Source organism: Streptomyces flavidovirens DSM 40150 (assembly GCF_000429085.1).
Classification (GTDB): Bacteria; Actinomycetota; Actinomycetes; order Streptomycetales; family Streptomycetaceae; genus Streptomyces; species Streptomyces flavidovirens.
On the sequence record NZ_AUBE01000020.1, the window covers coordinates 57,502 to 146,580 of the forward strand.

Genomic DNA, 89,079 nt, shown 5'->3' on the forward strand with positions numbered 1-89,079 from the left:
CGGCGGCCTCGTCGGCGTCCTTCTTGGCGGAGGTCTTCTTCGCGGCCGTCTTCTTGGCCGGGGTCTTCTTCGCAGCGGTCTTCTTGGCTGCCGTCTTCTTGGCGGCGGCCTTCTTCGCCGGCTCGGGGGCGACGACATCGTCGTCGGCCACGGCTTCCACGGTTTCCGATGCCGGAGCGGCAGTGGCGGCGGCAGTGGCAGTGGCCGTCCTGTCCGGGGCCGGCTGGGCGCCGTTGGCCGCGACGGACTTCGTGGCGGTGCGCTTGGCCGGGCTCTTCGCTGCGACGCTCTTGCGGGGGCGCTTGGGCGACTCCGCGGCAGTGACCATCAGCGTCACACCCTCTTCCTCGAGGATCTGGTTGAGGCTGCGCAGAACGTTCTTCCACTGGGCCGCCGGAATCTGGTCGGCCAAGAATGCCTGGCGCACGTCATCGCCCGCGATCTGCCCATCAGCCTTTCCCCGCTCGATGAGCGCCATCACAGACTCGGACTCGGCGATCTCCGGCGGGAGCGTACGGGATGTGCTGGCCGACACGAACAACCTCTCGGAACGATGGAAACGGCTTCCGGCCTCGCCCTGAGTACGGGCCACGACCGACGACATCGGCTGGGGATGTACCGACGGCGCAGGTTGAACCTCGGACTGGTTACAGCGCCATGTTCGACGGCTGTATTCCCTCTTCGGCTGTCACCTCTTAGGTCATCGCACAGTCCCGCGGAGTGTTACGCCCAATCTGCGTGGCCCGAGTCACACCCCGTACGAAATGAGGAGGAAAAGAAGGGACATCGGCTCGCGAGCGGCTCACAATCGTGTCGCCGGACCCCCATGGGATCCGGCGACACGAGGTTCGTCAGCGCAGTCGGGCCGCAAGGCACACACCCCGGCCGTCGTCCGTGGTCCGTATTCCGCGGTCAGTGCTCGCGCGGCGCCGGCACCACACGCTCCACTTCCGGGTGAACGGTGAGCAGTTGGCGCATGGCGGTTTCGGCGGCCATCGCGTCGCCCGTGGCGAGCGCGTCGACGGTGCGGGAGTGGTGGACGAGAGCCGCCTCGGTGGGGCGGTCACATCCGGTGACAGGGCCGCCGGACACCTGGAGGGCGGCGGAGACGATGCCGGAGAGGTGTTCGAGCATGCGGTTGCCCGCGAGCTGGATGAGCAGGGAGTGGAACTCGGAGTCGGCGCGGGAGAACGTCAGGGAGTCGCCCTGAGTGAGGGCGTGGCCCATGATCTCGACCATGTCGCCGAGTCGCTGCTGGAGGTCTTCGCGGCCGTGACCGGCCGCGAGGCGGGCGGCGAGCGGCTCGATCATCCACCGCAGTTCACTCAGTTCGCGACGCTGGTCGTCGCGCTGCGGACCGAAGGCCCGCCACTCGATGATGTCGGGATCGAGCAGGTTCCAGTCGCTGACGGGGCGGACCCGGGTGCCGACGTTGGGGCGGGCGCTGACCAGGCCCTTCGCCTCGAGCACGCGTAGGGATTCACGTACGACGGTACGGGAGACCTCGAAGCGCTGGCCGATCTCCTCGGGGACGAGCGGACGGTCGGCACCGAGGTCGCCGGAGACGATCATCTGGCCGAGCTGCTGGACGAGTTGGCCGTGGAGCCCGCGGCCCCGGCTGCCCGCCGAGCGGCGGCCCATCCGACCCAGGTCCGTGTCGGCCCCGTCCCAGGAGGGCACGCCGACGCGATCGGCGCCCGGCGCCTCTGCGTAGGGGTAGCGGTCGAGTTCACCCGGCCCGGCGAGGCCGGAATCGGCGGGGCGGGAGGCGGTCATCATGGTGTGCGCAAGGGTACTCACGGATCCTTTGTCGGCGGGACTCCCGCACCCCTTGAGGTCTTTGGTGAAAAGCACACGAAAGGGTGATCGTCGCCCGCCCTGCAATTGACGACTTATCGGAAAGAAACGGGCTTTCCCCAGGTAGCTGTGGCTGTGCGTCAGCCGTCACAGCCCGAGCCGATCACCAATAGGTCCGGCGGCGAAGGCCAGTGAACAGATATGCGCAAAGCAGGGCACACAGCGACAACATCAGTGCCGCACCGACCGGTTGGGCCGCGACTCTCATCGCAGCCACCAGCCACGGATCGATCTCGTACGGCCACTGCAGCCACGCCACCTCGCGCAGTCTGCCCGGAAGTCCGGCCACCGAACGCGCGGACGGGCCCGCGACGATTCGCTGCGCGAGCGGCACCACCAGAACCGGTACGGCGAGTACCGCGGCCACTCCGGCGGCCGTGGCGCGGAAAACCGCCGCGCCGAGCAGCCCGGCCCAGGCGCAGCCGACGGTCAGGCCGGACCAACTGGCAGCCATGGAGGCCCATTTGTCCGGTACGCGCAGCAGATCTTCGCCGTACACCAGTCTCAGTGCCTGGGCGTCGGCCACCGCCACGAGGAAGCCCAGCAGGAGCGCGGCGGCGGCCGAGACGGCCAGCTTGGCGAGGAGCAGTCCGACCCGGCGGGGGACCGTGCCGCGGGCCGTCGCGAGGGCCGGGTACCGGAACTCCTCACCGAACGCGATGGCGCCGAGCAGTCCGGCGCCGAACGCGGCGGGCGGCAGGGGGAGGAGGCCGGGCCAGGCGGCGAGAAGGGCGGGCAGAGGGGCGCTGCCCTGGCGGGCCAGCAGTACGGAAATCGCCACGGAGGCGACCAGGACGGCGGTGGCGATCAGAAGGGTCGTCCTCGTACCGAGGAGGCGGTGCAGTTCGTAGCGCAGGGGGTGGAGCGGGCCGCGGGCCGGACGGAGGGGTGTCTGCGGCGGGACTGCTGTCCGGGCGCCGGTTTCGGCCCGTCCGGCGCCGCCGGAGGCGGTGGGGGCAGACTGCGGCTCCTGCGCGGGGACCGGTCCGGTGTCGAGGGTCTCGTCGGCGAGCCGGTGGATCAGGATGCCGTGCCGGAAGGCGGTTTCGCCGATCTGCGCGCAGTCGCTGCCGTAGACGGAGAGGCGTGTGCCGCCCTCGGTCACGACTTCGACGGAGCGCCGGGCGGCGCGGGCCTCGCGTGCGACTACGGCGCCGAGGCGGGCGGCGTGCGGCGTCCTGACGGCGACGCGGGGGCGGAGCCTGGTCCTGGCGAACTCGGCGACCGTCTGGTCCGCGACGAGGCGGCCACCCTCGATGGTGACGACCCGGTCGGCAGTGCGGGCCGCTTCCCTGGCGTCGCTCGTGGTGTACAGGACGGTGCCGCCCCGGGCGGCGTGGCCGCGCAGCAGCCCGAACAGCCAGCTGTTCTCGCGCGGCGACAGGCCCTTGGCGGGCTCGTCGAGGAGGAGTGTGTGCGGGTCCGCCAACAAGGCGGCGGCGAGGCCGAGTCGGCGGTCCATGCCGAGGGAGAGCGTGCTGAGGCGCTGGTCGGCGAGGGCGGCCAGGCCAACGAGGTCGAGCATGTCGTTCGCGCGCGCGGCGGGCACCCCGACCGCGGCGCAGAGCATGCGGAGCTGGCCGCGGGCGGTACGCGCGGGGTGGCCCGGCACATCACCCAGGAGCGCGCCGACCTCGCGGGCGGGGTGGGTGATCCGGTACAGGGGGCGGCCGCGGAAGTACGTGACACCGCGGCCGGGTGCGAGGTCGAGCATCAGCTTGAGCGCCGTGGTCTTGCCGGATCCGGCCGCACCGAGGAGGGCCGTGACCTGCCCCGGCCGCGCCTCGAAGGTGAGGTCGTCGACAGCGGGCGGAAGACTTCGGCGGGGGGCGCTGGTGAGTCCGATGGCCTGGAGCATCGCTTCTCTCGCGGAAGGGGGAGACCGCTCGGCGGCAGGGCGGTACCGCAGCAAGATAACGCGACATATCCGACTTTTGGTGCACCGAAGGCGTGCGGGTGTCAGAGCCCTGAGTCACAGGCCTGAGTCAACTCGCGTCGGACCCGTGTCGGACTTCGGTCTGGGATCTCGGTCTCGGCTCGGTGTCGGAACTCGTCTCGGCGCTCTGCGTCAGACCTCGGGACGCAGCATCGGCGGATTGAGCAGCGTCGCTCCGCCAGCCCGGAACAACTGCGCGGGCCTGCCGCCCTGCCGGGTCGTGGTCCCGCCCGAGGGGACCAGGAATCCTGGGGTGCCGGTGACCTTGCGGTGGAAGTTCCGGGGGTCGAGGGCGACGCCCCAGACGGCTTCGTACACACGGCGCAGCTCGCCGACCGTGAACTCCGGCGGGCAGAAAGCGGTGGCGAGCGACGAGTACTCGATCTTGGAGCGGGCGCGTTCCACGCCGTCCGCGAGGATCTGGGCATGGTCGAAGGCGAGGGGCGCCGGCGGCTCCTCCTCGCGGCTGTAGTCACCCTCCTGGCCGAGCAGGGCCTCCACCGGCGCCCAGCGCGCGCTGTGCGCGTCGCCACCGGCACGCGGGGCGGGAAGGTCCGGCGCGAGCACCAGATAGGCCACGCTCACCACGCGCATCCGGGGGTCCCGTTTCGGGTCTCCGTACGTGGCGAGCTGTTCGAGGTGCGCCCCGTTCCCGACCGAGGGTGTGCCGGGCTCGTGCGCGCACAGCCCCGTCTCCTCGGCGAGTTCGCGCGCCGCCGCCGCCCCGAGATCCTCCTCCGCCCGCACGAAGCCGCCAGGCAGCGCCCACCGGCCCTGGTAGGGCTGCTCGCCTCGGCGTACGACCAGCGCGCAGAGCGCGTGACGGCGCACGGTGAGCACGACCAGATCCACGGTGACGGCGAAGGGAGGAAAGGCCGATGGGTCGTAGGGCGACATGCCGCGATCATAGTCGTCTGCCTGACGATAAACAGTCCTCTTGCCGGGGAAGCCGCCGTCCGCGGCGGCCTCTTCGCGCCGCTCGTCGGCGTCCACGGTTCAGACCCCCAACTGGAGTGCGCCGGCGGCTTCCTCGATCATGCCGAGGCCGAGCCTGTTGATCCGTACGGCGAAAGGCTCCCCCGCCACGCGCAGTCCGGAGAACTGCACGGCGCCGAGCGGTGCACTGCGTACGGGGAACAGTGCCACTGTGCCCGCAGGGGCGTCCGGGCGGACGCCCGCGAGCGCGGTGAGCAGGTGGACGCCGGCGGCGGCGGCCACCGCCGCGGGCCGGCACGCGGCCGGATGCGGCACGGGAAGACTGTCCGTGGTGCGCTGCTCGCCGGAGTACATCTCCGGCAGCCGGTTGCCGAACGTTCCCGCCGCGTCCAGGACCCCGCGCAGCAGCGACGCCGCCTCCCGCTCGTACCCCGCCGCCGCGAGTCCCGTGACGGCGACCGCCGTTTCGTGGACGCGCACCGCGCCGCCGCGGTGGCCGAAGGGGTTGTGGCCGGTCTCCTTGGCGCCCAGGCTGCGCAGCCCCCAGCCCGAGTCCATCGCGGGGCCGCCGAGCAGCCTCGCCACCTGCTCCGACTGGGCCCTGTCCAGCAGACCGGGTGCGAGTCGCCCCCCGCCGAGCAGGCCGGTGTCCAGGAGGTGCGCGACGGCGCCGCCCAGATGCGGGACGAGCCGTCCCCGTGCTGTGGCTGCCGCCGGCCGGCCGCCCGCGGGGTCGTCGATCCAGAAAGACTCCCGGAACGTACGGCGCAGCTCCGCCGCCCACTCGCGCCATCCTTCGGCGCCCGGTCTGCCGCACTCGGCCAGCAGGTCGGCGCCGAGTACCGCCGCGCGGTGGGCGTGGGCCTGGGTCTCGCTGCGCCGGGGCCGGTCGGGCCCCCGCTCCGGCAGACAGCCGTCGTAGTCCGCGGCTCTGCGCAGCCAGAGCAGACAGCGCTCGGCCACGGGAAGCAGCTCCTCCAGGTCCTGCTCGGGCAGCCCCCACCGCCTCGCTTCGGCGAGTACCACCGGGAAGGCGAGCGTCGCCTCCACGCCCGTGCAGCTGGGCGGGAGATGCGGGCCCGCGTCCCTGAGCGGGCCCGGCAGCCGCCCCTGGTCCGGCCCGGGGCCGGGCAGTTGGGTGCGGGCAAGGGCACGCAGTGTCGACGCGGCGAGCCGCGTGCCGAGCGGCAGCGTCATCCGCGCCGCCCACAGCGCCTCGGCGGGTGCGAGCCCGCAGCGCCAGGGCACTCCCGCCGCCAGATACACATCCGCCGGATTGCGCGGGTCGCGCATCAACAGGGCCCGCAGGTCACCGAGGCTGGTCCGCAGCAGCTCCCGTACCCGCGGATCGTCTCCCTCCGCCGTCGCCTCGGAGAGCGGTCCGGTCCCAATCTTCACCGGCGCCCGGGCCCCACGGTCCGCACGGATCCGAAGCTCGATGACGCGCGAGGCGCCGGGCAGTAGCTCGATCTCCCAGCGCAGCAGGCCGGCGGAGGCAATCGCGTCCTCGGGAGGCGGGTCGGCGGTGACCACGGCCCGGGCTCCGGCCGCCGACCAGCGCAGTCCGGAGGCGTGCACGCTGGCAGGCAGCTGGGGCCCCGGGCGGCCCGCCGCGACGGCGCCGAGTTCCGCCAGATCGGTGCCGAGTCCGATCTCCACCCGCAGCCGCATGGTGTGGCGGGCCGAGCTGCGCAGGATGATCCGTTCCGTGCCCTCGGCGTGCCGCAGCCGCTCCACGGCGATCTCGGGGTCCGGTCCCGCGCTGCCCGGCGTACGCACCACACCCACGAACCGGGCCTGACCGGCCGAGACCAGCCGGCCCTGCACCGCGACCGGTTCGCGCCCCGCGATGCGCAGGTGGCAGCGAGAGAGCAGTCGGCGCCCCGACTGGTAGAAGCCCTCCAGTCCGTGGCCGGTGAGCTGCCCGTGTTCAGGGGAGAGCACGAGTCCCGGCAGGTCCGCACAGATCAGCAGGGCATGGACCGAGGGAAGCTCACCGGGAGGCCGGGCACCTCCCTTGAGCGGCCTTCCCGCGGCGGCGGCGGGGGGCGGGGCGGTGAGGGTCATACGGTGCCTCCTCTGCGCTCGTGACAGCCGCACCGGCCGGATGGGCGCGGGGCGTTCGCGGTACGGCCACCCGTGTGAACGTCCGCATCGGCGCCCTGGTCACGGCCGTCATCGCTCGCTCCTCCCGCGCTGCCCGTCCTGCCGGCGAGTGCGGCCTCGCGCGGCGGCTGCTCCGGGCCGCGCCTTGGCGGGCGGCGTACTTCGCTTGGCGGCTGCCTGCGGCCGTACGGACCGTGTGGCCGGCCGCGTACGTACGGGGCGGGGGTGCGGGTGGGGCCGCTTGCGCTCAGCGCGCTCCTGACGCAGGCAGCGCCGTAGCGCTTCGGGGTCGAGGCCCTCGTTGCACGCCTGGTGCAGGAGCTGCGCGAAGGTGTACTCGGGGTCGGAGCGCAGTGCGCGGCCGAGGGCGACTCTCGCCCCAGGCTCGTCGCCGGTCGACCAGGCGACCCATCCCGCGAGCGTGAGCGGGGCCGGGGCATGGGTTTCGTACGCTCCGGCGCACCGACGGGCGAGCGCCCGCCACAGCCGCAGTGCGGGCTCGGCGTCGGGGCCTTCCATCCACTCCGCGGCCCGGTCCCTGGTCTCGCGGTCCTGAAGGCCGAGGATGACGGCGGCGGCCTCGTCATGGGAGATGAGTGTGTCGTCCCCGGCGTCCGCGTCGGGCCAGCTCGCCGAGGCCGGCTTGTTCTCACCGAGGCGCTTCATGAGCCGGCGCGCCAGCCCGAGCGTCTCGGCTCCGACCTGCTCACGCTCGGCCCCGCCGAGGATCCGGGGCACCAGCGCGAGCCCTGCGGCGTCCAGAGCCCGCACCTGCTCCTGGTCGGCCGGCTGCCGCGGCGCGAGCCTCGCCTCCATCTCCCGCAGGGATCCGCGCACTTGGATACCGGCGTAGGCGGCGGCCGCAGCCATCACCGAGGTGCCCGGCAGGGCCAGTACGTTGCCGTCGGGCGGGCAGCAGCGTGCATCGGGGCAGCAGTAGGACCAGTACCTCCCGTCGGAAATGCACAGCGCTTCGAACACGGGCACATCGAGCGCGCCGCACGCGGTGCGCAGCCGTTGCGCGAAGGGGCGCAGCCGCTCCATCACCTGCCGGGCGGACTCCCCGTCGGCCGGGTCCTGGCAGAGGAAGACGACGATGCCGTCGGGGCGGCCTGCCCGGCGCTCGCTGCCGGTCACCAGGCACTCGGCGAGCTGGTCGGAGACGAACGGCCATTCCCTCGGCGAGCGGGGGATGCCGAGCCTGAGCCGCCCGCCGAAACGGCCGCGGCGGCCGTGCAGCGCGACCATCACCACGCTGTCGGTCGGGTGGAATCCCATGAGGTACGGGAGGGCGTCGGCGAGTTCGGCGGGGCCGCGCAGGGTGATCTGGTCGTCGGCGGAGGGGCCTGTGGGTTCGTGGTGCTTGTTCATGGCTCGACGGTCCCGCAGAGACCGCCCGCTCCGCCAACCCTGTGGATAACTTTATCCACAGGTCGGAGCCCGCATTCGCACAATGTCCGAACCATCAGGTTGCATGGGGGCATGACCAACGCAGAGCTCAGGTCCTCGGCCGATTCCGTACTCGCCCGCCTCGTCGGGGACACCAGCGGCACCGCCCGGCTGCGCGAGGACCAATGGCTGGCCATCGAGGCTCTCGTCGCCGACAAGCGCAGAGCGCTGGTCGTCCAGCGAACCGGCTGGGGCAAGTCCGCCGTGTACTTCGTGGCCACCGCACTGTTGCGCGAGCGCGGCGCGGGCCCCACTGTGATCGTCTCGCCGCTCCTCGCGCTCATGCGCAACCAGGTCGAAGCCGCGGCCCGGGCCGGCATCCACGCCCGGACGATCAACTCCTCCAACACCGAGGAGTGGGACACGGTCCAGGCAGAGGTCGCCGCCGGCGAGGTGGACGTGCTGCTGGTCAGCCCCGAGCGGCTCAACAATCCCGACTTCCGCGACGAGGTGCTGCCCAAGCTTTCGGCTGCCACCGGCCTGCTGGTGGTGGACGAGGCCCACTGCATCTCGGACTGGGGGCACGACTTCCGGCCCGACTACCGACGGCTGCGCACCATGCTCGCCGACCTGCCGCCCGACGTGCCGGTTCTCGCCACCACGGCCACGGCCAACGCGCGCGTCACCGCCGATGTCGCGGAGCAGCTGGGCACGGGAGGCGGCTCCGACGCCCTGGTGTTGCGCGGGCCGCTCAACCGGGACAGCCTCAGCCTCGGTGTCCTGCACCTCCCCGACGCGGCCCACCGGCTGGCCTGGCTTGCCGACCACCTCAAGGAGCTCCCCGGCTCCGGGATCATCTACACCCTGACCGTGGCCGCCGCCGAGGAGATCACCGCGTTCCTGCGCCAGCGCGGGCACGCCGTCGCCTCGTACACGGGCAAGACCGAGAACGCCGACCGGCAGCAGGCCGAAGAGGATCTGCTCGCCAACCGGGTCAAGGCTCTGGTCGCCACCTCCGCCCTCGGCATGGGCTTCGACAAACCCGACCTCGGTTTCGTCGTCCATCTCGGCTCCCCCTCCTCCCCCATCGCCTACTACCAGCAGGTCGGACGCGCCGGGCGCGCTGTGGACCACGCGGAGGTGCTGCTGCTGCCGGGCAAGGAGGACGAGGCGATCTGGGAGTACTTCGCCTCGGTCGCGTTCCCACCCGAGGAGCTGGTCCGCCGCACCCTCGATGTGCTCGCCCGCGCGGGGAAGCCACTGTCGCTGCCCGCACTGGAGCCTTTGGTGGAGCTGCGCCGCTCACGCCTGGAAATGATGCTCAAGGTCCTCGACGTGGACGGCGCGGTCAGGCGGGTGAAGGGCGGCTGGACCGCCACCGGACAGCCTTGGACGTACGACGCCGAACGGTACGCCCGGGTGGCCCGGCAGCGGGCGGCCGAGCAACAGGCCATGCGCGACTACGCCACGACGGCCGGCTGCCGGATGGAGTTCCTGCAACGCCAGCTCGACGACGAAGGCGCGGCGCCCTGTGGCCGCTGCGACAACTGCGCGCAGCCCCGGTTCACCGCCGGGCTGTCCCCGGAGGCGCTGGATACGGCGCGCGGTGAACTGAGCCGCGCGGGCGTCGAAGTGGAACCGCGGCGGATGTGGCCGACCGGGCTCGCCGCGGTCGGCATCGACCGCAAGGGCCGTATCCCCGCGGGCGAACAGGCGCTGCCCGGGCGTGCCCTGGGGCGGCTCTCGGACATCGGCTGGGGCAACCGGCTGCGCCCGATGCTGTCGCCGCGCGCCGCGGACGGACCGGTGCCGGAGGCCGTGGCGGAGGCGGTGGTGGGTGTACTGGCCGACTGGGCGAAGGGGCCGGGCGGATGGGCATCCGGGGATCCGGACGCCCCCGCACGCCCGGTGGGGGTGGTCACCATGGCCTCGCGCACCAGGCCGGAGCTGATCCACACACTGGGCGCCAGGATCGCTGAAGTGGGAAGGATGCCGTTGATCGGCTCGCTGGAGTACACGGCGGCGGCCAACGTCACTTCCCCGCATCGCAGCAACAGCGCACAGCGGCTCCGTACGCTCGACGGCGCCCTCACTTTGCCGCCTCAGCTTGCTTCGGCACTGGCCGGCGCCGATGGCCCGGTCCTCCTGGTGGACGACTTCACGGAAACGGGCTGGACGTTGGCGGTGGCAGCGCGCCTTCTGCGTCAAGCGGGCGCCCCGGCGGTGCTGCCGCTGGTGCTTGCCGTGCAGAGCTGAGTCACCTGGTCACAGGGGATGCGCCGGCGCTGCTCCGGCCGGGCGGGAGGCATCGCACGCGGCCGGACTGGGCAGGGATATCCGCGTCATACCCGCAGATTTCAGTCGACCGCGCCAATTGCTCGTTGCCGCACACCCCGCGGGACAGCGAGAATTGGAGCGCTCCCCGCGCGGACCGCCTTAGTACCGGAAGGGCTGTACCGCGGTGCGCCCAACCGACCCTGCCCGCAGCGCGGGCGCGTATGCGAAGGGAGGACCGTGACCTTCGGATTCGCTTCGTCCACCGGCTCGTTGAACTCGGCATCGGCCGATTCCGCCAGCCGTCTGGGCCGGACGCTCGAACCGTCCGAGTGGGCAGCCGCCGGTATACCGCTGCTGCGCAATCCGCGTGAAGTGGTCAGCGGACTGCACGCGCGGCATCACCCGCAGCCTGCCACGGCTGTCGTCGCCGTCCTCGACACCGAGGAACGGCTCACCGCCAGCGCCTCGTTCGCCCGGCGTTCCGTCCCGGCGGACGGCTGGGAGTTCCGTAACGCCCTGCTCGCGCACCTGCGTCGCGTCATCCCGCACGACCTGCGCCGGCGTACGCCCGTACGGACCGCCGTGCTGCTCTACTGCCGCGACGGCGACGAGCGCTGGACCGAGGAGGACGGGGCCTGGATGTGGGGCCTGCGGGACGCCTGCACTCTGCACGGACTGCGCTGCGGCGCGTACATCACGTTGACGCACGGCGGCTGGCAGGTGCTGGGTGAAGGCCGTGGCGGCCGTCGCCCGAGCACCGGATCACGCCCGTCCGGCCTGGCCGAAGCCGCGGCCGAGGCGGAGCCGCCGCCACGCACAGGCGGCGGGGCGGCGGACGCCCTGCGGCGGGCGGCGGCCCGCTGAAGCGGTCCGCCGGCCTGCTCGTCCCTCACGCACCTCACGACGCACCTCACGCACGAGCACGGAGCGCGAGGTGCGCACGGAGCGTACGGCGCTCACGAAGGCGTACGAACGTGTGAGGCCTCAGACGCCCGTGCCGAGCACGGAGTTGGCCCGCTGCGGGTCTCCGCACACGATCAGCAGCGCGCCCGCACGTGCCTTGGCGAGCCGCAGCGCCGGGTTCACCGCGTCGCCGCGCTCGTCACCCTCGCCGGCTTCGCCATTGACGGCGACGACGACCACGGGTCGGGCGGCAGCCCGCTCCGCGACGGCGGCGTCCGCGTAGAAGACGTCGTCACGGGCGTCGTGCTGGGCCCAGTAGGCGGCTTCACCGAAGGACAGTTCGTGGGCGGCCCATGGGTGCAGCGCACCGGTAGTGAGCACCAGGATGTCGCCCGGCGCGCGGCCCGCGTCGAGCAGGACGTCGACCGCCTCGTCGGCGGCGTCGAGCGCGCCGCCCGCCGGAGCGGGGATGAGCTGGATCTGCGGCGCGGAACGATTCTCCTGCCGCGTGGACGGGGACCGGCCACCGGGCGTGTGCGACCGCTGCGCCGCGGGCGACGCCGGCCTGACCGGGCCGGGGCCGGGTACGGGACGTCCGGGACGCGGCGTGGCCGCGGTGCGCGGACCGGGTACGGGACGAGGGGTCGACGCGGGACGGCCGGTGGCCGATGTGACGCGGGGACCCTGGGCGCTCTCGTGAATCTGAGGCTCCTCGGGGGAGAGAGGCATGAGTGGATGTCTATCAAATGTCACCGCTGAACGCAGCAGCGGGTGGGTACATGCGTGCGATCAGAAATCGAAGCCGAGTTGGCCCCCGTTTTCCAGAGCTGCGGCCTCCGCCGAGATCCGGGTCTTCTTGAGATGCTGCCACTGGGGCAGCGCGTCGAGATAGACCCACGAAAGCCGGTGGTACGGGGAGGGCCCCCGCTCCGCCAGCGCCGCCTTGTGCACAGGTGAGGGATAGCCCGCGTTGGCCGAGAAAGCGTAGGCGGCCAACTCCTCGGACTCCTTCTCCAGTTCGGCCATCATCGCGTCCCGCCGCACCTTGGCGATCACCGAGGCCGCCGCGACCGCGATGCAGGACTGATCGCCCTTGATCACCGTACGGACCTTCCAGGGCAGTCCGAGATAGTCGTGCTTCCCATCGAGGATCACCGCGTCCGGCCGCACCGGCAGCGCCTCCAGGGCGCGTACGGCGGCGAGCCGCAGGGCGGCGGTCATCCCGAGCTCGTCGATCTCCTCGGGCGAGGAGTGTCCGAGGGCGTGCGAGGTGACCCATCCCTCAAGGACCGCGGCCAGCTCGGTACGGCGCTTGGGGCTGATGAGTTTGGAGTCGGTGAGTCCGTCGGGCGGGCGGCGCAGACCGGTGACAGCCGCGCACACGGTGACGGGTCCGGCCCACGCTCCGCGCCCGACTTCGTCGACACCAGCGATGATCTTGGCACCGGTGGTGGCGCGCAGTGAGCGCTCGACGGTGTGGGTGGGTGGTTCGTACGGCATGGCGCCTGCCAGGTTACGCCGCCGGGGGCGGCCGGCGACACCCCGGTCCCGCCCCCTGCGTTCAGCGGGCCACCGGAGGCAGGAACGGCGCCATGAACTGGTCGGCCATTCCGGCGATCTCCTCGTCCTGCCGTTCGCTGTCGCACACCTGTGAGCGGTACATCATCAGGCCCAGGACCACATCGAGAACCGGATCAGCGGCGGGAGCGTCGGGCGGACGTCACCCCGTTCGATTCCCCGGCGTACGACCTCACCCAAGAGCCGGTTCGACAGCTCGGCCACCTGCCGAAGGATCACTCCGTGGAACCGTTCGGCGACCCCGCTGTCGCATTCGTAAAGAACCAAGCGCGTCGGCGGCAGACCGCAGCCCCGGTCTGAGCGCCTGCCGCCTCCAAACCATCAGCGTGGCATCCACCCTGACTACCACTCAGCCAGCAGCGCCACACAAGCCGGGCGCAACCGCGCGTACACGCGGGCCCGGCGGGTCCGCTGTCGGCACCGGTCAGTACTCGTCGTAGAACCCTCGCTGGTCGCCGTACGTGCCGAGCTTCCGGCACTCGGTCTCGTCGACCTTCAGCGGGCGGTCTTCGAGGATCTCGCGCGCCCGCACCACGCCGAGGCTCGTCGCGTACCAGGGCTCGTTCCGGTCCTCCAGCCGGCTCGCGATGCCGACCAGCGCGCAGGAACGTTGCGGCTCCGGCAGCGTGTCGAGTGCCGGTACGGCGTCGGCCGACAGGTCCTGGAAGTAGTGCACGTCAAGCTTCTCGGTACTGCCGTGGCGGGCGACGTTCTGCTGCGCGACCAGCCCGTCCGGCGAGATCAGGCCGAAGGCCAGCACGGCCGCCGCCGCGCTCGCGGCAACCGCGCGCGGCAGCCAGCGGGACCCGAGCACCCCGGCCGCCATGATCAGTACGATCACCAGGCCCAGCCACAGCTCGACCGCCGCCACGGAGATGCGCAGCCGGGTCAGGCCGTACGCATCGACGTACAGGTCCATGCGGCGCAGCGCGGACGCGACGACGACCAGCGTGAGGACGCACAGGGTGCCGAGCACCGAGCGGACCAGGGCGCGGTCGCGGCCTCCGCCGCGCGGGGCGAAGCGCAGGGCGAGGGCGATGACCAGGAGGATCAGCAGAGTGGCCCAGAGCAGTTGCCAGAAACCCTGCCGCGCGTACTCGGCGTACGACAGTCTCTCGCTGAGCACCTTGTCGTAACCGCCGAACAGGACGGCGAGCTGGACCGCGATGAAGGCAGCGAAGAGCAGATTGAGCACGACCAGCGGCAGTGCCCACTCCGCTCGGCCGCGAGCGCGTCCGGGACGTATCTTGAGCCGGTCCCAGCGCATCGGCGCGGCCGCGGTACGGGCAGCGGCCAGCGCACCCAGCAGGCCGACAGCGAAGAGGAATGTCCGCCAGGGACCGTCCGCGACGGAGACGTCGGGGCTGAGGCCGCCCAGCAGATCGGCGAAGGCGGCGTCCGCGGAGGCGAAGAGCGCCCCGAAGACGATCAGTAGTACGACGGCGACAAGGGTCGTACGCACCATGGGCGCCCAGCGTCCGCGGGACGCTTCCGCCCGCTCGCGCAGACCGCGCCAGGCCCACGCCGTACCGGGGCCGAGTGAACCGAAGATGCCCAGGGAGCCGGCGAGAACGCCAGCCCAGGTGCGGTTGCCGTGCAGGGCGAGCGAGCCGAGCGCCAGCGCGGAGATGCAGGCGAGGAACGTCGGCCAGCCCGCGTCACGCAGCGCCGGAATGGCCAGCAGCGCCAGGCCGCCGACGGCCCAGACGAGCGTCCAGGGGCGCGGGCGGCGACCGGCCGCCTGCGCGGCGAAGTACGCGGCGAGAGCGGCCGGGACGGCTACAACCAGCAGGTTCAGGCCCAGCCCGTCTCCCAGCAGCAGGGCGCTGAGCAGGGCGGTGGCCAAGGCAGCCACGAACGTGGCGGGACGGATTCCGACCGGCGGCTCGGGTCGTACGTCGGTCAGCCACTTCGGGGGGCCGGCCGGTTGCCGCGGTGCGGCGGGTGGCGGCGGCCAGGGGTGGTGGCGCTGGGGCTGTGTCGCCCTGCTGTGCTGCTCCCGGTACGAAATCGTCGCCGGTGGCTGCGGAGCGATGTCCTGCGGCGCGGGTCCCGGACCGCTGCCGTCATCGGACTGCTCGGACGGCGTGGACGGTGCGGATGAAGCGGACGGTGTGGACGGTGTGGACGGCGGGGACGGTGTGGATGAAGTGGACGGTGCGGACGGCGTGGACGGTGCGGATTGCTTGGATGGTCTGGATGGCGTGTCGGACACGGGACCCCCTCCCGACCGGGCAGGGAGACGGCAGGGTGCCGCTGCCGGAGCCCGGTGTCTCGTCGGCGCGCGCCCGGCATGACCAACAGGGCGGCGTGGCCCGTCAGACTAGCTCTGGCGCACCCGGTCGGCGCCGCCAGGAGCGGGCTGTGGCAGGACCGTGACAGTCGCGGAACCCCGCCGCGACGGGCGATCGGCCGACGCCACGGGGCTGCCGAAGCCGGGCGCCGGCCGACGACATGTGGCGGGAGACGTCGTGCCAGGGCAGCATCACACGGCCGTGTGTCACACCAGGAAGCCGTTGTCACGCGAGGCGCAACCATTGCGGGGGCGCCGTCACGCGAGGCCGACATGGTGCGGGTCGACATCGTGCAGGCCGGCATCATGCAGGGCCGACATCACACAGCGCCCGACATCACACAGGGCCGTCATCACACAGGGCCAGCGTCACGCGGGCGGCAGCATGCGGCCCGCGTCCAGGGCCGCCGTCACGCGAGGCCGGCGTCATGCCGGGCCGTCATCATGCCGGGCCGACGTCACGCGGCCGGCAGCACGTGCCCGGCGTGATGCAGGGCCGGCGTCACGCGGCCAGCAGCACGCGGCTCGGCGTCACGCAGGGCCGACGTCACGCGAGGCGGAATCATGCCGCCCGGCGTCAGGTCGCCTGCGCGGGAGTCCGTCAGATTGCCTGCGCGGGAGTCCATCCGGGCAGCTCTTCCGTCTGCTCCAGCCAGGCGACCGGCGGCGCTCCGGTCTTTCCCGCGGCGACGACTCCGCCGAAAATGGCGCAGGTGGTGTCCACGTCGCCGCCCACCTGCGCGGTGACCCAGAAGCCCTGCTCGAAGTCGCCGAGCGACCGGGCAGCCGACCAGAGGGCGAACGGCACGGTGTCGTGCGCACTCGTACGCCGTCCACAACCCAGCACCGCGGCCACTGTCCCGGCGTCGTCGTAGTCCAGCATGTCGCGGGCGCGGCGGAGCCCGGCGCCCACCGCGCTGCGCGGTACCAGCGCGATCACGCCGTCGAGCAGTCCGGTCGGCGTCGGCGGCCCTGCCGGATCGGCGGCGAGCGCGGCGGCGGCCGCCACGGCCATGGCACCGACCACGGCCTCACGGTGCTGATGCGTGACGTACGCCGAGATCTCGGCCTGGTGGGTGGCCTGCTCCGGGTCGTCCGCGTACCAGGCGCCGAGCGGCGCGATGCGCATCGCCGCACCGTTGCCCCAGGAGCCCTGGCCGTTGAAGAGCGCCGCCGCGAGTTCGCGCCAGTCGCCGCCCTCCCTGATCAGCCGGAGCATCCGGTTGACGGCGGGGCCGTAGCCGCGGTCGAAGTCGTGATGATCGGCGAAGGAACGCGCCAGCGCGTCCTGGTCGATACGGCCGTGTTCGGCGAGCACGGCCAGGACCGAGCAGGCCATCTCGGTGTCGTCGGTCCACTGCCAGGGCGCGGGCGGCAGCTCGCGGCTTTTGAGCAGCGGATAGTTCGCGGGTACAAAGAACTGGGAGCCCAGGGCGTCTCCCAGGGACAGCCCACGCAGGCTGGCCAAGGCGCGTTCGAGGCGCCGGACGGTGGAGGAGTCAGCGGTCATCGCTCCGCCACTCTATCCGGACAGCCGTACGGCTCGGGAGCCCTCCAGCGCCGGAACGGCCGGTCAAGGGTGTAGCGACCGTCCTTCCCCAGCAGCAGTGACCGCGTTTCGCCGTTGCCCGGATTGCACAGCGATTCGAAATCCGCCACCGTCCAGTGGAACCAGCGCATGCAGAACAGCCGCATGGTCAGACCGTGGGTGACGAGCAGCACGTTCGGCGGGTGGTCGGGTGCCTCGAAGCTCCGGTACAGGCTTTCCAGGAAGGCCCCGACGCGGTCGTACACATCGGCCCCGGACTCTCCCTGGGCGAAACGGTAGAAGAAGTGCCCGTACGCGTCCCGGTACGCCTTCTGCAGCCGTACGTCGTCCCTGTCCTGCCAGTTTCCCCAGTCCTGCTCACGCAGCCGCGGCTCCTCCCGCACCCGCACCCGGTTCGGGTCGAGCCCGAAGGCGGCGAAGGTCTCATGCGTGCGGCGGTACGGCGAGACGTAGGCGCTGACCCGCTCTTCGCCGAAGAGTTCACGCAGGTGCGCCCCCGCTTCCTGGGCTTGGCGCAGACCGGTTTCCGTCAGTCTGAGCGCGTGGTCGGGCTCACGCTCGTACACCGAGTCGTCGGCGTTTCCCTCCGACTCCCCGTGCCGGACCAGTACGATGCGCCGCGGTCGTGCCATGCCGAAACCCTAGAACGTGAGATCGGATGCGGCTCAGCCGGGCAGCCTCCCAGCCTCTGTCCAGCGTATCCGGCCGTTGAAACGCCCGCGCAGCAAGCGGTTGTGGGAGACGACGACCAGCGCACGGGGCCGTCCTCACCGGCCTGTCCGGGCACGGCAGCCCCAGCCTCGCCGTGGAGTACGTCGCCGAGCACTCGGGCGTACACAAAACGACGCTCTATCGCCGCTGCGAGTGCGCCGCCGCCGCGACCACCCCCGCCCGGGCCGGTGCGTACCGGAGCGCCCGTACGGCGTGATCACACCGTCCACGCCGGATCCAGCCGAACGACCGCGCCGGCGATTTCGGCCACATCGGCATCAGTCTGCGCACGCAGCGAAAGACGCTCCACCCGCTCGGCGCGGTACTTTCCGTGCTCGGCGGCGGAGTGCCACATCGACAGCACCAGGAACTCATTGCCGGGCGCCTCGCCGAACAGCCCGCGCAGCATGCCCGGCGACCCGGCCATCGCCGGATTCCAGACCTTCTCCTGCATCAGCGAAAAATGCTCGACCCGGCCCTCATGCACCTTGCAGTGCGCGACACGCACCACATCGGCGTCGGTGAACCGGGGCTCGAAGCCCGTCTTGACGTCGAACCGGTAGTCGAAGAGCCCCACTTGGATGTTCTTGTACGTACCGGACTGTGCGGCAGCGAGCCGGTCGTGCGAACGCGCCATGAACGAGTCGTAGAACGCGCGGCTCTCCCAGAAGGAAAAGATGTGAGCCACGCCCGGCCGCTCTCGGCTCCAGCCACCGCCCTGCCCCCGGAAACCCGGTTCCCCCAGCAGCCCCGCCCACTTCCGCTGCCCCCGCTCGAAACCCCGACGGTCGATCACTGTGCAGCGAATCCACTTGACCAGCACCGCGCCATCGTACGGCCAGGAACACGCACCCGCTCACGCCTGCGGCGCTCTTCACCCCGGACGATGCGGCGCAGCCTGACTTCCCTGTCAACGCCGCACATCAATGCGGGTTTTATCGGCGAACGGGGTGGAACAGACCTCGACGCCACGCGAGTTGTCGGTGCTCGGGGCTAGCCTGGTTCCACGTGCACATTCGCACAGCTCGCGCCGGTGGGATCCGGCCGGGTTCCGAGGGAGGGGAAGACCGGTGGGCAGTCTCAACAAAGGGGTCGGCAAGGTCGAAGTGACGCTCAGGTGGGACCCCACTCCCCTGGGCGAACCGGCCCACGACCTCGACATCATCGCCGCGACGTACGCCGTGGAGGACCCGTACGGCAGCCCCGCGTACGTCGTGCACTTCGGCAGCCGCTCGCCGGACGGCACCATCACCCTGAACAGGGACAGCCGAGACGGCCAGGGCTTCGGTTTCGACGAGGCCATGACCCTGGAGCTCGACCGGCTGGCGCCCGCCTATGGCCGGGTGGTGGTGGGCCTAGCCATTCAGCAGCGCGGGGGAAGGACGACGTTCGGCGAAATAGCCAATACGGGCTTCCGCATCCGCGAGGGCTACACCGTGCTCGCGGAGAACGACCTCGCCGGCGTGTCCGCCTCGACAGCCGCCACCATCGCCGAGTTCACGAGAAACGCCTCGGGCGGCTGGGAGTTCCGCCCGGTCATCCGCGGGTTCGACGCCGACCCGAATTCCTTCGCCGCGACGATGGGAAGCAGCCTGACCTGACAGCCGTGCGCGCCCGGAAACCGCGAAACGCCGAAGGGCGGCGAGCCCGTAAGGCCCGCCGCCCCTCTGTTCCTCAGTGTGCTGTGCCTACTGGCCGCAGATCAGCTGCAACCGCTGGTGGAGCCGCAGCCCTCGCAGATGTAGCAGCTGCCCGCACGCTGCATCTTCGTACCGCAGGAGAAGCACAGCGGCGCGTCCGCGCTGATGCCGAGCTGCATCTCGACGAGCTCCGCCGAGGTGTGCGCCTGCTTCTGCTCCGGCACGGCCTCCACCTTCGGGGCGGCGACCGGCTTCGGCGTCTCCGTCTGGCGCGGGGCGGACTGGGCCAGGCCCTCGACGTCGATGTCGACGTCGCTGTCCTCCATCGACGGCTCGTACGAACCGGTCTCCAGGTGACGCTGACGCTCTTCGGCGGAGTGGATGCCGAGCGCCGAACGGGTCTCGAAGGGCAGGAAGTCCAGCGCCAGGCGGCGGAAGATGTAGTCGACGATCGACTGCGCCATCCGCACGTCCGGGTCGTCCGTCATGCCGGCCGGCTCGAAGCGCATGTTGGTGAACTTCGAGACGTACGTCTCCAGCGGAACGCCGTACTGCAGACCGACCGAGACGGCGATCGAGAAGGCGTCCATCATGCCCGCGAGGGTCGAGCCCTGCTTGGACATCTTCAGGAAGACCTCACCGAGACCGTCGTCCGGGTAGGAATTGGCGGTCATGTAACCCTCGGCCCCACCCACCGTGAAGGAGGTGGTGATCCCCGGACGGCCCTTCGGAAGGCGCTTGCGCACCGGGCGGTACTCGACGACCTTCTCGACCGCGGCGCGGATCGTCTCCTCGGCCTTCTCCGTGACCTCCGCCTTGACGTCCTTCTTCTTGGCGGAGAGGGGCTGGCCGACCTTGCAGTTGTCGCGGTAGATCGCGAGCGCCTTGACCCCCATCTTCCACGCCTCGAAGTAGACCTCTTCGACGTCCTCGACGGTGGCCGTCTCCGGCAGGTTCACCGTCTTGGACAGCGCGCCGGAGATCCACGGCTGGATGGCCGCCATCATGCGGACGTGGCCCATCGCGGAGATGGAACGCTCGCCCATCGCGCAGTCGAAGACCTCGTAGTGCTCGTGCTTCAGACCGGGGGCGTCGATCACATTGCCGTGCTCGGCGATGTGGGCGACGATCGCCTCGATCTGCTCCTCCTGGTAGCCCATACGACGCAGCGCCTGCGGCACCGTGCCGTTGACGATCTGCATCGAGCCGCCGCCGACCAGCTTCTTGAACTTGACCAGCGCGAGGTCGGGCTCAAGGCCGGTGGTGTCGCAGGACATCGCGAGACCGATGGTGCCGGTGGGCGCGATGACCGAGGCCTGCGCGTTGCGGAAGCCGTTCTTCTCACCGAGACGCAGCACGTCCTGCCAGGCCTCCGTGGCGGCCGCCCAGATCGGCGAGTCCAGGTCGTCCACGCGCGGGGCGGTGGCGTTGGCGTCGGAGTGCTGCTTCATGACGCGCTTGTGCGGCTCGGCGTTGCGGGCGTAGCCGTCGTACGGGCCGACGACGGCGGCCAGCTCGGCGGAGCGCCGGTACGACGTACCCGTCATCAGCGAGGTGATGGCGCCGGCGAGCGAACGGCCGCCGTCGCTGTCGTACGCGTGACCGGTCGCCATGAGCAGCGCGCCGAGGTTGGCGTAGCCGATGCCCAGCTGACGGAAGGCGCGGGTGTTCTCACCGATCTTCTGGGTCGGGAAGTCCGCGAAACAGATGGAGATGTCCATCGCCGTGATGACGAGCTCGACGACCTTGGCGAAGCGCTCGGACTCGAACGACTGGTTGCCCTTGCCGTCGTCCTTGAGGAACTTCATCAGGTTCAGCGAGGCGAGGTTGCACGAGGTGTTGTCCAGGTGCATGTACTCGCTGCACGGGTTCGATGCGGTGATCCGGCCGGACTCGGGGCAGGTGTGCCAGTTGTTGATGGTGTCGTCGTACTGGATGCCGGGGTCGGCACAGGCCCAGGCGGCCTCGGCCATCTTGCGGAAGAGCGACTTGGCGTCGACCTCCTCGATGACCTCACCCGTCATACGGGCGCGGAGGCCGAACTTGCCGCCCGTCTCGACCGCGTTCATGAACTCGTCGTTCACGCGCACCGAGTTGTTGGCGTTCTGGTACTGGACGGACGCGATGTCGTCGCCGCCCAGGTCCATGTCGAAGCCCGCGTCACGCAGCGCGCGGATCTTCTCCTCTTCCTTGACCTTGGTCTCGATGAAGTCCTCGATGTCGGGGTGATCGACGTCGAGTACGACCATCTTCGCCGCGCGGCGCGTGGCGCCACCCGACTTGATCGTTCCGGCGGAGGCGTCGGCGCCCCGCATGAACGAGACCGGACCGGAGGCGTTGCCGCCGGAGGAGAGGAGCTCCTTGGAGGAGCGGATACGGGAGAGGTTCAGGCCGGCGCCGGAGCCGCCCTTGAAGATCATGCCCTCTTCCTTGTACCAGTCGAGGATCGACTCCATGGAGTCGTCGACGGCCAGGATGAAGCAGGCGGAGACCTGCTGCGGCTGGGGCGTGCCGACGTTGAACCAGACCGGCGAGTTGAAGCTGAAGATCTGGTGCAGGAGGGCGTACGCCAGCTCGTGCTCGAAGATCTCGGCGTCCGCGGGAGAGGCGAAGTAGTTGTACTCCTCGCCGGCCTTGCGGTACGTCTTCACGATCCGGTCGATCAGCTGCCGCAGACCGGTCTCGCGCTGAGGCGTACCGACAGCCCCGCGGAAGTACTTGCTGGTGACGATGTTGACCGCGTTCACCGACCAGAAGTCGGGGAACTCGACGCCACGCTGCTCGAAATTGACCGAGCCGTCGCGCCAGTTGGTCATGACGACGTCACGGCGCTCCCAGACCACCTCGTCGTACGGATGCACGCCGGGCGTGGTGTGGATGCGCTCGATGCGCAAGCCCTGCCGAGCCGCAGCAGTCTTGGATCCCTTGGTACGGGAACCTCGTGCCGGGCCGCTCGCCGTCTCTGTCATGCCGCCTCCCATATACGTACAAAAACGCTCTGACGTGCCCAGTTCTTCCCGGGGCACGCTGTGTGTCTGATGTTCCGGACGCCGCAAACAGCGGCCGGAGCAGGTCTGCTTTTTTCGCCGGTCGGTCAGTCGGCGGCAGCGGCGGGCGCGGGGACCTCAGGGGTCACGCCGGGTCCGCAGCCACAATCACTTGCGGGCGGCCGCTCCTCGCGGAGCTCCGCGATGGCGGCCTCGAAGTCTTCGAGCGAATCGAACGCCCGGTACACGGATGCGAAGCGCAGGTACGCGACAAGATCGAGTTCCCGCAACGGGCCGAGTATGGCCAGCCCCACGTCGTGGGTGGTCAGCTCGGCGCTTCCGGTGGAGCGCAGCGCCTCTTCGACCCGCTGGCCGAGCTTGGCGAGGGCATCCTCGGTGACCGGTCGCCCCTGGCATGCCTTGCGCACGCCGGAGATGACCTTGGTGCGGCTGAAGGGCTCGGTGACTCCGCTGCGCTTGATCACCATCAGTGAGGCGGTCTCCACCGTGGTGAAACGGCGGGAGCAGTCGGGGCACTGACGGCGCCTGCGGATCGACGTTCCGTCGTCGGTGGTGCGACTGTCGACGACGCGACTGTCGGGGTGCCTGCAGAAGGGGCAGTGCATGGATCCAACCCTCCCTCACAGCACGACTGAATAGCCTCGGCCCGCCCCACCTGGGGCCCTCCGAAGCAGCCCCAAGCATAGGGGATCGTGGGGCTCCTGATGGCACTGGGGACCCACATGTGGGTGGCCACGTCCATGTGACCACTAGATCTTGGGTCTGGGTGCTTTTAACTCGCCGCGCGTGTCGCGGCGCCGGCCGCGGGGCGACACGCTGACGAGACCCCCGCCACCCCCCGGCCCAGCCGCGAAGGTTACCGTAATGGCCCGAATTGCCATTCGGTTAAAAACGGCTCCTCATACACCCCACCGTGCGTTCGAGAAAGGCATTCCGCGCTTTTTCACTCGAACGTGTGTTTGGCGCAACCTTTCGAAAGCAACTACCGTTGTCCAACCAGGGAGCGAGAACATCTCGAGAGGGGCCGACGTGACCACCACCGCTGACAGTGCAACTATCACTGCCCAGGACCGATCCCAGAGCCGACTCGAGCCGGTGCATGCCATGAATGAAGCAGCCACACATCCGGAGGGCCCCAAGCCCTCACGCTCGCTGCCCGGCCGACCTCCAGGAATCCGGGCGGACAGTTCCGGCCTCACTGATCGGCAACGCCGGGTCATCGAGGTCATCAGGGACTCGGTGCAACGGCGGGGTTACCCGCCGTCCATGCGCGAGATCGGTCAGGCGGTGGGCCTCTCCAGCACCTCTTCCGTGGCCCATCAGCTGATGGCCCTCGAGCGGAAGGGCTTCCTGCGCCGTGACCCGCACCGCCCCCGGGCGTACGAGGTGCGGGGCTCGGACCAGCCGAGCACCCAGCCCACCGACACGGCAGGCAAGCCCGCCGCGTCGTACGTCCCGCTCGTCGGCCGGATCGCGGCCGGCGGGCCGATCCTGGCCGAGGAGTCGGTGGAGGACGTCTTTCCGCTTCCCCGGCAGCTAGTGGGGGACGGTGAGCTGTTCGTCCTCAAGGTCGTCGGTGACTCGATGATCGAGGCGGCGATCTGCGACGGCGACTGGGTGACGGTACGCCGCCAGCCCGTCGCCGAGAACGGCGACATCGTGGCCGCGATGCTGGACGGCGAGGCGACGGTGAAGCGGTTCAAGCGCGAGGACGGCCACGTGTGGCTGCTCCCGCACAACGCCGCCTACCGGCCGATCCCCGGCGACGAGGCGACGATTCTCGGCAAGGTCGTGGCGGTGCTGCGACGGGTGTGACACCCGCCGGACAAAGACCGGGCCCCTGGAACCCACTGCGCCGGTTCCGGGGGCCCGCTGCGTTGTGCGTCGCGGGCCGGACAGGCTCCCCCCCTACTTCCCCTCGGCCTCCGCTGCGGCGTTGATCGCGGCGAGCGAGCGGCGTACCTGGTTACGGTCCGTGGTGTACCAGAAGTCGGGCAGGGACGCCCGCAGGTAGCTGCCGTAGCGGGCATTCGCCAGCCTCGGGTCGAGCACGGCGACGACGCCACGGTCCCCCATGGCCCGTACGAGCCGTCCCGCGCCCTGGGCCATCAGGAGCGCCGCGTGCGTGGCCGCGACAGCCATGAAGCCGTTGCCGCCGGCCTCCTCGACGGCCTTCTGCCGGGCGCTCATCAGCGGGTCGTCCGGGCGGGGGAACGGAATCCGGTCCATGACGACGAGCTGGCAGCTCGGGCCCGGCACGTCGACGCCCTGCCAGAGCGACAGCGTGCCGAACAGACATGTCCGCGGGTCGGCGGCGAAGGATTTGATCAGCTCACCGAGCGTTTCCTCGCCCTGGAGCAGGATCGGCATGCCGAGCCTGCCGCGCAGTTCCTCGGCCGCTTCTTTCGCCGCCCGCATCGAGGAGAAGAGACCCAGGGTGCGGCCACCGGCGGCCTCGACCAGCTCGGCGAGCTCGTCCATCATGTCGCCGCGCGAACCCTGGCGGCCCGGTGTGGCGAGCTGCCGGGCGACGTACAGGATTCCCTGCTTCGGGTAGTCGAAGGGCGAGCCCACATCCAGGCCCTTCCAGACCGGAACGTCCTCTCCCTCGGTTCCCTCCGGCGACAGGCCGAGCGAGGCGCCCACGCCGTTGAAGTCACCGCCGAGCTTGAGCGTGGCGGAAGTCAGGACGACCGACCGGTCGGTGAAGAGCTTTTCGCGCAGCAGCCCCGATACGGAGAGCGGGGCGACGCGCAGGGAGGCACCGTAACGATCGTGCCGCTCGCACCAGACGACGTCGTACTCGGAACCGTTGGCGATCCGCTCCGCAACGCCGTGGATGGACTCCACGGCCGCCAGCGCCTGCTTGCGCACCGCGTCCTCGTCCTGGACGGACTTGTCGCGGGTCGAGCCGATGGCCGAGATGACGTTACGGGCGGCGTCACGCAGCGCCATGAGGGCGTACCCGAGATCCTCCGGGACCTCTTCGAGGCGTCCGGGGAGCGCGAGCTCCATCAGCCGTTCGAAGGACTCCGCGGCTGTCTGGAGCTCGTCGGCGACCTTCTCGTTGACCAGCTTGGCCGCCCGGCGGACAGCCCGGTTGACCTGTCCGGGACTGAGCTCGCCGGTCGCTACGCCGGTCACCCGTGAGACCAGTTCGTGCGCCTCGTCGACGATCAGCACCTCGTGCGGGGGGAGCACGGGTGCGCCCTCGATGGCGTCGATGGCGAGGAGGGCGTGGTTGGTCACGACGACATCGGCGAGCTTGGCGCGCTCGCGGGCCGCCTCCGCGAAGCATTCCGCTCCGTACGCGCATTTGGACGCGCCGAGGCACTCACGTGAGGAGACGGAGACCTGGCCCCAGGCACGGTCGGAGACACCGGGGGTGAGATCGTCGCGGTCGCCCGTCTCGGTCTCGTCCGCCCAGTCGCGCATGCGCAGCAGGTCCTTGCCGAGCTTGCTGGTCGGAGCCGCGGCTTCGAACTGGTCGAAGAGGCCGTCCTCCTCGTCCTGCGGTACACCCTCATGGAGCCGGTGCAGACAGAGGTAGTTCGACCGGCCCTTGAGCATGGCGAACTCGGGGCGTCGGCGCAGCAGCGGGTGCAACGCTTCGACCGTACGCGGAAGATCACGCTCCACGAGCTGGCGCTGCAGGGCCAGGGTCGCCGTCGCCACGACGACGCGCTCGCCGTGCGCCAGGGCCGGGACCAGATAGCCGAGGGACTTTCCGGTGCCGGTGCCGGCCTGGACGAGCAGGTGGGCATTGTCGTCGATGGCTCCGGCCACAGCCTCGGTCATGGCGACCTGGCCGGGCCGCTCCGTGCCGCCGACGGCGGTGACGGCGGCATGGAGGAGCTCGGGGAGTGAGGGCTTCGTCATAGCCCGTCCAGCCTACGGGGCACCACTGACAACCCGCGTCACGCCGGCGACCGCATCAGGACAGGTGGAGGGGGTTGGGGACGGTGCCGTGCACCGCGGCGTGCGGGCGGTCGGGACGGTCGCGGTAACCGTCGAGGTGCAGGCGGTTCCGGTTGAGGCAGAGACGCTCGATCCGCGGGGTGAGCAGATCGAAGATCTCGTACCGGTCCTTGAGCTCGGGAAAGCGGGCTTGGTGCCGCAGAATTTCAGCTCGTACGAGTGACCAGAATTCATGCTCGGGAACGCCCAGTTGCTCTTCGCACAGGGGCGCCAAATAGCGGAACACACCGACGAACAGGCCGGAATGGATGAACTGAGTGAGGAAGGCGGGAGGCTCGGTCAGCAGTACCTCGCGCACGTCGTCGGGCATGGTGTCGTGCTCGGGCAGCGGATGCGCGCTCACGTTCACGTCGTCGACGAAATCCTTGATCGCGAGGCGTACCGGAATGTCGTGGTCGTCGAAGACGACGATGGCGTTCTCGCCGTGCGGGGAGAAGACGGTGCCGTAGCGGTACAGGAAGTGCAGCAGCGGGGGCAGCATCGCGGCGAACAGGCGCCGGAGCCACACGGCGGGCGGGATGCCCGCGCGAGCGACGAGTTCCGCGGTGAAGGCGCGGCCCTCGGGGTCGGTGTGGAGCAGAGAGGCGAGCGTACGGGCGCGCTCTCCGGGCGCCAGCCGGCCGGTGAGCGGCTCGCGCCAGATGGCGCCCAGCAACTCCTTGTACTGGTACGGAACCTCGGGGAGGCCGTCGTACAGGGGGTGCTCGACGGCGACGGAGGCGACCTCGCCCAGGAGGATCACTCCGCACTCGTCGCGCAGGAACGGGTCGGCGTCGCGCAGTCCGTGCACCCAGGCGGTGACGGCGGGCGCCGCCAGGGTGCGCTCGGTGGGCAGTCCGCGCCAAACCAGCGTGTTGAGGACGGCGAGCGGCAGTTTGACCGTGTGCCGGTCGGGACGGCTCGTATTGAGGAACGTACGAATGGACTGCTGCGGCATTCGTACGTCGCCGTCGGTGGGGAGCGGCACGATGGCGCCCTGGGCGACGGCGGGTGCGAAGAGCGGCAGGATCACTTCGTCCCACTGCCAGGGGTGTACGGGCAGATAGAGGTACCGCTCGGGGTCCAGGCCGCGGGCGCGCAGGACGGCGGCGAACGACTCGCGGGTGGGGACGTCCAGCTCGCGTGCGTAGAGGCGCTCGGGGGTGGCGAGTAAGGGGACTCCCCGGTAGCCGGCGATGTCGGTGCTGACGGCGATCCAGGGAAGGGCGGCCGGGTTACGGGCCTCGGGGGCCCAGCGGGCGGTGTCGGTGGCGGAGAGACCGAGGCGGCCCTTGTTGAGGACGAGCCAGGGGTGGCCGGTCTGGTGCCCTTCGAGCTCCGCGTACCCGAGGTCGGCGAGACGCGCGGCGGACACGGCGGTGTGGTCGAGGCGGGCGTCGGCGGCCAGGGTGGCGCTCAGCTCGCGGATGAGGTGGCCGAGGGTGGCACCGTCGAGCGCCAGGAGGCGGCGGGCGAGGACCAAGAAGCGAAGGGGATCGCCGAAAGGACGGCCGTCGGTGCCGGTGCCGGTGCCGGTCTCGGTGCCGGCGTCGGTGTCGGCGTCGCGCTCGCTGAGTTCGATCGTGTCGGGGTTCACGCGCCAGCTGCCGTAGGCGCCGCGTACCGCCCGGAAGGAGAGGATGCCGCCGTCGTCGAGCCGGAGGGTATGACGGTCACCGGCCGGCTGCGGGAGCGGCTCGATGATCTCTTCGTACGCGAACTCACCCAGCATCTTGGCGAGGAGGCGGCGGGCGGCCAGCTCCCAGGTGCCGGGTTTCAGCTCGGGTGGAGCGAGCAGCGGGAGCGGGTCCTCGAAGTCATGGGCGACGGCGGGCTTCGGCACGGGGACTCCTCGGGTGGAACCCATTCGGGGCGAGCGGTGTATGAGAGATAGCGGGTCGTTCACAGCAGGTTTCGCAGGGCGCGGTCGCGGACCATGAGCGCGGCTCGCTTGTCGGGGAGGTCGAGCTCCGCCGAGAAGCGGAAGCCGGCCGCGAGGAAGGCGGAGACGGAGGGCGTGTTGCGAAGGTCGGGTTCGGCGACGACACGTGCGCAGGCGGGACGTTTTTTGAGTACGAGGTCGGCGACAGCTCTCAGGAGGGTGGTGCCGAGGCCGCGGCCACGGTCCGCGACGCCACCGACGAGGAGGTGGATGCCGGTGTCGTGCGGGCGGGCCGGATAGTGGCGGGCCAGCGGGTCGAGGTCGGCGCGGTAGATCTCCCAGTAGCTCATGGGTACGCCGCCCAGTACGCCGAGGCAGGGTGCGCTGCGGCCGTCACCGTCGAGCTGGGTGCGCAGGTGTGCGGCGGTGACATCCGGCGGACCTGAGAGCTCCCAGAACGCGGCTACAGCCGGATCGTTCATCCACCGGCTGATGAGTGGCAGGTCCCGCTCGATGCGTACGGGAACGAGCTGGAAGACACCCGCCGAGGTGGTGACGGCGCCCCAGTCGGCGGGGGTGTCGAGGAGGCCTCCGCCGACGGGTCCGGGGACGGTCACCGGCGCGTCGTCACCGAAGAGCGCGATGAGCTCGTCGGTGAGCCGCAGGTCGAGGGTGTCCTCGGTGCTGGATCCGGCGCGGGGAGCGGGGTTGGTTCCTGCGTCGGTGCTCGCATCGGCGGGAGGCACGGTGACGCTCCTCTCAGCAGTTCGGGTGGGGCGTGTTTCCGTCAGGTACGAAGGGGGTTGGTGATGGTGACGTAGACGGACTGGGTGTCGACCGGGCCTTCGAGCTCGTCGAGGCCGTGCAGCCGGGTCAGCAGGTTGGCCTTGCAGCGGAGACTGGAGGTCTCCAGCAGTTGCGCGGGCAGCGGGGAGCCGAGGGTGGTGTTCTTCCCGAGGAACTGGCGGAAGGCGGCGATCAGGACGCGTTCGTCGGCGAGCCGCTGGGCACCGAACGCTCCGATCAGGCCGAGGACGTTGTTGATGCCGAGGTAGTAGGCGAAGCGTTCGTCGGTGACGGCGTCGGGGACGAAGGTGTCGCTGGTGGCGCCGATGCCGGGGAGGCGGCGTTCGAGGTCGGCGCGGTGGGATTCGCGGAAGTAGTAGCCCTGGTTGTCGCGGTAGCGGCCGCCGACAGGCCAGCCGTCGGGGTCGAGGAGGACCAGGGTGTTCTGCTGATGGGCTTCCAGCGCGACGCCTGCCGTGCCGTCCAGCCAGAGCACCGGGCGTACGACGTGGTCGAGGTAGCGCAGGAACCATTCGGTGGCCACGGCTCCGATGGGCCGGCCGGTCCGGGCGGCGAGGCGGGCGACGACCTCGGCGAGGCGGGAGTGCATGCCGGTCCGGCCCGGCCAGGGCCGCGGGGCGGTGAGAGCCGCGATGCAGACGGCGTCGTCGCCGGGGCCGAACGGGTTGTGACGCAGGAGGGCGTCGAGGCCGGGAATGGGTTCGCCGTCCGCCGTGTCCACGGCGAGCCAGGCCGGGTCGCGGATGATGTCGAAGCCGGGGTGGGTGGACTGCCATTGCTCGGCCAGCCCGGCGCGCAGCAGCCGGTGGACCTCGACGCCTCGGTGGAGTTCCTTGCGGAGGTTCTCACGGCGGGAGTTGGTGATGCGTACGCCGAGCGAGAGCTTGAGCATGGCGGGCGAGCCGGGGCGGTGCACGGTACGGACGGAGGAGGTGGGGTGCCATGGGGCGCCGTACGGGCCGAGGTCGTGGAGGAGACCTTCTGAGAGGAGCGCCGCGACAGCGGGCCGGTGCTTGAGCTCGCGGGCCTGCCAGGGGTGCAGGGGCAAGGGAACCGTGTGGTCGGGCAGTCGCAGGCCGTCGGCCAGCCGGACGACGAGCTGCTCGACGGGGACGGCGCGGCCACGTTCGGTCCAGGCCGAGTCCGCGTCCAGTACGGACCGGTCGACGGCCATCCAGTGCAGCGGAAAGGAGCCGTACAACTCGGGCGAGTACAGAAGCGTTTCGGCCTCGGAGAGCCCCTCGCGGCTCTTGGGGGTGGGGTGCAGTGGATGCCCGAGGAGAAGGGACTGTTCCGCGCTGAGGAACAGGTCCGCCTCTTCGGACGGTCCGGGGTGTGCGCGCCGCTCGGCGATGAATTGTGCGGTGCGCCGGACGGAGTCGGCGACCCGGCCGACCAGGTCCGCTCCTTCCCCCTGCCCCGCCTCGCGGCCGAGCAGCGCGGCGACCGTGACGGCGTCGGCGGGCGGCGCCCCCTGCGGCCCGCCTTCCAGCACCGGCATGCCGAAGCGGTGCCATCCGGTGGCCGACCAGTAGCGGACGGGGACGAGCAGTGCGGTGCCGCTGGCGTCGAGCGGGATGCGGAGCGCCGGTCCCAGGGGCCGGCGGAGGTCTTTCTCCCGGACCCAGCAGCGCAGCAGGTTCTCGACGGCTGCCGCCTCCGCCGCCGCGTGCGGGTCGGGGTGGTCGAGCAGGTCCGCGGTCACGCCCGCTGCCTGCGGGCGGGCACCTGGCCCCGGCGTGCGCTGTTCCGCATGGGCGCTGCCCTTCTGCCGGGGCACCTTGGGCTCGTCGACCACGAGGCGGCCGTGCGTACCGCCCTGTCCTCGGTCGTGGGGGGCGGGTCGGTCTTCGGCCTCGGACGCATCGGGTGCGGGAGTGGGGTTCACGGGGGTCTTCCTTGGGACGAGGTCCGGGGTCAGTTCGACAGCCCGGTCTGTTGCCGGTGGTACGGAGAGCGTTCGGCGGCCGACAGGGCGTCGGCCAGACGGTCGAGGACCGCCGAGGCCTGTTCATCGGTGAGGGTGAGGGGAGGCAGCAGACGGACGACGCCGGCATGACGCCCGCCGAGCTCGACGATGAGTCCGCGCTCCAGGCACTCCTGCTGGACCGCGGCGGCCAGAGCGGACGCCGCCGGGGGTACGCCCGTGGACGTACGGCTTCCGTCGCCGAGTGCGGCGTCGGGGTCGACGAGTTCGATGCCGATCATCAGTCCCCGGCCGCGTACGTTCCCGATGCAGGGGTGGTCGGCGGCCAGGCCCTGCAACTGGCCCATCATGCGTGCGCCGAGCACAGCGGCGCGCTCGGCAAGCCGGTTCTCGCGTACGTACGCCAGGGTGGCGGCGCCCGCCGCCATGGCGAGCTGGTTGCCGCGGAACGTGCCGGCATGGGCGCCCGGCTCCCAGACGTCGAGATCGGCCCGGTAGACCACCACGGCCAGCGGAAGGCTGCCGCCGATGGCCTTGGACAGAACCATCACATCGGGCACGATTCCGCTGTGCTCGACCGCCCAGAAGGCGCCGGTCCTGCCGACTCCCGTCTGTACCTCGTCGGCGATCAGCGCGATGGAGCGGTCCGCCGTGATCCGGCGCATCCGCCGCATCCACTCGTCCGGTGCGGGAATCACCCCGCCCTCCCCCTGCACCGGTTCAAGGATCATCCCGGCCGGGTGCGCCACGCCGCTCTTGGGATCGTCGAGGAGGTTCTCGGTCCAGCGGGCGGAGAGTTCGGCGCCGCGTTCGCCGCCCGCACCGAAGGGGCACCGGTAGTCGTACGGATAGGGCAGTCGCGTCACCCGTACGTCCTGCGCACCGCCCGAGGCGTCGAGGGCGCCCGCCGTCATGCCGTGGTACGCCCCGGTGAAGGCCAGCAGTCCGCTGCGCCCGGTGGCGGTGCGTACGAGTTTGAGCGCGGCCTCGACCGCGTCCGTACCGGCCGGGCCGCAGAACTGCACCCGCGCGTTGTCGGCGAGCCCGCGTGGCAGCGTCGCGAACAGCTCGGTGATGAACGCGTCCTTGACGGGGGTAGCGAGGTCGAGCACGTGGAGCGGGGCGCCGGAGTCGATGACCCGCTTGATGGCTTCCAGCACCACAGGGTGGTTGTGTCCGAGGGCCAGGGTCCCGGCACCCGAGAGGCAGTCGAGATAGCGACGTCCGTCCGCTCCCTCGATCGTCAGGCCGCGCGCGCGTACGGGAACGATGGGCAGCGATCGCGCGTACGTACGGGCGGAGGATTCGCGCAGCGACTGGCGCCTCAGGATCCCCTCGTGCGCGGCGCTGAGCACCGCGGCGGCAGGTTCGGTCACGGCCACGTCTGTTGGTCCTCCCGCGGTGAAGCTTCTGTCGCTCGCAGTGTCTGTAAGTGCGTGCCCGTCAGGGCTGAACACCGACCCTGCGTCCCCCGTACGTACCAACGACAGTGGCGGCGGGGGATCACGGGCAATAAGAAGATCCTTACGTCGGGGGAACCGCGGCCCTGCCGCGCGCCGTCCCCATCGGCACCGGCATAGTGGGCACCGCACTCCGGCCCGGAGCTCCGCCGCCGGGGTGCGGACGTGTGCGCAGTTCGCAGAGTTCGCTGAAGAAGATTTCGAAGTCCCAGGGGGATCAAGACATGCGACCCATTCGCCCGACCATGGCAGCACGTGGCGGAAGGAGCGCGCGTCGCCGAACGTCCCCCGCATTTGCCGCTGTCGGCCTTGCCGCCGCCCTCGCCCTGACCGCCACCGCCTGCGGCCCGACCGAGGACAACGCGGGCGGCGAGCCGAGCGCCGCCGCCAGTCAGGCCACCGACGACAAGATCGTCATCCCCGACGATCTGAAGGACCGGCTCAAGGAGCACGGCGTCGACCTGGACAAGTGGAAGGGCGGCGCCTGGAAGGACTGGAGCAGGGACGACTGGCTCCGCGAGGCCGAGGACTACGTCAACCCGATCATCGAGGACCTCTGGGACGCGGACCGCATGCGGGACGCCGAGGAGCCCGACAGGCCGGTGGACAACGACATCTCCGGCGACGAGGGTGTCACCGACCCGACGCCCGCGCCCATCGAGGCGGTGCCCGTGAAGAGCCCGTACACGGCGAGCACCCCCGAGTCCGGGAAGCTCTTCTTCGACGGGCCCGAAGGTGCGATGGTCTGCTCCGCGACCGTCATCAAGGACCCGGCACACCCCGGCAAGTCCAACATGGTGTGGACGGCCGGCCACTGCGTGCACGCCGGCAAGAAGGGCGGCTGGTACCGCAACATCGCCTTCGTCCCGTCGTACAACAACACCGGCAAGTCGGCCGCGGAACTCGACGCCGCGCCCAAGAACGAGAACGAAATCACTCCGCACGGCGTATGGTGGGGCGACTGGGCGCAGACGTCATCGCAGTGGATCGCCCAGGGCGGCCCGACCGGCGGCGAAGGCGCTCCGTACGACTTCGCGGTGCTGCATGTCACCCCGGAGAAGGGCAGCGGCAAGTCCCTTGAGGAGACGGTCGGTTCGGCCCTTCCGGTGGAGTTCAACGCGCCGACCGCACCTGAGGTCGCGAGCATGACGGCGACCGGTTACCCTGCCGCTCCGCCCTTCGACGGCCAGAAGCAGTTGCAGTGCGCGGACAAGCCGGGGCGCCTGTCCATCAAGGCCGGCGAACCGACGATGTACCGCATCGGCTGCACCATGACCGGTGGCTCCTCCGGTGGCGGCTGGACGGCGATCGGCCAGGACGGCAAGCCCGCACTGGTCTCCAACACCTCGATCGGCCCGGTGACGGCCGGCTGGCTGGCCGGTCCCCGGCTGGGCGCGGAAGCCAAGACGATCTACGACTCGGTGAGCGGGAAGTTCGCCGGCCAGTAGAGCGCAAAGCCCGAAGGCCGCCCCCGCGTGGTGAGGGGGCGGCCTTCGGGCTTTGCTCTGTTCCTGTACGGCTGAGGAGTTCCTGTACGGCTGGGGAGCGGGCCCCGGTCAGCGAGTCGCCGGCACGAACGGCGCCAGGTCCGCCGCCAGCTCCTCGTGCACCCGTACCTTGATCAGCGTGCCTTCACCGGTGTGCTCCTCGGAGATCACCTCGCCGTCGGCGTGTGCCCGCGAGATCAGCCCGCCGTGTGTGTACGGCACGAGAGCCTCGATCTCGACCTCGGGCCGGGGCAGCTCGGCGTCGATCAGCGCCAGCAGTTCCGCCATGCCCGCGCCCGTACGGGCGGACACCGCGATCGCGTGACGCTCGATACGCAGCAGCCGCTGCAGTACGACCGGATCTGCCGCGTCCGCCTTGTTGATCACCACGATCTCGGGCACGTCCAGCGCGCCGACATCCCGGATCACTTCGCGCACGGCCGCCAGCTGCTCCTCAGGCGCCGGGTGCGCGCCGTCCACCACGTGCAGGATCAGGTCGGCCTCCCCGACCTCTTCCATCGTGGAGCGGAACGCCTCGACGAGGTGGTGCGGCAGGTGGCGTACGAATCCGACGGTGTCGGCGAGCGTGTAGACCCGTCCGCTCGGGGTCTCCGCCCGGCGCACGGTCGGGTCGAGGGTGGCGAACAGTGCGTTCTCCACCAGCACGCCCGCGCCCGTGAGGCGGTTGAGCAGCGAGGACTTGCCGGCGTTCGTGTATCCGGCGATCGCGACCGAGGGCACCTGGTTGCGCTTGCGTTCCTGGCGCTTGATGTCGCGGCCGGTCTTCATCTCCGCGATCTCCCGGCGCATCTTCGCCATCTTCTCGCGGATCCGGCGCCGGTCGGTCTCGATCTTGGTCTCACCGGGACCACGGGTGGCCATACCGCCGCCACCGCCGGAACCGGCGCCGCCCATCTGCCGGGACAGCGACTGACCCCAGCCGCGCAGCCGGGGCAGCATGTACTGCATCTGCGCGAGCGCGACCTGGGCCTTGCCCTCTCGGGACTTGGCGTGCTGGGCGAAGATGTCGAGGATCAGGGCGGTGCGGTCGACCACCTTGACCTTGACAACGTCTTCGAGGTGGATGAGCTGGCCGGGGCTGAGCTCACCGTCGCAGACGACGGTGTCGGCCCCAGTCTCGATCACGATGTCGCGCAGCTCGATCGCCTTGCCCGAGCCGATGTACGTGGCCGGGTCCGGCTTGTCACGACGCTGTACGACACCGTCGAGCACGAGTGCGCCCGCGGTCTCGGCGAGAGCCGCCAGCTCCGCCAGCGAGTTCTCGGCGTCGAGCACGGTTCCCGAAGTCCAGACACCGACCAGCACCACACGCTCCAGGCGCAGCTGCCGGTACTCGACTTCGGTGACGTCTTCGAGCTCGGTGGAGAGGCCGGCCACACGTCGAAGCGCGGCACGGTCGGAGCGCTCGAACTGGTCGCCGTCCCGCTCCCCGTCGACTTCGTAGCTCCAGGCGACGTCCTCTTCCATCAGGGCATCGGCCCGAAGGCTCTCGGTCACGTTCTCCGTGAAGCTCTGTGCGTCCTTGGAAGCGGAAGAAGAGGAGGTCATTGGATCCTTACGTCGATAGAAAGTCGGTTGCATGCGTCACAACGCGTGACGTGGCCGGAAGATTCCCGAGGTGTCGGGTCCCCGTCCCGGCAGCGCCGCAGACCCGTTGATAGTGGCATGGTGCGCGCCGGGCCGTCACTCGGGTTTATGCCCGCTTCCCGTGTTCTCGCACCTGTCCACGCACCGGAACCGTCTTCGCCGCAGCCTTGGCGGTCCCCCGGCCCGCAGCCTTGCCTGCCGCCTTGCCGGACTCGCTGCGCCAGTCCGGGTGTCCGGGCATGGGCGGCGTCTTCTTCCCGTACAGCCACTTCTTGAAGAAGCCGGACAGATCCCGGCCCGCGATCTCCGAGGCGAGGCCCGTGAAATCATCCGTCGTCGCGCTGGTGTCACGGTGCTCGCTGACCCACCGCCGCTGCAGCTGCCCGAAGGCGTCCTTCCCGATCTCCTGGCGCAGCGCGTACAGCACCAGTGCGCTTCCGTCGTAGACGACCGGCCTGAAGAGGCTGATCTTCTTTCCCGGTACGGGGCTCCGGGGAGCGGCTGGCGGGCCGCCCTGGGCCCGCCAGCCGTCGGACTGCGCGTACGCCTGGCGCATCCTCGCCTCCAGCGGACGCTTCGCGTGGTCCTCGGCGTACCGGGCCTCGTACCAGGTGGCGTGTCCTTCGTTGAGCCACAGGTCGGACCAGGAGCGCGGTGAGACGCTGTTGCCGAACCACTGGTGGGCCAGTTCATGCACCATGATCGATTCGACGTACCAGGCGGGCAGGTCGGAGCGGGTGAAGAGTGAGCGCTCGAAGAGTGACAGCGTCTGCGTTTCCAGCTCGAAGCCGGTTTCCGCGTCGGCGATGAGCAGCCCGTACGTCTCGAGCGGATAGCGGCCGACCTGCCGCTCCATCCAGTCGAGCTGCCCCGGTGTCTTCTTCAGCCACGGTTCGAGCCGCGCCCGGTCGGCGGTGGGCACGACGTCGCGCAGGGGAAGGGCGTTCGGTCCGCTCCTGTGCACCACCGTCGACCGGCCGACCGATACCTGGGCGAGTTCGGTCGCCATGGGATGTCTGGTCCGGTACGTCCAGGTGGCGCCGTCCGCCGCCTTTTCACGCTCTCCCACCGGCAGCCCGTTGGCGACCGCGGTCATGCCCTTCGGTGCGGTGACACGGAACGTGAAGAGTGCCTTGTCCGCGGGGTGGTCGTTGCACGGGAACACCCGGTGGGCCGCGTCGGCCTGGTTCGCCATGGCGAGGCCGTCGCGCGTACGTACCCAGCCTCCGTCCGGGCCCTCCTTGGGGCTGGGGTCGCTGGTGTGCCGGACGGTGATGCGCAGCGGCCGTCCCTCGTGCACCGGCTCCCGAGGCGTGACGATCAGGTCCTCCCGCGCCGTCGCGAACGCCGCGCGCTCGCCGTTGACCTCGACCGACGCGACGGTGCCGCGTGAGAAGTCGAGGTTGACGCGGTCGAGCCGCTCCGTGGCCAGCGCGTCGATCTTCGTGACGGCGTCCAGGGGCTTGCTGTTGCTTCCGCGGTACGTGAAGGAGATGTCGTACTCGCGAACGTCGTATCCGGGGTTCCCCAGGTGCGGGAAGAGCGGATCGCCGATGCCGAGCGCCACGGGTGGTTCGGGAGCGGGCACGGTCGCGGCGACGAGGGTGGCCGATGCGGCGGCCAGCAGGGCGGCACGCAGGCGCCGTGAGGTGATCATCATGACTTACCGCTATCAGTGCGGTCAGCGGCCGCTGTGACGGCACGCGAAGCTCCCACTCGAAAGAGCGGTGCGTTCGGTCAGCCGGTGGCCCGTCAGGCAGTGGTACGCGTCGGGCGGTGTACGGGTCGGGCGGTGTACGGATCAGGCCGTGGCGGGACGCTGGGCGCGGCTCACCTCGTACACGCCCGGCACCGCGCGCATGGCGCGCATGAGCGCGGGGAGCCCCGCGGCGTCGGGGAGCTGAAGCGTGTAGGTGTGCCGTACACGCTGCTCGCTCGGCGGTTCCACGGTGGCCGAGACGACCGCCGCGCCCGCGGTGGCGATGGCCTCCGTGAGGTCGGCGAGGAGCCGCGGGCGGCCGAAGGACTCGGCGACGAGGGTGACCCGGCAGTCCCCCGTGGCCAGCCAGCGCACACCCACGAGCTCCCGCCCGCGCGCCTGCATCCGGCCCACCGCGGGGCACTCCTCGCGGTGCACGGTGACGACGCCGCCGCGCACCGCGAACCCGGTGACGGCGTCGGGCGGTACGGGCGTACAGCAGCCCGCGAGCCGTACGGTCGCGTCCGGCAGGTCCGCGACGACGTTCTCGGCGCCCCGCGGCACCGAGGTGTCGATGCCGGGCGCCACACCGGCACCCCCTCCCGCCGGCCTGGACTCCTGCGGCCCGCCCCCGGAACCTCCAAAGGCGGGTGCCTCGTCCTGGGAGTGGGCCGACAGCCAGGTGGTGATGGCGATGCGCGCGGCGGGCGTACGGGCGTGGTCGAGCCACTCCGGCGAGGGCCCCGAGCCGATGTCGTGGGTAAGGAGCAGCTGCACCGTGTCGCCGTCGCTGAGCACCGTACTGAGCGTCGCCAGGCGGCCGTTGACCCGCGCGCCGATGCAGCGGTGCGCCGTCTCACCGTACTGCGCGTACGCGGCGTCCACACAGCTCGCACCGGCCGGCAGCCCCAGCGTGCCGCCGTCCGAGCGGAACACGGTGATCTCCCGGTCCTCGGCCAGGTCCGCGCGCAGCGACGTCCAGAAGGTGTCGGGGTCGGGCGTGGCCTCCTGCCACTCCAGCAGCCGGGACAGCCAGCCGGGCCGGGTGGGGTCGGCGCGCTCGCCGTCGACGGCGGGTTCGGACCCGTCGGTCGGCGTGTACGGGTTGCCGAGTGCGACGACGCCCGCCTCCGCCACCTTGTGCATCTGGTGCGTGCGGATGAGGATTTCGGCCACCTCGCCGTCCGGGCTCGCGACGGCCGTGTGCAGCGACTGGTAGAGGTTGAACTTGGGCGCCGCGATGAAGTCCTTGAACTCGGAGATGACCGGCGTGAAGCAGGTGTGCAGTTCGCCCAGTACGCCGTAGCAGTCGGCGTCCTCGGCGACGAGCACCAGCAGGCGTCCGAAGTCCGTGCCGCGCAGTTCGCCGCGTTTGAGCCTGACCCGGTGCACGGAGACGAAGTGCCGTGGCCTGACGAGTACTTCGGCGGCCAGGCCCGCTTCCCGCAGTACCTTCCTGACCTCGTCCGCGATGGCGTTCAGCGGGTCGCCCGCGCTCGCGTCCGCCGCGATGAGTGCGCGCGTGTGCTCGTACTCCTCGGGGTGGAGGATCGCGAAGACCAGGTCTTCCAGCTCGGTCTTCAGGGCCTGTACGCCGAGCCGTTCGGCCAGCGGGATCAGGACGTCGCGGGTGACCCTGGCGATCCGGGCCTGCTTCTCGGGGCGCATCACGGTGAGGGTGCGCATGTTGTGCAGCCGGTCGGCGAGTTTGATCGACATGACGCGGACGTCGTTGCCGGTGGCGACGAGCATCTTGCGGAAGGTCTCGGGTTCGGCGGCGGCGCCGTAGTCGACCTTCTCCAGTTTCGTCACACCGTCGACGAGGTAACAGACCTCCTCGCCGAACTCCGAGCGCACCTGTTCGAGCGTCACATCGGTGTCCTCGACGGTGTCGTGCAGGAGCGCGGCGGTCAACGTGGTGGTCTCGGCGCCGAGTTCGGCAAGGATCAGCGTGACGGCCAGCGGGTGCGTGATGTACGGCTCGCCGCTCTTGCGCATCTGGCCCCGGTGCGACGACTCGGCCAGTACGTACGCCCGGTGCAGGATGGTGAGGTCCGCGTCAGGGTGGTGGGCGCGGTGGGCGTCCGCAACGTGGCCGATCGCGTCGGGCAGCCGGTCGCGCGACGTGGGGCCGAGCAGTGCGACCCGGCCGATCCTGCGGAGATCGAGCCTGGTGCGGCCACGCCTGCGACTGGTGGCGCCTGGGTTGGCGGCCTCTGCACTCATGGGCACCTCCGGCAGCTTCGACCGGCGGTGGACGCGTGGACCCACGTCCCGGCCGGTGCTTGATGCTACCGAGCCCAACACGCCCCGCAGTCCCGCTCTCGCCCAGCGTGAACCGGATCACCCATTCGAGCGAAGCTCTCTGTGATGCCCGTTTCCTGCTGGTCGTACGGGGCGTGGGGGACGCGGCGCGGCGGGACCTACGCTGCCGGAGCGATCCAGTCCGCGTCGATGGTGCCCTCGGCGACGATCGCGGCGGGCCCGGTCATCTCGATGGTCCCGTCGGGCCGCTCGGTGATCACCAGACGGCCGCCGGGGAGGTCCACGGTGTACGTCACGGGCTCGCCGGTGACGGCGGGATCGGCGCCGTCCCTGCGGGCGGCCGCGACGGCCACGGCGCACGCGCCCGTACCGCAGGAGCGGGTCTCGCCCGAGCCGCGCTCGTGCACGCGCATGGCGACGTGGCGCGGACCCCGGTCGATGACGAACTCGACGTTGACACCCTCCGGGTACGCGGAGGCGGGGCTGCAGGGCGGTGCGGTGAACAGATCACCGGCGTGCTCCAGGTCGTCGACGAAGGCGACGGCGTGCGGGTTTCCCATGTTCACATTGCGGGCGGGCCAGTCACGGGCCCCCACGGAGACCGTGACATCGCCCTCGGGAAGGACGGCCCGGCCCATGGACACGGTGATGTCGCCGATGCCGCCGCCGGACTCCGCCTTGGCGATGTGCACCTGCTTGATGCCGCCGCGAGTGGCGATGGCCAGATCACCCTCGCCCACGAGACTCGCACGCTGAAGGTAGCGGGCGAAGACGCGGACGCCGTTGCCGCACATCTCGGCGATCGAACCGTCCGCGTTGCGGTAGTCCATGAACCACTCGGCCGCGTCGGCCATCGACCGGGCCTCGGGGTGCTCGGCGGACCGTACGACATGCAGCAGGCCGTCGCCGCCGATGCCCGCCCTGCGGTCGCACAGTCTCGCGACGAGGGACGGGGGCAGGTCGATGCTGTTGTCCGGGTCGGGGACGATCACGAAGTCGTTCTCGGTCCCGTGGCCCTTGAGGAAGGCGATCGGCGAGGTGCTCACGGCGTCAATCGTACGGGGCGGGTACGACAGCCGGTCAGCGCAGGCGGGCGACGCGCCAGACGGCCAGCGCGACAATGCCGGCCGCCACGACGACGTACAGCGCGATCATCCGCCAGTCGGGGCGCTTGCCGGACTCCTTGGAGGGCAGGCCCGGCCAGGTGTGTCCGACGCGGCGGGCGGCCATCATGCCCCAGCCGGCGGCGCAGCAACTGATGAGCAGTCCCAGCATGGCGACGACCGCTCCGCCGTCACCGAACTCGAAGGCCAGGGGGAAGGCGAACATCAGGGAGCCCATGGCGGCGAGTCCCACGATCGGCGCGAGCTGCCAGATCCGCAGGCGTCGCTGCGGGCGCAGCTCGACCTCGACCTCGGGGCCCGTCCCGGTTTCGGGTGCCCCGTCCTGGTCGTCGGGCCCGTCGGGGCTCAAACGGTCCGGTTCGTCCTGTGCTGTGTCACGAGGGCCGGCTTCCATCGCCACGCGCCCTCCCAACTTGGACTCACTGGTCGATCGAAGCTTGATGATGGCACGCGCCCGGGCACCCGGATGACGGGCGGAGCGTCCCGATGCCATCACGTGATCAGGCTGTAACCGCTCGTTCGACCAACGCCAGAGCCCGATGCGGGAGTTCCGCCCGGTTCTCGGCCGCGCCGCTCAGCCAGTGGACCCTCGGGTCGCGCCGGAACCACGAGTCCTGGCGGCGTGCGAACCGCTTGGTGGCGCGTACGGTCTCGGCGCGCGCCTCCTCCTCGGTGCAGTCCCCGGCCAGCGCGGCAAGCACCTGCTGATAGCCCAGGGCGCGGGCCGCCGTACGCCCCTCCCGGAGCCCCTGCGCCTCCAGGGTGCGCACCTCGTCCACCAGGCCGGCTTCCCACATGCGGTCGACCCGCACCGTGATGCGCTCGTCGAGCTCGGGGCGGGCGACGTCGACGCCGATCTGGACGGTGTCGTACACCGAGTCGGGGCCGGGCAGATTGGCCGTGAAGGGCTTGCCGGTGATTTCGATCACTTCGAGTGCGCGGACGATGCGCCGGCCGTTGCTCGGCAGGATCGCGCGCCCCGCGTCGGGGTCGGCGGCGGCGAGCCGTGCGTGCAGGACGCCGGGGCCGCGCAGTTCCAGCTCCTCCTCCAGGCGGGCTCGTACCGCGGGGTCGGTGCCGGGGAATTCGAGGGCGTCGATGGCGCCCCGTACGTACAGGCCGGAGCCGCCGACGAGGACGGGCGTGCGGCCCTCGGCGAGCAGCCGGTCGATCTGGGCGCGGGCGAGCCTCTGGTACTCGGCGACGCTCGCCGCCTCGGTGACGTCCCAGATGTCGAGGAGGTGGTGCGGAATGCCGCCGCGTTCTCCGGGCGTCAGTTTGGCGGTGCCGATGTCCATCCCCCGGTAGAGCTGCATGGAGTCGGCGTTGACGACTTCCCCGCCGAAATGCTGGGCGAGGGCGACGCCCAGATCGGACTTTCCGGCTGCCGTGGGGCCGACAACGGCGATGACCCGCGGTGCGGGAGCTGCAGTTCTCACTCGCACAGTCTCGCAAACCCCACAGCCCTTCCCCGAACGAGTTACGTGACGGCACGCGGCCGGGTTCGTTGCCTGTTGCGAGGTTCCGACCGCCGGTTTACGGACCGGCGCCCCCGGGCGACGCAATGAGACGCTCCGGTCGGGCGCGGGATTTCGCCCACACGAGTAACGTATGGAGCAGATATGGGCGTTTTTGCACGGTTTAGCCGCAAGTCCAAGGCTGTGGCGGAGGGGTCAAGCGAGGAGGCGCAGGCCGCCACTCTGACGGCCGACACTCCGGAGGAAGCCGCGGCGGAAGGGCCGGAAAGCGGGGCCGAGAAGGGCACCGGGGATTCCGAAGCCACCGCGGCGGAGAACGTGGACATCCCCAAGCAGCAGTCCGCGGACGAAGCGGCGGACAATGAGGCCGGAGAGAGCGCCCGTAAGTAGTCCCTCGAAGAGCGAAGGTGATCCATGGGCTTCCTGGATTCGTTGAAGGCCAAGCTTGCTCCTGCGAAGGAAAAGGTCTCGGACCTCGCGCAGCAGCACGAGGGCAAGATCGAGCACGGTCTCAGCAAGGCCGCCAAGGCGGTCGACAGCAAGACCAAGGGCAAGTACAGCAGTCAGATCGAGTCGGGCACGGGCAAGGCGAAGCAGGCCCTGGACCGCATCGCGCACAAGGGCGACGGGCCCGGCGGAACGGGAGGCACCGGCACGGGCACCACGCCGCCGCCTCCTCCCCCTGCGGCCGGCTGACCAAAGGCCTCTTGACCGGCCCCTCGACCGGCAGCAACGGCGGACGGCCGTGGAGCGCACATCGCTCCACGGCCGTCCCCGTGCGTTCCGGTGCCTCTCAGGACCAGACGGCGACGAAATACCCGATGCCGTAGGGGGCGTCCTCGTACAGCAGCTTTCCGTCGAGGCCGGCGCCCTCGGCGGCGCCCGCGAGGACCTGCCAGGGCGCCCGTCCCGCCGCCTTGAGTTCGTACGCCAGAGGCTCGTCCAGGGCCGCCAGAGCGGCCGTGTCGGCCGCGCCCAGCGCGCGCGCCGCCGCCGTGTCGAAGCCCTCGGCCCGTTCGTCCAGATAGCCCGGTGCTTTGAGCGTCCGGCAGGCGCTGCCGTCGCCCATCACGAGAAGGGCGACCCGCTGCGCCCGTGCGGCGAGTTCCCGGCCCTCCCGCGCGCACCGAACCGCGGCCAGCCGTTCCCCGACGTGGAAGCCCTCCACAGGGACGTCCCACCGCGTACGGGAGAGCAGCCAGGCACCCACCGCGAGCGACGGGGGAAGTTCGCTGTTCGCGACGCTTACGGGGACGCTGTTGTCCGGCGTTTCCGCCGTTCCCAGGAACGCTGCTACATCCACGCCGAAGCCCTTGAAGCTGCCCCTGGTCCCCTGGCGGTACGTTCCGGTGCCGTCCCCGGTTGCGGAGCCGACCACCACGAGCAGGTCCGGGCGGGAGGCCGCCAGCACCCCCAGGGCGCCCGCGCAGGCCGCCCGTGCGGCGTCGAGTTCCGGTGCGGCGCCGGAGGCGACCTCGGGCACCAGGAGCGGCGGACAGGGGCACACGGCGGCGGCGACAAGCATGCCCGGCAGCCTAGTACCCCGGCGGAATCGGACTCCGGGGCTGCTGCCGGGCGGCTCTGTGCGGCGGTCGGCGTGCTACTGGACGGAGCAGCCGCCCGTGGCCGCCGGCAGGGGCTCCGGTACGCCGATCTTCGGCAGCCCCAGAAGAACGCCGGCGCCCTGCTGCGGCTGGGCGGTGCGCTTCTCCCAGGCGTCGCCCGCGCGGGTGCGGCGTACCGCCTTGGCGGGGCCCTCGGCGAGCAGGTGGTGCGGCGCCGCGTACGTGATCTCGACCGTCACGACGTCACCGGGACGTACGTCCTCGTCCGGCTTGGCGAAGTGGACAAGACGGTTGTCGGGGGCGCGTCCGGAGAGGCGGTGCGTGGCGCCGTCCTTGCGGCCCTCGCCCTCGGCGACCATGACCTCGACGGTCCGGCCGACCTGCTTCTTGTTCTCCTCCCAGGAGATCTCCTCCTGGAGGGCGACCAGGCGCATGTAGCGCTCCTGGACGACCTCCTTGGGGATCTGGTCCTCCATGGTGGCGGCCGGCGTGCCGGGGCGCTTGGAGTACTGGAAGGTGAAGGCCTGCGCGAAGCGCGCCTCGCGGACCGTGTGCATGGTCTGCTCGAAGTCCTCCTCGGTCTCGCCGGGGAAGCCCACGATGATGTCGGTGGAGATGGCGGCGTGCGGCATGGCGGCGCGCACCTTCTCGATGATGCCGAGGAAGCGCTCCTGGCGGTACGAGCGGCGCATCGCCTTGAGCACCGTGTCCGAGCCGGACTGGAGCGGCATGTGCAGCTGCGGCATGACGTTCGGCGTCTCGGCCATCGCGGCGATCACGTCGTCCGTGAAGTCGCGCGGGTGCGGCGAGGTGAAACGGACGCGCTCCAGGCCCTCGATCTTCCCGCAGGCCCGCAGCAGCTTGGAGAACGCCTCGCGGTCACCGATGTCGGAGCCGTACGCGTTGACGTTCTGGCCGAGCAGGGTGATCTCGCTGACGCCTTCGGCGACCAGGGCCTCGATCTCGGCGAGGATGTCGCCGGTCCTGCGGTCCTTCTCCTTGCCGCGCAGCGCCGGGACGATGCAGAAGGTGCAGGTGTTGTTGCACCCGACGGAGATGGACACCCAGGCGGCGTACGCGCTCTCGCGGCGCGTCGGCAGCGTGGAGGGGAACGCCTCCAGCGACTCGGCGATCTCGACCTGCGCCTCTTCCTGGACGCGGGCGCGCTCCAGCAGCACCGGCAGCTTGCCGATGTTGTGCGTGCCGAAGACCACGTCGACCCAGGGGGCCTTCTTGACGATGGTGTCGCGGTCCTTCTGCGCCAGACAGCCGCCCACAGCGATCTGCATGCCGGGCCGCCTGGTCTTCATCGGGGCGAGCCTGCCGAGGTTGCCGTACAGCTTGTTGTCGGCGTTCTCCCGCACCGCGCAGGTGTTGAAGACGACGACATCGGCGTCACCGTCGGAGCCCTCCGGCGCCCGCACGTATCCCGCGCCCTCCAGGAGGCCCGAGAGCCGCTCGGAGTCGTGGACGTTCATCTGGCACCCGTAAGTGCGCACCTCGTATGTCTTCTCGCTCATCTCGTACACCAGGGTACGGGGCCGGGCACCCCCTGGTCCCCGAGGGGAGTGAACTGGCAGGATCGCGCGCATGCTCCAGGCTCTCCCCCGCATCAGCCGCCGCCGTGCCCTCCAGGGGTCCGTCGCCGCACTCGTGGTGACCGGACTGCTGCTGTGGTGGCTCCTGCCGATCGAGGAGTCCTCGCCGCGCGGGAGGATCACGTTCAGTACGGGTGTGACGACCGGGGTCTACCAGCGGTACGGGGAGCTCCTGGACAAGGAGGTCGCCCGCGATCTCCCCCGCGTCGCCATGGAGCTGCGGACGAGCGAGGGCTCGCGGCAGAACCTCGCCCGGCTGGTGAACGGGCAGGCCGATTTCGCCATCGCCACCACGGACGCCGTGGCGCAGTACCGGCGCGACGGCCTGCCCGGCGGTTACCGGCTGCGCGGCTGCGCGCGGCTGTACGACGACTACGTGCAGCTCGTCGTGCCGAAGCGTTCCACGGTGCGCTCCGCGGCCGGTCTGCGGAACAAGCGGGTCGCCGTGGGACAGGACGGCTCGGGCGTACGGCTGGTGTCGACCCGGCTGCTCGCCGCCGCGGGGCTCGATCCCGAGCGGGACATCACTCCGGTGCCTATCGGCATCGACACCATGCCCGAGCGGCTGAGGAAGGGCACGATCGACGCGTTCTTCTGGTCCGGCGGTCTGCCGACCACCGCGGTCAAGAACCTGTCGAAGCGTTTCAACATCCGGCTGGTGCCCCTGGGTGACCTGGTCGACGAGCTGCACGCGGAGGCAGGCCCCTCGCGCTACTACCGGTCCGCCGTGATGCCCGCCGACGCGTATCCGGAGGCCCAGGACGGGGAGGCCGTGCCGACGGTGGCGGTCGCCAATGTGCTGGTGACCACGGACACCACGGACGCGCGGCTGACGGAGGGGCTCACCCGTACGGTCATACGGAGCCGGGACAGCATCGGCAAGGAAGTGCACGCGGCGCAACTGGTGGATCTGCGGACTGCCATCTACACCGATCCGCTGGAGCTGCACGAGGGCGCGCAGCGCTACTACCGCTCGGTCAAGCCTTAGGCCCGGTGCGCGGGACCTGGAGGGTCACGCGCAGCCCGTGGGGCTCGTTGCGGGCGTACGACATGGTGCCGCCGCCCGCGAGGAGCAGGGCCCGTGAGATGGACAGGCCGAGGCCGGAGCCGCTGACGTTCTGGTGGCGGGTGCTGCGCCAGAAACGGTCGCCGACGCGTTCCAGTTCGTCGTCGGTCAGGCCGGGGCCGCCGTCGGCGACGGTGATCGTGCAGGACTCCCCGTCCGGTGCGACCGCGACTTCGACCGCCTCGCCCTCCGGTGTGAACTTCAGGGCGTTGTCGATCACCGCGTCCAGGGCGCTGGAGAGCGCCACGGGGTCGCCCCAGGCGGTGACAGCCTCGGGGCCTTGCCGGGTGAGGCGTACGCCCTTGTCGTCCGCCAGAGGGCGCCAGGCGGCCACGCGCTCGGTGACCAGATCGCCGATGTCGATGAGCTGGAGGTGGGCGGGGGCCTGTTCGGCCAGCGCGAGGCCCAGGAGGCTGTCGAGGACCTGGGCGAGGCGCTTGCCCTCCGTCCGGACGGAGGCGATCTCCTCGTTGCCCTCGGGCAGTTCGAGGGAGAGCAGCTCGATCCGCAGGAGCAGGGCGGACAGGGGGTTGCGAAGCTGATGGGAGGCGTCGGCGACGAAGGCGCGCTGCTGCTCCAGCACTTCTTCGACGTTGTCCGCCATCTCGTTGAACGAGCGGGCCAGGCGCCTGAGTTCCGGCGGGCCGCCGGCCACCGCGACCCGCGAGTTCATCAGTCCGGTCGCTATGCCGTGGGTGGCCGCGTCCAGCACGCGTACGGGCCTGAGCACCCAGCCGGTCAGCCGGAACGCGGCGCCGACCGCGACCAGCATCGCCGCGGCCTCGCCCGCCGCGATCAGCAGCCAGTCGCGCAGGATCCGCGAACGCATCTGCCCGGTCGGCGAATCGGTGACCACGACCGCGACCACGTCACCGTCCCGTACGACCGGTGAGGCGACGACAAGGCGCCCTTCCTGCCAGGGCCACACCTGGGCCGGGTCGTGGCTGCGGCGCTTGTAGAGCGCTTCCTGGAAGGCGTCCTGTGCCTCGCCGCTCTCGGGGACTGCCCAGTTCTCGGGCGCGCTCGCCATCGGCCACTTGTCGCGGTAGAAGACGCCCGCCCTGATTCCGTACACCTGGCTGTAGCTGGCGAGTTCGGTCTCCAGAGTCCTGCGGCGCTCGTCCTGGCCGCTCTCCGTGCGTTCGGTGACGAACTGGGCGAGCGCCGCGAAGCGCGCCGTGTCGTCGATCCGGTCGACGACCACCCGCTGCTGCCGCGCGGCCGCCACGCTCACCGCGAGGGGCAGGCCCAGGGCGAGCAGGATGCCCGCGAGCAGGACGATGAGCAGCGGGAGGAGGCGGGTGCGCACGTGGGGTTACGGGCCCTGTACCGACGCGGCCGGGACGACGAGCCGGTAGCCGACACCGCGCACGGTCTCGATGAGCGCGGGCATCCGCAGCTTGGAGCGCAGGGAGGCCACATGCACTTCCAGGGTGCGGCCGGTTCCTTCCCAGCTCGTACGCCACACTTCGCTGATGATCTGTTCCCGGCGGAAGACGACGCCGGGGCGCTGCGCGAGGAGGGCGAGCAGGTCGAATTCCTTGCGGGTGAGCTGGACTTCGCTGCCGGCGACGCTGACGCGGCGCGTGGGCAGTTCGATGCGTACGCCGCCGAGCCGCAGCGCCGGGTCGTCGCCGGGCGCCGGGGGCGTCTCGCCCGTCGCCTTGCGCCGGCTGACGGCGTGGATACGGGCGAGCAGTTCGCCGGTGTCGTACGGCTTCACGACGTAGTCGTCGGCGCCGAGGTTGAGGCCGTGGATGCGGGAGCGTACGTCCGCCCGCGCGGTCACCATGATGACCGGGGTGTCGCCGCGCTTGCGGATCTTGCCGCACACCTCGTACCCGTCCTGGTCGGGCAGGCCGAGGTCGAGCAGTACGACCCCGAAGGGCTCCTGCTCGGCCGGCAGGAGCGCCTGGATCGCCTCCTCGCCGTTGCGGGCGTGGACGACCTGGAAGCCGTGGCGGACGAGGATGGCGGAGAGGGCCGCCGCGACGTGGTCGTCGTCCTCGACGAGCAGCAGTCTCATGGCACCTCCCCCTCCGGTGAACTCTCTGTGAACAGATCTCCGCGCAATATGCCTCATGGCATAAACGCCGATGGGTCACGGTCCAGTCAAGACCCTTCCCGTTACGGGCATGTTCCGTTATGGAGCCGGTATCCCCGGCCGGAGTCCCGTTCACACGGAGTGTCCGGTTGCAGCCGGATCGTTATGCTCAATTTCCGCTCAGATGTAATGACGCTGGTCGTAACGGCTGACTAGGGTCCTCCCAACCGAGGAGGACGGAGCAAGAAGCCGATGAGCGGAGTTTCAGTGACCAAGGCCGCCGATGACGCTGCCCCCGCAGCCGACGACCTGGTCGTGCTGAGCAACGTCAACAAGCACTTCGGCGCGCTGCATGTGCTCCAGGACATCGACCTGACCATCGCCCGTGGCGAGGTCGTGGTCGTCATCGGACCCTCCGGGTCCGGAAAGTCCACGCTGTGCCGCACCATCAACCGCCTGGAGACGATCGACTCCGGTGCGATCGCGATCGACGGCAAGCCGCTGCCCCAGGAGGGCAAGGAGCTCGCGCGGCTGCGTGCCGACGTCGGCATGGTCTTCCAGTCGTTCAACCTCTTCGCACACAAGACGGTGCTGGAGAACGTCACGCTGGGCCAGATCAAGGTCCGCAAGGCCGACAAGAAGGCGGCCGAGGAGAAGGCGCGCACCCTGCTCGACCGGGTGGGGGTCGGCTCGCAGGCCGACAAGTACCCGGCACAGCTCTCCGGAGGCCAGCAGCAACGTGTCGCGATCGCGCGGGCGTTGGCGATGGACCCCAAGGTCATGCTCTTCGACGAGCCCACTTCGGCGCTCGACCCCGAGATGATCAACGAGGTGCTGGAGGCCATGCAGCAGCTGGCACGCGACGGCATGACGATGGTCGTCGTCACGCACGAGATGGGCTTCGCGCGCTCGGCGGCCAACCGCGTCGTCTTCATGGCGGACGGCAAGATCGTCGAAGAGGCCACGCCCGACCAGTTCTTCAGCAACCCGCGCAGCGACCGGGCCAAGGACTTCCTGTCGAAGATCCTTCACCACTGACGACCACGACGACCACGACTTAAGGGATGTTCACGATGAAGCTCCGCAAAACGGCCGCCGTTGCCATTGCCGTGCTCGCCCTGACCGCGACCGCCTGTGGCGGCGAGTCCGGTACCGCGGGTGACAAGCCGAAGGACCCGGCCGGCGGCAAGGAAGCCCCCAAGCTTCCGACGTACACCGTCGCCAAGGACGTCAAGCTCGACTCGCCGGTGCTGAAGAAGGCCCAGCAGGCCGGCAAGATCGTCTTTGGCGCCAAGAACGACCAGCCGTACCTCGGCTTCGAGGACACCGACGGCAAGCGCTCCGGCTTCGACATCGAGATCGCCAAGATGGTCGCCGCCGACCTCGGGTTCTCGCCCGACCAGATCACCTTCAAGACGGTCGACTCCGGTGTCCGTGAGACGACCATCTCGAAGGGCGACGTCGACCTCTACGTCGGTACGTACACGATCAACGACGAGCGCAAGAAGCAGGTCGGCTTCGCCGGTCCGTACTTCATGGCGGGCGCCGACCTCCTGGTCCGCAAGGACGACAGCTCGATCACCGGGCCCGACTCCCTCAAGGGCAAGAAGGTCTGCTCGATCGTCGGCTCCACGCCGCTCCAGGAGATCAAGAAGCCGAAGTACGGCGCGAAGGCCATTGAGCTCTCGAAGTACTCCGAGTGCGTGCAGCAGCTCATCAACAACGAGGTCGACGCGGTCACGACCGACGACGCGATCCTCAAGGGTTACGCCGCCCAGCGTCCGACGAAGCTCAAGGTGGTCGGCAAGCCGTTCACCAAGGAGCCGTACGGCATCGGCATGAGCAAGGACGACAAGGTGCTCCGCGAGGCGGTCACCAAGGCTGTCGAGGCGCACATCAAGAACGGCGACTACAAGAAGGCGTACGACGCGACGCTCGGCCTGTCCGGCTCGCCGTTCACCGAGCCGCCGGCGCTCGAGCGCTACTGATACCGCCGTCTGTCTTCGGTGGTGACTTCCCGTGCCCCGTACGCGCTTGAGGGGAGCGTACGGGGCGCGGTGTCCCCTGCCCGTCCGCTGCTGCCGCCCACGAGGACTTCCCCGTGAATGTATTGCTCGACCACTTGCCGGAGTTCCGTGACGGTTTCATAGGAACCGTGCTGCTGACCGCCGCCAGTGCGCTGCTCGCGATGGTGCTGGGCGTCGTGATGGCCGGTTTCCGTGTCTCTCCCGTACCGCCCCTGCGGTTCTTCGGCGCCGCCTGGGTCACGCTCTTCCGCAACACTCCGCTGACGCTGCTGTTCCTCGTCGCCTGGTTCGTGGTACCCGCCGTCTTCGGCACCGGCATGAACCCGTGGACGAAGGCGCTGCTGGCGCTCGGCTTCTACACCTCCGCGTTCGTCTGCGAGGCCGTCAGGTCCGGTGTCAGTACGGTGCCGCTCGGCCAGGCCGAGGCCGCCCGATCGCTGGGCATGACCTTCTCCCAGACGCTCCGTCTGATCGTCCTGCCCCAGGCCACGCGTACCGTGGTTCCGCCGCTGAGCAGCATCTTCATCGCGCTCACCAAGAACTCGGCGATCGCGGGAGCGTTCAGTGTCACCGAGCTCTTCGGCGTGCAGAAGCTGCTGAGCGACAAGGGCTTCGCCATCGCCCCGATCTTCCTCTGGGTGGCTCTCGCCTACCTGGTCATCACCTTCTCCATCAGCGGTCTCTTCCGGCTGCTCGAGCGGCGCCTGGAGGTCGCACGATGAGTTCGAGCGTCCTGTACGACGCCCCGGGTCCCAAGGCCCGGGTACGCAACCGCTTCTTCAGCGTGGCCGGGTCCCTACTGGTCGTCAGCCTGGTTGTTTTCGTGGTCTACCGGCTGGCGGACCAAGGTCACTTCGCGCCCGAGATGTGGGACATCTTCAACAACGCCGGCGTCCGGGCGAACATCCGCGACGGCATCCTCTCCACGCTCCAGGTCTTCGCGGTGGCGGCAGTGCTGTCGCTGGTCCTGGGTGTGCTGCTCGCGGTGGCACGGCTCTCCGAGCACCGTGCGGTGAGCGCGCTGGCCACCGGCTTCATCGAGCTGTTCCGGGCCGTGCCGCTGCTGATCACGATCTACGCCATGTGGGTCCTGTTCCTCACCTACAAGGAGAACCTCGGTTTCATCGGCGAGAGTTCGGCGTACTGGGCACTCGTCATCGGACTGACCATCTACAACGCGTGTGTCCAGGCCGAGGTGCTCAGGGCGGGCGTCAACGCCGTGCCCAAGGGGCAGGTGGAGGCGGCGTACGCGCTGGGTCTGCGCAAGTCGCAGGTCATGACGATGCTGCTGCTGCCGCAGGCCGTCCGGTCCATGCTGCCGACGATCATCAGCCAGCTGGTCGTGACCCTCAAGGACACCTCGCTCGGCTACATCATCACGTACGCGGAGCTGCTGTACGCGGCCCGGACGATGGCCAACAACATCATCGTCAATGACGACAATCCTTATGTCCCTGTCGTCATCGTCGTGGGTGCCGTCTACGTCGCGATGTGTCTGGCACTGTCCTCGCTCGCCACCTGGATCGAGAAGCGCGGCCGCCGCGCCAAGACCGGCATCACACCGGCCGCGGCCGCCGAACCGCTGGAGGCGCCCGGAGTGCTCGACGCCGGCGGCGGACCGCTCGGACCGCACGTGGAAGGCGAGGCCGGAGGGGCCGAAGGACCTGGCGGCAAGAAGAACTGACGAAATGTGAGGCAGCGGCCACCGCGCCGCTGCCTCTGTCGCTTGACGCAAGCACCCGCAGTGGGTTGCATACGTTCTGTGATCGTGCACCGGGTTCCAACTGCCACTTCCCGCATGTCCGTACGGACTGGAGGGGACGCGCCGTGGACCCGGTGATCGTCGTTGGGGCCGGTCCTGTCGGGCTGGCCCTCTCGCTGGCTCTCGCGGGCCACGGGGTGCCCTCCGTCGTACTCGACGAGAGGGCAGGCAAGGACGAGCCCCGCACGGCGCGTACGGCCGTCCTGCGGGCCGACACGGCGGATCTGGCGGAGCGGCTCGGCTGTGCGACGGTCCGTGACGACGGAACGCGCTGGACCGGGTGGCGGTCGATGCGGCGCCATCAGGACGTCAGGGAGATTCGTTTCGGCGACGACGGTGATCTGCCCTCGCCCGTGCACCTGCCGCAGCACGACCTGACGCGTGGGCTGCGGGACGCCGTCGCGGCGCAGGAGCTCGTGCGGACCGTTCCGCACGGGCGCCTCGACACCATCGAGCAGGACGACAGCGGCGTCACCGCGCACACCCGGCAGCCGGGGGCCACCTGGTGGCGCGGCAGCTTCCTGGTCGGGTGCGACGGGGCGAGGTCGACGGTGCGCAAGCTCCTCGACATCCGCTTTCCGGGACGTACGGCGGTCGAGAGGCACGCCGTCGCCGCGCTGCGTACGGAACTGCCCTGGGACGGCGAAGCGTTGCTGCACCGCATGCCGCCGTGGCGGACGGGCGGGCAGGAAGTGACCGCCCGTCCGCTGCGGGACGGTGTGTGGCGGCTCGACTGGCTGCTGCCGCCGCGCGGCGAACTCGTCACGCCCGAGGCCCTGGTGGCACGCGTCCGGGACACGCTGGCCGGCTGGTGCGGCGAGACACCTCCGTACGAGCTGATCGACACCGGCGTCTACACGCTGCACCACCGGCTGGCCCGGAAGTGGCGGGTGGGACGGGCGTTCCTGGCGGGGGACGCCGCGCACCTGCTCGGTGCGCTCGGGACGCAGGGCCTCGACGAGGGGCTGCGGGACATCGACAACCTGGCCTGGAAGCTGGCGCAGGCGTGGCACCTGGGCGCGTCGCAGACGCTGCTCGACAGCTACCAGGCCGAGCGGCGTACGGCCGTCGCCGCGCGCCTGCGCGCCGCCGACCAGGCGCTGCCCGTACTGCGCGGCAGCGGGCTGCGGACGTACCTCCCCGGCACCACGCGCGGGCACGACACCCTGCTCACGGACGGGCACCTGGGGCGCGGGGCGCTGGGGGCGCCTCCCGAGTACACGCACTCTCCGCTCGCGCCCGCGCACGCCGAGGCGCAGACGCTGGTCGGTACGCCCCTGGGCGGGCCGGTTGCGGACGTACGGGTGACGGCGCCCGACGGCGCGACGGTGCGGCTGCGGGACCGGCTGGGGCGGGGACGGCAGCTCGTGGTGCTGGTCGCGCCGGGGACGGGCGTGTGGGACCGGCGGCACTGGATGACCGCGGGGGTGATGCCGCGGCTGGCGGCGGCGGTGACGGCGCTGCCGGTGCGCGCTGAGCTGCTGGTCACGGAGGGCTACCCCGGTGCGTCGGCCCACACCGTGCTGCTGGTGCGGCCGGACGGGCATCTGGTCGCGGCGTTCCAGGGGGTGCGGCCGGCCGAGCTGTACGCGGCGGCGGACGCGGCTCGTGGAGGGCCGCCGGTGTCGGCGCAGGCGGGGCCGGGTCCGCAGCGCTCCGGGGAGGCGGAGGCCCCCGCGGAGTCCGGGCGCTCAGACGGGACTGATCGGGCCGGCCGAACTGACCGGACTGACCGAACTGACTTGACCGATCGGACTGCGGACATCAATTGATCGCTGCGGGCGTGCGTCCGACACCGACGTGCGCCTGTGGCGGAGGGTCCATAGCGACCTCATCCGCTACGCGGGCTGCGTGTGTCGCCCGTCCTGCTGATTCGCCGTTTCCGCTCGCGCTGTGCCGTGCCGTGCGGTCGGCAGCTGGTCTCGACGGCGGGTTCCAGGCATGGCGAGCGGTGGGGCTCCGGTGGCTCCGTAAATGCTCCCCCGGTGACGGGCGCTCAGCGAGAGGGTGGGGAACGCGATCCAGGCCACGATCGGGGCGAGGAACAGCTTCGGAAGGAGCGGACGCACAGCCGATCTCCCCTCTGTGGGTTCAGAGCCAGTCGCGGCGCTTGAATACCACGTACAGACTGCCGCACACCATGGCCATCAGCGCCAGTGCGAAGGGGTAGCCGAGGAACCAGCCGAGTTCGGGCATGTGGTCGAAGTTCATGCCGTAAATGGTGCCGACCAGGGTCGGCGCGAAGAGGATCGCCGCCCAGGACGAGATCTTCTTGATCTCCTCGTTCTGGGCGTGGCTGGCCCGGGCCAGCTGTTTCATCTCCTCGTTCTGCTGCTGGGTGACCAGGGTGGCGTTGACGGCGAGGATGTCTTGCAGGGCCAGGCGGAAGCCGTCGACGCGTTCGGTGACGTGGGTGGCGTGGTCGGCCACATCGCGCAGGTAGCGGCGCAGCTCCTCGTCGATGCCGTACTTCTCGAACCCGGCCGAGAGCCCGTCCAGGATCCGGGCCAGAGGGCGGGTGGCACGCTGGAACTCCACCACCTCGCGGGAGAGTTCGTAGATCCGGCGGGAGACCTTCGGGTCGCCGCTGAAGACTTCGGTCTCGATCTCGTCGACGTCGTTCTCCACGCCGGCGACCACGGGTGCGTAGCCGTCTACGACCGCGTCGAGGATCGCGTACAGCACGGATTCGGGGCCGCGCTTGAGCAGGTCAGGACTGCCCTCCATGCGGCGCCGGACCGCCGCCAGGTCGGGGGCGGCACCGTGGCGGACGGTGATCACGAAGTCGGGCCCGACGAAGATGTGCAGCTCGCCGAAGTCGACTTCCTCGGCGTCGTCCAGGTAGCGGGCGGCGCGCAGGACCACAAACAGGGTGTCGCCGTACCGTTCCAGCTTGGGACGCTGATGCGCCTCCAGGGCGTCTTCAACGGCAAGCGGGTGCAGGTCGAACTCTTCGGCGACGGAGAGCAGCTCGGCCTCGGTGGGCCGGTGCAGGCCGATCCACGCCATCCCGCCGTCCGCCTCACGGAGCTTGCCGAAGGTTTCCGCGAGCGAGTCATGGGTGCTGGTGCGGACCCCGTCGTGGTAGATCGCGGCAGTGACCACGCTGCTTGCACGGGGAAGCTGCTGCCCGGCCTGCTCGGCCGGCGCCGGCTGCCCGGCAGCGGGGCCGGGCCCGGCGGGGCGCTGGACGGGCTTGGTGAACGCGCGCAGGGCACGACGACGACGCTCGGACACGACAAAGTCCTCCGCAGGCAGGGGTGGAAGGCCGTAGGGATGCGCGAGGGCACGCCGCAGACGCCGCCTGCGAATCCCGGCTACGAGCCGGGCGTGGCAGCGTCCCGCGGCGCACGACTGGGAGGTTCACCACTCATCGTGGAACTCACCTGCCTTTCGGATGCGTACGGAACTGAGCCATTGAGCAGGGTATACCCGCCGCGTGACGCTCCGGCCCGGTAGCGGGGGCCATCACACGGTCCCAGTGCCTGGGGGGGTGGTCACATCGGTGCTGGCGGGCAGGTTGCCCCCCTACCGGTCGGACGCGGACAAGAGGAAGCGCATGGCGGCGCAGAAGGACAGCAAGGACGGCGCGGGTCTGCCGTCGGCGGTGGTGGACTGCGCTCTGTACGAGGGCGGGCGCCGCGTTCCCGGTCAGGTGAGCCTGGACACGGTCATGAAGCGGATAGACCCGCGGGGTGGACGCTTCGCGTGGATCGGTCTGTACGAGCCCACCGCGGAGCAGCTCCAGCAGGTCGCCGAGGCTTTCGACCTGCATCCCCTCGCCGTCGAGGACGCCGTCCATGCCCACCAGCGGCCCAAGCTGGAGCAGTACGGCGACATGCTGTTCCTGGTCCTGAAGACCATCGTCTACGTCGACCACGAGAAGGTCACCGCGACCAGCGAGATCGTCGACACCGGGGAAATCATGGTCTTCGCCGGGCCCGGCTTCACGATCACCGTCCGCCACGGCAGCGCCCCGCCCCTCGACGTCGTACGCAGCCAGCTCCAGGACGACCCCCAGCAACTGGGCCGCGGGCCCGCCGCCGTCCTCCACGCGATCGCCGACATGGTCGTCGACCGCTACGTCGAGGTCGCCGACGCCTTCGCCGGCGACGTCGACACCCTGGAAAGCGAAGTCTTCTCCCCCGGCCTTCCGGTCGACGCCGGGCGCATCTACCAGCTCAAGCGGGAACTCCTCGAATTCAAGCGCGCCGTCATGCCCCTCGCTCCCGCCCTGCAACGCCTCAGCGAGGGATCGCTCCCGCAGGTCACGCCGAAGGTGGCCACCTACTTCCGCGACGTGGCCGACCACCACCAGCGGGTCAGTGAGCAGATCCTCACCTTCGACGAACTCGTCACCGGCATGCTCAGCGCCGCCATCGCCCAGCTCGGCGTCCAGCAGAACGCCGACATGCGCCGCATCAGCGCCTGGGCCGCCCTCATCGCCGTCCCCACCATGGTCGTCGGCGTCTACGGCATGAACTTCGAGTACATGCCCGAACTGGGGTCCCCCTATGGCTACCCGGCCGTCCTCACCGTCATCGCCGTCGCCTGCACCGTTATCTACCGGGCCTTGCGCCGCAACAAATGGCTGTGACGCGCCGGGTCCGCGATTCCCACCGCAAAAGCCTCCCTCCGGCGGGGCGCCCGGTCGGGCCGGAGCCGCCATATGGGCTGCGGCTCAGAGCGGGTCGTAGCCCAGGTCGTCGTCCGTCGCTTCGCCCTCTTCTTCGAGGGCGCGTCTGACCACCCGCAGGGCCATGCCCTCGGGGTACCCCTTGCGGGCCAGCATGCCGACGAGGCGGCGCATCCGGCGGTCGCGCTCCAGGCCGCGGGTGGAACGGAGCCGGCCGGCCACGAGCTCGCGGGCCCTGTCTTCCTCCTGGTCGGAGTCGAGCCGACCCATCGCGTCGTCGATCAGGGTGGGGGCGACTCCCTTGTTCCGCAACTCCCGTGCGAGCGCACGCCGGGCGAGGCCCCGGCCGTGGTGGCGGGACTCCACCCAGGCGTCCGCGAAGGCCGCGTCGTCGATGAGCCCGACCTCCTCGAAGCGGGACAGCACCTCGTCCGACACGTCGTCCGGGATGCCACGCTTCGCAAGGGCGTCCGCGAGCTGGTTTCGGGTGCGGGCGGTTCCGGTGAGCAGCCGCAGACAGATCGCCCGCGCCTGCTCACCCGGATCCTGAGGCGGCAGCCCCTTCCCGGCCCTCGACGGGGCGGGGCTGCCGCTGTCCTCGGCACCCATGCCTTCGCTTGCGTTTCCCGGCCAGTCCGTTCTCCGGGTCACGGTCTAGCTCTTGGCTGCCGCGGGCTTGGCCGCCTTGGCCTTGGTCGCCGGAGCCGGCACCGACTTCGCATCGGCGGCCGGGGCACTGACCGCCGCGTCCGCACCGGGCTCGGCCCCGGGAGCCACCGGCTTGACGCCGACGCCCAGCTTCTCCTTGATCTTCTTCTCGATCTCGTCGGCGAGATCGGGGTTGTCCTTCAGGAAGTTACGGGCGTTCTCCTTGCCCTGGCCGAGCTGGTCCCCCTCGTACGTGTACCAGGCACCCGCCTTGCGCACGAAGCCGTGCTCCACGCCCATGTCGATCAGACCGCCCTCGCGGCTGATGCCCTGCCCGTAGAGGATGTCGAACTCGGCCTGCTTGAAGGGCGGCGCGACCTTGTTCTTGACGACCTTGACGCGGGTGCGGTTGCCGACCGCGTCCGTGCCGTCCTTGAGGGTCTCGATGCGGCGGATGTCGAGCCGCACCGAGGCGTAGAACTTCAGCGCCCGGCCACCGGTCGTGGTCTCCGGCGAGCCGAACATCACACCGATCTTCTCGCGGAGCTGGTTAATGAAGATCGCTGTGGTCCCGGACTGGTGCAGCGCACCAGTGATCTTGCGCAGCGCCTGGCTCATCAGCCGGGCCTGGAGACCGACGTGCGAGTCGCCCATCTCGCCCTCGATCTCCGCCCGCGGCACGAGGGCCGCGACGGAGTCGATGACGATGAGGTCGATGGCGCCGGAGCGGACCAGCATGTCCACGATTTCGAGCGCCTGCTCACCGGTGTCCGGCTGGGACAGGATCAGGTTGTCCGTGTCGACGCCGAGCGCCTTGGCGTACTCGGGGTCGAGCGCGTGCTCCGCGTCCACGAAGGCGACGGTGCCGCCGGCCTTCTGCGCGTTGGCCACGGCGTGCAGCGTCAGCGTCGTCTTACCGGAGGATTCCGGTCCGTACACCTCCACCACGCGGCCGCGCGGCAGCCCGCCGACGCCGAGGGCGATGTCCAGGGCGGTGGACCCGGTGGAGATGACCTCGATGGGGTCGTTCGGCCGGTCGCCGAGGCGCATCACCGCGCCCTTGCCGAATTGCCGTTCAATCTGCGCGAGCGCGGCGTCGAGCGCCTTCTCGCGGTCGGTGCCTGCTGCCATGGGTTCCACCCGATTTGCTTGAGTCGATCGCTTCACGTCAAAGACGCTATCTCCTGCCACTGACAACGCGTCCCGGCGCCGTCCTGACCTGTGGATAAACCCTCGCAGCTACCCGGCCAGGACCCCATGAGAATGGATGTTCGATTTCAGTGTCAAGCGCACCACGCCACCGGAGCAGGGTCAGGCGTCGCCGCCGGCGTCCGAGTCCGAGGGCGGCGGCGTCCGGCCTGTGCGCGCCGCCTGCCGGGGTTCGTGGCGCAGCGTGCGGCGCAGGCGTTCCAGGATCGAGGTGCCGCGGCGCCGCGGGTGTCGCCCGTGGACACGCGGGTCGTCCGTCACGTCGTACCGCTTCACATACGCACCCAGGAAGGCCTGCAGCGTCGCGACCGCCGGAATCGCGATCAGCGCGCCGATGGCTCCCATCAGGGCCGTGCCCGCGACGACCGAGCCGAAGGCGACCGCAGGGTGGATGTCGACGGTCTTGGACGTCAGCTTGGGCTGCAGTACGTAGTTTTCGAACTGCTGGTAGACGACGACGAATCCGAGCACCCACAGCGCGTACCAGGGGTTGACGGTGAAGGCGATCAGCATCGGCAGTGCGCCCGCCAGGTACGTACCGATCGTCGGAATGAACTGAGAGATCACCCCCACCCACACCGCGAGGGCGGGCGCGTACGGCACGTCGAGGATCAGCAGGAGGACGTAGTGCGAGACACCGGAGATCAGCGCCATCAGGCCGCGCGAGTAGATGTAGCCGCCGGTCTTGTCGACCGCGATCTCCCAGGCGCGCAGCACCTCGGCCTGGCGGGCGGGCGGCAGTACGGAGCACAGGGCGCGGCGCAGGCGGGGTCCGTCGGCGGCGAAGTAGAAGGAGAACAGGAAGATCGTCAGGAGCTGGAACAGTCCGCCGAGCACGGTCGCCGACACGTCCAGGACGCCGGTCGCGCTGTTCTGTACGTACTTCCGCAGCCAGTCGGAGTTCAGGACGCTGTCCTGGACCTCGACCCGCGAGAGCTCCGTGTGGAAGGTGTTGTTGATCCAGTTGATCACTTGGTCGAGGTACTTCGGGAAATCCTCGACCATCTCGATGATCTGGCCGGCCAGCATCGAGCCGAGCAGTACGACGAATCCGATGCCCACGGCCAGCACCCCGATGAACACCACGAAGGTGGCGAGGCCGCGGCGCATGCCATGGGCCGCCATCCGGCCGACGGCGGGTTCGATCGCGAGGGCCAGGAAGAAGGCGATCAGGATGTTGAGCAGCAGTCCTACGAGCTGGTGGAAAGCCCAGTAGCCGAGCTGGAAGCAGGCGTAGAGCGCGAGCGCGAGCACCATGGCGCGCGGCAGCCACCGGGGCATGCCTGCCCGGCCGCTGTCGGCTGCCGGGGGTGCGGGCGGCGGAGCGGTCGGCGAGTCTTCTGGCCTGGCAGGCTCGTCAGTGGATGCCACGGGTTCAGTCTGGCCCATGCCTGTGACATCGCGCCCGCTCCCCCCTGCGGCCTGCACGTCAGCGCTTGTCCGCGGGCACGTCCATGGCGGCGCAGACGGCGCGCCAGACGGTCTTCGCTTCCCAGCCGGCGTCCAGCGCCTGGTGCACCGTACGACCGCCGAGCTCGGCCATCACATGGTCGCGGGCGAAGGAATCGGCGTACGCCTCGCCGAAGTGCTCCGCCATCCGCTCCCAGAAAATCGTCAACCGCATGACTCCAGTATCGCGCCCCTGAGAGTGCAGCCCTGCGCGTGGAGCTTGCCGAGGGCGCTTTCCGTTCTACGGTCGTTCCATGGCTGGATCCGGAGCATCCCCCCTCGCACGCGCCGAGCAGTTCGTCTGGCTGACGGCCCGTGTGCTCGAACAGCGGCACTTCGCCCACCACTTCCTGGAGGGCAGTGCCGACGCGGTCGAAACGGCGCTCGCCCCGTACCAGGGTGAGGACGGCGGCTACGGCTACGCGCTGGAACCAGATCTGCGCGGTCCCGTGAGCCAGCCGCTGCACGTCGCGCACGCGCTGCGTGTCCTCGATTCCATCGGCCGCTGCGAAGGCCCGCGGGTGGAGCGGATGTGCCGCTATCTGTCGGACGTGTCGACGAGGGAGGGGGCGCTGCCCGCGGTGCACCCTTCGCTGCGCGGCTATCCGGCCGCGCCGTTCGTCCCGGTCGTCGACGATCCTCCGGGGGACCTCCTGGCGACGGGGCCGGTGGTGGGGCTGCTGCACCGCAATGAGGTGTGGCACGCGTGGCTCTTCAGGGCCACCGACTTCTGCTGGGCCGCCGTCGAGGCGCTGGAGGAGTCCCATCCGTACGAGGTCCAGGCGGCGGTCGCCTTCCTGGACGGTGTGCCCGACCGGACGCGGGCCGAGGCCGCCGCGGACCGGCTCGGCCGGCTGGTGCGCGAGCAGCGGCTCGTGGTGCTGGACCCGGCGCGGGCCGGGGAGCAGCCGGTCGCCGCCGGGTACGCGCCGGGCGAGCACCACTTCGCCTACGACTACGCCCGTACGCCGGGATCGCTCGCGCGTCGCTGGTTCAGCGACGCGGAGATGAGCCGCTCGCTGGACTTCCTCGCGGCCGCGCAGCGGGAGGACGGGGGCTGGCCGATCCGCTGGCGGGAGTGGGCGCCGGGGGCGGCCCTTGAGTCACGTCCGGTCGTGACGATCGGGGCACTGCTGACGCTGCGGGCGTACGGACGCGTCATCGGCTGACACCGGCGTGGTGACGTCCCGCGGCAGGGCTGCGGGACGTCACGGCACGTCAGCCGCTGACCGCCCGTACACCGGCGGTGACGACCACGGCGGCCCCCACCACGACGAGGAAGGGGGCGCGCAGGACAAGCGCGAGCGCCGCCGCTGCGAGTCCCGCGCCCCTCGCGTCGAGCATCAGTTGCTGACCGGTGCTGAACGTCTGCTGGGCGGTGAGCGCGGCCAGCAGGGCCACGGGCAGCAGGGCGGCCAGCCGCTTCACGAGCGGGCGTTCCAGGGCCCCCGCCGGCACCAGCAGGCCGAGCAGTTTGACGAGATAGCAGCCGATGGCCGTGGCACCGATCGCGATCCAGACGCTCATCGGCCTTCCTCCTTCTCGGTGCGGCCTGCCCTGCGGCCCTGTACGCAGAGCACAGCGGGGGCGGCGAGGGCGGCGACGAGCACCGGCACGCCCGCGGGAAGTACCGGCAGCAACCCGACGGCCAGGAGCACGGCAAGGCCCGCCACGGCCCGTTCCATGCCGGTACGGAGCATGGGCGCCAGCAGTGCGAGGAAGACAGCGGGGCTTGCGGCGTCAAGGCCCCACGCGTCGGTGTCACCGAGGGCCTCCGCACCCACGGCCCCCACCAGGGTGGTGAGGTTCCACAGCACGTACAGGGTCAGTCCCGTGACGGTGAAGCCGAGCCGGGCGCTGCGGCGCGAGGGCTGCGCGAGCGTCACTGCTGTGGTCTCGTCGATCACCCAGTGCGCGGCGAAAGGGCGTACGAATCGGGGCAGGGCCAGCAGCTGGGACAGCCGCAGCCCGTAGAAGGCATTGCGTACGCCGAGGAAGAAGGCGCCCGCGGCGGCGGTGAACGGATTGCCGCCCGCCGCGAGGGCGCCGACGAGCGCGAACTGTGAGGCCCCCGTGAACACGAGGAGGCTGAGCGCGCAGGTCTGGAGGAGGGTGAGGCCCGATCCCGCGGAGGTCACGCCGAAGGCAAAGCCGGAGAGTCCGACGGCGACGCCCACGCCGAGCGCGTCACGGACGACCGCGCTGTCCGGTTTGGCCGCGGCTGGTTCTGTACGTATAGCCGGGGGTGCTGTCTGTGCTGTCTGTTCTGCCACGTCCGGGACACTACGACGGGCGGCCACGACCCGTCTTGTACGTTCTTGCGCGCTCCCGCTGATAGGCGCCGGGCGGCACCCCGACAATCCGGGTGAAGTGCCGGTTCAGATGCGGCTGATCGCTGAACCCGACGGCGGCGGCGGCCTCCACCGGGGCCGTGCCGGCTTCCAGGAGGCGCCGGGCGCTGCGCACGCGCGCATTGGTGAGCCAGGTGTGCGGCGGCATGCCGTACGCCGACTTGAACGCGCGCAGGAGCGCGAACGGGCCGGTCCCGAGTTCGTTCGCGAGCTGTTCCAGGGAGGGGGGCTTCACCATGCGTTCCTCGAGAAGGTTCTTCGCGAGCGCCGCCGTACGGGCGCCCGCCGCCGCCGGCGTACGTGCGGGCAGCGTCTGGCCGTGCCGCCGCAGCAGTCTGGCCACGGCGACACGCAGCAGGCTGTCGGCGGCGAGCGCGTTGCCCTCCTCGGCCGCCGTGTGCACCGCGCGGATGAGGCGCGCGGTGTCGGCGTCCTCGACGATGGTCTCGGCGAAACCGGCCGTTCCGCGCAGGCTCGTCGTCTCCTCGGCGATGGCGGCGACCACCTGCGCCGAGGGGTACAGGGTGGCGTACGACCATCCCTCGGGCACGCCCGCGCGGGCCGAGTGCGGCACCTCCGGATTGATCATGACGACGGTGCCCGGACGGGCCCTGATCGTGCCCTGCGGCATCACCACGTCCTCGATTCCGCGGAAGACCGCGCCGAAGACGAACCCCTCATGGCTGTGCCGCGAGAACGAGTGGCGCACGTAGCGGGCCCGGAGCAGGTCGAGGCCGGGGACCCCCGGGTACTGCCAGTGTCGCGCCCACTCGTCCGCGTTCCGCGCCTGCGTCATCGCCATAAGGCCATTCTGCGTCCGTGCCACGAGCCGCTGACCTGCGCGTCCATGTCCTGGACGCCCGTTGTCAGTGGTCGGGTGCACGATGGGGGACATGTCCAGGACTGCGCTCGACTCCTTCTCGCCCGCGACTCGCGGCTGGTTCACGGGGGCCTTCAGCGCGCCCACCGCGGCGCAGGAAGGCGCCTGGCAGGCCATCTCGGAGGGCTCCGACGTCCTGGTGGTGGCCCCGACCGGCTCCGGGAAGACCCTGGCCGCGTTTCTCGCCGCTCTCGACGACCTGGCGTCCAAGCCCCCGCCCGCCGACCCGAAGAAGCGCTGCCGGGTGCTGTACGTATCGCCGCTCAAGGCCCTCGCTGTCGACGTCGAGCGCAACCTCCGCAGCCCGCTCACCGGCATCCGCCAGGAAGCCGTACGCCTGGGGCTGACCGAACCCGACGTGCGGGTCGGCATCCGCTCCGGCGACACCCCGGCCAACGAGCGGCGGTCACTGGCGACGAAGCCGCCGGACATCCTCATCACCACACCCGAGTCGCTGTTCCTGATGCTCACATCTGCCACCCGTGACGCCCTGGCCGGCATCGAGACGGTGATCCTGGACGAGGTGCACGCCGTCGCGGGGACCAAGCGCGGCGCGCATCTCGCCGTATCCCTGGAGCGGCTGGACGAGCTGCTGCCGCGGCCCGCCCGCCGGATCGGCCTGTCGGCGACGGTACGGCCGGTGGACGAGGTCGCCCGCTTCCTCTCCCCCCAGCGGCAGGCCGCCATCGTCCAGCCGCGATCGGGCAAGGAGTTCGACCTGTCGGTGGTCGTCCCCGTGGAGGACCTCGGCGAGCTGGGCGGAGCCCCCGCCAAGGGGGACGACGCGGGCGACAAGCCGTCGATCTGGCCGCACGTGGAAGAGCGCATCGCCGACCTCGTCCAGGCCCACCGCTCGACGATCGTCTTCGTGAACTCCCGCCGTCTCGCCGAGCGCCTGTGCAACCGGCTCAACGAGATCGCGTACGAACGGGCCACCGGCGAACCTCTCCCCGATGACCACTCCCCCGCCGAACTCATGGCGCAGGCGGGCGCCGCCAAGGGCGCCCCGGCGCTGCTCGCCCGCGCCCACCACGGCTCGGTCTCCAAGGAGCAGCGCGCCCAGGTCGAGGAAGACCTCAAGGCGGGCCGGCTGCCCGCGGTAGTCGCGACCTCCAGCCTGGAGCTGGGCATCGACATGGGCGCGGTGGATCTCGTCGTCCAGGTCGAGTCACCTCCGTCCGTCGCCTCCGGCCTCCAGCGCGTCGGCCGCGCCGGGCACCAGGTCGGCGCGGTCTCCACCGGCGTCGTCTTCCCGAAGTACCGGGGCGACCTCGTCCAGTCGGCCGTCGTCACCGAGCGCATGCGCAGCGGCTCCATCGAGGCGCTGCGCGTCCCCGCCAACCCGCTCGACGTCCTGGCCCAGCAGCTCGTCGCCATGGTCGCGCTCGACACCTGGCAGGCCGACGACCTGCTCGCCGTCGTCCGCCGCGCGGCGCCCTTCGCCTCGCTCCCCGAGTCCGCGTTCACCGCGGTCCTCGACATGCTCGCGGGCCGCTATCCCTCCGACGCCTTCGCCGAGTTGCGCCCCCGCGTCGTCTGGGACCGCATCGCCGGTACGGTCACGGGCCGCCCCGGTGCGCAGCGCCTCGCCGTCACCTCCGGCGGCACGATCCCCGACCGCGGGCTCTTCGGCGTCTTCCTGGCCGGAGCCGACCCCAAGCGGGGCGGCGGCCGTGTCGGTGAGCTCGACGAGGAGATGGTCTACGAATCCCGTGTGGGCGACGTCTTCACCCTCGGCACCACCTCGTGGCGCATCGAGGACATCACCCGCGACCGGGTGCTGGTCTCCCCCGCCCCCGGCGTACCGGGCCGGCTGCCCTTCTGGAAGGGGGACCAGCTGGGCCGCCCCCTCGAACTGGGCCGCGCGCTCGGCGCGTTCGTCCGCGAGGTCGGCTCCCTCGCGCCCGAGGACGCCCGGCTGCGGCTGACGGCGGCCGGGCTCGACTCCTGGGCCGCGGACAACGTCCTGTCGTACCTCGACGAGCAGCGCCACGCCGCCGGTCACGTCCCCGACGACCGCACCATCGTCGTGGAGCGCTTCCGTGACGAGCTGGGCGACTGGCGCGTCGTCATCCACTCCCCCTTCGGCGCCCAGGTGCACGCACCCTGGGCGCTCGCCCTCGGCAGCCGCCTGACCGAGCGGTACGGCATGGACGCCCAGGTCATGCACGCCGACGACGGCATCGTGCTGCGCCTGCCGGACGCCGACCTGATGGGCTTCGACCTCCTCGGCGAAGAGCCGTCCCGGCAGGGCACGGAGTTCGACAGCGATCAGGCTCCGCTCGGCGCCGCCGACGTCGCGTTCGACAAGGGCGAGGTCAACCAGATCGTCACCGACCAGGTCGGCGGCTCGGCGCTGTTCGCCGCCCGCTTCCGCGAGTGCGCCGCCCGCGCGCTGCTGCTGCCGCGCCGCAGTCCGGGCAAGCGCACCCCGCTGTGGCAGCAGCGTCAGCGTGCTTCCCAGTTGCTCCAGGTCGCCTCGGAGTTCGGCTCGTTCCCGATCGTCCTCGAAGCCGTGCGCGAGTGCCTCCAGGACGTCTTCGACGTACCCGGACTCACCGAGCTCATGGGCGACATCGAATCCCGCCGCGTCCGGCTCGTCGAGGTCACCACCCCCGAGCCGTCCCCGTTCGCCCGCTCCCTCCTCTTCGGTTACGTCGCCCAGTTCCTGTACGAGGGCGACTCGCCCCTCGCCGAGCGGCGCGCCGCCGCGCTCTCCCTGGACTCCCGGCTCCTGGCCGAGCTGCTCGGCCAGGCGGAGCTGCGGGAGCTGCTCGACGCCGACGTCCTGACCGAGCTGGAGCAGGAGCTCCAGTGGCTCACCGAAGACCGCCGTATCAAGGACACCGAGGGCGTCGCCGACCTCCTGCGGGTCCTGGGTCCGCTCACCGACACGGAGCTGGAGGCGCGCGGCGCGGAACCAGGGTGGGCCGAGGCGCTGTCGACCGCCCGCCGGGCCATCCGGGTCCGTATCGCGGGGGCGGACCACTGGGCGGCCGTCGAGGACGCCGGCCGGCTGCGCGACGCGCTGGGCACCGCACTCCCCGTCGGCGTACCGGAAGCGTTCACGGAGCCCGTCAGGGACCCGCTCGGCGATCTCCTGGCCCGTTTCGCCCGCACCCACGGCCCCTTCACGTCCGCCACGGCCGCCGCCCGGTTCGGCCTGGGCGCGGCGGTGACGGACGGCGCCCTGCAACGCCTCACCGCGAACGGCCGGGTCGTACAGGGCGAGTTCCATCCCGCCGGCATCGGCCAGGAATGGTGCGACGCGACGGTCCTGCGCCGCCTCCGGCGCCGGTCCCTCGCCGCCCTGCGCCATGAACTCGAACCGGTTCCTCCCGCCGCCCTCGCCACGTTCCTGCCCCAGTGGCAGCACCTGGGCAGCAGCAGCCTGCGGGGCATCGACGGACTGGTGCGCGCCGTGGAGCAGTTGCAGGGCGCCTCAGTCCCCGCGTCCGCGCTCGAAAAGCTGGTCCTCCCGTCCCGCGTCGTGGGTTACTCACCCGCCATGCTCGACGAACTCACCACCACCGGCGAGGTCCTCTGGGCCGGATCGGGTGCGTTGCCGGGCAAGGACGGCTGGGTATCCCTCTACCTCGCCGACGCGGCGCCCCTGCTCCTCCCGCAGCCGCACCCCCTCGAACTGACCGCGCTGCACGAGTCCGTCCTCACCACCCTCTCCGGTGGGTACGGTCTCTTCTTCCGCCAGATCGCCGACCAGGTCCGCGCCACCACCCACCCCGACTGCACGGATCCCCAACTGGCCGATGCCCTGTGGGATCTGGCCTGGTCGGGCCGCCTCACCAACGACACCCTCGCACCGCTGCGCTCCCTCCTGGGCTCGGGCCGTACGGCGGGCTCCACCGCCCACCGCGCCAAACGCACGGTCCCGCGCGGGCGGTACGGCACCCTCAGTGCGGCCGCCCGCCCCGCCTCCCGCACCGGCCCGCCCACGGTCTCCGGCCGCTGGTCCCTGCTCCCCGCCCACGAACCCGACCCGACCCACCGCGCCCACGCGCTCGCCCGCACCCTGCTCGACCGGCACGGTGTGGTCACGCGCGGCGCGGTCGCCGCCGAAGGGGTCGAGGGCGGCTTCTCGGCGACGTACCGCATCCTGGCAGCGTTCGAGGACAGCGGGCAGGCGCGCCGCGGTTACGTCGTCGAGGGCCTCGGCGCCGCCCAGTTCGCGATGGACGGCGCGGTCGACCGCCTGCGCGCGGCGGCCACCGCGCGCGAGCGCGCGGAAACCGATTCCCCGAACCGCGCGGTGGTCCTCGCCGCCGCCGACCCCGCCAACGCGTACGGCGCGGCCCTGCCCTGGCCGGAACCGCCCTCCGACGCCGGCCACAAACCCGGCCGCAAGGCCGGGGCCCTGGTCGTCCTCGTCGACGGCGAGCTGACCCTCTACATGGAGCGCGGCGGCAAGACCCTGCTGGCATGGCCCACCGTCCCGAACGACCCGTCGGCCTCCGACCCCCGCCTCAACGCGGCGGCCGAAGCCCTGGCGACGGCGGCCAGACAAGGCGCCCTGGGCACGGTCACCGTGGAACGCACCAACGGCGCCCCAGCCCTGACCTCCCCCCTGGGCAAAACCCTGGAGGCAGCGGGCTTCCACCCCACTCCCCGCGGCCTCCGCCTCCGCCCTTGAGCCCACCGCCCCCGCGACCACCCGCGCGCCGCCCGCATACGGGGCTCCTCCGAGGACGCGCCCGCCTTCGCTCGGTGCGTACGCCTTCACCGATTACCAAGGCGGCGAGAAGGACGGGAAGAGCGAGAAGTCCGGCAGCGGCGCCAAGCAGCCGCTCGCCGAGACCGTCGCGGTTGATCTCCTCGGTCAGCGCGAAGCGCGCTGCGGCGGCCTTGAACGCGCCGCCCACGGCGCGCAGAGGCGCACCGGGCATAACCTCACCCGGCGCGCCGACACAGTGCGCTTTCCCAGCTCCCGGCCGCACCATCGTCAGCCGCGTTCGAAGCGAGGTCGGCGGCCAGCACCGCCATCGACCCGTTTTGAGCCCGGCCGGCGATTGAGCCTCCGCGAGTCCCAACACCGCCCCCTGCCTCGCCCTGCCCGAGACCGCGAAGCAGGGAACCACGGCCAGGCCTGACCCCACTTTGCCCCCGCAGGCAACTGGGGCAGCAGAAGAATCCGCACCTCCCGCCCCCTCCACCGCATCATGGACCCATGCCTGAAGGAGACTCCGTCTGGCAGGCCGCCCGGCTCCTGCACACCGCCCTCGCCGGACACACCCTCACCCGCGCCGACCTCCGCGTCCCCCGGTTCGCCACCGCCGACCTGACCGGCCGCACCGTCCTGGACGTCACCCCTCGCGGCAAGCACCTCCTCGCCCGCATCGGGGGCGGCCTCACGCTCCACTCCCACCTCGGCATGGACGGCGCCTGGAAGATCTACGCCCCCGCCGAACGATGGCGCGGCGGCCCCGCCCACCAGATCCGCGCCATCCTCGGCACCGCAGAACACACGGCCGTGGGCTACCGCCTCCCCGTACTCGAACTCATCCGGACCGAGGACGAAGCCCAGGCTGTCGGCCACCTCGGCCCCGACCTCCTGGGCCCGGACTGGGACGCCGAAGAAGCACTCCGACGCCTCCTCGCAACCCCCGACCGCCCCCTCGGCGAAGCCCTCCTCGACCAGCGCAACCTCGCCGGCATCGGCAACATCTACAAGTCGGAGCTGTGCTTCTTCGCCCGCGCCACCCCCTGGCTGCCCATCCGCGAACTTCCCGCCCCCGAACGCCTGGTCGCGGCCGCCAAACGCCTCCTGGAGGCCAACCGCGACCGCCTCGGCCGCCGCACCACCCTCCGCGAACGCGCGCCCACCCCACTCCTCTACGTGTACGGCCGCGCCGGCCGCCCCTGCCTGCGCTGCGGCGCCACGATCCGCCACGCCGACCAGGGCGACGGCAGCCGTCTCCGCCCCACCTACTGGTGCCCACGCTGCCAATCGGGCCCGACGCCCTGAAAGAGGGGGGCACCACCCACCCGGCGCCCCGCCCACCACCCCACCAGTTGACGCCCCGTCAGCTACGGCCGTACCGTCCCCGCATGCCCCTCAAGGCGTACGACCTCACCGGCCGCACCGCACTCGTCACCGGCGCCGCGAGCGGCATAGGCCGGGCGAGCGCACTCCTCCTCGCCGAAGCCGGCGCCACCGTCCACTGCGCGGACCGCGACGAGAACGGCCTGCACGAGACCACCGCCCTGATCACCAGGGCAGGCGGCACCGCCCGCCCCCACCCCCTGGACGTCACGGACCGCGCCCGGCTCGCTGAGGCGGTCGCCGCTGCCGGCCGGATCGACATCCTCGCGGCCATCGCCGGAATCATGCACCGCAGCACCGTCCTGGAGACCCGCGACGAGGACCTCGACCGCGTACTGGCCATCAATTTCAAGGGCGTCCTGTACGCCTGCCAGGAGGCGGCCCGCGCCATGATCGCGACCAGGACCCCCGGCAGCATCATCACCATGGCGTCGGGCGCGGTGGACGCGGCGAACGCCGGTCTGCTCTGCTACAGCACGGCCAAGGCAGCCGTCATACAGCTCACCAGGACGCTCGCCACGGAGCTCGGCCCCCACTCCATCCGCGTGAACGCCGTAGCCCCCGGCTGGATCCGCACCCCCATGACCGACCGCCGCGACGCGGCGCTCCAGGACCGGACCGAGGCCGCCCTGGTCCGTGCGTCCCCGCTCGGCCGCGTCGGCGAGCCCGAGGACGTCGCGCACGCCGTCCTCCACCTTGCGTCGGACGCCTCCGCCTTCACGACGGGCCAGATCCTCCGCCCGAACGGCGGCGTCGCAATGCCCTGGTAGCCCCACACCGCCGTGCCCCCCGCCGCCATGCCCCCCGCCGCCCAGCACCACGCCTGCGCGCCCCCCACCGCCACGCCCCGCCGGCCCCCCGCCACAACTCCCCCGCAAGCCGGGCCCCGGCGCCTCCCTCCGCGCCCGGCGTACGCCCGGGCCTCCGCCGGCGCCCCGAACCCACTCCGGCTGCGGCCTCCGACACCACATGCACCGGCAGCAGGCTCAGCCCCCAGCCGCCCGCCGCCACCGCGCCCTCCACCACTCCGGTCCGCTCCGGCAGCAGCGCAAGCCGCAGTACGGCGCACCACCACACCGCGCCCAGCACCAACGCCGACACCCGCACCGCCCCGCGTCGTCCCCAGAAGTCACGCCATGCCATGGCTGCCTCCTCCGGCCGACGCTAAGCGGGCCGCGTCACACGGCGGGAGAGCGCACCGGAAGCACACTCCGGCGCACCCGCCCGCACCAGACACCGCACGTGCCCGCGCAACCCGCCGCCTGCGCTCGCCCTACGCGCTCTCGGCCTGGAACATCCACGCGTGCTTCTCAAGATCCGCCGTGAGTCCGATGATGATGTCCTGGGTCACCGGATCCGGCTCGGCCGTCACCTCTATCCGCTCGCGCATCCGCCCGACCACGACACCGAGAGCGTCCACCAGGATGCGTACGGCGTCCACATCCTTGATCCACCCCGACGGAACCTCCCGGATCGCCGTCGCACGCGCCACGCTCGCGGACCGCCCGTCCGGATTGACGCCCAGGGCCGACGCCCGCTCAGCCACTGAATCCGAGTGCAGCCTCGCCGTGGCGACCACGTCGTCGAGCTGCAGATGTACGGACCGGAAGCGCGGCCCCACCACATTCCAGTGGACCTGCTTGGCCACCAGGGCGAGATCCACCAGGTCCACGAGCGCGCCCTGCAGGGCCTCGCCCACCGCCTTGAGATCCGCCTCGGGCAGGGTGCTCTTCACGACAGACATCCGTTTTCCTCCTCGGAAACCGACCTTCCACAGTTCCCACCACCATGGCACATACGACCTAAAACGGTCACACGAGGGCATGAAAGAGCCCCGGTGGTCCCTCAGGACCACCGGGGCTCCCCCACAAGCTCTGGATCAGCTCTGAATCGCCGCGATCAGGCGGCGACCACGTCCACCGCTTCGGCGGGTGCCTTGATCGTCACCCGCTCCGGTGGCACACCTGCCACCGACGTCACCGAAACGGAATTGAGCATCGGGCGTACCGGTGGACGCACCGGCTCGCTCGCAGCCGACTCCGCCAGCTCGGCCAGCGACAACTCATCACTCACTTCGCGCATGAGCTCGGACATCCGTACGTCAAGCGCGTCGCAGATAGCGGAGAGCAGCTCGGAGGAAGCCTCCTTCTGCCCCCGCTCCACCTCGGATAGATAGCCGAGTGAGACTCGGGCGGACGAGGAGACTTCGCGCAGAGTACGGCCCTGGCGCTGGCGCTGCCGACGCAGCACGTCACCCAGCAGGCGACGGAGCAGAATCATCGGTGGCTCCCTCCTCGGACCGCGTAGCCGCATCCTTCACGCCCCACCGTACCGCCTCGCGCTGCGGCCGTGCGGGGAGCGATGTCGTGTTCACTCAGGGCTGCAAACATCGATTCCCCCCGTTCTGTTCCGTATCCTGTGCCCGCGCATTTTCGTTCAGTTCGCCGAAGAGCAGGGTCAGTACCCTTCGTACACTCTCCATACGGATTACCGCCCGGTCGCCGTTCAACCTCAACCGGGCCACTTTCCCGGCGCCGCCCGGCCCCGCGACCGCCACAAAAACCGTCCCGACGGGCTGCCCGTCCTGGGCATCGGGCCCCGCGACACCCGTGGTCGCGATGCCCCACCCGGCTCCGAGTACGCGCCGTACCCCTGCCGCCATCTGCCGCGCGACCTCCGGGTCCACGGCCCCGCGCTGCTCCAGAAGTGCCGCGTCGACCCCGAGAATGTCCCGCTTCAGCTCTGTGGCGTACGCCGTGACAGCCCCGCGGAAGGCCCGCGAGGCTCCTGGCACGGCGGTGAGCTCGGCGGCCACCAGACCGCCGGTGAGGGATTCGGCGACAGCGAGCGTCTCGCCCCGTGCCACCAGCAACTCCAGCACCTCAGCGGCACCACTCACACCTTCACCAGCCCCACCCGTCACCGTGACGACTCCGCCGCGATCCCGGCCCGCCGCAGCACCACGGCCTGCCGCACATAGTCAAGACCGGTCACCACGGTCAGCACGACCGCCGCCGCCATCACCCAGAACCGCAGCGTCGCGAGCGGCCCCGTCAGCGCCAGCACGTACATCCCGACCGCAACACCCTGCATGAGCGTCTTCATCTTGCCGCCGCGGCTGGCCGGAATGACGCCGTGCCTGATCACCCAGAAGCGCAGCACCGTGATGCCCAGCTCCCGGAAGAGAATGACGCCCGTCACCCACCACGGCAGATCCCCGAGCGCCGACAGGCAGATCAGCGCCGCGCCCATGATCGCCTTGTCGGCGATCGGGTCGGCGATCTTCCCGAAGTCGGTGACGAGGTTGTACGTACGGGCCAGATGGCCGTCGAAGATGTCCGTGATCATGGCGACGGCGAAGGCCGCCCACGCCCACGCGCGCCAGGCCGGGTCGTACCCGCCGTCCTGGAGCATGAGCATCACGAAGCCGGGCACCAGCACCAGCCGCATCATGGTCAGGATGTTGGCGATGTTCCAGAGGCTGGCCTGGTTGACGGCCGCAGCGCCCAGCTTCCCGCCGGGCGCCGGCTTGGCGCCGGTTCCACCCGCAGCGGATGCCGGGACTCCGGTCATCTGCCTGCCTCCTCGTCGGGGGTCTGGGGGTCGCCTCCCAGAAGCTCGCAGGGTTCCGCCACCAAGTCCACGCCCTCGGTCCCGACGACCTTCGCGACGACCATACGGCCGACGGTCAGCCCCTCGCCCGAGGTGAACAGCACCTGGCCGTCCGTCTCGGGTGCCTGGTGCTCCGCCCGGCCCACCGCGCCGTCCTCACCGTCCACCGACTCGACCAGCACCTCGACCGTCTCCCCGAGCCGTTCCTCGGCCCGCTGGGTGGTCAGCTCGTCCGCGAGCCGCGAGATGTGCTCCAGCCGCTCGGCGATGACGTCGGCGTCCAGTTTGTTGTCGTACGTGACGGCCTCGGTGCCCTCCTCGTCGGAGTACCCGAAGACACCGATCGCATCCAGTCTCGCACCCGTGAGGAAACGCTCCAGCTCGCCGAGGTCCGCCTCGCTCTCGCCGGGGAACCCGACGATGAAGTTGGACCGCACACCGGCCTGCGGCGCCTTGCTGCGGATCGTCTCCAGCAGCTCCAGGAAGCGGTCGGTGTCACCGAAGCGCCGCATCGAGCGCAGCACACCCGCCGCCGAGTGCTGGAAGGACAGGTCGAAGTACGGCGCGACCTTCGGCGTGGACGTCAGTACGTCGATCAGTCCCGGCCGCATCTCCGCGGGCTGCAGGTAGCTCACCCGTACCCGCTCGATGCCGTCGACGTCCGCGAGCTCCGGCAGCAGCGTCTCCAGGAGACGGATGTCGCCGAGGTCCTTGCCGTACGACGTGTTGTTCTCGGAGACCAGCATGATCTCCTTGACGCCCTGCTCGGCCAGCCAGCGCGTCTCCCCCAGCACGTCCGACGGGCGCCGCGAAATGAACGATCCGCGGAACGACGGAATGGCGCAGAAGGAACACCTGCGGTCGCACCCGGACGCGAGCTTCACGGAGGCGACGGGGCTGTTCCCGAGCCGCTGCCGCAGCGGCGCACGCGGCCCGGAAGCCGGCGCGAGCCCCTCGGGCAGGTCCTCGGGAGGCGTGTCCTGGGCGTGCCCGGGAAGCGCCACATCGGAGGCGCTGGAGGCGTCCTGGCGCTCCGCGGGGCTGATGGGCAGCAGCTTGCGCCGGTCGCGCGGGGTGTGGGAGGCGTGGATGCCGCCGTTGAGGATGGTCTGGAGGCGGTCGGAGATGTCGGCGTAGTCATCGAATCCGAGTACGCCGTCGGCCTCGGGCAGCGCTTCCTGGAGTTCCTTGCCGTACCGCTCGGCCATGCAGCCCACGGCGACGACGGCCTGCGTCTTGCCGTGATCTTTCAGATCATTGGCTTCCAGCAGGGCGTCGACGGAGTCCTTCTTGGCGGCTTCGACGAAGCCGCAGGTGTTGACGACGGCGACGTCCGCGTCCGAGGCGTCCTCGACGAGCTGCCAGCCGTCCGCTGCCAAGCGGCCTGCCAGCTCCTCCGAGTCCACCTCATTACGGGCGCAGCCAAGAGTGACAAGGGCGACGGTGCGGCGTTCGGGCATGGGCTCAAGACTACTTTGTCCCGGCGCGCGCCCCCGCCGCGAGGGGTTCCACGGGGGCCGGCGCCCCCGTGTCCCGGCCTCACCGGCCTGCCCAGGCCGGTGCGGGCCGGTGCAGGTCAGCCGACCTCCGGGTCACCCTTCGTGTACGTCAGCCGCTCGACCTGTCCTGCCTGGAACTCGTCGCCGACCTCCTTGCCGTTCACGAAGAGCTGCATCGCCCCGGCGTCACCCAGCACAAGATCGATCTTCTCCTTGTCGGTGAAGGTCTTGGACTCGCCCTTGAGCAGCAGGCCGTCGAAGAGCAGCCTGCCGTTGTGGTCCTTCGCCGAGATCCAGCTCTTGCGGTCCCTGGCGGTGAGGGCGACCGTCACCTGGTCCTGCGGGACCGCCGCGATGGCGCTGTCCGACGGATCGGGCTTGGGGTCGGCGGGCTTGGTCGTGGTGGGCTTGGCCGGCTTCGAGGTGGTGGGCTCGGAACCCGCGACCTCCCTGGCGCCGCCGCTGCCGTCGTTGCCGTTGAAGAGCGTGAAACCGACGAAGCCGACGACGGCGACGATCGCGGCGACCATGGCCGCGGTCCAGTTGGGGCGGCGGGCCTCCGGACGGATCCGTTCCGCCTCGAAGAGCGGCGCCGCGGGCGTGGGAGCGGGACGTCCGCCGTGCTCGTCGTCGTACTGCGCGACCAGCGCGTCCGGATTGAGCCCGACGGCGCGTGCGAGTGTACGGATGTGTCCGCGCGCGTACACATCCCCGCCGCAGCGGCTGAAGTCGTCCTGTTCGATCGCGTGCACGATGGGGATGCGCACCCGGGTCGAGCCGCTGACCTCGTCGACCGTCAGACCCGCGTCCACGCGGGCCTGCTGGAGAGCGCGTCCGATCGAGGGCCGGTCGTCTTCGAACGAAGGCCGGTCGTCTTCGGGAGAGTTGCCGATGGACACGGGGGCGCCTTTCGAGCGTGAGCCACCTGCTGGATGTTCAGTCTAGGGGTGGTACGAAAGCGTGAGGCAACTGGGAGGGCGGACTTTGTACGCCATCAGAACCGCCCGGCAGCCCGATGGTGACATCATCTGCCTCCCCTCCCTCAACTGGACGTACGAACAAGGGAAACGGTTGCTCGCCGTTCTCTTACGGGTGAGAATCTCCCCGGATCATAGCGAGCATTTCATCCAATTCGTCCGGTTTCACCAGTACATCGCGCGCCTTCGATCCCTCACTCGGCCCCACGATGTTCCGAGATTCCATCAGATCCATTAGCCTGCCCGCCTTTGCGAAACCGACACGCAGTTTCCGCTGGAGCATCGACGTCGAGCCGAACTGCGTGGACACCACGAGCTCGGCCGCCTGGCACAGAAGATCCAGGTCGTCACCGATATCCTCGTCGATTTCCTTCTTCTTCGCCGTCCCGGCCACCACGTCGTCCCGGAAGACCGGCGCCATCTGATCCTTGCAGTGCTGGACGATCGCCGCGACCTCGTCCTCCGTGACGAACGCGCCCTGCATACGGGTCGGCTTGTTCGCACCCATCGGCAGGAAGAGACCGTCGCCCTTGCCGATCAGCTTCTCGGCGCCCGGCTGGTCGAGGATGACCCGGCTGTCCGCGAGCGAGGAGGTCGCGAACGCGAGCCGCGAAGGCACATTCGCCTTGATCAGACCGGTGACGACGTCCACGGAAGGCCGCTGGGTGGCGAGCACCAGATGGATACCGGCCGCGCGGGCCAACTGGGTGATGCGGACGATGGAGTCCTCGACATCACGCGGCGCGACCATCATCAGGTCCGCGAGCTCGTCGACGATGACCAGCAGATACGGATACGGCGACAGCTCCCGCTCACTGCCCTCCGGCGGCTTCACCTTGCCGCTGCGCACCGCCTGGTTGAAATCGTCGATGTGCCGGTAGCCGTACGCCGCCAGGTCGTCGTAGCGCAGGTCCATCTCCCGTACGACCCACTGCAGGGCCTCGGCGGCCCGCTTGGGGTTGGTGATGATCGGCGTGATGAGGTGCGGGATCCCCTCGTACGCCGTGAGTTCGACCCGCTTCGGGTCGACGAGCACCATCCGTACGTCCTCGGGGGTCGCCCGCACCATGACCGAAGTGATCAGGCAGTTGATGCAGGACGACTTGCCCGACCCGGTGGCGCCCGCGACGAGCACGTGCGGCATCTTCGCGAGGTTCGCCATCTCGTAGCCGCCCTCGACGTTCTTTCCGAGCGCGACGAGCATCGGATGGTCGTCCTCGGCGGCGTCCGCGAGCCGCAGCACATCGCCCAGCTTGACCATCTCGCGGTCACTGTTGGGAATCTCGATGCCGACGGCGGACTTGCCGGGGATCGGGCTGATGATGCGTACGTCGGGACTGGCGACGGCGTACGCGATGTTCTTGGCGAGCGCCGTGATCCGCTCGACCTTGACGGCCGGGCCCAGCTCCACCTCGTACCGCGTGACCGTCGGCCCACGGGTGAAGCCGGTGACGGCGGCGTCGACCTTGAACTCCGTGAAGACGTTCGTCAGTGAGGCGACGACGGCGTCGTTGGCAGCGCTGCGCGTCTTGCCGGGGCCGCCGCGCTCCAGCAGGTCCAGCGACGGCAGGGAGTAGGTGATGTCGCCGGCGAGCTGAAGCTGCTCGGCACGGGGCGGCAACGGCTGGGACACCTCGGGCTGCGCCTTGGTCAGATCGGCCACCTTCGACCCGGACGCGGCGCCCGCCCCAGTAGCGGGCGTGGGCGTGGGCTCCGGTTTCCCGGCGCCCTCGCGTGCGGGCGGCACGGCGGGCGGACGCCCGGTGGAGACCCCCTGGGTCAGATCTGCCACGAGCGCCGAGGGCGGCAGCCCGTTCAGTACGGCGCCGTCCAGCGCGGCAGCGGCGGCGGCGGCGAAGTCCACGGGGTCCATGGCGCGGCCGGGCACCGGCGCGGGCTCGGGCTGCGCGGCGGGCCTGCGGGGCCTGCGGCGCCGGGTGAGCGCCTCCTCCTCCGCGACGTCCGGGTCGTACTCCGCGGGAGCCGGGCCCCGGCGCGCGGACGAGCGACGCCCGCCGGCCGGAAGCGCCTGGCGCCACTGCTCCTCGTACCGCTCGTCGTCCTCGAACTCGTACTCCTCCGGCGGCGCCGCGAGAATCCCCAGCATGACTCCGAGCTGCCGCAGCCGCTCCGGGATGGCGTTGACCGGCGTGGCGGTGACGACCAGCAGCCCGAAGACGGTGAGCAGCAGCAGAAGCGGTACGGCGAGGACGCTGCTCATGGTGAAGACCAGCGGTGTGGAGGCGGCCCAGCCGATCAGGCCGCCCGCGTCCTGCAGCCCCTCGATGCCGTCGCCGCGCGCGGGCGATCCGCAGGCGATGTGGACCTGTCCGAGAACACCGACGACGAGGGCCGAGAGCCCGATGACGATGCGGCCGTTGGCCTCCGGCTTCTCCGGATGCAGGATGAGCCGTACGGCCACGGCGCCCAGCAGTATCGGCACCAGCAGGTCCAGCCGCCCGAAGGCGCCGGTCACCAGCATCGCGACGAGGTCACCGACCGGGCCGCGCAACTGCGCCCACGTACCGGCGGCGACGATCAGCGCGAGGGCGAGCAGGAGCAGCGCGACGCCGTCCTTGCGGTGCGCCGGGTCGAGCCCCTTCGCGCCGCGCCCTATGCCGCGGAACAGCGCGCCCACACCGTGCGCCAGGCCCAGCCAGAGAGCGCACACGAGCCGGAACACGCCGGCGGTGGGCGACGGCGCGGGCTTCGGTGCCCGGCTGGCGGCCGCCTTCTTCGCGGGCGCCTTCTTGACCGGCGCCTTCTTCACGGGCGTCGCCTTCTTCGCCGCCGCCGCGGTCTTCTTGGCGGGCGCCGCTTTCCTGGTGGCGCCGGTGGTACGGCCGGCGCGCGGCTTCGCGGTGCCCGCCGTGCCCTGGGAACCCTTGCCGGACGTACGTGAGGCCATGGTGGTGAGGTTACCGGTGCGAACCGCTACGGACACGTGTGCCCACCGCTTCACCCGTTCGTGTCGTGCCCTCGGCTACAGAAAACTGACGCTGCCTCACGCAGGCGACACAGTCCGCTCAGTACGTCCGCTCAGTACGTCCGGTCAGTACGTCCGCTCAGTACGTCCGGTCAGTGCTGCGAGGGGAACGGCGGCGCGGCGCCGTTGGTGCCCGGTTCGAGCGCGTCGAGCGCCCGGCGCAGCCCGGTCAGCTTGCGCTCCAGGTGAGCCGCCGTGGCGACGGCCCCGGCGTCCGCGGACTCGTCGTCGAGCTGCTTGGAGAGCGCCTCGGCCTGCTCCTCGACGGCGGCGAGCCGCGCGGACAGTTCGGCGAGAAGCCCGGCGGGCTCCTTCGTGTCGCCCACACCGCCCGCCTGGCCACCGCCCTCCAGCTGGAGACGCAGCAGCGCGGCCTGCTCGCGCAGTTGGCAGTTCTTCATGTACAGCTCGACGAAGACGGAGACCTTGGCGCGCAGCACCCACGGGTCGAACGGCTTCGAGATGTAGTCCACCGCGCCTGCCGCGTAACCCCGGAAGGTGTGGTGCGGCCCGTGGTTGATGGCGGTGAGAAAGATGATCGGGATGTCGCGGGTCCGTTCTCGCCGCTTGATGTGCGCAGCGGTCTCGAAACCGTCCATTCCGGGCATCTGTACGTCCAGCAGAATGACCGCGAAGTCGTCCGTCAGCAGCGCTTTGAGCGCCTCCTCCCCTGACGATGCCCGTACCAGTGTCTGATCGAGCGCAGAGAGGATGGCCTCCAGCGCCAACAGATTCTCCGGCCGGTCATCGACCAGGAGGATCTTGGCCTTCTGCACCATGGCCCGCCCTCCTCGCCCCGGCAGTGCACCGGGCGCCGCCCCAGGGGACGACTCTCTTGCGTCGCCCGTCCTTGTGCCGGTCATGGTAGCCGCACCCCGCCTGTCGCCACACCCTGTCACCGCGATGTCACTGTGCACGTAGCAGAAACGCGGTGGGAGACCAGAAGGTTCCCCGAATACCGCAGACTCACACACCTTCCGCCACAGTCAGTCAGCAACCTGCCGGATTCGCACAGCCTATGATCACTCCCCACGCATCCACTGATCCATCACAGAGAGCAGATGGTCGGGATCAACCGGCTTCGTGACGTAGTCGGAAGCACCGGACTCGATGGCCTTCTCCCGGTCGCCCTTCATCGCCTTCGCCGTCAGCGCGATGATCGGCAGCCCCGCGAACTGCGGCATCCTGCGGATCGCCGTCGTCGTGGCGTAACCGTCCATCTCCGGCATCATGATGTCCATCAGTACGACCGTCACATCGTCGTGCTGCTCCAGGACTTCGATGCCCTCCCGGCCGTTCTCGGCGTACAGCACGGAGAGCCCGTGCTGCTCCAGCACGCTGGTGAGCGCGAAGACGTTGCGGATGTCGTCGTCGACGATCAGCACCTTCTCGTTGGAGAACATGATGCCGCGACGCGGCTCCGGTGCCGCCGTCTCCTGTCCCCTCCCGGACCACGATTCCTCGGCAGCAGCCTGGGTCTCGGGCGTGCCGGAGGGCTGACCGGCCGCCTGGCCCGGCAGCGCGGTCCGCTGATCACCGCCGTTCACCGCCCTGCGGCGGCGCCGGAACAGCCCGGCGGGACCGGTCTGCGGGTCGGAGGGCAGCCGGGCGGGCCCGGTGTCGGCCGGCGGCGCGACCTCCGCCGCCGAGGCGCCGTCCGGGGTGCTCCCGCGCAGCGGTTCCATGCCACCGGGCGTGAGCTGCGGGTACCCCTGCGGCGGCAGTTCGCTCGGGTGCAGCGGCAGGTAGAGCGTGAACGTCGACCCGCGGCCCGGCTCGCTCGCCGCGTGGATCTCGCCGCCCAGCAGCCGGGCGATCTCCCGGCTGATGGACAGCCCCAGACCCGTGCCTCCGTACTTCCTGCTGGTCGTCCCGTCGGCCTGCTTGAACGCCTCGAAGATCACCCGCATCTTGCTGGCCGCGATCCCGATGCCGGTGTCGGTCACCGAGAAGGCGATGAGGTCGGCGTCCGCGTCGCGCAGTGAGCCGGCCTCCAGCAGCTGCTCACGGATGGCGTCCGGTACGTCGGTCCTGGCCGGCCGGATGACGAGTTCCACGGCCCCGCTGTCGGTGAACTTCACCGCGTTGGACAGGAGGTTGCGCAGGACCTGCAACAGCCGCTGCTCGTCCGTGTGCAGCGTCGCGGGCAGCTCCGGGGACACCCGTACCGAGAAGTCGAGTCCCTTCTCCGCGGTGAGCGGCCTGAAGGTCGCCTCCACATAGTCCACGAGCTGGACCAGCGCGATCCGGGTCGGGCTGACGTCCATCTTGCCCGCCTCGACCTTCGACAGGTCCAGGATGTCGTTGATCAGCTGCAGCAGGTCGGAACCCGCCCCGTGGATCGTCTCGGCGAACTCCACCTGCTTCGGCGAGAGGTTGCCCTCGGCGTTGTCGGCGAGCAGCTTCGCGAGGATGAGGAGCGAGTTGAGCGGCGTACGCAGCTCGTGCGACATGTTCGCCAGGAACTCGGACTTGTAGCGCATCGAGACCGCGAGCTGCTCGGCGCGCTCCTCCAGGACCTGCCTGGCCTCCTCGATCTCGGTGTTCTTCACCTCGATGTCGCGGTTCTGCTGGGCCAGCAGCTCGGCCTTCTCCTCCAGTTCGGCGTTGGACTCCTGAAGGGCCTTCTGCCGGTTCTCCAGCTCCGCCGACCGCTCCCGAAGCTGCTCGGTCAGCTCCTGCGACTGCTCCAGCAGCACCTCGGTCTTCGTATTGACGCTGATGGTGTTGACGCTCGTCGCGATCATCTCGGCGATCTGGTTGAGGAAGTCCTTCTGGATCTGGGTGAAGGGCTGGAACGACGCCAGCTCGATCACACCGAGGACCTTCCCCTCGAAGAGCACCGGCAGCACGATCACATGCGCGGGCGGTGCCTCGCCGAGACCGGAGGAGATCTTCAGATAGCCCGGCGGCACGTTGTCCACCAGGATCGTGCGCTTCTCCTCCGCCGCCGTGCCGATGAGCGTCTCACCGGGCTTGAAGGACGTCGGCATGGAGCCCGCCGAGTAGCCGTAGCTCCCGCGCATGCGCAGCTCGTACGGGCTGTCCTCGTCCGCGCCGACCTCGGCGCTGCCGCGCGTCGTCAGCGCCAGGAAGAACGCGCCGTGCTGGGCCGAGACCACCGGCGTGAGCTCGCTCATGATCAGCGAGGCCACGTCGTCGAGATCGCGGCGACCCTGCATCAGACCCGAGATACGGGCCAGGTTGCCCTTGAGCCAGTCCTGTTCCTTGTTGGCGAGGGTGGTGTCGCGCAGGTTGGCGATCATCGTGTTGATGTTGTCCTGGAGGACCTGGATCTCGCCCGCGGCATCGACGTCGATCTTGAGATTGAGGTCACCGCGGGTCACCGCCGTGGCCACGGCCGCGATGGCGCGCACCTGCCGGGTCAGGTTCCCGGCCATCTCGTTCACGGACTCCGTCAGGTCACGCCAGGTGCCGTCCACATCGCGTACGCGCGCCTGGCCGCCCAGGATGCCCTCGGTGCCCACCTCACGGGCGACGCGGGTCACCTGGTCGGCGAAGGACGACAGCTGGTCGACCATCGTGTTGATGGTGGTCTTCAGCTCCAGGATCTCGCCGCGCGCGTCGATGTCGATCTTCTTGGTCAGATCGCCCTTCGCGATGGCCGTGGTGACCATCGCGATCTGACGGACCTGGCCGGTCAGGTTGGACGCCATCGAGTTCACCGACTCGGTGAGGTCCTTCCACGTACCGGAGACACCGGGGACGCGCGCCTGGCCGCCCAGTTCGCCTTCCGTACCCACCTCGCGGGCGACGCGCGTGACCTCGTCGGCGAACGACGACAGCGTCGTCACCATGGTGTTGACGGTGTCGGCGAGCTGCGCGACTTCGCCGCGCGCCTCGACCGTCACCTTCTTCGTCAGGTCACCGTTGGCGACCGCCGCCGAGACCTGCGAGATGTTCCGCACCTGAGAAGTCAGGTTGTTGGCCATCAGGTTGACGTTGTCGCTGAGGTCCTTCCAGATGCCGGTGACGCCGCGTACGCGCGCCTGACCGCCCAAGATGCCCTCGGTACCCACCTCACGCGCGACCCTCGTCACCTCGTCGGCGAACGACGACAGCTGGTCCACCATCGTGTTGACCGTGGTCACCAGCTCCAGGATCTCGCCCTTGGCATCGACGGTGATCTTCTTCGACAGGTCGCCCTTGGCGACCGCCGTCGTCACCTCGGCGATGTTGCGGACCTGCGAGGTGAGGTTGTTGGCCATGGAGTTGACGGACTGGGTGAGGTCCTTCCACGTACCGCTGACACCCTGCACCTCGGCCTGACCGCCCAGCATGCCCTCGGTGCCCACCTCGCGGGCCACCCGCGTCACCTGCTCGGCGAAGTTCGACAGCTGGTCGACCATCGTGTTGAGCGTGTTCTTCAGCTCCAGAATCTCGCCGCGCGCGTCCACGTCGATCTTCTGCGACAGATCACCACGGGCCACCGCCGTCGCGACCTGCGCGATGTTACGGACCTGGGCGGTGAGGTTCCCGGCCATGCCGTTCACGGAGTCGGTCAGATCGCGCCATACGCCGGCCACGCCCGGCACCTGCGCCTGGCCGCCGAGCCGCCCGTCCGTACCCACCTCGCGGGCGACCCGCGTCACCTGGTCGGCGAACGACGAAAGCTGGTCGACCATCGTGTTGATGGTGTTCTTGAGCTCCAGGATCTCGCCGCGCGCGTCCACGTCGATCTTCTGCGACAGGTCACCACGGGCCACCGCCGTCGTCACCTGGGCGATCTGCCGTACCTGCGAGGTCAGGTTCCCCGCCATGAAATTGACGGAGTCGGTGAGTTCCTTCCACGTACCGCTGACGCCGTCCACCCGCGCCTGGCCGCCGAGGCGGCCCTCCGTACCCACGTCACGCGCCATCCGCGTCACCTGGTCGGCGAACGACGACAGCTGGTCGACCATCGTGTTCACGGTGTTCTTGAGCTCCAGCATCTCGCCGGAGACGTCCACCGTGACCTTCTGCGACAGGTCACCGTTGGCGACTGCCGTCGTGACCTGGGCGATGTTGCGCACCTGCCCGGTCAGGTTCCGGAAAGCCGTGTTGACCGAGTCCGTCAGGTCCTTCCACGTCCCCGCCGCGCCCGGCACCTGCGCCTGACCGCCCAGCAGACCCTCGACGCCGACCTCGCGCGCCACTCGCGTCACTTCGGAACCAAAGGACTGGAGCTGGTCCACCATCGTGTTGACGGTGTTCTTGAGCTCCAGCATCTCGCCCGCGACGTCGACGGTGACCTTCTGCGTCATGTCACCGTTGGCCACCGCCGTCGTGACCTGCGCGATGTCCCGCACCTGCGTCGTGAGATTCCGGAAGACCGTGTTGACGGAGTCCGTCAGGTCCTTCCACGTGCCCGCCGCGCCCGGCACCTGCGCCTGACCGCCGAGCAGGCCCTCGCCGCCGACCTCGCTCGCCACACGCGTGACCTCGTCCGCGAACGTCCGCAGCGTCTCGGTCATCTGGTTGATCGTCTCGGCGAGCTGCGCCACCTCACCGCGCGCGCTCACCGTGACCTTCCGCGACAGATCACCATTGGCGACCGCCGTCGTCACCTCGGCGATCCCGCGCACCTGCGCGGTCAGGTTCCCCGCCATCAGGTTGACGGAGTCCGTCAGGTCCTTCCATACGCCGGCCACCCCTGGCACCTGCGCCTGCCCGCCCAGTTCGCCCTCCGTACCGACCTCGCGCGCCACGCGGGTCACCTCGGAGGAGAAGGACGAAAGCTGGTCGACCATCGTATTGACGGTGTTCTTCAGCTGAAGCATCTCGCCGGCCACATGCACGGTGACCTTGCGTGACAGATCACCCTTGGCGACCGCCGTCGTAACGAGAGCAATGTCACGCACCTGAGCCGTCAGCCGGTACGCCATGGTATTGACCGAATCCGTGAGATCCTTCCACGAACCGGACATACCGCGCACCTGTGCCTGGCCGCCCAGCTTGCCCTCGGTACCCACTTCGAGCGCGACTCGCGTCACCTCGTCAGTGAACGCCGACAGCTGGTCCACCAGGTTGTTGACCGTACGCCCGACCTTCAGGAACTCACCGCGCAGCGGATGCCCAGCGCCCTCCGCGCCGTCGCCCCCCTGCGTCCGCAGCTCCATCCGCTGGTCGAGGTCGCCGTCCGCCACCGCGGACAGCACCCGCCCCACCTCGGAAACAGGCCGTGCGAGGTCGTCGACCAGGGCGTTCGACGCGTCGATCGCGGTGGCCCAGGAGCCCTCGCAGGCCCCCGTCTCCAGCCTCTCGGCCAGCTTTCCCTCGCGTCCGACCATCCGCCGTACCCGGGCGATCTCACCGGTCAGATGCAGGTTCCGGTCGGCCACCTCGTTGAAGACAGCGGCGATCTCGGCCATCACCCCGTCACCCGACACCGTCAGGCGTTTGCGGAAATTGCCGTCCCGCATCGTCACAAGGGCCTGCAGCAGCCTGTTCAGGGCCGCCGTGTCCACTTCGGTTGTCCCGTTGTTCCGGGACCGTCCGCCTTTTGCGCGCGTGCTGGTGCTCCGCGCGGCTGCGCCAGACTCCACCGTGTCCCTCCCGCAGGGGTTCGACCGTACTCATCGGGCGTCGCCCGAAGCCTTCCCAGTGTTTCACCATGGCCGAACGAGGCCATAACAGTTCGGCAGCTTCGCACACCCCTCCCCGGACTCCGGTAGCGGAAACACTGGTAACCGGCATCCGCTCGGACGTGGAAGGTAAGTAACCTGGCTTCTGGCTGTCCAGCCGCCCCGGTCCGCCCGGCGGGGGCGGTGACGCGAGATCCACCACCGGGCACCGGAGGGGCGGGCCGATCATGGCAGAGCCGGGCGTCGAGACGCGTACGAGGAGTTCTGTGATCACCGCGCGGGCGGCTGCCAGCTTCGACCCCGTGGGACGGTCCGTCGCGACCGCCCGCGCCTTTGTCAGGGACACACTCCAGGGCTGGGGGTACGCCGACATCGTGGACGACGCCGTCGTCCTCACCAGCGAGCTCGTCACGAACGCGGTGGTGCACGCCGGCACCACCGCCGACGTGCTCTGTCTGCGTACGGACGACGGCGTCCGCGTCGAGGTCGGCGACCGCTATCCCGAACGCGAGGTCCCGCTCCAGGGCACCGCCCAGTCGTTCGGCAGCCCCGACCGCGAAGGCGGCCGTGGCCTGCTGCTGTGCGCGGCCATCGCCTCCCGCTGGGGCGTCGACTACGCGCCCACCCACAAACACGTCTGGTTCCAGCTCGACCTCCCCGAACGCCCGGTCGGCATCCGCTCCGCCGGCCCCGTACTCCCCGTCGAGCTCCTCCCGGTCGCCGACGGCCGCATCCGCGTCGCCGTCGTCCAGATCGACCGCTCCGGCGCCATCAACGCCTGGAACGAGGACGCCGAAGAGCTCTTCGGATACGCCGCCGACCAGGTCATCGGCAAGCAGCTCACCGACTTCGCCGCCTGGCCGCACACCCCCGGCATCGCCACCGGCATCGCGGACGCCCTCAAGCTCTCCCGCTGGGAAGGCAGCTACGGCGTCCGCGCCGCCGACGGCCGCACCGTCGCCGTCTACGCCTCCCACCTGCGCGTACGGGACACCTCCGGCGAGCCCTCCACCGTCTGCCTCCTCGTACGCGACTTCGAGCGCGCGGTGCTCCAGTCCCCCCAGCGCACCCCCAGCGACACCGCCAAGGGCTCGCTCTCCGAGGGCCGCACCACGGACCCCTTCGAGGTCTTCATCGGCTCCCCCGCCCCCGACGACCTCGACGGCCTCCTCCAGCGCACCGTCGAGCGCTCCCGCGACATGCTGGACGCCGACTCCGCGTTCCTCCTCCTCGCCACCGACGACGAGACGGAACTGGAGGTACGGGCCACCACCGGCCTCCCCTCCGCCCGCCAGCGCTTCGCCCGCGTCCCCGTGGAGGCCGGCACGGGCCGCTACGGCTCCGCCCGCATGCCCGCCGTCCACGACGACCTGACAGCCGTCCCAGGGGCCGTACCGCTCCTCAACGGCACCGGCATGCGCTCCGTCGTCACCGTCCCCCTAAAGGTCGAGGGCCGCCTCACCGGCTCCCTCGGCGTCGCCGCCGAAGCCCCCGGCCGCTACTCGAACGAAGAGGCCCTGCGCCTCCAGTTCGCCGCCGACCGCATCGCCCTCGCCGTCGAATCCGCCCGCCTCGGCGAGCTCGAACGCCTGCGCCGAGGCTCCCTGTCGTTCCTCGTCGAGGCCTCCGACCTCCTCGCCGGTACGCTCGACCGCGACCAGACCCTCGCCCTCATGGCACAGATGACGGTCCCCACCCTGGCCACCTGGTGCGCCGTCTACACCATCGCCGACCAGTCCTCCGAGCCGTACCTCTCGTTCGTGCTCCACGAGGACGAGGAGCGCATCGACGGCCTTAAGGCCCTCCTGTCCAAGATCGACCCCCCGGAGCCCGTCCCGGCGCCCGGCGCCCGCGTCTGGAACGCCCCCAGCGAAGCCGCCCACCAGGCAGCCCTCCGTACGTCGATGCGCAGCCTCGGCCTCGGCTCCACCCCGCACCTCGGCTCGGGCATCGGCACCACCCTCGCCACAGCGGCGGCGGTCGGCGGCGAGACGGTCGTGCTCCCCCTGGTCGCCCGCAACCGCGTCATCGGCATGCTGACGCTGGGCAAACCCACCGACGACCACTTCCGCCAGGAAATCCTCGAACTCGCCGAGGACCTCTCCCGCCGCGCCGCGCTCGCCCTGGACAACTCACGCCTGTACTCCGAGCGCATGGCCATCAGCCAGTCCCTCCAGCGCAGCCTGCTCCCCCCGGAGCTCCCGCACGTCCCGAACGTCGAGGTGGAGGTCATCTACCGCGCCGCCGGCGAGGGCAACGAGGTCGGCGGCGACTTCTACGACCTCTTCCCGATCCGCGACGGCGCGTACGGCTTCGCCATCGGCGACGTCTGCGGTACGGGCCCCGAGGCAGCAGCCGTAACCGGCCTCGCCCGCCACGCCCTGCGCCTCCTCGCCCGCGAAGGCTTCGGCGGCCCCGCCGTCCTGGAGCGCCTCAACGCGGCGATCCTCGACGAGGGCGCCCGCAGCCGCTTCCTGACGCTCCTTTACGGCGAGCTGTGGCCCCAGGAGGACGGCAGCGCCATCCTGAAGGTCGTCTGCGCGGGCCACCCCCTCCCGCTGCGCCTGCGCCCGGACGGCACGGTCGAACCGGCAGCCGAACCCCAGCCGCTGCTCGGCGTCATGGAGGACCTGGAGCTGTACGAGCAGATGGTCACCCTCGACCCCGGCGACGTACTCCTGTGCGTCACCGACGGCGTCACCGAGCGCCGCGAGGGAACCCGCATGCTCGGCGACGACGGCCTGGCCGACGTCCTCGCCACCTGTACGGGCCTGACAGCCGGCGCCGTCGCCGCCCGCATCCTGCGCGCCGTGGAACGCTTCGCGGCGGAACCGGCCTCCGACGACATGGCCATCCTCGCCATGCGCGTACCGATGCCGCACAACCCGTAAGAGACACACGAAAGGCCCCCGCCAACCGGCGGGGGCCTTTCGTATGTTGAGCCCCAATACGGAATCGAACCGTAGACCTTCTCCTTACCATGGAGACGCTCTACCGACTGAGCTATTGGGGCCTGCGCTGCCCTGCGGCAACGAGACAGAATCCTACCCGAACATCAGCCGTGCTCTGAACCGCAGTTTCCCTGGACAGTTCGCGCACCCGCTGTCTGACCCAAGTCCCACCTCAAACAAAGTTCCTAGAAGGCGGGTTGAAGGAGCCCGCCGAGCGCATTGCAGGAAGCCACAACGCGCTGAAGATCACGCCGGGACAGCAAGCCGCCGACGGGCAGCGCGAGGGTCTCATCGGCAGCGCGCTCGGTCTCGGGCAGACAGACCTCCCGCCGGAAGGCGGGCAGCCTGTGTACGGGCGTCTTCACGGGCACCTGGCAGTCCACACCTTTGCGCCGCACGGCGCGGGCAAAGGCATCACGGTCGGGCCGCCCATTGCCGGGAACCCGGACGACGTACTGCTGATACGTATGCCCTGCGCACGCCTCGGGGGTCCGCACCCCGGTGAGCCGCCTGTCCAAATAAGCGGCGTGCACCTGCCGTTGAGCGAGCGCACTCTGCTCAGGGACGTCTCCTTCGCGGTGCTCCACCACCAGAAGCCCCCGCCGCCGCCCGAGCTCCCGCACCGGCTTCACACCGGCCAGGTACCCGAATCGCGGTACGGCGACGATGGCGGCCGTACGCGACGTCACAGCAGCGTCGGCAGCGTCCGCATCAAGGCAGTAGGTGGCCCCGTCGATGTCCGCGAACACGGGCATGGCCCCAACGGCCCGCACGGCCTCGGCCAGCTCGGCGTTCCCGTAGGCCGACACGATGACCTCGTCGCCGGCACCGACACCCGCGGACTTCAGCATTCCGATCGTCCCCATGCCTTGGGATGCTGGTCGTACAACGTGAACAGCAAGTAACAGGGCATAAAAAAACGCTGGTCCCCGAACCGAAGTTCAGGGACCAGCGTTGAATGATCGTTCGGCGGCGTCCTACTCTCCCACAGGGTCCCCCCTGCAGTACCATCGGCGCTGAAAGGCTTAGCTTCCGGGTTCGGAATGTAACCGGGCGTTTCCCTAACGCTATGACCACCGAAACACTATGAAGATATCGAACCGGATGTTGGCACAGTTCGTTACTTCAGAACTAACACAGTGGACGCGAGCAACTGAGGACAAGCCCTCGGCCTATTAGTACCAGTCAGCTCCACCCGTTACCGGGCTTCCACATCTGGCCTATCAACCCAGTCGTCTACTGGGAGCCTTAACCCCTCAAAGGGGGTGGGAATACTCATCTCGAAGCAGGCTTCCCGCTT

Annotated in this window: 66 protein-coding genes, 1 tRNA gene, 2 rRNA genes and 1 pseudogene (1 of these 70 only partly in view); 20 read left to right on the forward strand and 50 right to left on the reverse strand. The window is 70.4% G+C overall.

Annotated features, from left to right (window positions below; translation table 11 throughout):
• The 6 genes from G412_RS0123160 to G412_RS0123185 form a co-directional block, all read right to left on the reverse strand.
• Positions 1 to 535, reverse strand: partial view of an RNA polymerase sigma factor gene (locus G412_RS0123160; protein WP_028814170.1) — the 5' end (the start) only. The gene continues 1,043 nt to the left of window position 1, outside the view; only the first 535 of its 1,578 coding nucleotides appear in the window; the start codon lies at positions 533 to 535; its stop codon lies off the left edge, out of view.
• 377 nt (positions 536 to 912) lie between these two features.
• The gene (locus G412_RS0123165; protein WP_078607279.1) at positions 913 to 1,800 is read right to left on the reverse strand and encodes a FadR/GntR family transcriptional regulator; all 888 of its coding nucleotides are present in this window, start codon (positions 1,798 to 1,800) and stop codon (positions 913 to 915) included.
• 160 nt (positions 1,801 to 1,960) lie between these two features.
• The gene (locus G412_RS0123170) at positions 1,961 to 3,715 is read right to left on the reverse strand and encodes an ATP-binding cassette domain-containing protein (protein ID WP_028814172.1); all 1,755 of its coding nucleotides are present in this window, start codon (positions 3,713 to 3,715) and stop codon (positions 1,961 to 1,963) included.
• Positions 3,716 to 3,925: 210 nt separating this feature from the next.
• Entirely contained in the window at positions 3,926 to 4,690 is a 765-nt protein-coding gene (locus G412_RS0123175) for an NUDIX hydrolase (RefSeq protein ID WP_028814173.1), read from the reverse strand.
• 99 nt (positions 4,691 to 4,789) lie between these two features.
• Entirely contained in the window at positions 4,790 to 6,796 is a 2,007-nt protein-coding gene (locus tag G412_RS0123180) for a glycogen debranching N-terminal domain-containing protein (protein WP_051338554.1), read from the reverse strand.
• Between the two features lie 108 nt (positions 6,797 to 6,904).
• Complete coding sequence (locus G412_RS0123185; protein WP_028814175.1) at positions 6,905 to 8,206, reverse strand: DUF4192 domain-containing protein; 1,302 nt, start codon at positions 8,204 to 8,206, stop codon at positions 6,905 to 6,907.
• 111 nt (positions 8,207 to 8,317) lie between these two features.
• Here G412_RS0123185 and G412_RS0123190 point away from each other — a divergent pair, with 111 nt between their 5' ends.
• Complete coding sequence (locus tag G412_RS0123190; protein WP_028814176.1) at positions 8,318 to 10,480, forward strand: RecQ family ATP-dependent DNA helicase; 2,163 nt, start codon at positions 8,318 to 8,320, stop codon at positions 10,478 to 10,480.
• 258 nt (positions 10,481 to 10,738) lie between these two features.
• A complete protein-coding gene (locus tag G412_RS0123195) occupies positions 10,739 to 11,365 on the forward strand; it encodes a hypothetical protein (RefSeq protein ID WP_028814177.1) in 627 nt (208 codons plus the stop codon).
• A gap of 120 nt (positions 11,366 to 11,485) precedes the next feature.
• On the opposite strand, the gene G412_RS0123200 is transcribed toward G412_RS0123195, so the two are convergent.
• The 5 genes from G412_RS0123200 to G412_RS0123230 all read right to left on the reverse strand — a co-directional run bounded on the left by G412_RS0123200 (position 11,486) and on the right by G412_RS0123230 (position 17,456).
• On the reverse strand, positions 11,486 to 12,133 hold the full coding sequence (locus G412_RS0123200) for a hypothetical protein (protein WP_028814178.1): 648 nt from the start codon (positions 12,131 to 12,133) through the stop codon (positions 11,486 to 11,488).
• A 60-nt stretch (positions 12,134 to 12,193) separates the two neighbouring features.
• A complete protein-coding gene (locus G412_RS0123205; RefSeq protein WP_028814179.1) occupies positions 12,194 to 12,904 on the reverse strand; it encodes a ribonuclease HII in 711 nt (236 codons plus the stop codon).
• A 502-nt stretch (positions 12,905 to 13,406) separates the two neighbouring features.
• Positions 13,407 to 15,197 carry a DUF4153 domain-containing protein gene (locus G412_RS35645; protein ID WP_078607281.1) on the reverse strand — a complete coding sequence of 597 codons (1,791 nt, stop codon included), beginning with the start codon at positions 15,195 to 15,197 and terminating at the stop codon, positions 13,407 to 13,409.
• Between the two features lie 679 nt (positions 15,198 to 15,876).
• Complete coding sequence (locus G412_RS0123225; protein ID WP_028814180.1) at positions 15,877 to 16,785, reverse strand: ADP-ribosylglycohydrolase family protein; 909 nt, start codon at positions 16,783 to 16,785, stop codon at positions 15,877 to 15,879.
• Positions 16,782 to 17,456 (reverse strand): histidine phosphatase family protein, encoded by a 675-nt coding sequence (locus tag G412_RS0123230; protein ID WP_028814181.1) that lies wholly within the window; start codon positions 17,454 to 17,456, stop codon positions 16,782 to 16,784. Before G412_RS0123230 ends, G412_RS0123225 begins: the two co-directional genes overlap by 4 nt.
• 125 nt (positions 17,457 to 17,581) lie before the next feature.
• On the opposite strand from G412_RS0123230, the pseudogene G412_RS39265 reads away from it, so the two are divergent.
• A pseudogene (locus tag G412_RS39265) lies at positions 17,582 to 17,683 on the forward strand (TetR family transcriptional regulator); the annotation flags it as partial.
• 69 nt (positions 17,684 to 17,752) lie between these two features.
• Here G412_RS39265 and G412_RS35650 read toward each other — a convergent pair.
• Positions 17,753 to 18,358, reverse strand: a complete 606-nt coding sequence (locus G412_RS35650; protein WP_037649630.1) for a YdbC family protein — start codon at positions 18,356 to 18,358, stop codon at positions 17,753 to 17,755.
• Between the two features lie 247 nt (positions 18,359 to 18,605).
• Between G412_RS35650 and G412_RS0123240 the strand changes: the two genes are divergently transcribed.
• Positions 18,606 to 19,136: a TerD family protein gene (locus tag G412_RS0123240; protein ID WP_028814183.1), complete on the forward strand. Its 531-nt coding sequence runs from the start codon at positions 18,606 to 18,608 to the stop codon at positions 19,134 to 19,136.
• A 101-nt stretch (positions 19,137 to 19,237) separates the two neighbouring features.
• Here the strand turns inward: G412_RS0123240 and G412_RS0123245 are convergent, their stop codons facing one another.
• Positions 19,238 to 22,144 (reverse strand): vitamin B12-dependent ribonucleotide reductase, encoded by a 2,907-nt coding sequence (locus tag G412_RS0123245; RefSeq protein WP_028814184.1) that lies wholly within the window; start codon positions 22,142 to 22,144, stop codon positions 19,238 to 19,240.
• A gap of 125 nt (positions 22,145 to 22,269) precedes the next feature.
• Complete coding sequence (nrdR, locus tag G412_RS0123250) at positions 22,270 to 22,788, reverse strand: transcriptional regulator NrdR (protein ID WP_028814185.1); 519 nt, start codon at positions 22,786 to 22,788, stop codon at positions 22,270 to 22,272.
• A gap of 424 nt (positions 22,789 to 23,212) precedes the next feature.
• Between nrdR and lexA the strand changes: the two genes are divergently transcribed.
• Positions 23,213 to 23,998 carry a transcriptional repressor LexA gene (gene lexA, locus G412_RS0123255; protein WP_028814186.1) on the forward strand — a complete coding sequence of 262 codons (786 nt, stop codon included), beginning with the start codon at positions 23,213 to 23,215 and terminating at the stop codon, positions 23,996 to 23,998.
• Positions 23,999 to 24,091: 93 nt separating this feature from the next.
• Here the strand turns inward: lexA and G412_RS0123260 are convergent, their stop codons facing one another.
• The 5 genes from G412_RS0123260 to G412_RS0123280 are packed head-to-tail and all read right to left on the reverse strand — an operon-like array spanning position 24,092 to position 32,138.
• Positions 24,092 to 26,062 carry an ATP-dependent DNA helicase gene (locus G412_RS0123260; RefSeq protein WP_028814187.1) on the reverse strand — a complete coding sequence of 657 codons (1,971 nt, stop codon included), beginning with the start codon at positions 26,060 to 26,062 and terminating at the stop codon, positions 24,092 to 24,094.
• A gap of 55 nt (positions 26,063 to 26,117) precedes the next feature.
• Positions 26,118 to 27,983, reverse strand: a complete 1,866-nt coding sequence (locus tag G412_RS0123265) for an IucA/IucC family protein (RefSeq protein WP_028814188.1) — start codon at positions 27,981 to 27,983, stop codon at positions 26,118 to 26,120.
• 59 nt (positions 27,984 to 28,042) lie between these two features.
• Positions 28,043 to 28,768: a GNAT family N-acetyltransferase gene (locus G412_RS0123270; RefSeq protein ID WP_028814189.1), complete on the reverse strand. Its 726-nt coding sequence runs from the start codon at positions 28,766 to 28,768 to the stop codon at positions 28,043 to 28,045.
• Between the two features lie 41 nt (positions 28,769 to 28,809).
• The gene (locus tag G412_RS0123275; protein WP_028814190.1) at positions 28,810 to 30,717 is read right to left on the reverse strand and encodes an IucA/IucC family protein; all 1,908 of its coding nucleotides are present in this window, start codon (positions 30,715 to 30,717) and stop codon (positions 28,810 to 28,812) included.
• A gap of 29 nt (positions 30,718 to 30,746) precedes the next feature.
• The gene (locus G412_RS0123280; RefSeq protein WP_028814191.1) at positions 30,747 to 32,138 is read right to left on the reverse strand and encodes a diaminobutyrate--2-oxoglutarate transaminase family protein; all 1,392 of its coding nucleotides are present in this window, start codon (positions 32,136 to 32,138) and stop codon (positions 30,747 to 30,749) included.
• Between the two features lie 302 nt (positions 32,139 to 32,440).
• On the opposite strand from G412_RS0123280, the gene G412_RS0123285 reads away from it, so the two are divergent.
• A complete protein-coding gene (locus G412_RS0123285; protein WP_028814192.1) occupies positions 32,441 to 33,664 on the forward strand; it encodes a trypsin-like serine peptidase in 1,224 nt (407 codons plus the stop codon).
• A 108-nt stretch (positions 33,665 to 33,772) separates the two neighbouring features.
• On the opposite strand, the gene hflX is transcribed toward G412_RS0123285, so the two are convergent.
• The 6 genes from hflX to miaA form a co-directional block, all read right to left on the reverse strand.
• Positions 33,773 to 35,272 (reverse strand): GTPase HflX, encoded by a 1,500-nt coding sequence (gene hflX, locus G412_RS0123290; RefSeq protein ID WP_028814193.1) that lies wholly within the window; start codon positions 35,270 to 35,272, stop codon positions 33,773 to 33,775.
• Between the two features lie 145 nt (positions 35,273 to 35,417).
• On the reverse strand, positions 35,418 to 36,971 hold the full coding sequence (locus G412_RS35655) for a M1 family metallopeptidase (protein ID WP_078607283.1): 1,554 nt from the start codon (positions 36,969 to 36,971) through the stop codon (positions 35,418 to 35,420).
• A 141-nt stretch (positions 36,972 to 37,112) separates the two neighbouring features.
• A complete protein-coding gene (locus G412_RS0123300; protein WP_028814194.1) occupies positions 37,113 to 39,236 on the reverse strand; it encodes a RelA/SpoT family protein in 2,124 nt (707 codons plus the stop codon).
• Positions 39,237 to 39,433: 197 nt separating this feature from the next.
• Entirely contained in the window at positions 39,434 to 40,321 is an 888-nt protein-coding gene (gene dapF / locus G412_RS0123305) for a diaminopimelate epimerase (RefSeq protein WP_028814195.1), read from the reverse strand.
• Between the two features lie 34 nt (positions 40,322 to 40,355).
• Positions 40,356 to 40,793, reverse strand: a complete 438-nt coding sequence (locus G412_RS0123310) for a hypothetical protein (RefSeq protein ID WP_028814196.1) — start codon at positions 40,791 to 40,793, stop codon at positions 40,356 to 40,358.
• Positions 40,794 to 40,899: 106 nt separating this feature from the next.
• A complete protein-coding gene (gene miaA, locus G412_RS0123315; RefSeq protein WP_028814197.1) occupies positions 40,900 to 41,838 on the reverse strand; it encodes a tRNA (adenosine(37)-N6)-dimethylallyltransferase MiaA in 939 nt (312 codons plus the stop codon).
• A gap of 183 nt (positions 41,839 to 42,021) precedes the next feature.
• Here miaA and G412_RS0123320 point away from each other — a divergent pair, with 183 nt between their 5' ends.
• Positions 42,022 to 42,267 carry a hypothetical protein gene (locus G412_RS0123320; protein WP_028814198.1) on the forward strand — a complete coding sequence of 82 codons (246 nt, stop codon included), beginning with the start codon at positions 42,022 to 42,024 and terminating at the stop codon, positions 42,265 to 42,267.
• A gap of 24 nt (positions 42,268 to 42,291) precedes the next feature.
• Positions 42,292 to 42,573 carry an antitoxin gene (locus tag G412_RS0123325; protein WP_028814199.1) on the forward strand — a complete coding sequence of 94 codons (282 nt, stop codon included), beginning with the start codon at positions 42,292 to 42,294 and terminating at the stop codon, positions 42,571 to 42,573.
• 97 nt (positions 42,574 to 42,670) lie between these two features.
• Here the strand turns inward: G412_RS0123325 and G412_RS0123330 are convergent, their stop codons facing one another.
• The gene (locus G412_RS0123330) at positions 42,671 to 43,402 is read right to left on the reverse strand and encodes a class III extradiol dioxygenase subunit B-like domain-containing protein (protein ID WP_028814200.1); all 732 of its coding nucleotides are present in this window, start codon (positions 43,400 to 43,402) and stop codon (positions 42,671 to 42,673) included.
• Positions 43,403 to 43,477: 75 nt separating this feature from the next.
• Positions 43,478 to 44,962: a tRNA (N6-isopentenyl adenosine(37)-C2)-methylthiotransferase MiaB gene (miaB, locus tag G412_RS0123335; RefSeq protein WP_028814201.1), complete on the reverse strand. Its 1,485-nt coding sequence runs from the start codon at positions 44,960 to 44,962 to the stop codon at positions 43,478 to 43,480.
• Between the two features lie 70 nt (positions 44,963 to 45,032).
• Here miaB and G412_RS0123340 point away from each other — a divergent pair, with 70 nt between their 5' ends.
• Positions 45,033 to 46,028, forward strand: a complete 996-nt coding sequence (locus tag G412_RS0123340; RefSeq protein WP_028814202.1) for a TAXI family TRAP transporter solute-binding subunit — start codon at positions 45,033 to 45,035, stop codon at positions 46,026 to 46,028.
• On the opposite strand, the gene G412_RS0123345 is transcribed toward G412_RS0123340, so the two are convergent.
• Complete coding sequence (locus G412_RS0123345; RefSeq protein ID WP_028814203.1) at positions 46,018 to 47,415, reverse strand: sensor histidine kinase; 1,398 nt, start codon at positions 47,413 to 47,415, stop codon at positions 46,018 to 46,020. The two genes, G412_RS0123340 and G412_RS0123345, sit on opposite strands and share 11 nt — an antisense overlap.
• A gap of 6 nt (positions 47,416 to 47,421) precedes the next feature.
• Positions 47,422 to 48,132 (reverse strand): response regulator transcription factor, encoded by a 711-nt coding sequence (locus G412_RS0123350; RefSeq protein WP_028814204.1) that lies wholly within the window; start codon positions 48,130 to 48,132, stop codon positions 47,422 to 47,424.
• A 270-nt stretch (positions 48,133 to 48,402) separates the two neighbouring features.
• On the opposite strand from G412_RS0123350, the gene G412_RS0123355 reads away from it, so the two are divergent.
• The 5 genes from G412_RS0123355 (at position 48,403) to G412_RS0123375 (ending at position 53,711) form a co-directional block, all read left to right on the forward strand.
• Complete coding sequence (locus G412_RS0123355; RefSeq protein ID WP_028814205.1) at positions 48,403 to 49,188, forward strand: amino acid ABC transporter ATP-binding protein; 786 nt, start codon at positions 48,403 to 48,405, stop codon at positions 49,186 to 49,188.
• 35 nt (positions 49,189 to 49,223) lie between these two features.
• Entirely contained in the window at positions 49,224 to 50,138 is a 915-nt protein-coding gene (locus tag G412_RS0123360; RefSeq protein ID WP_028814206.1) for a glutamate ABC transporter substrate-binding protein, read from the forward strand.
• Positions 50,139 to 50,251: 113 nt separating this feature from the next.
• Positions 50,252 to 50,899 (forward strand): amino acid ABC transporter permease, encoded by a 648-nt coding sequence (locus G412_RS0123365; protein WP_028814207.1) that lies wholly within the window; start codon positions 50,252 to 50,254, stop codon positions 50,897 to 50,899.
• Positions 50,896 to 51,861: an amino acid ABC transporter permease gene (locus G412_RS35660; protein ID WP_051338558.1), complete on the forward strand. Its 966-nt coding sequence runs from the start codon at positions 50,896 to 50,898 to the stop codon at positions 51,859 to 51,861. Before G412_RS0123365 ends, G412_RS35660 begins: the two co-directional genes overlap by 4 nt.
• A gap of 143 nt (positions 51,862 to 52,004) precedes the next feature.
• On the forward strand, positions 52,005 to 53,711 hold the full coding sequence (locus tag G412_RS0123375) for an FAD-dependent monooxygenase (RefSeq protein ID WP_028814208.1): 1,707 nt from the start codon (positions 52,005 to 52,007) through the stop codon (positions 53,709 to 53,711).
• Positions 53,712 to 54,030: 319 nt separating this feature from the next.
• Here the strand turns inward: G412_RS0123375 and G412_RS0123380 are convergent, their stop codons facing one another.
• Positions 54,031 to 55,176, reverse strand: a complete 1,146-nt coding sequence (locus G412_RS0123380; RefSeq protein WP_028814209.1) for a magnesium and cobalt transport protein CorA — start codon at positions 55,174 to 55,176, stop codon at positions 54,031 to 54,033.
• A gap of 322 nt (positions 55,177 to 55,498) precedes the next feature.
• Between G412_RS0123380 and G412_RS0123385 the strand changes: the two genes are divergently transcribed.
• On the forward strand, positions 55,499 to 56,536 hold the full coding sequence (locus G412_RS0123385) for a magnesium and cobalt transport protein CorA (protein ID WP_051338559.1): 1,038 nt from the start codon (positions 55,499 to 55,501) through the stop codon (positions 56,534 to 56,536).
• An 84-nt stretch (positions 56,537 to 56,620) separates the two neighbouring features.
• Here the strand turns inward: G412_RS0123385 and recX are convergent, their stop codons facing one another.
• From recX to G412_RS0123405, 4 genes are all read right to left on the reverse strand, one after another.
• Positions 56,621 to 57,226 carry a recombination regulator RecX gene (gene recX / locus G412_RS35665; RefSeq protein WP_037649635.1) on the reverse strand — a complete coding sequence of 202 codons (606 nt, stop codon included), beginning with the start codon at positions 57,224 to 57,226 and terminating at the stop codon, positions 56,621 to 56,623.
• Between the two features lie 3 nt (positions 57,227 to 57,229).
• Complete coding sequence (recA, locus tag G412_RS0123395) at positions 57,230 to 58,363, reverse strand: recombinase RecA (RefSeq protein WP_028814211.1); 1,134 nt, start codon at positions 58,361 to 58,363, stop codon at positions 57,230 to 57,232.
• A 171-nt stretch (positions 58,364 to 58,534) separates the two neighbouring features.
• Positions 58,535 to 59,713 carry an AI-2E family transporter gene (locus G412_RS35670; protein ID WP_106964154.1) on the reverse strand — a complete coding sequence of 393 codons (1,179 nt, stop codon included), beginning with the start codon at positions 59,711 to 59,713 and terminating at the stop codon, positions 58,535 to 58,537.
• Positions 59,714 to 59,861: 148 nt separating this feature from the next.
• A complete protein-coding gene (locus tag G412_RS0123405; protein ID WP_028814212.1) occupies positions 59,862 to 60,056 on the reverse strand; it encodes a DUF3046 domain-containing protein in 195 nt (64 codons plus the stop codon).
• Positions 60,057 to 60,135: 79 nt separating this feature from the next.
• Between G412_RS0123405 and G412_RS0123410 the strand changes: the two genes are divergently transcribed.
• Positions 60,136 to 61,050, forward strand: a complete 915-nt coding sequence (locus tag G412_RS0123410; protein ID WP_028814213.1) for a hypothetical protein — start codon at positions 60,136 to 60,138, stop codon at positions 61,048 to 61,050.
• A 49-nt stretch (positions 61,051 to 61,099) separates the two neighbouring features.
• Here G412_RS0123410 and G412_RS0123415 read toward each other — a convergent pair whose 3' ends face one another.
• The 3 genes from G412_RS0123415 to G412_RS0123425 are packed head-to-tail and all read right to left on the reverse strand — an operon-like array spanning position 61,100 to position 63,034.
• On the reverse strand, positions 61,100 to 61,408 hold the full coding sequence (locus G412_RS0123415) for an AzlD domain-containing protein (protein WP_028814214.1): 309 nt from the start codon (positions 61,406 to 61,408) through the stop codon (positions 61,100 to 61,102).
• Entirely contained in the window at positions 61,405 to 62,154 is a 750-nt protein-coding gene (locus G412_RS0123420; RefSeq protein ID WP_028814215.1) for an AzlC family ABC transporter permease, read from the reverse strand. Before G412_RS0123420 ends, G412_RS0123415 begins: the two co-directional genes overlap by 4 nt.
• A 10-nt stretch (positions 62,155 to 62,164) precedes the next feature.
• Positions 62,165 to 63,034 (reverse strand): helix-turn-helix transcriptional regulator, encoded by an 870-nt coding sequence (locus tag G412_RS0123425; protein ID WP_425274503.1) that lies wholly within the window; start codon positions 63,032 to 63,034, stop codon positions 62,165 to 62,167.
• Positions 63,035 to 63,125: 91 nt separating this feature from the next.
• On the opposite strand from G412_RS0123425, the gene G412_RS0123430 reads away from it, so the two are divergent.
• The 3 genes from G412_RS0123430 to G412_RS0123440 all read left to right on the forward strand — a co-directional run bounded on the left by G412_RS0123430 (position 63,126) and on the right by G412_RS0123440 (position 69,940).
• A complete protein-coding gene (locus tag G412_RS0123430) occupies positions 63,126 to 67,760 on the forward strand; it encodes an ATP-dependent helicase (RefSeq protein WP_028814217.1) in 4,635 nt (1,544 codons plus the stop codon).
• A 534-nt stretch (positions 67,761 to 68,294) separates the two neighbouring features.
• Entirely contained in the window at positions 68,295 to 69,092 is a 798-nt protein-coding gene (locus G412_RS0123435; protein WP_028814218.1) for an Fpg/Nei family DNA glycosylase, read from the forward strand.
• 83 nt (positions 69,093 to 69,175) lie between these two features.
• Complete coding sequence (locus G412_RS0123440; RefSeq protein ID WP_028814219.1) at positions 69,176 to 69,940, forward strand: SDR family NAD(P)-dependent oxidoreductase; 765 nt, start codon at positions 69,176 to 69,178, stop codon at positions 69,938 to 69,940.
• Positions 69,941 to 70,443: 503 nt separating this feature from the next.
• Here the strand turns inward: G412_RS0123440 and G412_RS0123445 are convergent.
• The 9 genes from G412_RS0123445 to G412_RS0123485 all read right to left on the reverse strand — a co-directional run bounded on the left by G412_RS0123445 (position 70,444) and on the right by G412_RS0123485 (position 84,789).
• On the reverse strand, positions 70,444 to 70,914 hold the full coding sequence (locus tag G412_RS0123445) for a Dps family protein (protein ID WP_028814220.1): 471 nt from the start codon (positions 70,912 to 70,914) through the stop codon (positions 70,444 to 70,446).
• A gap of 155 nt (positions 70,915 to 71,069) precedes the next feature.
• The gene (locus G412_RS0123450; RefSeq protein ID WP_028814221.1) at positions 71,070 to 71,450 is read right to left on the reverse strand and encodes a helix-turn-helix domain-containing protein; all 381 of its coding nucleotides are present in this window, start codon (positions 71,448 to 71,450) and stop codon (positions 71,070 to 71,072) included.
• Between the two features lie 94 nt (positions 71,451 to 71,544).
• Positions 71,545 to 72,069, reverse strand: a complete 525-nt coding sequence (locus G412_RS0123455; RefSeq protein WP_028814222.1) for a CinA family protein — start codon at positions 72,067 to 72,069, stop codon at positions 71,545 to 71,547.
• 20 nt (positions 72,070 to 72,089) lie between these two features.
• A complete protein-coding gene (gene pgsA, locus G412_RS0123460; protein WP_028814223.1) occupies positions 72,090 to 72,743 on the reverse strand; it encodes a CDP-diacylglycerol--glycerol-3-phosphate 3-phosphatidyltransferase in 654 nt (217 codons plus the stop codon).
• Positions 72,740 to 74,242 carry a 30S ribosomal protein S12 methylthiotransferase RimO gene (gene rimO / locus G412_RS0123465; RefSeq protein ID WP_028814224.1) on the reverse strand — a complete coding sequence of 501 codons (1,503 nt, stop codon included), beginning with the start codon at positions 74,240 to 74,242 and terminating at the stop codon, positions 72,740 to 72,742. Before rimO ends, pgsA begins: the two co-directional genes overlap by 4 nt.
• Positions 74,243 to 74,358: 116 nt before the next feature.
• A complete protein-coding gene (locus G412_RS0123470; RefSeq protein WP_028814225.1) occupies positions 74,359 to 75,180 on the reverse strand; it encodes a helix-turn-helix domain-containing protein in 822 nt (273 codons plus the stop codon).
• A gap of 187 nt (positions 75,181 to 75,367) precedes the next feature.
• On the reverse strand, positions 75,368 to 78,166 hold the full coding sequence (locus G412_RS0123475) for a DNA translocase FtsK (RefSeq protein WP_051338560.1): 2,799 nt from the start codon (positions 78,164 to 78,166) through the stop codon (positions 75,368 to 75,370).
• A 170-nt stretch (positions 78,167 to 78,336) separates the two neighbouring features.
• On the reverse strand, positions 78,337 to 79,023 hold the full coding sequence (locus tag G412_RS0123480; protein ID WP_028814227.1) for a response regulator: 687 nt from the start codon (positions 79,021 to 79,023) through the stop codon (positions 78,337 to 78,339).
• 243 nt (positions 79,024 to 79,266) lie between these two features.
• Positions 79,267 to 84,789, reverse strand: a complete 5,523-nt coding sequence (locus G412_RS0123485) for a HAMP domain-containing protein (protein ID WP_208857923.1) — start codon at positions 84,787 to 84,789, stop codon at positions 79,267 to 79,269.
• Between the two features lie 266 nt (positions 84,790 to 85,055).
• Here G412_RS0123485 and G412_RS0123490 point away from each other — a divergent pair, with 266 nt between their 5' ends.
• Complete coding sequence (locus tag G412_RS0123490) at positions 85,056 to 87,719, forward strand: SpoIIE family protein phosphatase (RefSeq protein WP_037649643.1); 2,664 nt, start codon at positions 85,056 to 85,058, stop codon at positions 87,717 to 87,719.
• 49 nt (positions 87,720 to 87,768) lie between these two features.
• Here G412_RS0123490 and G412_RS0123495 read toward each other — a convergent pair.
• From G412_RS0123495 to G412_RS0123510, 4 genes are all read right to left on the reverse strand, one after another.
• Positions 87,769 to 87,841, reverse strand: a tRNA-Thr gene (locus G412_RS0123495).
• Positions 87,842 to 87,964: 123 nt separating this feature from the next.
• The gene (locus G412_RS0123500) at positions 87,965 to 88,687 is read right to left on the reverse strand and encodes a DegT/DnrJ/EryC1/StrS family aminotransferase (RefSeq protein ID WP_279626784.1); all 723 of its coding nucleotides are present in this window, start codon (positions 88,685 to 88,687) and stop codon (positions 87,965 to 87,967) included.
• Positions 88,688 to 88,743: 56 nt separating this feature from the next.
• Positions 88,744 to 88,860, reverse strand: a 5S ribosomal RNA gene (rrf, locus tag G412_RS0123505).
• Between the two features lie 74 nt (positions 88,861 to 88,934).
• Positions 88,935 to 89,079: ribosomal RNA gene (locus tag G412_RS0123510) — 23S ribosomal RNA — on the reverse strand; the annotation flags it as partial.

What these genes read in the sequence shown, in the direction of transcription:
- G412_RS0123175 (WP_028814173.1), bottom strand. Translation starts at nt 4,690, where the DNA reads ATGTCGCCCTACGACCCATCGGCCTTTCCTCCCTTCGCCGTCACCGTG.
- G412_RS0123385 (WP_051338559.1), top strand. Translation starts at nt 55,499, where the DNA reads ATGGCGGCGCAGAAGGACAGCAAGGACGGCGCGGGTCTGCCGTCGGCG.
- G412_RS0123260 (WP_028814187.1), bottom strand. Translation starts at nt 26,062, where the DNA reads ATGACGAAGCCCTCACTCCCCGAGCTCCTCCATGCCGCCGTCACCGCC.
- G412_RS0123170 (WP_028814172.1), bottom strand. Translation starts at nt 3,715, where the DNA reads ATGCTCCAGGCCATCGGACTCACCAGCGCCCCCCGCCGAAGTCTTCCG.
- G412_RS0123410 (WP_028814213.1), top strand. Translation starts at nt 60,136, where the DNA reads ATGGCTGGATCCGGAGCATCCCCCCTCGCACGCGCCGAGCAGTTCGTC.
- G412_RS0123445 (WP_028814220.1), bottom strand. Translation starts at nt 70,914, where the DNA reads ATGTCTGTCGTGAAGAGCACCCTGCCCGAGGCGGATCTCAAGGCGGTG.
- G412_RS0123340 (WP_028814202.1), top strand. Translation starts at nt 45,033, where the DNA reads ATGCTCCAGGCTCTCCCCCGCATCAGCCGCCGCCGTGCCCTCCAGGGG.
- hflX (WP_028814193.1), bottom strand. Translation starts at nt 35,272, where the DNA reads ATGACCTCCTCTTCTTCCGCTTCCAAGGACGCACAGAGCTTCACGGAG.
- G412_RS0123330 (WP_028814200.1), bottom strand. Translation starts at nt 43,402, where the DNA reads ATGCTTGTCGCCGCCGCCGTGTGCCCCTGTCCGCCGCTCCTGGTGCCC.
- G412_RS0123245 (WP_028814184.1), bottom strand. Translation starts at nt 22,144, where the DNA reads ATGACAGAGACGGCGAGCGGCCCGGCACGAGGTTCCCGTACCAAGGGA.
- G412_RS0123355 (WP_028814205.1), top strand. Translation starts at nt 48,403, where the DNA reads ATGAGCGGAGTTTCAGTGACCAAGGCCGCCGATGACGCTGCCCCCGCA.
- G412_RS35670 (WP_106964154.1), bottom strand. Translation starts at nt 59,713, where the DNA reads ATGCCCCGGTGGCTGCCGCGCGCCATGGTGCTCGCGCTCGCGCTCTAC.
- G412_RS0123480 (WP_028814227.1), bottom strand. Translation starts at nt 79,023, where the DNA reads ATGGTGCAGAAGGCCAAGATCCTCCTGGTCGATGACCGGCCGGAGAAT.
- G412_RS0123450 (WP_028814221.1), bottom strand. Translation starts at nt 71,450, where the DNA reads ATGATTCTGCTCCGTCGCCTGCTGGGTGACGTGCTGCGTCGGCAGCGC.
- pgsA (WP_028814223.1), bottom strand. Translation starts at nt 72,743, where the DNA reads ATGACCGGAGTCCCGGCATCCGCTGCGGGTGGAACCGGCGCCAAGCCG.
- G412_RS0123475 (WP_051338560.1), bottom strand. Translation starts at nt 78,166, where the DNA reads ATGGCCTCACGTACGTCCGGCAAGGGTTCCCAGGGCACGGCGGGCACC.
- nrdR (WP_028814185.1), bottom strand. Translation starts at nt 22,788, where the DNA reads ATGCACTGCCCCTTCTGCAGGCACCCCGACAGTCGCGTCGTCGACAGT.
- G412_RS0123300 (WP_028814194.1), bottom strand. Translation starts at nt 39,236, where the DNA reads ATGAGTGCAGAGGCCGCCAACCCAGGCGCCACCAGTCGCAGGCGTGGC.
- G412_RS0123430 (WP_028814217.1), top strand. Translation starts at nt 63,126, where the DNA reads ATGTCCAGGACTGCGCTCGACTCCTTCTCGCCCGCGACTCGCGGCTGG.
- G412_RS0123415 (WP_028814214.1), bottom strand. Translation starts at nt 61,408, where the DNA reads ATGAGCGTCTGGATCGCGATCGGTGCCACGGCCATCGGCTGCTATCTC.
- G412_RS0123190 (WP_028814176.1), top strand. Translation starts at nt 8,318, where the DNA reads ATGACCAACGCAGAGCTCAGGTCCTCGGCCGATTCCGTACTCGCCCGC.
- G412_RS0123350 (WP_028814204.1), bottom strand. Translation starts at nt 48,132, where the DNA reads ATGAGACTGCTGCTCGTCGAGGACGACGACCACGTCGCGGCGGCCCTC.
- G412_RS0123405 (WP_028814212.1), bottom strand. Translation starts at nt 60,056, where the DNA reads ATGCGGTTGACGATTTTCTGGGAGCGGATGGCGGAGCACTTCGGCGAG.
- G412_RS35655 (WP_078607283.1), bottom strand. Translation starts at nt 36,971, where the DNA reads ATGATGATCACCTCACGGCGCCTGCGTGCCGCCCTGCTGGCCGCCGCA.
- G412_RS0123225 (WP_028814180.1), bottom strand. Translation starts at nt 16,785, where the DNA reads ATGACCGCTGACTCCTCCACCGTCCGGCGCCTCGAACGCGCCTTGGCC.
- rimO (WP_028814224.1), bottom strand. Translation starts at nt 74,242, where the DNA reads ATGCCCGAACGCCGCACCGTCGCCCTTGTCACTCTTGGCTGCGCCCGT.
- G412_RS0123490 (WP_037649643.1), top strand. Translation starts at nt 85,056, where the DNA reads ATGGCAGAGCCGGGCGTCGAGACGCGTACGAGGAGTTCTGTGATCACC.
- G412_RS0123325 (WP_028814199.1), top strand. Translation starts at nt 42,292, where the DNA reads ATGGGCTTCCTGGATTCGTTGAAGGCCAAGCTTGCTCCTGCGAAGGAA.
- G412_RS0123200 (WP_028814178.1), bottom strand. Translation starts at nt 12,133, where the DNA reads ATGCCTCTCTCCCCCGAGGAGCCTCAGATTCACGAGAGCGCCCAGGGT.
- G412_RS0123440 (WP_028814219.1), top strand. Translation starts at nt 69,176, where the DNA reads ATGCCCCTCAAGGCGTACGACCTCACCGGCCGCACCGCACTCGTCACC.
- G412_RS0123320 (WP_028814198.1), top strand. Translation starts at nt 42,022, where the DNA reads ATGGGCGTTTTTGCACGGTTTAGCCGCAAGTCCAAGGCTGTGGCGGAG.
- G412_RS0123435 (WP_028814218.1), top strand. Translation starts at nt 68,295, where the DNA reads ATGCCTGAAGGAGACTCCGTCTGGCAGGCCGCCCGGCTCCTGCACACC.
- G412_RS0123180 (WP_051338554.1), bottom strand. Translation starts at nt 6,796, where the DNA reads ATGACCCTCACCGCCCCGCCCCCCGCCGCCGCCGCGGGAAGGCCGCTC.
- G412_RS0123185 (WP_028814175.1), bottom strand. Translation starts at nt 8,206, where the DNA reads ATGAACAAGCACCACGAACCCACAGGCCCCTCCGCCGACGACCAGATC.
- G412_RS0123285 (WP_028814192.1), top strand. Translation starts at nt 32,441, where the DNA reads ATGCGACCCATTCGCCCGACCATGGCAGCACGTGGCGGAAGGAGCGCG.
- G412_RS0123205 (WP_028814179.1), bottom strand. Translation starts at nt 12,904, where the DNA reads ATGCCGTACGAACCACCCACCCACACCGTCGAGCGCTCACTGCGCGCC.
- G412_RS0123310 (WP_028814196.1), bottom strand. Translation starts at nt 40,793, where the DNA reads ATGGAAGCCGGCCCTCGTGACACAGCACAGGACGAACCGGACCGTTTG.
- G412_RS0123360 (WP_028814206.1), top strand. Translation starts at nt 49,224, where the DNA reads ATGAAGCTCCGCAAAACGGCCGCCGTTGCCATTGCCGTGCTCGCCCTG.
- G412_RS0123425 (WP_425274503.1), bottom strand. Translation starts at nt 63,034, where the DNA reads ATGGCGATGACGCAGGCGCGGAACGCGGACGAGTGGGCGCGACACTGG.
- G412_RS35660 (WP_051338558.1), top strand. Translation starts at nt 50,896, where the DNA reads ATGAGTTCGAGCGTCCTGTACGACGCCCCGGGTCCCAAGGCCCGGGTA.
- miaB (WP_028814201.1), bottom strand. Translation starts at nt 44,962, where the DNA reads ATGAGCGAGAAGACATACGAGGTGCGCACTTACGGGTGCCAGATGAAC.
- G412_RS0123230 (WP_028814181.1), bottom strand. Translation starts at nt 17,456, where the DNA reads ATGGCACGACCGCGGCGCATCGTACTGGTCCGGCACGGGGAGTCGGAG.